The organism is Hyphomicrobium sp., assembly GCF_019753045.1.
Lineage (GTDB): Bacteria > Pseudomonadota > Alphaproteobacteria > Rhizobiales > Hyphomicrobiaceae > Hyphomicrobium_B.
In genome coordinates this window covers 1-86,555 of sequence record NZ_JAIELN010000019.1, presented here as the reverse complement: position 1 = coordinate 86,555, position 86,555 = coordinate 1, and the positions used below count along the sequence as shown (strand labels likewise).

Below are 86,555 nucleotides of genomic sequence, written 5' to 3'. Positions count from 1 at the left end.
CGAAGCCATCATCAAGCTCTACGAGGCGATGGACACGTTCATCCCGATCCCTGAGCGTCCGAAGGATCAGCCCTTCCTGATGCCGATCGAAGACGTGTTCTCGATCTCGGGCCGCGGCACCGTCGTCACCGGCCGTATCGAGCGCGGCGTGATCAAGGTCGGCGAAGAAGTCGAGATCGTTGGTCTTCGCGACACGCAGAAGTCGGTTGTTACCGGCGTCGAAATGTTCCGCAAGCTCCTCGACTCTGGCGAAGCTGGCGACAACGTCGGCTGCCTCCTTCGCGGCATCGACAAGGAATCGGTCGAGCGCGGTCAGGTTCTCTGCAAGCCGGGCTCCGTTAAGCCGCACAAGAAGTTCGCTGCCGAAGCCTACATCCTGAACAAGGAAGAGGGTGGCCGTCACACGCCGTTCTTCACGAACTATCGTCCGCAGTTCTACTTCCGCACGACCGACGTTACGGGCACCGTTAAGCTCGCCGAAGGTACGGAAATGGTTATGCCGGGCGACAACGTTTCGGTCACCGTCGAACTGGTTCAGCCGATCGCCATGGAAGAGAAGGTCCGCTTCGCCATTCGCGAAGGCGGCCGCACCGTCGGCGCCGGCGTTGTTACGAAGATCATCGAGTAGCAGGCATTTCAGGGGAAGCGTCCCTTCGGTTCGCTTCCCCCAATCTTTTTTCGCGAGAAGTGAAAGCAAAAAGCCATGCACGGCCAAAACATCCGCATCCGGCTCAAAGCCTTCGATCATCGAATACTCGATGCGTCGACCCGCGAGATCGTGAATACGGCGAAGCGCACTGGTGCTGAGGTTCGCGGACCCATTCCGCTGCCGACGCGCATTGAGCGCTTCACGGTGAACCGTTCGCCGCACATCGACAAGAAGAGCCGCGAGCAGTTCGAAATGCGGACCCACAAGCGTTTGCTCGACATCGTCGATCCCACGCCGCAGACGGTCGATGCCCTCATGAAGCTCGATCTCGCGGCCGGTGTCGACGTCGAGATCAAGCTCTAAAAACCAGAACCAGAACTTACGGGCCCTCTGGCGGAAACGCGAATGGCCCCAACGATAGGAAGGAATGCAAATGCGTTCCGGAGTGATAGCACAGAAGATCGGTATGACCCGGATCTTCAACGACGCGGGCGAACACGTACCCGTCACGGTGCTGCGTCTGGAGAACCTGCAGGTTCTCGCGCACCGCACCGAGGAGAAGAACGGCTATACCGCAATCCAGGTCGGCGGCGGCACGAGGAAACCCTCGCGTCTGACGAAGTCCGAACGCGGCACTTTCGCGAAGGCTGAAGTTGAGCCGAAGCGTAAGTTGGCAGAGTTTCGTGTCAGTCCTGAGAACCTCATCGATGTTGGCGCGGAAATTACCGCAGACCACTTCGTGCCTGGTCAGTTCGTCGACGTGACGGGCACCACCCAGGGTAAGGGTTTCCAGGGTGCGATGAAGCGCTGGAACTTCGGCGGTCTGCGGGCAACCCACGGCGTTTCGGTCACGCACCGCGCCCACGGTTCGACCGGTCAGCGTCAGGATCCCGGCAAGGTGTTCAAAGGCAAGAAGATGGCCGGACACCTGGGTGACGAGCGCGTCACGACGCAGAATCTCGTCGTTGCCAAGATCGATAAGGAACGTGGTCTCGTGATGGTTCGGGGCGCGGTTCCGGGTTCCAAGGGCGGCTGGGTCGTCGTTCGCGACGCCGTCAAGAAGGCCGCGCACGCGGATGCTCCGAAGCCCGGCGCATTCAAGGCGCGTGGCGAAGCTAAGAAGGAAGGCGCGTGATGAAAGCTGAAGTCACCAGCCTCGACTCCGGCAAAGCCGGCGACATTGAGCTTGCCGACGAAATCTTCGGGCTTGAGGTCCGCAGCGATCTCATTCACCGCATGGTGCGCTATCAGACCCTGAAGCGCATGGCCGGCACGCATCATGCTCAGGACCGCTCGGAAGTCGCGGTCACGGGCAAGAAGATGTACAAGCAGAAGGGCACCGGCGGCGCCCGTCACGGCGACAAGTCGGCTCCGCAGTTCCGCGGCGGCGGCAAGGCGTTTGGCCCGAAGCCGCGCTCGCATGCGATCGACATGCCGAAGAAGGTGCGCGCACTCGCTCTTCGTCATGCGCTGTCCTCGAAGGCCAAGGCCGGCGAGATCATCGTCATCGACAAGGCGACGTCGTCGGAAGGCAAGACGGCTGCGCTGAAGGCTCAGTTCGCGAAGCTCTCGCTCGTCAACGCGCTCATCATCGATGGTGCGGACCTCGAGCCGACCTTCGCACGCGCCGCTCGCAACATCCCGAACATCGACGTGCTCCCGATTCAGGGCATCAACGTCTACGACATCCTTCGTCGTAAGAAGCTGGTGCTGACCCGGGCCGCCGTCGCAGCGCTGGAGGCGCGCTTCAAATGACGAGCAAACGATCCGCTTACGACGTCATCGTCGCGCCGGTCATCACCGAGAAGGCGACACTCGCCTCCGAGGCGAACCAGGTGATCTTCAAGGTCAAGCGCGACGCGACGAAACCCGAGATCAAGTCTGCCATCGAAGGCTTGTTCAAGGTCAAGGTGAAGGGCGTCAATACGATCGTCCGCAAGGGCAAGCAGAGAACGTTCAAGGGCGTCAAGGCGCTGTTGAGTGATACGAAAAGGGCAATCGTGACGCTCGAGGAAGGCCATTCCATCGACGTGACGACTGGGCTCTGAGGATAACGCACCATGGCGCTTAAGACATACAACCCGACATCGCCCGGACGTCGCCACCTGATCCAGGTCGACCGTTCGATGCTCTGGAAGGGCGGTCCACTCAAGACGCTCGTCGAGGGCAAGACCAAGACCGGCGGTCGCAACAGCGATGGCCGCATCACGTCACGCCACATCGGCGGCGGCGCGAAGCAGTCCTATCGCCGGATCGATTTCCGTCGCCGGAAGTTCGATTCGCCCGCGAGTGTCGAGCGCCTTGAGTACGATCCGAACCGGACCGCGTTCATCGCTCTGATCAAGTACGAGGACGGCACGCAGTCCTACATCCTGGCGCCGCAGCGCCTGGCCGTCGGCGACAGCGTCGTCGCAGGACAGAAGGTCGACGTGAAGCCCGGCAACGCGATGCCGCTTTCGGCGATGCCGATCGGCACGATCGTGCACAACGTCGAAATGAAGCCCGGCAAGGGCGGTCAGGTCGCGCGTTCTGCTGGTTCGTTTGTTCAGCTCGTCGGCCGCGACTCTGGTCAAGCGGTGTTGCGCTTGAACTCGGGCGAGACGCGCAAGGTCAGCGCCGAGTGCATGGCGACTGTCGGTGCGGTTTCGAACCCCGACCACATGAACACCGTCACCGGCAAGGCTGGCCGCACGCGCTGGCAGGGCCGCCGTCCGACGGTTCGCTCGATCGCAATGAACCCGGTCGATCACCCGAACGGTGGTCGTACGAAGGGCGGCAAGCACTGGGCGACGCCTTGGGGCAAGCCGACGAAGGGCTTCAAGACTCGCAAGAACAAGACGACCACGAAATACATCGTACGCTCGCGCCAAAAGGCGAAGAAGTAGCGGCGAACTGAAGGAGATCGACTTTGACACGTTCAGTCTGGAAAGGTCCGTTTGTTGACGGCTACCTCCTTAAGAAGGCGGACAAGTCGCGCGCATCGGGGCGCAACGAAGTTATCAAGATCTGGAGCCGCCGCTCTACGATCCTGCCCCAGTTCGTCGGCCTGACCTTCGGCGTGCACAACGGCCAGAAGCACATCCCCGTCAACGTGACGGAAGACATGATCGGCCACAAGTTCGGTGAATTCGCACCAACCCGTATCTTCCACGGACATGGCGGCGACAAGAAAGCGGTGAAGAGATAATGGGCAAGCCAAGCCATGAGCGGCGCCTCCCCGACACCGAGGCCCAAGCAGTTCTCAAGTCGCTGCGCATTTCACCGCAGAAGCTCAACCTCGTCGCGGGTTTGATCCGTGGTAAGAAGGTTGATCAGGCGTTGGCCGTTCTCGAGTTCAGCGAGAAGCGCATCGCCGGCGACGTCCGCAAATGCGTGATGAGCGCCGTTGCAAACGCCGAGAACAATCATTCGCTCGACGTCAACGATCTGATCGTTGCTGAAGCGTTCGTGGGTAAGAACCTGGTCATGAAGCGCTTCCACGCTCGTGGCCGTGGCCGCGGCGCTTCGATCATGAAGCCTTTCTCTCAGCTGACCGTCATCGTCCGTCAGGTCGAAGAGGAAAAGGCCGAGAAGAAGAAGAAAGCCGGAAAGAAGTCCGCGTCGAAGCCCGCCGCGGCGGCCAAGGAGGCCAAGTAATATGGGTCAAAAAGTCAATCCCGTCGGCCTCCGTCTCGGTATCAACCGGACATGGGACAGCCGCTGGTTCGCTGCTCGCGGCGAATACGGCAAGCTGCTGCATGAGGACCGTGCGATCCGCGCTCACATCATGAAAGAGCAGCGTGAAGCCGGCATCTCGAAGGTCGTCATCGAGCGCCCGCACAAGAAGTGCCGCGTCACGGTCATGACCGCACGTCCCGGTATTCTGATCGGCAAGAAGGGCGAAAAGATCGAGCGTCTCCGCGCTGATCTCGCAAAGCTGACGAGCTCGGAAGTTCACCTGAACATCCTCGAGATCCGCAAGCCCGAGATCGATGCCACGCTGATCGCCGAAGGCATCGCCCAGCAGCTCGAGCGCCGCGTTGCGTTCCGCCGTGCAATGAAGCGTGCCGTTCAGTCGGCGCTGCGTCTCGGCGCAATCGGCATTCGTATCAACGTTGCCGGCCGTTTGGGTGGCGCTGAAATCGCCCGTACGGAATGGTATCGCGAAGGCCGCGTGCCGCTGCACACGCTCCGCGCCGATATCGACTTCGGCTACGGCGTTGCACGTACGGCCTACGGCATCATCGGCATCAAGGTTTGGGTCTTCAAGGGCGAGATCATCGAGCACGATCCGATGGCCTCCGACCGGAAGCTCACTGAAATGCAAGAAAGCGGCGCACCGCGCCCCCGTCGTGACGATGACCGCGGCGAACGCCGTGACCGTCGTCCGGGACGTGGCGGACGCGGTGGTGGACGTGGTGGTGCAGGCGGCGGCAACGCGCCCGCGGCCTCGGATGCCGGCTCATCGACGCCAGAAGCGTAAGGATCCCAGAGGCAACTCATCATGCTGCAACCGAAACGGACGAAGTTCCGCAAACAGTTTAAGGGCCGCATCCACGGCGCCGCCAAGTCGGGCACCACGCTCGCTTACGGCGAAGTGGGTCTGAAGGCCATGGAGCCGGAGCGCCTGTCGGCGCGCCAGATCGAAGCCGCTCGTCGCGCCATCGCACGTCACACGAAGCGTGCCGGCCGCATGTGGCTCCGCATCTTCCCGGACGTGCCGGTGTCGAAGAAGCCGGCCGAAGTCCGCATGGGCTCCGGTAAGGGTTCGCCCGAGCTTTGGGTGGCGCGCGTCAAGCCGGGCCGCATCATTTTCGAGCTCGGCGGTGTCAATCAGCAGGTGGCGAAAGAGGCTCTCATTCTCGGAGCCGCCAAGCTGCCCATCAAATGCCGCGTCGTTACGCGGATCGAATAGGCGAGGTGATAGTCATGGCCGACAATTTAAAGGGCATGTCGCTCGATCAGCTCGATGAACAGCTGGCGAAGCTCAAGAAGGAGCAGTTCAACCTGCGCTTTCAGCGGGCTTCTGGCCAACTTGAAAATACGGCGCGCATCCGGCTCGTCCGTCGAGATATCGCGCGCATCAAGACCGCAGCCGTTGCCCGGCGCGGTGGCAGCGTCAAAAAAGGCGCGTAAGGGAGAACGAGATTATGCCGAAGCGCGTGCTGCAGGGAGTCGTGGTATCCGACAAGAACGACAAGACCATCGTCGTTCAGGTCGAGCGTCGCTACACCCATCCGCTGCTGAAGAAGACCGTGCGCCGTACGAAGAAGTATCACGCGCACGACGAACAGAATTCGTTCAAGGTTGGCGACCAGGTCTCAATTGAAGAGACCCGGCCGATTTCCAAGAACAAACGTTGGATTGCGATAGCCAGTTGAGGTTATAAGCCTCGATTCGCCGAGCGATCGAACGCCGGGAGCCGCCTTTCCAGCCGTCGGAGAGTTGGGAGTTTTTCCCAAGACCCCGCGAGCCAGAACGGGCAAATGTAGAGATGGGCTTCGAGAGCAAGGCTCTTAAGGCCGTGAAAGAAGGAACGACGCGATGATCCAGATGGAGAGCAATCTCGACGTCGCCGACAACTCGGGCGCGCGCCGCGTTCAGTGCATCAAGGTGCTGGGCGGCTCGAAGCGCAAATATGCGACGGTGGGTGACACCATCGTTGTCTCCGTCAAGGAGGCGATCCCGAAGGGCCGCGTCAAGAAGGGTCAGGTGATGAAGGCCGTGATCGTTCGCGTCGCGAAGGGTATCCGCCGGGCCGATGGCTCGCTGATCCGCTTCGACCGCAACGCCGCCGTTCTGATCAACGCCAATGGCGAGCCTGTCGGAACGCGTATTTTCGGACCCGTAACGCGTGAGCTTCGCGCGAAGAACCATATGAAGATCGTATCGCTTGCGCCGGAGGTCCTCTGATGTCGGCATTTAAAATCAAGAAGGGCGACAAAGTCGTCGTTCTCGCCGGCCGCGACAAGGGCAAGCGGGGCGAAGTGATCGAGATCCGCCCCAAGGAACACCGCGCGCTCGTTCGCGGCGTCAACATGGTGCGCCGTCACCAGCGCCAGTCGGCGTCGCAGGAAGGCGGCATCATTTCCAAGGAAGGTCCGATCGACCTCTCGAACCTCGCGATCGAGGACCCCAAGGACGGCAAGCCGTCGCGCGTCGGATTCAAGGTTCTTGAAGACGGCAAGAAGGTCCGCATCGCAAAGCGCTCGGGTGAGCAGATCCCGGAGAAGAACTAGGCCATGGCAAAAGATACAGCAAAAGGCGCCAAGCCTCAGGGCGGCTCGCCGCAAGGCGCAGGCGAAAACAAGAAGGCGCGCGCCGACAAGAAGGCAGCAGCCCCGTCAGCTCCGCGCGAGCCGGCAGCTCCGCGTCCGGCTGATTACAAGCCGCGCCTCAAGTCTCATTACGAGAAGGTCGTCCGCGACGCTCTCAAAGAGAAGTTCGGCTACTCGAACGTGATGCAGATCCCGCGTCTCGAGAAGATCGTGATCAACATGGGCGTTGGCGAAGCCGTCAACGACCGCAAGAAAGTTGACGTCGCGGCATCCGATCTCGCTTTGATCGCCGGCCAGAAGCCGATTATCACGCGTGCCCGTAAGGCCATCGCGACGTACAAGCTTCGCGAAGGCATGGCGATCGGCGCCAAGGTGACGCTGCGCGGTGACCGCATGTACGAATTTCTTGATCGGTTCGTAACGATCGCTCTGCCGCGCGTGAAGGACTTCAGGGGCCTGAACCCGAAGAGCTTCGACGGCCGTGGCAACTATGCGACCGGCCTCAAGGAGCACCTCGTGTTCCCCGAGATCGACTACGACAAGGTCGACAACGTATTGGGCCTCGACGTGATCGTTTGCACGTCGGCCAAGACTGACGAAGAAGCCCGTGAATTGCTCAAGGGCTTCAACTTCCCGTTCCGTAGCTAGAGGACCTCGGCAGAAGCCGAAAGGCCTTTGGAGGAGATGAAATGGCTAAGACCAGTTCGATTGAAAAGAATAACCGCCGCCGCAAGATGACGGCCGAGCAGGCTCCCAAGCGCAAGCGCCTGAAGCTGCTCGCCAAGGACCGTACGAAGACGCCGGAAGAGCGTTTCGCCGCGCGCCTGAAGCTTGCCGAGATGCCGCGCAACGGCTCGAAGGTTCGCATCCGCAATCGTTGCGAGATTACCGGCCGCCCCCGCGGCAACTACCGCAAGCTCAGGATGTGCCGCAACCAGCTCCGCGAGCTGGCGAGCCAGGGCCGTATCCCGGGCATGGTCAAGGCGAGCTGGTAAGAGGAAGCATCAATGTCCGTGAATGATCCGTTGGGCGATATGCTGACCCGCATCCGGAACGCTCAGATGCGTCGCCGGCCGAAGGTCGCCACCCCCGCTTCTAGCCTCCGCGCCCGCGTCCTCGACGTGCTCGCCGAGGAAGGCTACATCCGTGGCTACAGCCGCGTCGAATTGAAGGGCGAACTGCCCCAGTTCGAAATTGAGCTCAAGTATTACAATGGCCAGCCGGCCATCCGTGAGATCGAGCGCATTTCGAAGCCGGGCCGTCGCGTCTACTCGGCAGTAAAGGGAATTCCGATCGTCGCCAACGGCCTCGGCGTTGCTATTCTGTCGACGCCGAAGGGTGTCATGTCGGACTCGAAGGCTCGCGAAGCCAACGTCGGCGGCGAAGTCATCTGCAACGTATTCTAAGGCTGAGGCTCAGGCCTCGGCGAAACAAGGTTCGAATAAGCCATGTCGCGCATCGGTAAGAAACCCGTTCCGGTCCCGTCGAACGTGACGGCGACGATCAGCGGTCAGACCGTCAAGATGAAGGGTCCGAAGGGCGAGCTCGCCTTCACGGTTCCCGACGCTTTGAAGGTCCAGCGCACGGACGAAGGCATTGACGTCAGCCTTCTCGAAGATACGAAGCTTGCACGCTCCGAGTGGGGCATGTCGCGGACTCAAATCGCGAACCTCATCAAGGGCGTGACCGACGGTTACAGCCAGGATCTCGAGATCCATGGCGTCGGCTTCAAGGCCACGATGAAGGGCAAGGACACGCTGACGCTTTCCGTCGGCTACAGCCACGACGTCGTGCTGAAGATCCCGGCGGGCGTTGACGTAAAGGTCGGCGGCGCCAAGCAGGAACTGGTGTCGGTTTCCGGCATCGATAAGCAGGCGGTGGGCCAGGTGGCATCCATCATCCGTGCCTCCCGCAAGCCGGAGCCCTATCAGGGCAAAGGCGTGCGCTATAAGGGCGAATACATCCTCCGCAAGGAAGGCAAGAAGAAGTAGGACCGGCACCGATGGCCAACAGCAACCAGAAATTTACGAACCGCAAGGCGCGTGTTCGCAGAAGCCTCCGGGCCGCCTCGAACGGTCGTCCGCGGCTTTCTATTCACCGCTCGTCGGAGAATATCTACGCGCAGGTGATCGACGACGTGAAGGGCGTAACGCTCGCATCGGCTTCGACACTTGAAAAAGACGTCAAGGGCTCGCTCAAGACGGGTGCCGACAAAGCAGCAGCTGCTGCTGTCGGCAAGCTCGTCGCCGAGCGCGCTGTCAAAGCCGGCGTCACTGAGGTCGTCTTCGACCGCGGCGGCTTCCTGTTTCATGGGCGCGTCAAGGCGCTCGCCGATGCCGCCCGCGACGGCGGCCTGAAGTTTTAAGAGATACCCGAGAGGAACCGAAACGTGGCACGTGGACCCCAGAGAGACCGTGGCAGAGATCGCGAGGAGCGCGACAGCGAGTTTTCCGATAAGCTCGTTCACATCAATCGTGTCGCCAAGGTCGTTAAGGGCGGTAAGCGCTTCGGCTTTGCTGCGCTCGTCGTCGTCGGCGACCTGAAAGGCCGCGTCGGCTTCGGCCACGGCAAGGCGCGTGAGGTTCCGGAGGCGATCCGCAAGGCGACCGAATCTGCAAAGCGCAACCTTCTTCGCGTGCCGCTCCGCGACGCGCGCACGCTGCACCATGACAGCGTCGGCCGCCACGGCGCCGGCAAGGTCATCCTGCGCTCGGCTCCGGCCGGTACGGGCATCATCGCAGGCGGCGCAATGCGCGCCGTGTTCGAGATGGTCGGCGTTCACGACATCGTTGCGAAGTCGATGGGTTCGACGAACCCCTACAACGTTGTCCGCGCGACGTTCGACGCCCTCAAAGGGCAGGAAAATCCGCGCGGCGTCGCAGCGCGTCGCAACAAGAAGGTTTCCGACATCGTGTCGCGTCGTCGCGACGGCTCGGCCGCGGCCGAGGCTGGTGCGGACGTCTGAAGAACATAAATGAAGCGCAGGCCTCGTCCTGCCGCTTCAAAAAGGGACCTGAGGTTACGATATGGCGACGAAGAAGACGATCACGCTGAAGCAGGTGCGGAGTGCCAACCGGCGCCCCGAGCGGCAGACCGAAACGCTGATCGGCCTTGGGCTGAACAAGCTCGGTCGCACCTCAACGGTTGAAGACACGCCGGCCGTACGCGGCATGCTGAATAAAGTTCAGCATCTCGTTCAGGTCGAAGAAGGGAAATAAGCACCATGCGGCTGAACGGCATTAAAGATAACCCAGGCGCCAAGAAGACCCGCGTCCGCATCGGTCGCGGCATCGGCTCGGGTATGGGCAAGATGGGTGGCCGCGGCGGCAAGGGCCAGACGGCTCGTACAGGCGTCGCGATCGGCGGCTTCGAAGGCGGTCAGATGCCCTTGCATCGTCGTCTGCCGAAGCGCGGCTTCAACAAGTGGCGCCCTGAGCATTTCAACGAGATCAACGTCGGCTCGCTGCAGCAGGCAATCGAGGACAAGCGCCTCGATGGCTCCAAGCCTGTCGACCTGGCGTCGCTGATCGAGGCTGGCATCGTGCGCCGTGCAAAAGACGGCCTTCGCCTCCTCGGCGACGGCGAGATCAAGTCCAAGATCTCGATCACCGTCAATCACGCGTCTGCAAAGGCTAAGGAAGCGATCGAGAAGGCCGGCGGCAGCGTCACGCTGATCGAGCGCAAGGTTCTCGCCGCGGACGAGGAAAAGCGTAAGAAATCGGCCGCCAAGAAGGCCGCACAGGGCAAGAAGCCCGGCGCTGCCAAGTCGGAAGAATAATACGAGCGCGCAATGAGGCGGGGAAACCCGCCTGATTTCGCGTTCGAGGCCGGAAGGCGCTGGAAACGGCGCAATCCGGGCCCAAGTTGCGATAGCGCCCCTTGGTGTCGTCGCAACGGTTAGGAGAAGAGACCAATGGTTTCCGCTGCCGAGCAGCTTGCTTCCAATCTGAACTTCAGCGCCTTCGCGAAGGCGGAGGATTTGAAGCGGCGCCTGTGGTTCACGCTTGGCGCATTGATCGTTTTCCGCCTCGGCACGTTCATTCCGCTGCCGGGCATCAATCCCGCTGCATTCGCCGAAACGTTCAAGTCGCAGGCTGGCGGCATCCTGGGCATGTTCAACATGTTCTCGGGCGGCGCACTCGAGCGTCTGGCGATTTTCGCGCTGAACATCATGCCGTACATCTCGGCGTCGATCATCATGCAGTTGATGAGCTCGATCTCGCCGAAGCTCGAAGCTTTGAAGAAGGAAGGCGAAGCGGGCCGTAAGCAGATCAACCAGTACACGCGGTATCTGACGGTCATTCTCGCGGCGCTCCAGGCTTATGGCATCGCCGTCGGCCTCGAAGGTTCGCGAAACGCGGCCGGCGCCGTGGTCCTGGAACCGGGCATGTTCTTCCGCCTGACGACGGTCATCACTCTTGTCGGCGGCACCGTTTTCCTGATGTGGCTCGGCGAGCAGATCACGCAGCGTGGCGTCGGTAACGGCACATCGCTGATCATCTTCGCAGGCATCGTCGCGGGACTTCCCGGAGCGTTGGTACATCTCTTTGAGCTGTCGCGCACCGGCTCGATCTCGCCCGGAATTCTCGTGTTCTTCCTGGCGTTGGCTCTGGCCGTCGTCGCCGCGATCGTGTTCTTCGAACGCGCTCAAAGACGTCTGTTGGTCCAGTATCCGAAGCGACAAGTCGGGAACAAGATGTTCCAGGGCGAAGCTTCGCATCTGCCGCTGAAGCTCAATTCCTCGGGCGTTATTCCGCCGATCTTCGCCTCTTCGCTTCTGCTTCTGCCGATCACGGTCGCGCAGTTCACGGCGGGTCAGGGTCCGGAATGGCTCAACGAAGCGGTTGCAGCTCTTGGCAGCGGCCAGCCGCTCCACATGCTCGTCTACGCGCTGTTGATCCTGTTCTTCGCGTTCTTCTACACGGCGGTTGTGATCAACCCCAAGGAGACGGCGGATAACCTTCGCAAGTACGGCGGCTTCCTTCCCGGTATCCGCCCCGGCGAAAAGACGGCCGAATACATCGACTATGTCTTGACCCGCATCACGGTCGTCGGCGCTCTCTACCTGGCCGCGGTCTGCGTACTGCCCGAGATCTTGACGTCGTATGCCGGTATTCCGCTCTACTTCGGCGGCACCTCGCTCCTCATCGCCGTCAGCGTTACGATGGACACGGTCGCCCAGGTCCAAAGCCACCTCATCGCTCAGCAGTATGAGGGCTTGATCAAGAAGGCTAAGCTTCGCGGAGCGCGTCGATGATCCTGATGCTGCTTGGACCGCCGGGGGCGGGCAAGGGTACACAGTCTCAGCTGATCTCCGAGCGCCTCGGACTGCCGCAGCTCTCAACCGGCGACATGTTGCGCGCCGCTGTTAAGGCGGGCTCGCCGGTCGGCCTCAAGGCGAAGAAGATCATGGCCGAAGGCGGCCTCGTCAGCGACGAGATCGTCATCGGCATCATCGCCGACCGGATTTCCGAGCCTGATTGCGCCAAGGGGTTCATTCTCGACGGATTTCCGCGCACGCTGGCCCAGGCCGACGCGCTCGACGACCTCTTGAAATCCAAGGGCCGCCACATCGATTGCGTCATCGAGCTCAAGGTTGACGATACCAAGCTCGTCGAGCGGATAGAATGTCGCGCCCGGGAGACGATCGCGGCCGGCGGCACCGTCCGTGCCGACGACAACGCTGAAGCCCTAAAAACGCGCCTGATTGCCTACTATCGCGAAACGGCGCCGCTGATCGGCTTCTATTATGCTCATCGGCTGCTGAAATCGGTGGACGGCATGGCGCCGATCGCCGACGTCAGCCGCCAGATCGGCGAAGTTTTGAACCAATTCCAGCATGCGTGACACAAAGAAGCACGGATTGACGGAAGGGATGACCCGAGGTAGAAGACACAACTTTCTTTTAGGGCTCAACTTGATCCGGACCAGGGCACGAAACCCCGGTACTGCGGTCGTTGCGCCTATTTGCACTTGAGAATTCGTCAAAAACAGCATCGTTAATCGGCTCGAGATTTAAAGGCAGGAGACTGAAGTGGCCCGCATCGCAGGCGTCAACATTCCAACGGGTAAGCGCGTCGAGATCGCGCTTCGTTACATCCACGGCATTGGCCCGAAATTCTCGAAAGAGATTTGCGAGAAGTGCAGCATTCCAGCCGATCGCCGCGTCAGCCAGCTGACCGACGCCGAGGTCCTGCAGATCCGTGAAACGATCGACCGCGATTACACGGTCGAAGGCGACCTTCGCCGCGAAGTCCAGACGAACATCAAGCGTCTGATGGACCTCGGTTGCTACCGCGGTCTTCGTCACCGCAAGGGCCTGCCCGTACGCGGTCAGCGCACCCACACGAACGCCCGCACCCGCAAGGGCAAGGCTGTTCCGATTGCAGGCAAGAAGAAGGCGACGAAGTAGTTCGTCACTTAAAGGATTTCATGCACGCCATCTGGCGCGCGCAACGATTTACGCCTCTGCTTGAACGAGGCATGGAGCAACGACGGTAATGGCCAAGGAAGCAGCGGCAGCACGCGGCAAAGTTAAGAAGCGCGAGAAGAAGAACATCACGTCGGGCGTCGCACACGTCAACGCGTCGTTCAACAACACGATGATCACCATCACGGACGCCCAGGGCAACACGATCGCGTGGTCGTCTTCCGGCACCAAGGGCTTCAAGGGCTCGCGCAAGTCGACACCGTATGCCGCGCAGATGGCCGCCGAAGATGCCGGCAAGAAGGCCCAGGAGCACGGCATGAAGGTGCTCGAGGTCGAGGTTTGCGGTCCGGGTTCGGGTCGTGAATCGGCTCTCCGCGCGCTCCAGGCTGTCGGCTTCCAGATCACTTCGATCCGCGACGTGACGCCGATCCCGCACAACGGCTGCCGCCCGCGCAAGCGCCGCCGCGTCTAAACGAGATTTTACGCGCGCCGGGACCGCTCGGCGCGCTGCCACTTGTGAATGTAAGTACCGCCAAGAGATTCCGCGGCCCGCTCCCCCGTCCGCGCAAAACTAACGAGGTTTCTCGTGAACGTTCTCCAGAAGAACTGGCAAGATCTGATCAAGCCGTCGAAGCTTGAAATTCAGTCCGGCCGCGACCGCTCGCGCATCGCGACCGTCGTAGCAGAACCCCTTGAGCGCGGCTTCGGCATGACGCTCGGAAACGCGCTGCGCCGCGTGCTGCTGTCGTCGCTTCAGGGCGCCGCTATCAAGACCGTGCAGATTGACGGCGTGCTGCATGAGTTCTCGTCCGTTCCGGGCGTCCGCGAGGACGTGACGAACATCATCCTCAACATCAAGGAAATTGCGCTCCGCATCCATTCGGAAGGCGTGAAGCGTATGGTGCTGAAGAAGGAAGGTGCAGGCCCCGTCACGGCAGGCGACATCGAAGCATCGTCCGAAGTTGAAGTGCTGAACCCCGAGCACGTGATCTGCCACCTCGACCAGGGCGCAGCGATCCGCATGGAGTTCACGTCCGACATCGGCAAGGGTTACGTTGCCTCTGACCGCAACCGTCCCGAGGACGCGCCGATCGGCCTGATCCCGGTCGACAGCCTTTATTCGCCGGTCAAGAAGGTTTCCTACAAGGTCGAGAACACTCGCGAAGGTCAGATCCTCGACTACGATAAGCTGACGATGGTCGTCGAAACGGATGGCTCGATCCGTCCTGAGGACGCAGTCGCTCTCGCAGCCCGCATCCTCCAGGATCAGCTCGCTGTCTTCATCAACTTCGAAGAACCGAAGAAGGCCCAGGAAGAGCAGCGTCATCCGGAGCTCGCATTCAACGCCGCGCTCCTCAAGAAGGTCGACGAGCTCGAGCTTTCGGTTCGTTCTGCGAACTGCCTGAAGAACGACAACATCGTCTACATCGGCGATCTCATTCAGAAGACCGAAGCCGAAATGCTTCGCACGCCGAACTTCGGCCGGAAGTCGCTGAACGAGATCAAGGAAGTCCTGGCGACGATGGGTCTTCACCTCGGCATGGAAGTGCCGAACTGGCCGCCGGACAACATCGACGAGCTGGCGAAGCGCTTCGAAGATCAGTACTAAGACTCACTACCGCCCGGCGGCTAACTCTCGGAACGAGAGACATCGGGCGCAAACTACGCACTGCCGCGCTCGGCGGCTAACTCTCGAAACGAGAGACATCGAGCGCAAATTACGCACTGCCGCGCTCGGCGGCCGGCTCTCGAAACGAGAGACATCGAGCGCAAATTACGCACTGCCGCGCTCGGCGGCCGGCTCTCGGAACGAGAGTCGCCGAGCGCAAACAAAAAAGACAGGCGAAGGTGAGGCCATAGAACCTCCCGCGCCGAACCGGTTGGCGAAAGCCGACGGTCAATACAAGCTCCGGCGTGTGCCGCGAGCCAACAATGTAAGGATGAAGACACTATGCGACACAAGAAGCTTGGCCGCCGCTTTGGCCGTCACGTCGGTCACCGTCAGGCAATGTTCTCGAACATGGCCGCAGCTCTGATCAAGCACGAGCAGATCGTCACCACGCTGCCGAAGGCGAAAGACCTGAAGCGCGTCGTCGACAAGTACATCACGCTCGCGAAGCGCGGCGACTTGAACTCGCGCCGCTTGGCAATTGCCCGCCTCCGCGATGAAGACATGGTCAAGAAGCTCTTCGACGTTCTCGGACCGCGCTACAAGACCCGCAACGGCGGTTATACGCGCGTGCTGAAGGCCGGTTTCCGTTACGGTGACAACTCACCTCGCGCCGTCATCGAACTCGTCGATCGCGACGAGAGCGTGAAGGGCGCCGAAGACAAGGCCCGTCACGAAGCGATGCTCGCCGAGCAGGCCGCTTCGAACTGAGCTTCGTAAGAGATTACACAGTTTTAAAAACCCCGGCGCCCTAAAGCGCCGGGGTTTCGCTTTGAGGGCTCTGGCGCGATCGGATCGCAGGCGCGGGATTTAGTCTGCAGGCGATGCGCGCAACGATGTGCCCTCTTCAGCTGGGGCGCACACTAAGACCCCTGTTGTTGCAGGCGTGTGACGCGCGCCCGCCGGGGTTGCGGCCCGGGCAGAACAGCGCCTGAAACCGAGATTCCACGGCCATTTTGTTGCGCTTGCCATCCGGCCGCATTCTGCAACATTATCCGATAGATCGGAGCGCGAGGGGCGCACCGGCGGCCGATAGGTGTCTTGCGGAATGGCAACAAATCCTCCGGTCGTCGTCACCGGCGCGAGCGGCCTCATCGCCAAATATACGATCGCCGAATTCCTGCGGCGCGGCTTCGCGGTCCGGGGAACGCTCCGAAGCATGGATAAGGCGGACGAAGTCCGCCGCGCGGTCGTCAAGCTCGGCTGCGACCCTGAGAAGGTATCATTTATCGTTGCCGATCTTTCGGGTGACGGCGGATGGGATGAAGCCGTCGCCGGCAGCCAAATCGTCGTTCATACGGCGTCGCCGTTTCCGATCGCCCAGCCGACCGATCCCGAAGAGGTGATCCGACCTGCAGTCGATGGAACCTTGCGCGTGTTGAAGGCCGCGACGCGAGGCGCCGTCGGGCGCGTGGTCCTCACCTCATCGACTGTCGCGATCTTCTATCCGAGTGACGTTCCCAAGGGCCACGTCTATTCGGAAGCCGACGTCACGGATGAAACGCGCCGCGATCTGACCCCCTACATAAAGTCGAAGACGATCGCCGAAAAAGCGGCTTGGGATTTCTCCGAGTCGGAGCCTGGCGCTCCCGGCCTCGTCGTCATCAATCCAAGCTTCGTGCAGGGGCCCGCGCTCGACGGCGACCTATCGACATCGCACGAGCTTTATCGCGTCATGGCGCGCGGCGTTTATCCGGCCGTCCCGAGGATCAGTTTCCCGGTCGCCGACGTGCGGGATGTGGCCGCAGCGCACGTCAAAGGCGCACTTGTGCCGGATGCGGAGGGCAACCGCTATCTGATCGGAGAAGGGCAGGTAAGCCTCTATGGGCTCGGCCGGATCGTGGCGCGCGAGTTGCCGGATCTCGCCTCCAAGGTCCCAAAGTTCGAGCTTCCCGATTTCGCCGTGCGGGCACTAGCCACCGTCGACAAAAGGATGCGAACAGTTCTGCCCGAGCTCGGCGAGCAAAAGGCTTATAGCAACGAAAATGCAAAGAAGGGCCTTGGCCTCGACCTGCGACCTGCGGACGACGCCGCAACGGCCGCGATCCGATCATTACGAGAGCTCAGGTTGATCTAACCGGGCTCCTGGACATATTTCTCCCGGCTGATTGGACTAGATCAGGGCCGCGCGATATTTGACCACCACGTTTCCCACCTGGAAGAACTCATCGATGACCATGAAAAACGTCGTTCTGGTTTGCGCCGCCGCCATCTTGGGCCTGAGCGTTGCGCCGAAGCTTTTCAGTCCGGCCGAGGTCTCGTTTGCCCAGGAGAAAGTGCCGCCGCCCTCGCGTGAAGCCGCGCAGTATTCATTTTCACCGATCGTGAAAAAAGCAGCGCCCGCGGTCGTCAACGTCTATGTCCGAACCCGCGTCCAGACGTTCGACTCCCCATTCGCCAACGATCCCTTTTTCCGTCAGTTCTTCGGCAGGGCGCTTGGCCGTCCGTCGGAACGGGTGATGAGTTCGCTCGGCTCCGGTGTCATCGTCAGCCCTGACGGCCTGATCGTCACCAATACCCACGTGATCAAGGGCGGCGGTGACACGGCCATCCGCGTCGCGCTGACAGACAAGCGCGAGTTCGATGCAAAGGTCATCGCTCAAGATGAGAAAGCTGACATTGCCGTCCTGAAGATCGACGGCGCTGAAGGAAGCTTCCCCTATCTTCGCTTCGACGATTCCGACAGCCTCGAGGTCGGCGATCTCGTCCTGGCGATCGGCAACCCGTTCGGCGTCGGCCAGACTGTGACGAGCGGCATCGTCTCGGCTTTGTCGCGCTCCGAGGTTGGACAATCCGATAGCCAAGTCTTCATTCAGACCGACGCCGCCATCAACCCCGGCAACTCGGGTGGAGCGCTCGTCGATATGTCGGGCCGCCTCGTCGGCATCAATACGATGATCTATTCGCAATCGGGGGGCTCCGTCGGCATCGGCTTCGCGATCCCGTCGAACTTGGTACGCCTCTACGCTGACAGCGCCGCCGGAGGCCGGAAAGTCGAAAGACCATGGATCGGTGCCAAGCTCGAGGCCATGTCCCACGACATTGCCCAGGGCCTTGGTCTCAACCGTGTTTCCGGCGCCGTCGTGACCCGCCTTTATGATAAGGGCCCTGCAGCGGACGCCGGCCTGGAAGCGGGCGACGTTATCATCGCCGTTGATGGCGTCGAAGTCATCGACGCGCGCGGTGTCTACTATCGCCTCACCACGAAAGGCATCGGTCAGAGCGCGCGCCTGACCGTCCTCCGCAGCAACAAGCCGGTCGATATCAATCTGCGGCTCGTCGGCGCGCCGAAGCCCGGCAAGGACGATGCGAAAAACCTGTCGGGCAACCATCCGCTCGATGGCGCGAGAATTTCGAACATCCTCCCGTCGGTCGCCGATGAACTTGGGCTGGACCAGTCGGAGGGGGTTGTTGTCACCTCCGTGCGCGATGGATCGACGGCCCAGACGTTCGGCTTCAAGCCGGGCGATATCATCGCCGCAATCGGTGCCGATCAGATCGCCAACGTCGAAGACGCGGAAAAGGCCCTCTCGACCCGCAAACGGCTATGGCAGATCTCGGTCAAACGCGGCGAGCGCGTGCTGCAGCTCCAAGTGCCTGGCTGAAACAGGTCCCGGGCTGAATCCTCGTCACGATAAGGTGCCGTTAACCGTGTCGGCGTCCGACAGCCCGGTCCGTCGACAAGCTGACAAATTCATAGCCGACGGTGCGTCGAGCGGCGGTGCCGCGATAGATGGTAGTTCGCGTAACGGGGGTTCGCCGATGGCCGATAGTCGTGGTGTGCTGATCATCGGCGAGGGCGCCGTCCTCAAGGGTGAGGTCAAGAGCGGCGGCCAGAAGGTCGAAATCTGGGGCTACGTCGAGGGCAAGGTTTCCGCCTCCGAAGTTATCGTCCAGGAAGGCGGCCAGCTCTTCGGTACCGTCAATTCCGACACCGCCGAAATCCGCGGGCACATCCAAGGCGATGTGCGGGTTCAGCAACTCATCCAGATCAAGAGCACCGGCCACGCCGCCGGAAAAATCAAATACGGCCGCCTGTCGATGGAAGAGGGCGGCGAGCTATCCGCACACGTGCGCAACATTCCCCCGACGATCGGCGGCGACCTGGATCTCACCGTTCCGAAGGGCGGCGCGGTCCGCATCACGACGGCCGACCTCAACGCCCTCGATCCGGACGACAAGCCCGAGGATCTGCATTTTCAAATCTCGAACGCCGCCGGCGGCTATCTGGCGCTTTCGAGCAACCCGAAGCTTCCGGTCAGCTCCTTCTCCCAAGCCGACCTCGAGAAGGGCATCGTCTATTTCGCGCACGACGGCTCGGACGCTCAGAAAGCCCGGTTCAACGTCCAGGTAACGGACCTCTCCGGCGCCAGCTCCGGCCCCGCAAAGACCGTCAACGTCGCGGTGCGCGCTTAGGACGTGGTTTGATCCTTGGTGGAAGCGACAGCTTTGCCATTTGGACGGCGCCCCGGCGGCCATATATAAACCCCGCATGGCCAATCTCTTTGAAGCTGCCGGACTTGAAAAAGGCGCACCGCGTCCGCTCGCCGACCGTCTGCGCCCGAAAACGCTCGCCGAGGTCGTCGGCCAGGACCACATCGTCGGGCCCGACGGCACGCTGACGCGCATGCTGAAAAGCGGCCGCGTCCCGAGCCTCATTTTCTGGGGACCGCCGGGATCCGGCAAAACGACGATCGCGCGCCTACTCGCCAACGAAACGAAGCTCGCATTCGAGCAGCTTTCCGCGATCTTTTCGGGCGTCGCCGATCTTCGCAAAGCCTTCGATCGCGCCAAGATGATGCGCGAGCAGGGCAAAGGCACGCTGCTCTTCATCGACGAGATCCATCGCTTCAACCGCTCGCAGCAGGACAGCTTCCTGCCGTACATGGAAGATGGGACGATCACGCTCGTCGGCGCAACGACGGAAAACCCGTCCTTCGAACTCAACGCCGCTATTCTCTCGCGCGCCAACGTCCTTGTGCTGAACCGCCTCGACGATGCAAACCTGGAGAAAATCCTGGCGCGCGCCGAGACCGAGGTTGGCCGCCCGCTGCCGCTGAACGACGATGCCCGCGCCGCGTTGAAGGGCATGGCCGATGGTGATGGCCGCGCCATTCTCAATCTCGTCGAGGACGTATTCGCCGCCGTACCGGCGAAGGCCAAGCCGCTCGATCGCGAAACCTTGGTGAAGCTCGTGCAACGCCGTGCGCCGCTTTACGACAAGTCGCGCGAAGGCCACTACAATCTGATCTCGGCCCTGCATAAGGCCGTGCGCGGATCAGATCCCGACGCGGCGCTCTACTATTTCTGCCGCATGCTCGATGGCGGCGAAGACCGTCTCTTTCTCGCTCGCCGGTTGGTGCGCATGGCGGTCGAAGACATCGGCCTCGCAGATCCGCAGGCACTCGTCGTCTGCAATGCGGCGAAGGACGCTTTCGATTTTCTCGGAAGCCCCGAAGGCGAGCTGGCATTGGCCGAAGCGGTCATCTACGTAGCGACGGCGCCGAAATCAAACGCCAACTACGTCGCCTTCAAAGCTGCGATGCGGGCCGCGAAGGAGCACGGCTCGCTGTCGCCTCCGAAGACGATCCTGAACGCGCCGACGAAGCTGATGGAGGAGGAGGGCTACGGCTCCGACTACCTTTACGATCACGATCAGCCGGACGCATTCTCGGGCCAGAACTATTTTCCGGACGAGTTCCGGAAGCGCCCGCGATACTACGATCCGCCCGAGCGCGGCTTCGAGCGCGAGATCAGGAAGCGCCTGGACTACTGGGCGAAGCTCCGCGCCGAACGGAATAAATAATTACAAAGTCCGATCAAGCGTCCCATCGTACCGGCGATTTTTAAGTTTTGGTAAGTCCGTTAGCGGCCGAATTCCGCTACAAGCAAACGGCTGGCGAAATACGCCTGCAAATTTTCTATACTATACCTTCCGTGCTTCCTTTGCGTCTCCGCGTTTTTCTGGATGGTCATGATGGCTCAAGCTGATTCCACGACCGCGTCTCAATCGCCGACGCCGTCGCTTCACCCCGTTGCAATCTCCGAGCTCCGCCCGACGCAAATGACCGTCGGCATGCGGGAGGTCGAGCAAAAACGACAGGACTGGCGCGGTCTCGCGCCAACCAAGTCGGGCCAATTCCTTGGCCGCCACATGATACCCGTCGTGCGCGGTCCGAAAGGCCGCTATTACGTCGTCGATCATCACCATCTTGCGCGTGCGCTGTATGAAGAAAAGGTCGAGCAGATTCTCGTCTCGCCGGTCGCCGATCTCCGCGCCCTCGAGAAGGATGAGTTTTGGACGTTCATGGACAATCGCGGCTGGATGCATCCCTTCGATGCCGACGGCCAGCGCCACCCCCGCACTGCCCTACCCAAAAGCGTCGCAGATCTCGTAGACGACCCCTATCGCAGTTTGGCGGGCGAGCTGCGGTTCGCGGGCGGATACGCCAAGGACACGACGCCCTTCAGCGAATTTCTCTGGGCCGACGCGCTGCGCCGCCGGGTCGACCCAAAGACAGCCAAAGATGATTTCGAAACGGCATTGCAGAAATCGCTTGAGTTCGCCAAGAGTCCCGACGCCGCCTATCTGCCGGGATGGTGCGGCCCGCACGCGAGAACGTAGACCAAGGCCATGAAGTCAGAAATCGAGGGGAAAAAAGCCGTGGTGGCAGCCGAACAGCACGTCGTCGAACGATTGAATTGGCTCCGCGCCGCCGTGCTCGGCGCAAACGACGGCATCCTCTCCACAGCGAGCTTGATCGCCGGGGTCGCGGCCGCCGATTCCTCACCCAAAGCAATTGTAATTGCGGGCATAGCGGGGCTCGTCGCGGGCGCCCTCTCGATGGCAGCGGGCGAGTACGTATCCGTCAGCTCGCAAGCCGATGCCGAATCCGCGGACCTCGCGCGCGAACGCAAAGAGCTTGTCGAACAGCCGGAATTCGAACTGCAAGAACTCGCGGATATCTACGCAAAACGCGGCGTCGAGCCGGCGCTGGCCCGTCTGGTTGCCAAACAGCTCATGGCGCACGATGCCCTCGGCACCCATGCGCGTGAAGAGCTTGGTATTTCAGAAGTGACGATCGCCCGCCCGATCACCGCTGCCCTTGCCTCGGCGGCGTCATTCGCTGTTGGCGCTTCAGTGCCGCTGCTGGCCGCGATTGCAGCCTCCGGTGGTCGCGTGACGTTGATTGTAACCGTCGCCTCGCTCATATGCCTTGCGGCGCTGGGCGTGGTGGGAGCCCGCATCGGCGGCGCCAACGTTTGGCGTGCAACCGTGCGGGTCACCTTCTGGGGAGCGCTCGCAATGGCTCTGACGGCAGCTATCGGCCATCTTTCAGGGTACGCGGTTTAAACTTCTTCGGCTTGCCCTCGAATTCCCCGCCACCTATCGAGGAGGGCTCTAGCGACGGGAACTGCCGTAATTGACTATGCGGCCGGTTCGCCGTCGCCATAGCGCAGCACCTTGACGTTCTCGAGCGTGACGAGACCGCTTCCCATCAGTTTCTCGAGCTCCGGCAGAAACGCGTGGATTTTCTCCTTGGAGTCCACGATCTCTATGATGATCGGCAAGTCTTCCGATAAACGCAGCACTTTCGTCGTGTGCAGACGGCTCGATTTGCCGAAGCCCATAGGCCCCCTCAAGACGGTCGCACCGGCAAGATGCATCTCGCGCGCCTTGAGGACGATTGCTTCGTAAAGGGGCTGACGGCCGGCCTTGTCGTCCTCGCCGAAAAAGATCCGGAGCAGCACGGCATCGCGAGGGATCTGCATGGTCACACCCATTTCAGCGAATTGACGTGGACGGCAGCGACGTGCCCTAGCCAAACCCCGACAAGGCAAAGGAAAACCGACGCGCCGATATTGAGAGCAGCATATAGCCACTGCCCGTCATTCATCAGATTGAGCGTTTGCAGGCTGAACGAGGAGAATGTCGTGTAGCCGCCGCACAGTCCAATCATCATGAATTGACGCGTCGTGCTCGATACGAACAGGCGTCCATCAGGCCCAGTCAGCGTCGCGATAAATCCGATGGCGATCGACCCGGTAATATTGACGATCAGCGTGCCCAAAGGAAATGTTTCGCCTGCAAGGACCGCGATCACGCCTGAGAGCCAGTAGCGTCCCACCCCGCCGATAGCACTGCCGATGGCGATCCATATATAGTTTTGCATGATCGAACCGATTTGGAGCTGATATTTCCCCTAGCGGCGGGATAAAGGTGCCGCGTCGTTAACGGAGTGGCGATCGGAAAGAAGACAGAAGTCAGAGTAGACGGCCGAAGTCAAATCGGCCGGGTGGTGCTGCCTAAGGCCACAGCCGGCGATCGGCAAGTCGGTCCTGACAACGTGACCCTTGACCTCCGGATAAAATCAGGGCTCACCCTTACTCATGAGTGTTGAAACAATCAAAGTCGCCGAGGGCGAGGACGATATGCGCCTCGACCGCTGGTTCCGTGTGCATTTCCCGGAAGTCGGCTACACGTATCTGCAAAAGCTTTTGCGCTCCGGCCAAATTCGCATCGATTCCAAACGCGCCCAGGCCAACGACCGCGTGCGCTCCGGATCGGAAATCCGCGTGCCCGCCATCATCCGCCAGCCCAAGAAGGCGGCACCCGGATTGCAAGCGCCGCCCGGCGTCTCCAAGGGCGACCGCGACCTGATCGAGAAAATGATCATCTTCGAGGACGAGCACGTTCTCGTTCTGAACAAGGTGTTCGGCTTGGCCGTGCAAGGCGGCACCGGCACGAAGAAGCACATCGACGGAATGCTCGAAGGTATGGCGGACCGTTTCGGCGGCGAGCGCCCGCGCCTCGTCCATCGCCTCGACCGCGATACGACCGGCGTGCTGCTCGTTGCGAAAACCCGCGAAGCCGCCGCGAAACTCGGCAAGACGTTTCAAACGCGTTCCGCAGCAAAAACCTATTGGGCGCTCGTCAAAGGCGTGCCGAAGCCGCCGCAAGGCAAGGTCGAAGCCGCGCTCGTCAAAGCCTCGGGTCCTGACGGCGACCGCGTGCGTAAGGCGAAGCCCGGCGAGCAGGACGTCGCCATGCACGCGACGACGCATTATTCCGTTATCGATCGCGTCGCGCACAAAGCTTCATGGGTATCCCTAAAACCCGTAACGGGCCGCCAGCACCAATTGCGTGCGCATATGCATCTTATCGGCCATCCGATCGTCGGCGACAACAAGTACGAAGGCGACGTCAACATGCCGGCCGAAAACATCGAGAAGAAGCTGCATCTTCACGCCCGCCGCCTCGTCATTCCGCACCCTAAGGGCGGCAAGACGATCGACGTCACTGCACCATTGCCCGCGCACATGCGAGCGACGTGGGAGCTTTTGGGCTTTGATGAAGAGAAGTTCGAATAGCGGAAGAAAGCAGCCATGATGGAAGACGTCATAAGGTTCATTCTTTCGAATTTTACCCTCACGTTTCTCATCATCGGCCTTCTGTTCTCGCTCGTCGCGATTGCGCGCGCACCAAAGCCCGTCACCGCAGCAGTCGTGGTCGAGAAGCTGATCTGCTGGCACGTCTTCTGGTCGATCGGCGTTTGCTTCTTCTACAACTTCGTGATGCATTCCATCTTCGGGAAGACGGCCGCCGCTTTCATCGGCTGGGCCGATAGTCCGTTTCAATTTGAAGTGGGCACAGCGAGCCTTGGCTTCGCCGTCGTCGGTTTTCTTGCCGCGTTCCGGAGCTTCGACCTTCGTCTGGCCGCTATCGTAGGACCGGCACTGTTTGCCCTCGGCGCGGGATTCGGACACATTTACCAGATGGTGACGGCGCATAATTTCGCGCCCGGCAATGCGGGCGTGATCTTCTATTTGGATTTCCTCATTCCGCTTTTCGGCTTTTTGCTGCTCTGGCTCCAGCATCGCCTCGGGCGCCCCGCTGCGTCTGAAAAAGTATTCCACGCACACGGACGAAACGCCTAGGGATGGAACTCGACAAGCTCGTCGCATAAAAGGTGGCCCAATGCTTGAGCTGAGACCAACCTGTGAGCACTGCAATCGAGCCTTACCCCCGGAATCGACCGAGGCGCGCATCTGCTCCTACGAATGCACGTTCTGCGCGGCGTGCGTGGAGGGTGTCCTGGAAAACGTATGCCCCAATTGCGGGGGCGGGTTTGCGCCGCGGCCGGTCCGTCCATCGGTAAACTGGCGGGGCGACAACTATCTTGGGAAGGACCCCGCCAGCACCGTGATCAGGCACAGGCCGGTGGATATTGCCGCGCACGCGAAATTCTTGTCCGAAATCAAAAAGATACCGCCCGAAGAGCGCTGACGTTGCACACCGTCGCGTGCGTCGCTAAATACCCCGCATGAAGCTCGTAGTTTTCGATTGCGACGGCACGATCGTCGATAGCCAGGCTGGCATCGTGCTGTCGATGGATCACGCATTCTCATCGCTGGGTTTGGTTGCCCCGACGCGGGCGGCTACGCTCTCGGTCGTCGGCTTGTCGCTGCCTGAAGCCTTTGCTGCTCTTGCGCCCGATCATGACCGCGCAACGCGAGCGGAACTCGCCGAACGCTACAAGTCGGCCTTCCGTGATTTGAAGCACGATCCGTCGGAAACCGAGATCCTGTTCCCTCTCGCCAAGGAAACGATCGCGCAACTTGCGTTGCGCGACGATCACCTTTTGGGGATAGCGACGGGTAAGTCGCGCCGTGGCGTCGACCGGCTGTTCAGTCGCGAAGGCTGGCACGAGAGCTTCTCGACAATTCAGACTGCGGACGATCATCCGTCGAAGCCGCATCCTTCGATGCTGCTCCGCGCCATGCTCGAAACCGGCACGACGCCCGATCTCACCGTTATGATCGGCGACACGACTTACGACATGGAGATGGCGCGCGCCGCGGGAGTGGCAGCGATCGGTGTCGCCTGGGGCTATCACGAAGTCCCCATGCTGACCGAAGCGGGCGCGCATGTGATCATCGAACGCTTCGAGGATCTGCCCGCCGCAATCGAACACGTATTGGCGACAGAAAGATGCGAAGCATGAGCACCGGGAACGGCAAGGGTGAAGCTGGCGGCACCGGCGCGGATCGCCCTTCGGGAGGCCCTCGCAGTGCGATCACCGATAGTCTCAAGAAACCGCTCCCGAAGCGCTTCTACAAAGATGTGAGCGTCGGAGACGTTGCGCCGTTTCAGGTTCTTCTGGATGGCCGCGCGATCAAAACGCCGAAGAAGCGGCCGCTTGCCCTTCCAACGCAAGCGCTGGCCGAAGCCATCGCAGTCGAATGGCGGGAACAGGCCGACGTTATCGATCCGGCAAAGATGCCGCTGACGCGCTTCGCCAATACGGCGATCGACGCCGTCGCCGATACGCTCGAAGCGGTCGCAGCCGACATCACCGCTTATGCGGGAAGCGATCTCGTCTGTTACCGGGCAACGATGCCTCCGAAACTTGTCGAAAGCCAATCCGAGCATTGGGACCCGATCGTCGCCTGGGCGAACACGACGCTTCCAGCGCATTTCGAGGTCGTGGCGGGCGTCGTGCATGTTGCCCAGCCAGAAGCCTCGCTCGCCGCATTCTCGAAGGCTTTACCGCACGACGCCTTCCGGTTGACGGCGCTTCATGTGCTGACGACGTTGACGGGATCGGCTCTGATAACGCTGGCCGTGTTCCGGCAGTGGCTGAGCCCCGACGCCGCGTGGAAAGCCGCGCACGTCGATGAAGATTATCAGATCTCGGTCTGGGGCGAGGATGCCGAAGCCGCTGCGAGACGCCGCGGCCGCAAAGCCGAATTCGATTCCGCAAACCGCTTCCTGGAACTGACTGCTTCGGCGTCCTAAGGCGCGCGACGGCGCGTCTGCGTTAAGCGGCTAGCAAGCACCTTGTCTATTCGCCGGCCGTCGAGATCGACGACCTCAAATCGCCATCCGTTGATATCCGCGTGCTCGCCGGTTTTCGGGATATGCTGCAGCTTCGCCAGCACAAACCCCGCGACAGTCTCGTACGAACGGTTTTCCGGAAGCTCGGTACCGATCTTGTCGGCCATTTCGTCGACCGGCATGGACCCCGACAAAAGCCAGGAACCGTCGTCGCGTTCCACGGCATGCGGCTCATAACCTTCGGCGTCGGATTTGAAGACGCCCGCGATCGCTTCCAGGATGTCGGCCGGCGTCACCAGGCCTTCGAATTCGCCATACTCGTCGTGTATCAGCGCCATCGGCACTTCCGCATTCCGCAATACCGATAAGACGTCGAGCGCCGACGTCGTTTCGGGAATCATCGGCGCTTTGCGGATATAGGCAGCGACCTCGAACGGTTTGCCCGCAAGAAGTCCGGCGAGCAGTTCGCGCGTCTGCACCACGCCGATCAATTTGTCGGTCGAGCCTTCGCCGACAGGCAACCGCGAGTGCGGTGTGGAAATCAGCCGCTCTTTCATGTCTGCTTCGGACGCATCGATATCGATCCAGTCGACGTCCGTTCGGGGCGTCATGAGGCCGATGACGGCCCTGTCAGCCAAGCGCATGACGCCGGAGATGAGCTCGCCTTCGCCGCTCTCGAGCACGCCAGCGGTCTCAGCCTCGGAGATCAACGTCTTGATCTCTTCGTCGGTGACCCGGCTTTCCCTTTCTCGTGAAAGTCCCAAAACGCGGAAGACCACTTGGGTCGAGCTGTCGAGCAGCCAAACCACCGGCGCCGCGGCACTTGCGAACGCCGTCATGATCGGCGCCACGACGCAGGCGATGGCCTCGGAATTGCGGAGCGCCAAAGTCTTCGGCACCAGTTCGCCCACGATGACTGAAAGATAGGTGATGGTCGCAATAACGATACCGAACCCCACCGGATCGGCCACCGCAGTGCTAAAGCCGAGCTCCTGCAGGTAAGCCGACGCATTTTCACCGAAGGTCTCGCCCGAATAAGCACCGTTGATGATGCCGATCAGGGTGATCCCGATTTGAACCGCAGATAGGAAGCGCCCGGGATCGGCAGAGAGCGCCAGGGCGCTCTGAGCGCCGCGCCGGCCTGAGTTGGCCATGGCCTGGAGGCGCGGACGCCGGGCGGAGACGACCGCCAGCTCGGAAAGCGCAAAAAGGCCATTGAGGAGAATGAGGCTCAGAACAATCAGTAGTTCGGTCACGCGATGCACGGCTGACGGATCGCGTCCAAGCCACTCCAAGCTATTGAAGAACCGAATTTATGGCGTCGCGGACGGCAAATCAAGGGCGGGGGCCGCCGTTGCCCGATCGGAATATTTGGTAATCGGCGAGTTGCACGCGAGACCGGCTTGCTCTTAACGCGCATTTCGCGCCAACATTTCCCACACTGATTCGGGGTGACGGAACCGACACTCATGCTCAATGCGCCACGCATTCCAGAGCTCGCGCAACGCGACCGGTTCATCCGCCGGGCGGTGGCCGAAGGTCGCGTGCTAACCCTCGCCGACGAAGAGATCGCTTCCGTTCCCTCGCAGAAAGTTTCGGGGCGCACGGTCCAGCTCTTCTGGTCGAGCCCCATCGAAGCCGAGCGCTGGGCCGAGGCGCTGGCCGGCAACGGCAAGCTTCAGGACATCACGCTCGAAGTCTTCGTGACCGACATCCTGCCGGGTATCGCGACGGCGAAAGGCTTCGTCGGCACCGATTGGGTTTCGGACCCGATTGAGGCCGAGATCGATCCGCGAGATCTCATCATCCGGCTGAAGTTGGAGGCCGTGCCTCTTTACGCCGCCGCCGCCCGCCAAAAAGGCGAGGTCTATTACGTTGGCGGGGAGGACAGCCCCATGTTGACGCCGGGCACGGAGAAGCCGCGGTCGGCCGAACGGCTGCACGTCTTCTCCGCCCGTTCCGACGCCGAAGCCCACATGAAAAAGCTGGCCGGGAAGCGCGTCGTCGCCGATCCGATCGCCGACTTCGTGGGCTCGACGTTGGCTTGGGCGGCCGGACGAGGGCATGCGATCGTGATTGAGCCGATCCGAGGCGCCGGCTTCGTTGAGGTAAAGATCGCAGATCTGGCCACCCGTCTTGCCACTGACCCGGCCTCGCACCCCTGAAAAACGGCTGATTTCAAGCCTGAGGCGACTGCCGGAACCCCATCCCGGGGCTCGCGACAACTCACCGTTTGCGCTGCATCGGAGCCATGCTAGAGAGCCGTTCCAGCATATTTCTCCCGAGCCAGCCCAGGGGTTCCATGAAAGACATTATCGATGAGCTTGAGAAGCGTCGCGACAACGCCCGTCTCGGCGGTGGCCGCGCCCGGATCGACGCCCAGCACGCCAAAGGCAAGCTGACGGCGCGGGAACGCATCGAGCTTCTGATGGACGAAGGCTCGTTCGAAGAGTTCGACATGTACGTCGAGCACCGCTGCACCGACTTCGGAATGGAAAAGACGAAAGTCCCGGGAGACGGCGTCGTTACCGGCTGGGGCACGATTAACGGCCGCGTCGTTTACGTTTTCGCCAAGGACTTCACGGTCATGGGCGGCTCGCTCTCAGAGACGCACGCCAAGAAGATCACCAAGATCCAGGATATGGCGCTCAAGAACCGCGCGCCGATCGTCGGTGTTTTCGATGCCGGCGGCGCCCGTATTCAGGAGGGTGTCGATGCCCTCGGCGGTTACGGCGAAGTATTCCAGCGCAACGTTCTGGCATCGGGCGTCATTCCCCAGATCTCGGTGATCATGGGCCCATGCGCAGGCGGCGACGTCTACTCGCCCGCGATGACCGACTTCATCTTCATGGTGAAAGACACGAGCTATATGTTCGTCACCGGTCCCGACGTCGTCAAAACCGTCACGAACGAGAACGTGACGGCGGAAGAACTCGGCGGCGCCAAGGTTCACACGACGAAGTCGTCGATCGCCGACAAGGCATACGAGAACGATCTCGAAGCGCTCCTGCAGATGCGCCGGTTGATGGATTTCCTGCCGTCGAGCAACAAGGCAGGCGTCCCTGAAATTCCGAGCCACGACAGTCCGGACCGGCTCGATCACTCGCTCGATACATTGATCCCGGACAACCCGAACAAGCCCTACGACATCAAGGAACTGATCCTGAAGGTCGTCGACGAAGCCGACTTCTTCGAAATCCAGGAAGCCTTCGCGAAGAACATCGTCACGGGCTTCGCGCGCATGCAAGGCTCAACCGTCGGCATCGTTGCGAACCAGCCGATGGTCCTCGCCGGCGTTCTCGACAGCGACGCCTCGCGAAAGGCCGCCCGCTTCGTTCGCTTCTGCGACTGCTTCGATATCCCCATCGTAACCTTCGTTGACGTGCCGGGCTTCCTGCCCGGAACCGCTCAGGAATATGGCGGCTTGATCAAGCATGGCGCAAAGCTGCTCTTTGCGTATGCGGAAGCGACCGTGCCGAAAGTGACCGTCATTACCCGCAAGGCCTACGGCGGCGCCTACGACGTGATGAGCTCGAAGCACATCCGCGGCGACGTGAATTACGCATGGCCGACCGCTGAAATTGCCGTCATGGGTGCCAAGGGCGCGGCGGAAATTCTCTATCGTTCCGAGCTTTCTGACCCCGTGAAAATCCAGACTCGCATCGACGAATATAAAAAGCGCTTCGCGAACCCCTTCGTTGCGGCCGAGCGCGGCTACATCGACGAAGTCATCACGCCGTCAGCAACGAGAAAGCGTCTCTGCCGCGCGCTGAATATGCTGCGGAACAAGACCCTCGAGAACCCGTGGAAGAAGCACGACAACATTCCGTTGTGACGCTTCCCTGACATCGCGAGCAGACGAAACGTTGATGTCATCCTCGGGCTCACCCCGAGGATGACATTTTATTTTGTGCGCTTGGCGATCTCGTAAATCTTACAAGTCGACCCACACGCCGCTGCGCCAATAGCCGTGGCCCTCGTGCTCACGCCATCTGTGGTGCGCAGCGTCGGATTCCCGCCACTTCCAGCCGTCCGGATGCACCTGAAGATGCAGATCCGGGGAGTATTTGTGGCGCTCTTTGACGTGCCAGCAGTCGCCGTCACCGTTGCAGACGATATCGGCCGATGCCGTCGTCGCCGTGAACGCGAGCATACTAGCGCCCAAGAGTGCAGCCGTTGTCGCAAGCTTCATTCATCATCTCCTTTGCGGTCTGCGCAACCTCAAAGCAAACCTGCTCGCGGCGTTATGGTTTCAACGCGTTAACCAGTTTCTCGGGCGACGATCGAATGCGCCCGAAAAGATTGGAAGATCGGGTTTTGCTCGAATGGATGATGCCCGCCGCAATCGACACCTCAATGAGTTCCGGCGCCGTGTGCGACCAAAGCGGCGAGCTTCTTGTCGAGATCGAGCGCCGCATCGAGCAGCGGCTTGTTCTCCTCGATGACCATAAGAGACGACGGCAACACGTACGTTATCGTCGAGCCTCCGCCTTCGGGATTGTCCGTCACGAGCAGCTCGACGGGCGCAAAAAGCCCTGCGGTGATGTCGTGACGGATCATCGTGATCGCCAACAGCGGATTGCCGAGGATCCATCGCACGGCCCGCTGTTTGATGCCGTAGATCGGCAGCCAGCCGCTGTGATCAATGACATGAAACAGCATGAAGCCGCTTTCACCAACGAAACGCTCTTCGACTTGTCGAGCGAATTCCGCTTCGCTGGGCTGTGACTTCGCCAACGCCAGGATGTCGGGAACGGTGGAAGATCCCATGACGCCGCGAAGCCGGTTCAGCACGTCGTCAATACCACGTGGGGTCCGAACGACGATGCGCTTGCCGGTGAACGGAAGTGTTTCCATCTTGGCCTCGGCCTTCATTTTCAAGCGCTCCTCAGTTCGCTAGAAACGCATTTACGTCGGCTGCGAACTCCCCGTGGTGCTGCCAGAGGAAGCCGTGTCCGGCGTCGGGGTAGATCTTCACCCGGGCGTTCGGAATGAGGCCGCCCATCAGATGGGTAAGGCGCGTCGGACACATGTAATCGGCGTCGCCGTTCGCGACGAACGTTGGCTGGGTAATGGCCGCGAGGCGCTCCAGCTTGTTGTGGTCCGGGATGCCCCATTCCACCACCGCATCGTACTGCGCGTCGCGCGTAGCAAGTGTTCCGGGAGCGTCGCGATCCTTCCGCTCCATGAAGCGGCCGAGATACTCGTTGCCCTTCGCTTGGCTGGTCGGCGTCTGCTTGAACATGATGTAGAGCAGGGTGCCCGCGCCAGGATTATCCGTATGCGTGGCATCATAGATGTCTTGCCGCCAACCGTGAAGGCCGGGGCCGCCCTGCGGCGCGGTTCCTGCCAGAACGAGACGGCGGACGAGGCGCGGACGCGCAAGCGCGATGTCCTGCGCGATGAAGCCGCCGAGCGAAAACCCGAGAACGTCGATTTTGCGAAGTTTCAGCGCGTCTATGAAGGTCAACGCATCGCGCGCCATCTGCTGGACCGTGCTCGGCGTAGTGCCGCTGGTTGAGCCGACACCGGTATTGTTGAAGATGATGACCTCGCGCTCGGCCGCGAGCGCGTCGAGCAACGCCGGATCCCAGAAATCAAGCGTTCCCGTAAAATGCTGAAATAGAACGAGCGGAACGTCGCCCCCATTGCCAAAACGGCGATAGGCGTAGCGAACGCCGTTGGCGCCCTCGATTGTCTGCGTTGCAACTGTCGTCGCGGTCACTTTGCCGAGCATGAAACATCTCCGATAATATTACTGGCATATGCCAGCAATGAAGGGCGGATACGGACGAAAATCAAGCGCATTTTCATCGCGGTCAGACATTCACCAAAGCCACACACGATTTAGGCGAAGAAAATCAGTGGCATATGCCTTGAGATTTTTTTGCCGTTACGCCAGATTGTTTGGCCGAGGTTCCAAATGACACGCGAGTGCAATAATTCGATGCTCCGCCGCGCCAGCCGCATGCTGGGGCAGGTCTATGACGACGCGCTCGCGCCAAGCGGTCTCCGCGCAACTCAGTTCGGACTGCTGGCCCAAATCGACATCATGCGAGAGCCGGCGCTCCGCGAACTCGCGGCGGAAATCGTCATGGACTTGTCGGCACTGAGCCACACGCTCAAGCCGCTGATCCGTGATGGCTACGTCGCCTTGGTGCCCGACAAGAACGATCGCCGCGTCAAGCGCGTGACGCTGACGAAGGCCGGCCGGAAAAAGCTCGAGCAGACGAGCAAGCTTTGGGCCGATGCGCAACGGCGTTTCGAAAAGACGTTTGGCGATAAGCGAGCAGCCGATCTTCGCGCTGTCCTCGAAGAACTATCGTCCGAGGATTTCCGAAGGGCGTTTACGGGTAGTCCTTAACGCTGCAGCGGCATCAGCTGGAACTTGGTCCGTACAGGGTTTGCAGTTCCCCATTGCGGTGCAGAAATTGACCCTCCACGCCCACGGAACCCGATGAGTCCGGCGTGCGTTGCCTCCTCGAATGAATTGATATGGAGGACCACATGGGTGGTAATCTGATTTATTACGCGATCGTTTTTCTAATTGTCGCGATCGTTGCCGCTGCCCTCGGCTTTGGCGGCGTGGCGGGCACCGCGATGTCTGGCGCGCACCTGCTGCTGGTGGTTGCCGTCGTGTTCATCGTTGTGGGCCTTCTCGCAAGCGTTCTGAGGAGAGGCGTTTAGATATCTTTGGTGACGAGCCAAAGGTGCGGTTGTTCGATGGAACCGCTCGAGGCCCCGGCGCAGCAGTGTGCCGGGGCCTTGTTTCCTATGTCCCAATTCAATCTCGAGCTAATTCGAAGTGGGTCTAAGCATCGCGTAGCCAGCCGCTTTGCGAAACCGCTCCCTGCGCGCCTTCGACATGAACAGCATTTGTATGATGACTATCGCTTTGCCGACCGGCGGTATCTCGATCGGCCTGCCGAGGCGGTCGCCTTCCTCGCCTAAATAGCGCAGTTCGTCTGTGCGCCAGCCGCGGGTTTCGAAGAACCCGAACCAGTCGGCTGGCTGAAATCGGAAGGGCGCATTCTTCAATCGTCCGGCCATCATCCGCTCGCGCGTTTTGATCAGTTCCGGCGAAAAGAAGTCGACGATCCAACCTGCGGCACGATCGAGAGTTCTGAGATCTTCGGCGAGGGCCCCTGCTTGCTCGGGGGTCAAATACGGAATGACCCCTTCGGTCAGAACGAGCAACTTCCCGGCTTGCGCATTCGTCGAGGCAAAGAGCCGTCGCCGTGCGTCGTCGTCCGCCAGGTCGCATTTGATGCGCTTGAGCTTGAAACGCGGCGTTTCTGCCGAGAGCCGCTCTTCCTTGTACGCAATCACGTCGGGATAGTCGGCTTCGATCCATTGAAACGAAGAGGGGAGATCCATGCGATACGGACGCGTGTCCAGCCCCGCGCCGAGATTGAGAATGGTGTCGACGCCTTGAGCGACGGCATCGTGAATGAAATCGTCGATGATGCGCGTCCGTATCGCGATGACCCATGACGTCATGAAGCCCCGGGGCATGGAGTCCGCGATCAACTTTCCCCGGTGTCCCGCGAGGATACCTGCGAGCGGATCGCGAAAAAGCGCATCGTTCCGGCTCGTCTCGATGCTCCGGTAATGCGCGACCCAGAAAGCGGTATCAGAGACGTTCTCGATAATGGTGTTCGTCACGAGGGTTTGCCCTGATCAATATGCGGCGCGATTCTTTATTCCCAAATTCCCGTGACGATTTTGCGTTCAAACCCCTCAAATCATGCGTAAATCATCTTCACAGTCATACCGCCGTCGATGGTGATGTTCTGCCCGGTCATGAAATCGGCGCTGTCCGCAAGAAACAGGCACGCCTTGGCGATGTCTTCCGGTACGCCAACGCGGCCGACTGGGTGCTGATCGTTGTCGGTCTTCGAATGGTGAGGTTTTTTCGCTCGCCCCGAGAATTGCCAGTCGCTCGTCTCGATCCAGCCCGGGCTTATCGAATTCACGCGAATGCCAGCGGGGCCGAGACTGATCGCCATGCCGTGCGTGAGCGCGGAGATTGCACCCTTTGACGCTGTATAGGCTTCTGTGCCTGGCTCCGACATGAAAGCGCGCGTCGACGAGATATTGATGATGGCGCCGCCGTGCTTGTGCTTCACCATTTCTCGCGCGACGGCTTGCGAGCAAAGCACCGTGCCGCGGACGTTGACTGCCTGCACGCGATCGAATTCCGCAATCGGAAGTTCGAGGAACGGCCGATTGGCGAGGATGCCCGCATTGTTGACGAGCACATGCGGACAACCAAGGTCTTTGACGGTCCGGGCGATCCAGCGCTGAACGTCGATCTCCTGCGATGTGTCCGCGCGTTCGTAGAGGCACCGTGCGCCGAGGTTTCGAATATGCGCCGCCGCTTCCTCGCCGGCATCCTCCGCGGGATCGGCGATCGAGACGGCATATCCCGCTGCGGCGAAGGCATAGCTGATGGCACGGCCGATGCCCTGAGCACCGCCTGTAATTGCAACGACCTTTGCGCTCATGTGTGAAATCCCGATTGGCTGCGGACGCGGCGATGTGCATTGACGCGCAGTGAATGACGCGAGTTGCGTGAATGCGTCAACGAAGTTCGAGCGTTGCCGGCATGCCGTACTTGGGCGGCAATGTGATTTGCGGCTTGATATCGATCACCGCGTCGGGGGCAATCGTAAACCCGTATTTTTGCCCGACGGCCGCAAGGACAATCGCCGCTTCCATCGTCGCGAAATGGCTTCCGATACAAAGGCGCTGGCCACCACCGAACGGGTAATAAGCGAATTTCGGGAGACGCGTCGCCAATCCATCGAGCCATCGCTCCGGCAAAAACCGCTCGGGTTCCGGAAAATATTTTGGATCGCGGTGACTGACCCATTGGCTCATCAGGATCGTATAGCCGCGCTTGACGCGGTATCCGCCGAGTTCGAGATCAGTCGTCGCTTCGCGGCCGATGGCGTAGACGGGAGGATAGAGCCGCATCGCTTCATTGATGACTGCCGCAGTGTAGGGGAGGGCTGCGAGGTCACTGGCTGTCGGAGTTCGTCCGCCGAGCACGCGAGCCCACTCGTCGGCGAGTTTCCGTTCGGCGCTCGGATGTTGCGAGAGGAGATACCAGCTCCAGGTCAGCGTCAGCGCCGTCGTTTCGTAACCGGCGAGATAGAGCGTCATCGCTTCGTCACGAAGCTGTTGGTCGGTCATCCGCGAGCCGTCCTCGCGCTGGGCCATGATCATCGTTGAAAGCAGGTCGTTGCCAAGCGGGCGAGATCTCCCCCGCGCGATGAAGTCATCGATGAGATCTATGACGCGCGCGACGGCGCGGCGTATCTTGATGTTGGCCGGAGTAGGAAAAAAGATCGGTAGAGTGAAAGTCGCGTCGAGCCGTATAGTCAGGAGATCGAAAGCCTCCATCAGACTTCGATAGACGCCTTCGTGATCGCCCCGGTCATCGAGGCCGAAAAGCGTTTTGAGGGCGATGGCGCTTGTCAGTATGCTGAATTCGTACTCGAGATCGACAGCCTGACCGGGAGACCATTTCGAAACCATCGCGTTCGCAAGCTCGGCCATGATCGGCGCGTAGGACAGCACTTGCGCCTTGAGGAATGCCGGCTGCATGAGGCGGCGTTGGCTGAGCCAGAAACCGCCTTCACTCGTCACGAGGCCGTTGCCGAGGATGGGCTTGAATGCGCGAGCACCGAAGTGCTTGATGTAGTGGCGCGCATCGGTGACCAGAACCTGCTGGATAAGCTCTGGATCGCTGACGAGAAAGAGGCGCCACCGGCCGGCACGAAAACTGGCGATGGAGCCATATGTCCGCGCAAGGTCGAGAAAGAAATCGACGCGGCGCGGCCCGATCTGGGAGATGTTGCCTCCGATCAGGGTGCCTTTGGGACCCGGCGGAAGCCCAGCTTTTGCAATCGTAATGGACCTGCTCATGACGGCACCGTCCCAGCAGAAAACTCCGGCGATCAGAAGAACACGACCCTCTTCTGAATATCGAAGGCCAATAGAATTTAAAAAAAAATCGAGATAGCCGCCGACTGCGTCCGCTATCTCTGTCGATGCAAAATATCCGGTTTTGAGCGCCGCGATGCAAAGGAAAATTACATGGCCCCTGCGTCCTTTGCTGCAAGCCCGCCGATGGCGGACCAATCGAGATTGTCGCCGCCGTTGGCGAGCAATGTCAGAAAGCGATCCCTGAGCAGGCTGGCGATCGGCAGAGGGACACGCAATTCCTGGCCCGCAGCCAGAGCAAGTTCGATGTCCTTCAATCCAAGCGGAGCCGCAAAGCCCGCGGGCTGGAACTTGGCGTCGGCGAGCAGTGTCCCGTAAGTCTTGTAGATTGGAGCGCCGAACAGCGTTGACGTCAGTACCTCGAGATACTGATGCTTATCGACGCCCGCTTTCCCGACGAGGGCCATCGCCTCGCCAAGCGATTCAATCACCGTTGCGATGAGGAAATTGCCGCTGAGTTTGACGATGTTCGCCGCTTCCGGCTGCTCGGAAATCGTGAACGTCCTTTGCCCGACGGCGTCGAGGAGAGGGGACACGCCTTTCAACGTATCGCTTTTTCCTGCGGCGACGACAAAGATCTTTGCGGCGGCGGCAGCATCCGGACGGCCGAACACGGGAGCCGCAACGTAGCGTTGGCCTCGTCTGCCGTGGTCATCCGCGAGTTTCTTCGATAGCGCCACGCTGATCGTGCTCGACGAAATATGGACGGCGCCCTGTTTCAACGACGCAAGCACGCCGTGGTCTTGGTAAACCACCTCCTCAACGGCCCTGTCATTTGCGAGCATCGTGAAAACGGCGTCGCCCTTGCACGCGTCTCCGGGCGTCAGGGCGACCTTCGCCCCTTTCGACGCCAGCGCGTCAGACTTTGCACGGGTCCGATTATAGACGGTGACATCGTGTCCGGCCTTGAGCAGATTCGCAGCCATGCCGGAGCCCATATGGCCCAGTCCGATAAAACCGACGTTCATGAAGCCTCGCAGCTGAGATGGTGCCTCTTGAGGGAGAGCATACGGCCCGTTTTTCGGCCGCTACAACGCGGAAAGGCGGCACCTAGCTTCGCCCAACCCGTCAAGCTCCCGAATAGACAATTAGGCCTTATGGTTTGTTCCAGAGCCGGCAAACGGAACCCTGCTTGAGGTAAAAAGTTGATCGGAAGCCAAAAAGTAGCGGTATCCAACCGGGCTCATGCGTGCTATCGACGACCCATCGAACTTTGGCCGGATATTGCGAGGCACTCCGCCTCTGGCGCAGCCAAGCGCACAGACGTCTTTCCAAAATCGAACTGAGGTCGGCGCACGCGATCATATTGACGCATGCGTCAGCCTCAAAAACTACGGCTTAAAAGGAACATTCTATGATCACGGGTACCGTGAAATTCTATAACGACCAGAAGGGCTTCGGCTTCATTGCTCCGGACCAGGGCGGAAACGACGTATTCGTGCACGCGACCGCTCTTGAGCGCGCCGGCATGCGCGGCCTTTCGCAGGGCCAGAAGGTCGCTTTCGAAACGGAAACCGATCGCCGTTCGGGCAAGATCGCCGTTAGCGTCATTCAGAACGCTTAAGTGACGTCCAGCTGCTGGTAGGGCCAAAAGTCTGGCCAGCAGTCACGTTTCGCTTTCGAGTTAGATGATATAAGGCCGCGGGTACGCATGCGTAATCGCGGCTTTTTGCATTCCCGGTCTCCGTCACGCCCGCCCGGGCTGTAAGCCGGGTGCAGTCTTGAGCTCCGCAATCGTCTTCCGGAGTTCCTCATTCTCGGCGCGCGCATAGGCATCCGCCGCATGCTGGCCAAGTTCCACGAGCATGTCCCGTTCGTTGGAATCGATATCGGTCCCCGACACGTGCGGGCCGTAAAGCATCACCGCATAGCAGTGGACGCGGTTCGCAGCCGGAACCGCCAGGATGGGCAAATCGAGCCCGCTCGGAAAACCCGCTGCCGTGGCTGCCGACTTATCGAGGCGGCTTGCCTCGCCTTGGCGCAGATTTTCCATTGTCGCGCCGCCGATGCGGAGATCGCGCACGGCTTTATCATCCCAGCCGGCACTGTTATCGAAGCGTCGAAAGGCCGTGTCCGTCTCCCGAAAGGTCGCCGCGGACGACAATTTCAACGCCCGCAGGACGCCGTCCGCCAGAAGCCGGTCGATCTCGGCCGGTGTCTTAGCACGCGACAATGCGTCTCCGATCGCTTTCGCCGACTTGTCGAGCGAGCGGTTAAAAAAGCGATCGGCCAGCTCGACCGACCATTCATGCAGCCGGCCGATGACGAAGAGAACGACGGCGCCGATGCCGAACCACGACCAGCCCGGCAGTTCGACGAGCTCATGCAGATGCTCCGCCTGCTGATGGAGAATGAGCGCCGGAACGCTCATCAACAGGGCGAGGAGGGTGACGCGCCGCAGCGGTATCGCGACACTCACGACGCGGTCGCGACGCACGGCTTCCACGACGAAGAGGCAGAGGACGCCGTTGAGCAGATAGAGAAGACCGGCAACGTCCTCCGACATTACGAGCCCGTTCCAGGCGGTCAGAAGCGTCGTGTACTCGTTGAGATCGGCAAGGACGAATGCCGGCAGCCCGATCAGACAGCCCCACATAACCCACCTGAGACGCTGATTGTCCTTGGGGGAAAGTGTTCGCCGTCTCGCCAGCAAGATGGCGACTGCCGTGATACTGACGATAATACCGAAGAGGATCGTCAGGCGGCTCACAAGCTCGGTTTGAAAGCCGAATGAGCTGCCGTAGGCCGTCATCAGCACGACCGCAACGACGGGAGTAAGCGCGAGAATGGCCCTCTCGAAACGCACCCACTGCGGCTGGATCGAGCCCGTCGGCGCCCGCATCACGAAGACGAGAAGACCCGCATAGCCCGCCGCTTGTGAAATGCTTCCGAGTGCGTTTTGCCCCAGAAGCAAAAGGGGCCAGCGCTGCAACTGCGCATAAAACTCGTAGGCCTGCCCGGGATTGTACCAGATCACATAGAGGAAAAAGCCCCACGTCATGCGGCTTGGCCGCGTCCAGACGAGCCAGCCGGTTCCAAGGATGACCGCAATGCCCGCGATCTGGTCGAGGAGCAAAACCAGACGAGCGTACCAATTCGTCGGGCGCGGCACGGCGATCAGCGTCACGTCGCGCGCGCCCTCGGTCGCTGTCGGGAGGAGGTCGATGGTCGTCTGCCGTCCTGGCAGCACATATTCGTTGCCACCGACGGATGTTATCGTGCTTGTGCAAACATACGGATCATAGGGGATGCAGCGCATCCGCGAGAAGTCGAGGCGATCTCCGGGGCGCACGCCCGCTTGCCAGGCAGGGGACTTGGCTTCGTTCTCGAAAGGCCCCCTGACGTCATAGATCAAGCCGTTGCTGTCGGCGTAAAATCCAAACGATCCAAGCGGACGCACCACGCGCGCAAAATCCGGCAGGATCATCGCGAGAGCCCAGACGAGCAGTCCGATAAGCAGCAGGCGGTGGCGTGTCATGGCAATCCACCGGATCTTGATATTGTTGGTGTGGGAAAAATAGCGGGCCCGAAGCTCATCTACGAGAGGTAAAATGACAGCGGCTCAAACGGCCAGAGGGCGCCAAATTTACGCTGATGAAGTTAATGATTTTGATTGTCGCGACGGCATCCGAAATGTGACGTACCGGTCTTAAGGCGGGAGGAAATTCATCGATGGAAATGCACTTACATCCTACCGCTCTCGATATCACGGTGCGTTTGATACTAACGCTGATTGCGAGCTTCTTGATCGGTCTGAACCGGGAGAGTGCCAGCCACAGTGCGGGGCTGCGCACCACGGTCCTGGTCGGCCTTGCCGCCTGCATCGCGACGAGCCAAGCCAACATCTTGCTCGGCCTTGCAGGCAAGACACCGGACACGTTCACGACCATGGACGTGATGCGCCTGCCGCTCGGCATCCTCACGGGCGTCGGCTTCATCGGCGGCGGCGTCATTCTGAAACGCGAAAATTTGGTCTCGGGCGTCACGACCGCTGCAACAATTTGGGCGGTGAGCGTCCTCGGCATCTGCTTTGGCGGCGGCCAGCTGATACTCGGCTGCGTTGGAACGGTTTTGATAATCCTGACGCTCGCGGCGCTCCCCTGGATCGACATCCGCATCCCCCGCGATCAGCGGGCGCAGCTCGTCGTTGCGTCGACCGCCGACCGTCCTCCGTTCCCCGACTTGGTCGAGCTTTTGCGCGGCTCGGGCTTCAGAGCGCGATTTCAGGGAGTAGATCACGTCAAGGAGCCGGGGCGCACCCTGCTCACGTTCGATCTCCGCTGGAGGCGGCCCGAAATCGACGAGCCGCCACTCGAGATCCTGAACAATCTCCATCCGGCCTATGAAGTGCGCTCGTTCGAGGTGATCAGAGAGGCACTGCACTGAATGCGTGCGTCCTTTGCCGGCACATCGCAACGATACATCGCAACTAGCCGATGTCGGTGTGGCGAAGCCGAAGCGCATTCGCAATCACGCTTACCGACGACAGCGCCATCGCCGCCGCCGCGATGACCGGGGAGAGCAGCAATCCGAAGACCGGGTACAGAATGCCCGCAGCAATCGGCACGCCCGCCGCGTTATAGACGAATGCGAAGAACAGGTTCTGCCGGATATTCGACATCGTTGCTTCCGAGAGCTCCCGCGCTCGTGCGATCCCTTCGAGGTCGCCTTTGACGAGGGTAATGCCGGCGCTTTCGATGGCAACGTCCGTGCCCGTTCCCATCGCGATGCCGACGTCGGCCGCGGCGAGCGCCGGCGCATCGTTGACGCCGTCACCGGCCATCGCCACCGCGCGGCCCTTGCTTCTCAGTTCAGCGACGAAGTTGGCCTTATCCTCAGGCAGAACGTCGGCCTTCACGTCGTCGATGCCGAGCTTGGCGGCGACGGCCTTGGCCGTTGTCGCGTTGTCGCCAGTGAGCATCACGACATGGACGCCGTCGGCCTTGAGCTTGCGAACAGCTGACAGCGTCGTCGCCTTGATCGGATCGGCGACCGCAATGATGCCCGCGGCTTTGCCGTCGATGGCGACGTAAACCGCCGTTGCGCCATCGCGCCGAAGTTTGTCCGCATCGCCGGCAAGAGCCGACGTATCGATACCAGCCTCTTCGAAGATCGTTCGATTGCCGATGACGACGTTGCGATTGTCGATGAGGCCGGACACGCCTTTGCCCGATGGCGAAGCGAAATCGCGAACATCCGATAGTGCAATATTTCGATCCCTGGCTTCGAGCACGATGGCTGCGCCGAGCGGATGCTCGCTCGCCTGCTCGAGGCTGGCCGCGAGCCGCAAGAGATCGGCCTCGCCGATCGACGATGTGGTGCGGATCGCGGTCACCTTCGGCTTGCCTTCCGTCAGTGTGCCGGTCTTGTCGACGACGAGCGTGTCGATTTTCTCCATGCGCTCGAGAGCCTCGGCATTCTTGATCAGCACGCCGGACTGCGCGCCGCGGCCGACGCCGACCATGATTGACATCGGCGTCGCGAGCCCGAGCGCGCAAGGGCAGGCGATGATCAGCACGGAAACGGCAGCAACGAGCGCGTACGAGAAGCGCGGTTCGGGGCCGAACGTCATCCAGGCCGCGAACGCAAGTACCGCAACGGCAACGACGAGCGGCACGAACCATCCGGCGACCTGATCGGCGAGGCGCTGAATGGGCGCACGGCTGCGCTGGGCTTCGGCGACCATTTGCACGATGCGCGCGAGCATCGTATCGCGGCCGACCTTTTCGGCGCGAATGATAAGCGCGCCCGATCCGTTGATCGTGCCGCCGATGACTTTCGCTCCGACACCTTTCGAAACGGGAAGCGGCTCGCCCGTCACCATCGATTCATCGACGTTGCTCTTGCCATCGACGACGCTGCCGTCGACGGCGATGCGCTCACCAGGACGAACGCGCAGACGGTCGCCGACCGAAATCGCCTCGATCTGTACCTCTTCGTCCGAGCCATCGGCCTTGAGCAGACGGGCCGTTTTCGGAGCGAGATTGAGAAGCGCGCGGATAGCCCCGCTCGTTTGCTCGCGGGCCCGAAGTTCCAGGACCTGCCCGACGAGAACGAGCACAGTGATGACGGCAGCCGCTTCGAAATAGACCGGCACGGCGCCATCCATCCCCCGAAGCGACGGCGGGAAGAGGCCCGGGAGCAGCGTGGCGACGACGCTATAGATCCACGCGACGCCCGTGCCGAGCGCGATCAGCGTGAACATGTTGAGATTGCGCGTCTCGAGCGATTTCCAGCCGCGCTCGAAGAACGGAAATCCCGCCCAGAGCACGACGGGTGTCGCGAGCGCGAACTGCACCCAGTTCGACACCGTCGGACTGATGATGTGATGCAAGTTGAAAAGGTGACTGCCCATCTCGAGGATGAAAACGGGAAGGGCGAGCGCCGCGCCAATCCACAGCCGCCGCGTCATGTCCTCAAGTTCGGCGTTGGGTTGAGCTTCGGCGGTAACGAGTTCGGGTTCAAGCGCCATGCCGCAGATAGGGCACGAGCCTGGGCCCACTTGCCGAATCTCCGGATGCATCGGGCACGTGTAGATCGTGCCGGCGGGAACGGGCTCCGCTTTTGCCGTTTCGGGCTTCAGATACTTGATTGGGTCAGCGACGAACTTGGTCCGGCATCCGGCGCTGCAGAAATAATAGGGCTTCCCGGCATGATCTGCGCGATGCTTCGCCGTGTGCGGGTCAACGGTCATGCCGCACACCGGGTCTTTCACATGGCCGGCGTGTGTGGGCGCTGCGTGATTGTGCGAACAGCAGCTCTTTGCAGGAACGCTCTGCTCGGGTCCTGTTCTCGGTTCGTCAGCAGTCATGATGCAATTCCTTGCTGAACTCGACGCGTGCGGGGGCGCCGAGACCATCGTTGTTCGGCATTGACAGATATACCCCCATAGGGTATACGTCAAGGCATGGAAAAAGAAACCAAAGCCGCCTGTCTAAAGCGCCTGAACCGCATCGAAGGTCAGGTTCGCGGCCTCGCCAAAATGGTGGAGGAGGGGCGGTACTGCATCGACGTCGTGACGCAGATTTCAGCCGTCCGGGCGGCTCTCCGCCGCGTCGAGGAAGAGGTTCTGCGCGATCACGTAGCCCACTGCGTGGAGCACGCCATCCAGAGCGGCGATACAGCCGATCAGCGCCGGAAGGTTGCCGAGCTGATGGAAGTGCTAGGGCGAACGTCGCGCTGACTGGAAACGAGCGTGCAAATAAGGCCGACAACAACGCTTGCTTGCGTCGGTAAATTCTTGTGCACCCGTTGACCTAACATCTTTCCCGAACTCCGGGTTTCGTAACGCGATTTGTAATCCAACCGCGCGCGCCGCCATCGGTTCGCCACGCGAATGACGACATCACCCACCATCGTCGCGACTTGCGGAACCGGACAGACGACGCCGGTGTTGGCTGAGTGACGTGTATTCCGGTCATGGGTTAAGCAAAGTTGCGGGGGTTCTATGAAAGCCTTGTTTTTTGCGTTCGCTGCGGCGACGGCGATTGCCGGCGGTGCAAGCCAAGTATCGGCGCAGCAATGGGACCCTTGGGACGGCCCACGCCGTCCGCCATTGCAAGTCGTGCCGGACGACGATGATCGCTACGCTGATCCCGCGGAGAGCGATCGCGATGCTGAGGATCGCTACTTCGATCGTCGCGATGGGCCGAGAAGCGACACCCGCGCCGACAATCGTGCCGGCAATCGCGTCGACGATCCGCGCCGCTACGATCCGCGTTACAACGGCGATCCCGATTACGGCGACGATCGAGATGGCGCCCGTTACGACGGTCGTCGTTACAGCGATCCGAGACCGACCGATCGCGATTACTTCAACGATTCGCGATATCCGGCGTCGCGCTACGACGAACGCGATGATTACGGTGCCTGGGACGCCGCGCCCTCCGTTGACGAAGAAGCCCGTCTCAGCAAGACACCTGGAAGCAATGGCGGCGACAAGCCCTACATCCGCGCCGTTGCTCCGGCACAGGTGGCATTCAGCGGACCCTATTCACCAGGATCGATCGTCATCGATACCGGGGCGCGCAAGCTCTATTACGTGCTGAGCGCGACGTCGGCCTATGCCTATTCCATCGGCGTCGGCCGCCAGGGCTTTACATGGACAGGCAAGGAAAAGGTCTCGCGCGTTGCCGATTGGCCGGATTGGTATCCGCCCGCCGACATGCGGCGGCGTAAGCCTGAGCTGCCGGAGCGCATGCTCGGCGGTATTCGCAATCCGCTCGGCGCAAAAGCCATCTATCTCGGCAATACGCTTTATCGGATTCACGGCACCAATGACCCGAAGTCGATCGGCAAAGCGGAATCCTCCGGCTGCTTCCGCATGCTGAACGAAAATGTTCTGCATCTCGCGTCGCTCGTGCGTGTTGGAACCGAAGTGACGGTCATCCGGTCGCTCAGTGGCAAGATCGCGTCAAACTCAAAAGCCTCTGCGCCTCGAGCGGCGACAGCAAAAGCGGCGTCGCCTCCGCGAACGTATAATCGTGGTGCGACGACGCCGGCTGACGATTACGATCCCTACAACGGCTGGCACTAAGCGCGTTGCGCGGCGTGGAGGGCTTTGAATTCCTCCATGCCGAGCGTCGCAATCGTATTGAGATTGTCGTCTAGAATTTCGTAGACGACGCCTTCGACATTGCGGTTGCTGAAGAACGCGATCACGTCCTCATTGCCCCCGCCTTCGCGATGCGGCTCACCGTTCGCGGCGCCTGCAACATAAGCCCCCGTCGGGCGGATCTCCTTTAATTGGCCGTTGGCGCTGTAAATGCGCAGCTCCCCGCGGAGCGTCAGCGTGATGTAGTCGGCCCTGTGCCGGTGCAGCACAATCTGGGCATTGGCGTCGAACTTGAACAGAATATCGACGATGCGTTTTTGCTCATCGACTGCGCAAATGTGATAGGCGAGGTGCGGAAAACCGTCGAGCGTGTGCCAAGTAATATGATCTTCGAACGGAACGGTCATCGCGGGCGTTGGGTGTAGGACAGTGTTCATGGGGCACCCCGGTTCCTTGTTAGACGTGAATGCACGCATCAATGATGCTCGCTCATAACGCCAACGTGACTTGAAGGCCTTTCGCCCGCTTGCCATTTTGCGCCAAATTCGTCCTAATTTACATTAGGCAGTGTGCATGGCGCCTCGTCTTTCAGGAGTAACACGAGCGAGCTCCCTCGGCCCGATCGCGACGTTCATGGAATGTCAGGGCGGTTCGATCGCACGCGTTCTTCGCAAGGTCGATTTGCCATTCGCAATTCTCGAGCAGCGGGAATTGATTGTGCCGCTTCGGGAACAGTTTCGCCTGCTCGAGAAGGCGGCTCGCGATACCGGCGACGCTTATTTCGGCGCGCGTCTCGGCCAAGCCGTGAGGAGCGAGGATCTGAGCGCATTCGGAGCTTGGGTATGTAAGGCCGAGACACTGGGCCAGGCGATGCTGCGCGCTCATGTCGGCCTGAACGTGATGCTGCAGACGTCGACGGTCCTCACCGTCTCCCGTCACGGAGCGCGCGTCCGTTGGTCGATCGAGTTCATCGAGCCGGAGACGGAAGGGCGCCACCACAACGAATTTCTCGCATTGGGATACGCCATCGATGTGGTGCGCGTGTATGCGGGACCGAGATGGCGCCCGAGCGGGGTGATGACGGCGCTACCCCTTGGCTCGCCCCGCGCTCCGCTTGAAGACATTTTCGGGACGAACATCTCGCACGGCCACGCCGTTCCGGCCATCGAGTTCGAAGCGTCCATCCTCGAAAACACGATCTATTCGGGAAGATCGGCGTCGGATCAATGCGATGCGGGCAGCGAGCCGCCCGTTCCCCGCCAAAGCGACGTCCTGGCGACGGCGGCGGCGGTGACCGAACTTGCGTTGCACGAGGGCTATCCCCGCATCGATTGGGTTGCCGCCAAGCTTGGAACGACGTCCCGGTCCCTTCAACGCCGGTTGAGCGCGCATGGCACCTCGTTCGTCGAACTGGTGGATGATCTGTTGAGCCGCAACGCGAAGCGGCTGCTGCTGGAGAGCGAAACAGCAGTCACCGATATCGCGCTGAGGCTCGGCTATTCCGACCCCGCGCATTTCACCCGTGCATTCCGCCGTTGGACGGGGCTATCGCCGAGTGCCTATCGCCAGGCGGCGCCCCGCATCTGAAGTCGGGATTCCGCGACTAGTCACCTTTCGCCCAGGTCGTGAATGGCGTGCGGGCAAGGCTCGAATTTTCATAGCGGGGATTGTTCGTCACCTCTTCCCCGATCCATGGAGGAAGGGCAACCGACTGATCGGCGCTCTTCAATTCGATCTCGGCTAGCACCAAGCCGTCGTTCGCGCCGCCGAATACGTCGACGGTCCAGATGTTGCCCTTGAAGGGAACGTCGTAGCGAACCTTCGTGATGGGCGGTTCGATGCTGAACTCTCGTATCATCTCGACGGCGTCGGCCTCGGGGATTTTATATTCGAATTCGTGGCGCGACAGTCCCCCCGCCGCACTCTTCAACGTGATGTAGGCGTTGTCGCCAAAGATGCGGATGCGGCACTTGACCTGCGGAGTGCGCGCAAAATAGGCCTGCTCGATTGGCGCAGAGCCGATCTCGGATTGCCGCCAGCCGTCGTCGCGTACAATAAATTTTCGCTCAATCTCGATTGCCATTCGCTCTCCGGCCAGCCGCGCGTGTTAAATGGCTGACGCCTCCAGACAGGTAGGGCGCCTATCGCCGAAGTCCACCGTAATGGATGTATGCAAAGATTGCGTATCCGCCGTGATGGTAAATCGGCATGATACCGAAACTTCGCCCGTGCTAGAGCTCACGAGGATACACGTCGCCATGAAAGCCTGACAGCCATTTGAAATTATTCAAATTCCGGCGTGAAGCAGCATCAATGACAATTGGATTGATCCCATGAAGGTAGATCTCACGAATAAGACGGCGGTCATTACGGGGTCCACGGGCGGCATCGGCCTCGCGATCGCGAAGGGCTTGGCGCAAGCGGGGGCGAAAGTCGTGGTCAACGGCCGGAAGCAGGAAACGGTTGATAAAGGCATCGCGGCAATCCACGCCAGCGTCAACGCAGCGGCCGTCACCGGAGTTGCCGCCGACGTATCGACAGCCGCAGGCTGTGACGCGCTCGCGAAGGCTGTTCCGTCCGTCGATATCCTGATCAACAATGCCGGCATCTTCGAACCGAAGCCGTTCTTCGAAATTACAGACGCCGACTGGTCGCGCTACTTCGAAACGAACGTGATGTCGGGCGTGCGTCTGTCGCGCGCCTACATGCCCGGCATGCTCGAACGAAACTGGGGCCGGATCATTTTCATATCGTCGGAGTCGGCCGTGAATATCCCGCCGGAGATGATCCAGTACGGATTGACGAAAACGGCTCAACTCTCGCTGACGCAAGGCCTCGCTCAGCTGACGGCCGGAACGAATGTCACCGTCAACGCCGTACTGCCGGGTCCGACGCGATCCGAGGGCGTCGAGCAATTTCTGAACGAGATGGCCGCCGCTACAGGCAAGACGCCCGACGAGATGGCTGCAACCTTCGTTCAAACTCATCGGCCTGCGTCGCTCCTCCAGCGCTTCGCAACCGTGGAGGAAGTCGCGAATATGGTCGTCTACGCCGCATCGAAGGAAGCGTCCGCCACGAACGGCGCGGCGCTCCGTGTCGAAGGCGGCATCCTGAGAACAATCGGCTAGGCCCCAAAAAAAGCCGCCCGTCGCTGTGGCGGGCGGCTCATAAGCGCGGCTCGACCGAATGCCTAGTGACCGAATGCCTAGTGGGAGGGTTCGGGGTCAGCGGAGCGCGCCCGGTTAGGAACTTCGATTTTTACGCCGGGCGCCTCTACGCGCGTTCCCAGGCTGTCTTTTTCAACGTGCGTGAAGGGCGCATCGACTTTCGTCTCGCCGGTCGCCTTGTTGGTTTCGACGCGAACGGCGGGAACATCGATTAGAACGTCGGATTGAGTGCGCTGGTACGCGGCAACTCCGCCGACGACTGCAATGACGGCCAGGGTGCTGAGACCCAGGTAAATCATGAGGTGGCGTGCTTCCATGATGTCTCTCATTCCTGCTTCAAAGGAATAAGTGGAAACGCGCGGGCTCGGAAAGTGTTCCTCGCCGGGAGAGATGACTGGCCCCTAAGGCGTTTGCCTGGGGGCGGAAATTTCGAGCGTCGTCCCGCCGGTGGCGCTCGATTTCAACGTGTAAACCTTCTTGTTCTCAGGGCGTGTACGGCCGATTTCTGCGGTCTCCGAAAACCATCCGCCTTGTTTCGATAGGACAAGTTCGCCCGGAGAGCAGGCGGTGATGGAAACCGACGTGTTGGGCTTCAAGTCGCGCGTCTTGCCGTCGAACGAATAACTGACGCCAGTGTTCGATAAATTGAACAGTTTGAAGCTGTAGATTTCTGTCTGAGGCCGTCCGAAGAGTTCGACGGCAATGAACTTAGGCTTCGGTCCAGGGGCACGCGCGACGCCAACGCCGATTTCGGTGACGGAAGCCCTCATGATGTTGGCGCGGTGCGGTGGTGAATTCATCCAGCCCGCAACCGCTTGGAGAGCAAGAGCGCCGGTATCGAAGCCCTGGCTGTCCTGATCCATCGCGAGATTTTCGGCAATATCGCAATGCTTATAGCCTGCACTTTCCGCGCGTTGAGCCGGCGTGCGGCCGTCGGCTGTATGGGAGAACGTGCCGCTGCGCGCCACCCGCTCGGCGTAGGCACGCGCCGCCTTCGCCAGCAACGCGTTGATTTTTAAAGCCGGCTGCTTCTGTTCTTGCCGCGCCTTATTCGTGAGATCGACGATGTGCTGTTCGACCTGCGGCAGGTCGGGCACCAGTGCAGCCATTACGAATTGCGATCCTGCTGAGCTTTTATCGTCGAAAATCTAGCCGCGGGGATACCTTGGCGCCATCGGTCACGTCCAGATGCAAATCCCCTCATTGTGGAAGAGTGGCCGCGAGGCACCGGCAGCGGCAAATGCCGGCTTGCGCCCAAATGGCGCGGCGGCTGAAGTCTTAGCTGTTGGTGGTAACGACCGAAGGTCGCCCAAGGTCGCCGAGGCTTGAGGGCGCCTCGGAGGCACTGTAGGGAATGCGCCATGACCACAAAACCGATTCTTCCGGGCGACGGCCCGATCGAGCCTGTCGAACTCCGGACCGCTCTCGAAGAGCGCTATCTGGCTTATGCTCTGTCGACCATTATGCACCGCGCGCTGCCGGATGTGCGCGACGGCATGAAGCCTGTCCACCGCCGCATCCTCTATGCGATGCGCGAACTGCGCCTCAATCCCGAGGGTGGCTACATCAAGTGCGCTAAGATCGTCGGCGACGTGATGGGTAACTACCATCCGCACGGCGATATGGCGATCTACGACGCGCTGGCGCGCCTCGCGCAGGATTTCGCAGTTCGTTATCCGCTCGTCGACGGGCAGGGAAACTTCGGCAACATCGACGGCGATAACCCGGCCGCCGGGCGATACACCGAAGCGCGCATGACCGAGACTGCCGCGCTGATCCTCGAGGGCATCGACGAGGACACGGTCGATTTTCGCCCGAACTACGACGGCCGCGTCGACGAGCCGGTCGTGCTGCCGGCGGCGTTCCCGAACCTGCTTGCAAACGGCGCCACCGGCATCGCCGTCGGCATGGCGACAAGCATTCCGCCGCACAACGTCGACGAGCTGTGCGCAGCGCTGCTGCATCTGATCAAGCACCCGAACGCGACGATCGAGAAGCTCGTCGAATTGATCCCGGGCCCCGACTTCCCGACGGGCGGCGTCATCGTCGAACCGCGCGAGCAGATACTCGAAGCCTACAAGACAGGCCGCGGCGGCTTCCGCGTCAGGGCGCGATGGGCGAAGGAAGAAACCACGCGTGGCGGCTATCAGGTCGTCGTCACTGAAATTCCCTACGGCGTGCAGAAGGCGAAGCTCGTAGAGAAAATCGCCGATCTGATGAGCGAGAAGAAGCTGCCGCTTCTTGGCGATGTGCGTGACGAAAGTGCGGAAGAGATCCGTCTCGTCCTCGAGCCGAAGACGCGTGCGGTCGATCCCGTTCTGCTGATGGAAAGCCTCTTCCGCGTGACGGAACTCGATGTCCGCGTCAGCCTCAACATGAACGTGCTGTCGAGCGGGCAGATCCCGAACGTGCTCGATCTGCGCGACGTGCTCTGGCAATGGCTCGAGCATCGCATCGAGGTTCTTGTTCGCCGCTCGACACATCGTTTGCAAAAGATCGAGCACCGTCTTGAAGTTCTCGCCGGCTATCTGATCGCCTACCTCAACATTGACGAGGTGATCCGCATCGTCCGCCACGAGGACGATCCGAAGGCGAAGCTGATCTCGAAGTTCAGCCTCAGCGAAGTCCAGGCGGAAGCCATCCTGAACTTGCGACTGCGTTCGCTGTCGAAGCTCGAGGAATTCGAGATCCGTGCCGAGCACGACAAGCTTTCGAAAGAGCGCCGCGAGCTGAAACAGCTTTTGAAATCCGAAGAACTGCAGTGGGAGCACGTCTCTGCAGAGGTCAAGGAAACGCGCGAGAAATATTCGAAGAAGACGGCTCTCGGTAAGCGCCGTTCCACGTTCGATGACGCACCCGAGGTTGAAGTCGATCTCGCTGCAGCGCTTGTCGAGAAGGAACCGGTAACGGTCATCCTGTCCGAAAAGGGTTGGGTGCGGGCGCTGAAGGGCCATCAGGACGACCTGTCGAAGCTCGAATTCAAGCAGGGCGATGAGCTGAAGCGCGCCTTGAAAGCTTTCACGACAGATAAGCTCGTCCTGTTTGCGACCAACGGCCGGTTCTTCACTCTCGAAGCCAACGCCCTTCCGGGCGGCCGCGGACACGGCGAGCCTTTGCGCCTCATGATCGACCTCGAAGAAAATCACGATGTCGCGGAGATCTTCGTCCACGATTCATCGCGGAAGCTGCTCGTGGCGTCGACCGGCGGCTATGGATTTATCGTCCCCGAAGAGGAAGTCATCGCTTCGACGCGCAAGGGCAAGCAGATCCTCAACGTCACGGAGCCTGAGGAGGCGCGGGTCTGCGTTCCGGTCGAGGGCGATCACGTCGCGACCATCGGCGAAAACCGCAAGCTCCTGATCTTCAAGCTCGACGAGGTCAACGAAATGACGCGCGGTAAAGGCGTCATCCTTCAGCGCTTCAAGGACGGTGCGCTGTCCGATGCCCGCGTCTTCAAGAAATCCGCGGGGCTAACCTGGCTCGACAGCGCAGGCCGCGAATTTACTCTGTCGTGGAGCGAATTGAAGGAGTGGTCAGGCGAGCGCGCGCAGGCGGGCAAGGTGGCGCCGAAGGGTTTCCCACGCTCCAATTCATTCGGCCCGCGCTTTTGATTCAGGGTGTTGATTGACGGCGCTTGTAGCTTTGCCTGCGCGAAGCTACGACTGCCGGCATGGGTGGGTTCAGAGGACGGGCGGCCATCGCCGCTGGAATAGGTCTGGGGATTGTTTCGTGCTGCTCCGGTCTTCGGGCAGACGAAACGTCGGCGACGTGTGCCAAGGAAGATTTCGAGTCCGTCGTCGAAACGGCGTCCGGCAGTCTGCGCGACTTGAACAACCAGAACCGGCCCATTTTTCAGGAAAAGCTGCGCGAGCTCAAGGAAAAGCGCAACTGGACGCACGACGACTTCATCGTCCAGGCAAGGCCGTTCGTGAGAGACGAAAAGACGGCTGTTTACGATAAGACGACGGACGAATTGCTATCCGCGATCGCGTCGATGGGCCAGGAAGGCGCCGCTGCGGCCGCACCCGACTGTGCATTGCTGCTCGAGCTTCGCGCACGCATGAAGATGCTGGTCGATACGCAGTCGGCCAAGTGGAATTACATGTTCGAAAAACTCGATGCCGAACTCGCGAAATAGGAACTTCGGCTTCAGTCTTCCTCGCCGTCGCCGACACGTTCCCACCGGTCGGGCCCAAGGCGCTCTTGCGGTTTGAAGCGGGTCTTGTAGGCCATTTTACGCGAACCATCGATCCAGTAGCCGAGATACACGTGCGGTAGCCCGATGCGGCGGGCGAACGCGATGTGCTCGAGGATCATGTAGGTGCCGAGACCGGCGTCGACGTCCGCGGGATCGTAAAAGCTGTAGACCATCGAGATGCCGTCCGTGAGCCGGTCGCAGAGCGCGACGGCCTTCAGTGGCCACGAGTCGAAATCGAGATCCGTCGCGTCCGCCGGCTTCTGACGGTACTCGGTGAGGAAAGTCTCGATCACCGTATCTTCGACCATCATCCGATAGTCGAGGATCGTCATGTCCGCCATTCCGCCGTCGCTGTGCCGCGCATCGATGTATGCGCGGAAGAGCTTGAACTGCTCCATCGTCGGAGTCGGCGCCGTGCGCTGTGCGATCAGCGAAGAGTTTCTGTTCCAGCTCCTGCGCATCGAGCGGTCCGGCTGGAATTCATCGACGAGCACACGCACCGAGATGCAGGCTTGGCAGCCTTCGCAATAGGGCACGTACGCAATGTTTTGGCTGCGCCGAAAACCCGTCGTCAGAAGGCGGTCGACCAGCTCAGGCGGCTTGTCGTGAGTCAAATGGGTGAAGAGCTTCCGCTCGAGCCTGCCCGGCAAATAAGGACAAGGCTGCGGAGCGGTTACATAGAACTCTGGAAACTTCTTTTGCTGCTCCGTCATTCCGACGCGTCCCTCGGGCTCGAACCGATCGCAGATGATTGGAGTAAGGAGAGCCCAAATTCAAGGTATCGGTGACAGCCCCGCAGCAACAATAATAAATCCGCAGGCAAATTTATCCGGCTGCGCGAGAAAAGATTAGTTATTTCAAAAATTGGTCTAATGCGGTGAGAACAACCCACTACTAATTGCAAGCAAAAGCCCCCGTACCATCCAGGAAGATACAAAACTGGATTGTAGCATAACAAGCCCGTGCTGAACGCGGCATGAAAAACGGCGCGCAGCCAAAAATGGCATAAGGAATCGCAAGTGGAGCGCATGACGTGGCGCATCCCGGCAATCGGCGAGTGGACCGGCAAGTCGTGAGTGGCTGATAAAACCTGAGGCTCGGCTAAACCTTCAGCGTCGGCCCCGCGGTGTATCCTGGCGCATCGCGGATGTCATCGGCTCCGACTTGGCTTGCGAGCGCGTAAAGCGTGCACGCAAGCACGATGGCGACGATGATGATGCCCATCCAGAGCGCTGAACGCCGGACGAACCACCCGACGGTTGGTGTTTGAGATGCGCGTACGCCATCGAACGCTGCACTTTGGGCTGCCTCAGCCCCTTGATTAATCATATGCCGATCTGCCGCCTTACAAGTCCGCCCCGCGACTTTACCCCGGTCACATCGCCCCGACCCCCGACTTCGCACAAGATCAGTCGTGGTCGTTCCGGCAAAATTCGAATCAATTGTTGCCTTCGCGCTGCTTATCGAATGCGATGCCCATTCTGACAAGGCAAAAGTGTGGCGCATGCGATACGATTTGCCGCCCGATGCGGGGTGTTTCGGCAACATCGCCGCGACAAATTTCACGTGACGCCGAAATAGGCAAGGACTGCGACAGCCGCGTTCTTGTGCAATGCATTATTTCCTTCATACTTTGCCTATTCTTCCCGCGAACGAACAAAAAGCAGACTCGAGGAAACTCCCAGGGCTTGACGGACCGCTTTAACGAGCGGTCGTGAGATCTACACCTGGAGGTCCTATGATTGAGCTTGTCGTCGCCGTCTGCATGGTTGATCAGCCGTCCCGTTGCAGAGATGTCACCCTGAATTTCGAGGGCGAAAACGTCAGCGCGCAGCAGTGCATGTCGACCGGACAGATCGAGATGGCGAAGTGGATCGGTGAACACCCGAACTGGACCATTCAGAAGTGGCACTGCGGGATTGCCGGGCAATTCGCAAAACTTTGAATCGGTGTGGACGAGCTTAACCAGTTGACAGGCTTGCCCTGACTCGGCTCCTCCTTCGCGGCAACTTCGCGACCAGGAGCTCAAAGGTTATGTCGTCCACGCCAACCCAGAAATTCGCGACTGCTGCAGTTCATGCAGGGGCGACACCTGATCCGACGACCGGCGCACGCACAACGCCGATCTACCAGACCACATCTTTCGTATTTAACGATGTCGACCACGCCGCCGCGCTGTTCGGGCTGCAGGCGTTTGGAAACATCTACACCCGCATAACGAACCCCACACAATCCGTGCTGGAGGCACGCCTCGCAGCGCTCGAAGGCGGTTCCGCGGCACTCGCGGTCGCGTCCGGGCATGCCGCACAGCTCTTGACGTTCCACACGCTTCTCGAGCCGGGTGACGAGTTCGTGGCTGGACGGCAGCTCTACGGCGGCTCGGTCAATCAGTTCAATCACGCGTTCAAGAAGTTCGGCTGGCAGGTCAAATGGGCCGATGCCACGGATCCAGCATCCATCGCCGCCGCGATCACGCCCCGGACGCGGGCCATCTACTGCGAGAGCATCGCCAATCCCGGCGGCGTTATCGTTGATCTTCCAGCCATCGCGGCGATCGCCAAAAAGGCCGGGGTTCCCTTCATCGTCGACAACACGCTTGCTACGCCCTACCTCTGCAAGCCTAAGGACTTTGGCGCCGATATCGTCCTCCACAGCCTCACGAAGTTCATCGGCGGCCATGGCAACTCGATCGGCGGGGCCATCATCGATTGCGGAACGTACGACTGGCTGGGAAGCCGCCATCGTTATAAATCTCTGGTCGACCCAAACCCCTCCTACAATGGCGTGAAGCTGGCGGAAGCTTTCGGCCCGATGGCCTTTGCGATCGCCGCGCGCGTCCTCGGACTGCGCGACCTCGGCCCCGCAATCTCGCCATTCAACGCCTTCCTCCTGCTGACCGGCGTCGAGACATTGCCGCTCAGAATGCAACGCCAGTCGGATAGCGCTCTGGCCGTAGCGAAATGGCTCCGTGCCCATCCCAAAATTGCCTGGGTCAGCTACGCTGGGCTTGAGGGAAGCCCGAGCCACGAAATCCAGAAAAAGATTTGTCCAAAAGGTGCGGGAGCCGTCTTCACGTTCGGCGTCAAAGGCGGATATGAAGCGGGCGTGAAGCTGGTTTCGGGGTTGAAGCTCTTCAGTCTTCTCGCCAACATCGGGGATACGCGAAGCCTTGTCATTCATCCGGCATCGACGACGCATCGACAGTTACAGGATGACGAGCAGATAGCCGCCGGAGCGGGGCCGGACGTTGTGAGGCTATCGATCGGTATCGAGGATATAGACGACATTATCGGCGATCTCGAACAGGCGCTTAACGCCGTTTAGACGCCGGGTAGGAAAGGAACCATGAACCATCAGCTTGTCCTCCAATTTCAGGGCGACGACGACGACACTCTCGAGAGGGTCATCGCGCTCGAGGATCGCCTGATCGAAGCCCTGGGCAACTCGACCTCGGCGGAAGTCGACGGCCACGAGCCGGGAGACGGCGTTATCAATCTCATCCTGCTCGCGAAGAACGCAGCGAAGGTCTGGGAAAAGATCGAGCCGATCGTCGAGGACGCGGCCGACGAACTCGACGTCAACGCCGTCGCCTTCCGGGCGATCGACAGCGAAGAGTTCACCGTGCTCTGGCCCGTCGACTACGAAGGTGAATTCGAACTGGCCTGATCGGCACCGCGAGTTTGGGCGAGCCTACGGCCAAAACGGCCGCAGGCCGCGAACCAAGCCTAGCGAGCCTTGACGTAAGAACCGGGTGCATCCTCGATGATGCCGAGCTTCGCTCCCGGTACACGGGCCGGAACCCAGCCGCCGGACTGCTGCGACAGCCAATCGATCCAGTACGGCCACCACGATCCGGGATGCTCCGTGGCTGACGCTTCCCAACTGCCGACGTTCGTCATCGCCTTGCCGCCGGTCCAGTACTGGTACTTCACTTTTTCGGGCGGGTTGACGACCCCCGCGATATGCCCAGAACCGGCGAGCACGAATTCGACGGGTCCGCCGAACATCTGAATGCCGCGGAAGACGGAAGCGGCCGGCGCGATATGATCCTCGCGCGTTGCGACCGAGAAGATCGGCAGCTTGATCTTTTTGAGGTCGAGCTTGATGCCGCCGAGCGTCATCTCGCCCTTCGCGAGCCGGTTCTCGTTATAGAATTCCCGCAAGTAGTATTTGTGGTTGGCAGCCGCCATCCGCGTCGAGTCCTGGTTCCAGAAAAGCAGGTCGAACGGGAACGGCTTCTTTCCGAGGAGATAGTTGTTGACCACGTAAGGCCAGATGAGGTCGCGCGGCCGCATCATATTGAAGACGTTGGCCATGCGCGAACCGTCGAGAAAACCGCGCTCGTTCATCAGCGCGTCGAGGCCCTCGAGCTGCGAATTGTCGGTGAAGAGAAGCAGATCGCCGGCGAGCGAAAAATCGACCTGGGTCGTCAGCAGCGAGCAGCATTTGAAAGGCTCTTCGCCGCGCTGGGAGAGATAAGCGAGGCCCGTCGAAAGCGCCGTGCCGCCGACACAATAGCCAAGCGCGTTGATCTGCTCGACGCCCGTCTCCTCTTGAACGGCGCGCACAGCTTCCAGAATGCCTTCGAGCACGTAGTCTTCGAATGTCTTATCGGCGAGGTGCTCGTCCGGATTGACCCACGACACGACGAAAACCGTGAAGCCCTGATCGACCACATACTTGATGAGGCTCTTCGAGGATGTCAGATCGAGGATGTAATATTTGTTGATCCACGGCGGCACCATGATCAGCGGCCGGAAACGAACCTGCTCCGTGGTCGGGGCGTATTGAATGAGCTGCAAAAGCTCATTCTGAAAAACGATCTTCCCCGGTGTCGTCGCAAGGTTGCGGCCGAGTTCGAATGCGGTCGGATCGGTCTGGCTGATTTTCATCAGGTCGCCCGAACGCTTCAAATCCTCGGCCAGCAGGTTCGCCCCGTTGAGCAGGTTCTGAGCGTTGGTCGCGATCGTCTCGCGTAAAACTTCGGGATTGGTCGCGGGAAAATTCGACGGAGAGTAGGCGCTCGTCAGCTGCCGCAAATAGAACTCGGCGCGGTGGCGCTCATAGGGCTCGAGGTCCGGCGTCGCCGCCAACTGATCCTCTGCCCACTTGCAGGCAAGGAGATACGCCTGCTTGCAGAAGTCGAAGTACGGATTATTGTCCCATTCCGGATCTTTGAAACGATTATCGCCGGTAGCAGGCTGAATGAGCGGCGGCACGCCGAACCCCATCATGCGTTGAAGCACGTTGTTCCAAAGCGCTGCGAACTGCCTGACGAATTCCCCCTGCGCCTCGGAAAGCTTGACCGGATCGGCAAGCCATTTCCTCACCAGCGCCGAAACCGTTTCGGTGGCCGCGGAAAACTCGCTCGCCGGCGTGTAGGGGCCGATTTTCGCGTCCGGGCGCTCGGCGAGCTGAGCAAAGGCCGCGCTTCCCCGCTCGAATGCCTGGAGGAGGTTCGACGCAAACGTTTTGGGGTCCGAGATATGATACGGAGAGAAGTGGGGCGGCTGCTCGTGGCTGTCTTGCGGCATGGCGACTTCAGAGGCTTTCTATTCTTGTCCCGTCGACGCAGGCTAGGGGCCCGTTTCTGCTGAAACCCCAACCGACAGTGCAGTCAAGGCAGACGTGGAATCAAGGGCGAATCGGACATGCCGGCGTTTCCCGATTAGGTAGGCGGAGATGGCATTACCGTGGCCGCGGCACGTTTGCTCCCGCGATGCGAAAAAAAGTTAGGGAAGCGGGATTTGAGGCCGTTGCATATTGCGGCGCGCTGCGGACTGGACGGGACGTAGGGCGCAAGCGTAAAGAGGCATTCGCCGGGCCCTGTCGCGAAGGAGCGCCCGGTCTGAATTGGTTCCAGCCGGCACTTGCGAACTTCGCGCGAGAGCCGACACTAACTGCCGCCTGTGCTGCGGCGCCGAGGGGTAAAGATCTTTGAGCGAAGAGTTCCACCGCATAAAGCGCCTGCCCCCTTACGTCTTTGCGGAAGTGAACCGTTTGAAGGCGGCCGCACGCGCGCGCGGCGCTGATATCGTCGATCTCGGCATGGGCAACCCGGATATGCCGACGCCGCAACATATCGTCGACAAGCTCATCGAAACGATCAATAAGCCGCGTACGCATCGCTATTCGGCGTCGAAAGGCATACCCGGATTGCGTAAGGCGCAGGCCGCCTACTATGAACGGCGTTTCGGCGTGAAGCTCGACCCCGAAACCGAGATCGTGGCGACGCTCGGATCGAAGGAAGGCTTCGCCAATATCGCGCAGGCCATCGCCGCGCCCGGCGACGTCGTTCTGGTGCCGAACCCGACCTATCCGATCCACACCTTCGGTTTCATCATTGCCGGCGCCTCCGTGCGCCATCTCCCGGCGAGCAATGGCGACGATTTTCTTCGCGCCATCGAGCACGCGATAAAGCATTCGATCCCGAAGCCGCTCGCGGTCGTGATTTCATTCCCGTCCAATCCGACGGCGATGGTTGTGGGCCTCGACTTCTACAAAGAAGCCGTCGCGCTCGCAAAGAAGCTCGGCATCATCATTCTGTCGGACATCGCCTACGCCGAGCTCTATTACGACGGCGTGCCGCCGCCCTCCATTTTGCAGGTGCCGGGCGCCAAAGACATCGCCGTCGAATTCACGTCGCTGTCGAAGACCTACAACATGCCGGGCTGGCGGATGGGTTTCGCCGTCGGCAACGAGCGGCTCATCGGAGCGCTGGCGCGGGTGAAATCGTATCTGGACTACGGCGCGTTCACGCCCATCCAGGTTGCGGCGACGGCCGCTCTCAACGGTCCGCAGGAGTGCGTCGACGAAATTCGCGCGATGTACAAGAGCCGCCGCGATGTGCTCGTCGAGAGCTTCGGCAAGGCAGGCTTCCCCGTTCCGCCGCCTCCCGCAACGATGTTCGCCTGGGCGCCGGTGCCTGAGCGTTATCGCGATCTGGGCTCGGTCGAGTTCTCGAAACTGCTCATCGAAAAAGCCGATGTCGCCGTATCGCCCGGTATCGGCTTCGGCGAATATGGAGAGGGGTTCATTCGCATCGCTCTCGTCGAAAACGAGCAGCGCATTCGTCAGGCTGCGCGGTCGATCAAAAAGCTCTTCTCGGAATCAGCCGAACCTACGCAGCCCGTGTCTCATCCCAGAAAATCCGCAAGCCGATAATCATAAGCCATGAAACCTCTCAAACTTGGTATAGCCGGACTAGGCACGGTCGGCGGTGGCCTGCTGGGGCTTCTTCAGGCCAACGGCACTCACGTCGCGAACATTGTCGGCCGCGAGATCCGCGTCACCGGCATCTCCGCGCGCAACAAAGGCAAGGAGCGCGGCATTGCGGTCGATGGCGTCGAATGGTTCGATGATCCCGTCGCGCTCGCGCGCGATCCTTCGAACGACGTTTTCGTCGAGCTGATCGGTGGCGAAGACGGCGTCGCGAAGGCAGCTGTTGAAGCGGCGTTGGGCGCCAAGAAGCATGTCGTCACCGCCAACAAGGCGCTGCTCGCGAAGCATGGCGTCGAGCTTGCGCGTCTCGCTGAGACGAACGGCGTCGCGTTGAATTTCGAAGCGGCGGTCGCAGGCGGCATTCCGGTCATCAAGACGCTGCGCGAAGCTCTCGGCGCCAATCGCGTCAAGCGCGTCTACGGCATCCTCAATGGCACCTGCAACTTTATCCTGACGCAGATGCAGAGTGAAAATCGTGCCTTCGACGATGTCCTGAAGGAAGCGCAGGCGCTGGGATATGCCGAGGCAGATCCGACGTTCGACATCGGCGGCTTCGACGCCGCTCACAAGCTCGCACTGTTGACGAGCCTCGCCTTCGGAACAAGGGTCGCCTTCGAGCAGATCCATGTCGAGGGCATCCAGTCGATCACCCAGGCGGACATAGAGGCGGCCGACAGCCTCGGCTATCGCATCAAGCTGCTCGGCGTATCGATGGAAACCGAAACCGGCATCGAAGCCCGCGTTTCGCCTGTCCTGATCAACAAGGATTCCGCCATCGCCGAAGTTTCCGGTGTAACGAACGCCGTTGCGATCGACGGTAATTTCTCCGGCAATATTCTGCTTGTCGGTCCGGGTGCCGGCGCGAAGCCGACCGCCTCGGCAGTCGCAGGAGACATTCTCGATATCGCGCGCGGTCTCGTCGTGCCGCCGTTCGTCACGCCCGTCGCCCAGCTGAAAGCGCACCGCCGCGCCAAGCTCGACCAGCATTACGGGTCCTATTACGTCCGGCTGGCGCTTTACGATAAGCCCGGCGCCATGGCTAACGTCGCAAAAAGCATGGGCGACCGGGGTATTTCGCTCGAAAGTATCGTACAACACCGCCCGCAGACGCTGCATGCGCCGCGCGGTAGCTCGCGGTTCCAGAACCGCGCGGATCAGCCGGTCATCATCATTACGCATGAGACGACCGAGGAAGCGATGCGCCTGGCTCTCGAAACGATCGAGAAGGACGGCAACGTCACCGAGCGTCCGCAGATGATACGAATTGAAGAGCTTTAGGATTCACATTTAGCCCCCGCGAGAAGGACAAGGATATGAGCAGAGCTGAGCAATCGAACGGCACTCACGGGCCGGGTCTCGATCGGATTTTGGTGCTCGAGCTCGCCCGCGTCACCGAAGCCGCGGCAATCGCGGCGGCGCATCTGCGCGGCCGCGGCAACGAGAAGGCAGCCGACAAGGCGGCGGTCGATGCCATGCGCCGCGAACTCGGCCGCGTCGAGATCAGGGGCACCGTCGTCATCGGCGAAGGTGAAATGGACGAGGCGCCGATGCTGTACATCGGCGAGAAAGTCGGAACGGGCGAGGGGCCGGAAGTCGATATCGCGGTCGATCCGCTCGAAGGCACGACCATCTGCGCGAAATCGATGCCAAACGCGCTCGCTGTCCTCGCGATCTCCGAGAAGGGCGGCCTGCTGCACGCGCCCGACATGTACATGAACAAGATTGCCATTGGCCCTGGCTACGCCGAAGGCGTCGTCGATCTCGATGCATCTCCCGCCGAAAATCTGAATGCACTTGCCAAGGCGAAGGGTGTGCCGATCCAAGAGATCATGGCCTGCATTCTCGACCGGCCCCGCCACGCCGAACTGATCCGCGCCGTCCGTGAAGCCGGCGCCGGCGTGCAACTCATTCCGGACGGCGACATCGCAGGCGTCATCTGGACGACAGATCCACGGGAAACCGGCATCGATATCTACATGGGTTCGGGCGGCGCTCCGGAAGGCGTGCTCGCAGCCGCCGCGTTGCGCTGCATCGGCGGCCAGATCCAGGGCCGTCTCGTTCCCATGAAGGACGAGGAACGCGTCCGCGCCGAGAAAATGGGCATTACCGACATCAATCGGAAGTTCAAGCTCGAGGACATGGCATCGGCCGACGTCGTCTTCTCGGCAACCGGCGTGACTGATGGCTCGCTTCTGAAGGGCGTCAGGATCAGCGGCGACTTCGCCGAGACCGAAACGGTCGTGATGCGCTCGAAGACGGGCACCGTCCGCCGCATTAAGTCAACCGTCCGCAACGTCGGATCGCGGTTCATGTAAAGCTTCGCCGGCATCGTCGGCTCGCATATTTTGTGGATACAACGCGAGCCGCCTGCCGCTGCCCCGACCGAATCGACCTACAACCTGAACCTCATCAAATGCGCACGGCGGCCGGCTCCGCGCAGCGGAGTCGACGTGCGCAAACAAAAGGGCACTCGATTGCGCACGAATCTCGCGGCGATTGATTTGGACGGCGGCGCCGAAGAGCGTGCGTTTCTCGGCGTCGACAAAAGCGCGCGCGGCTTCGCCTGGCGCGAGCGTTTGCCGCAAAACTTGAGGCCGCTCGGAACGGCCATCAGTCAGCGGCACGGATTGCCGGATTTGATGGGCCGCGTACTCGCGGCGCGCGGCGTGGCGCTCGACGACGTCGCAACCTTTCTCGATCCATCGCTCAAAGCGCTGATGCCCGATCCAAGTTCGCTCCGCGACATGGAGAAAGCCGCAGCGCGCCTCGCAGACGCTATCCAAGCGAAACAGAACGTCGCGATCTTCGGCGACTACGATGTCGACGGCGCGTGTTCGTCCGCCCTGATGAAGCGCTTTCTCGAGCATCACGATACTCCCGCGCGCATTTACATCCCGGACCGCATTTTCGAAGGCTACGGACCGAACGCAGCCGCCATCGAGACGCTCGTCAAGGAAGGCGCAAAGCTCATCGTGACGGTCGACTGCGGAACGACAAGTCACGAGCCGCTGGCGGTCGCGCGCAAACTCGGCGCGGACGTCGTCGTCATCGACCATCACCAGGCGGATGAGCGGTTGCCGGAGGTGCAGGCGGTCGTCAATCCGAACCGTCAGGATGATATTTCAGGGCAGGGGATGCTCTGCGCCGCCGGTGTCGTGTTCCTCGTGCTCGTCGCGACGGCGCGGGAATTGCGCAAGCGCGGTTACTACGGCGCGTCACGCGAACCCGACCTCTTAGCGTCGCTCGATCTCGTGGCGCTCGCAACGGTCGCGGACGTCGTTCCCTTGATCGGGCTCAATCGCGCCTACGTCAAAAAGGGCCTCGCGGTGATGCGCGCGAGGGAGAATGTCGGCCTCACGGCATTGGCAGACGCAGCAGGACTGACGGTCGCCCCGACGCCCTACCATCTGGGTTTCATTCTCGGGCCGCGCATCAACGCCGGCGGCCGCATAGGCAACGCCGCGCTGGGGGCTACACTGCTCTCGACATCGGACCCCGTCGAAGCGCAACGCATCGCCGAGCTGCTCCATCGGCTCAACAAGGAACGCAAGGACATCGAGACGCTCGTGCTTGAAGAGGCGCTTGCGATCGCCGACCGTCAGGTCGCCGATGATCCCTCCCGTGCAATCCTCATCGTTGCTTCGGAGACGTGGCACAAAGGCGTCGTCGGTCTCGTCGCCAGCCGCCTTGTCGAACGGTTTCGCAGACCCGCGTGCGTCATCGCCTGGGAGGCCTCGGCAATGGGTACGGGCTCGCTCAGATCCGTCCCCGGCATCGATCTCGGAGCCGCAATTCGCGCGGCCGTGACTGCAGGCCTGTTGGCCAAGGGCGGCGGCCACGCAATGGCAGCCGGCCTGACGGTCGGCAGAGAAGGGCTCCCGGCGCTCGAGCAGTTTCTGCTCGGCCAGCTCGGCACGGCTGCAAAGGGCGTGGGCGACACCGCGCATCTCGACATCGACGCCTCGATCGTCGCGTCCGGAGCGACGCGCGAACTGATGGATCTGATCGAGCGCGTCAGCCCGTTCGGCCAGGGCAACTCGGAAGCGCGTTTCGCGTTGCCGGCACATCGCGTCAAATTCGGCAAGCTCATCGCCGAAGCCCACATCCGCGTCATTCTCGAAGGCGGCGATGGCGCGAGACTCGATGGCGTCGCATTCCGGGCCGCCGGGCAGCCATTGGGCGATCTTTTGATGTCGGCGAGCGGGATGCCGCTTCACGTCGCAGGCCACCTGCGCCGCGATACCTGGGGCGGCCGCGAGCGTATTGAGCTGCAAATTGAGGACGCCGCCGACCCGCGCAGCCAGTAAAATATGACCCGCGGCGATTATGCCCATCCTGTCGCAAAAAATGCGCGCGCGGTCGGCTTGCCAAAGACGGTCAAAGCCGACTATAGGGTGCCTCCTCAAGCCGAGGGCCGCTCCCTTCGTCTATCGGTTAGGACGTCAGATTTTCATTCTGAAAAGAGGGGTTCGATTCCCCTAGGGAGCGCCAAATATTTTCAATGACTTAGTCATTGTTTTTCCGCCCATCCTGAGTTCTCGTCCGGCGTCCCATTCTGACGTTTGCTCCAGATTTGTTCGGCCGTTGCGGCACACTTCGCACGTTCATTGGCCTGCCGTCTCCGTCAGTTCGCAACGCGGAGTTCGACACGCCTGTCAAGTTGGTACAACTCTTCGAGCGGATATTTGCTCCTGTCGACTCCCGTGAAGGGTTCGGTCGCGCCCTTCGGCACCAACTGAAGCTTGCCTTGATAGCCACCATTGCGAAGCACGTGCTCAATGGCGACGAGCCGCTCGTGGGAGAGTTCCATATTGTAATCGGGTAGGCCACGCTCGTCGGCGTGGCCGGACAGAATGACAGACGCGAATTTCTTCAACTTCAAAAATTCGAGCAGCAGGGTGGCGGCGCTACGTCCTTCCGGCGTCAGAGTTGCTTCATTGTAGACGAAGGTAATCGGGACAGGGATCGTCGTAGCAGTCATTTGCGAGAGTGGAGGTTGTGATGCCGATTGCGCCGGAGGCGAAGCGGGCGAAAGCAACGGCTGCGTGACCGGCGACTGACTTGCCTGCGCTTCCGTCGGGTGAGAGGACTGAACGTCAGCCGCTCGGCCCTGTTCGCTCGTCGCGCTTGGAGTCACTGCTGTGGTTTGATGCGTCGACTCCTCTCGAGCGGCGGCTACGACGCCTTCGAACTTCTTCAGTAGCTGAGTTGCTGGTGTTTCATGACCTGACGCAGTCAGTGGCGGAGGGGGGGCAGTCTTGGGCGGCTCGGACGCCGTCGCTGCGGCAGTCTCAGGATTTGCTTCAACGCGCAAACTGATATTGGGTGAGGAATTCGCGAACTGGTATTCCGTCACGATCGACCAGTCGCCCCTGTCGTTGGCCGTGGCAGTACCTATCCGCGTCGAGCCATCCAGAACGGTCACGTTTGAAAATGGGGCTGCAGTACCTCCGAACACGGATGGGCCGTTCGAGGCAATGCGTGCGATCGTCAAAGCCGGAGCGTCTGAATTTTTTTGTGTGGGAGTCTGCCTAGACGGCGCATCGGATGCGCCGGTTTCTTTTGCGGCTGTGGTTGCAGGTGTTTCTGATTTGGACTGCTGCGGAGGCGCATTCTCCTTAGCAACGCGCTTGGCCGTTGCGCTGGGCGTCGTGGCATCGCGCCCCGCCTCTTGTCTCCATTTCTTTTGTATCCCCAGGTCCAGGGTGACTGTGAGCTCCACGGGCCACGTGAGTAGGCCGACCTGCGCCAGCACAACGAAGCTGCTGAGCAGAAGGAGGATCAGGGTGAACAAAAGTCTGGCGCGCATACGAGATGCCCTACAGAACGGATACAACACCATTCTTACATCAATTTCGTTCAAGATTAGGTCGCTTCGGCCAATTGGCACCGGTCGCTCGGCATGCCGGCGCGGTACTCGCAGCGCGCCGAGCAGATCAAGTCGTCACCGCATAAACTGCCGGCGTTGGATTTAAGCCGCAACCCTCAGAGATCTCGCATAGACTCGCCTTGGAGATCATCAAGGCACGCGATCTTCATGCAGAGCTTCCAAGTAAGTTGGTTTGTCGATTGATCGCGCGTTCTGAATTGCCGCTAAGGCGATGTTGCCGGCCCAGAGCAAATTGCCCAGAAAAGGAGCACCCAATGATCTTCGAGCCCTGGATCGGAGCTGGAGTACTGATAGCGACGGCCGCAACCGACGCGGCTTATGTGAAGTTCACAGCCTCTGTGGTCTCCAAGCGTCCTCTCGCGGCGGCCAATTGGAGCGGCATCTGGTACATGCTCTCTTCGTTCGCGGTCATCAGCTATACCAACAACTGGGTCTACGTGGGATTTGCGATCGTCGGCTCTTGGATCGGTGCTTATATAACGCTCAAATATTTTCATCATGAGCCAAGTCATCCGCCGGCTCCTTGCAAGCCGAGCGCGTGATCGCCTCGACGCGTCAGTGGTTCAATTCCGAACAAGCCCGCGCTTCGAGCAACGAATGCGCCTGATGCGATCCAATCATTCCGCCATCAAATATGCGCGGAAGGTCTTCCCCGTAGCGGCGAAAATTACATTTCGCTTCCTTTGCCGCCCTTCGATGAAGGACGCGGGAATAAATTTGTGGTCGCGAGAGTCTAACCATGCGTGCTGCCGACGCTCCGCCTCCTACCCCCCAAAAGCGAGCATTCAGGCGGTGGCACAAGTGCGTGGCCGGCAATCCTCGATCCCCCGGCCACGCACTACGACGCGCAATCTCGGTGATGGCTGCGCGTTCTGCGGTTGATGTTGTTAGTTCGTGGCTGGCAAGTTCTAGGCGGCGCCACAACTACTCCGGTCTTATCGGCGCACCGCCGACGCCGGGCGTGCCGAACACCTGGATGGCGTCGATTGCCTTCTGTTGTAAGCGTGCCCACTCGGCGAGCTCATCGCACAGCGTCGGACGAGGCAGAGCCGCATTCTTCGCGCAGCGGCGCGAGGCGAAGTTCTGCAGCCCCATAGCAAGTTGCAACGAATAATCGCTCGAATAGAGTTGCGTATCGCTGAAGACCGAGCCACCCGGCACATTGCCGAAGTAGGTCATTCGAAGACCCTGAGCCGTTTCAGGCTGCTTTTCCGCGTCGAGCTTAAGCACACTGCCGTTAGGAGCGAATTCCGCGAGAATCGGAACCATCGGAAAACCAGCGGTCTGGTGGCAGCCCATGCACGAGCTTTTGGGATTGTCGACAGGACCGGCGAGACGTCCACCGTAGCCAAGGTGATTGAAGCTCAGCGGCGGAGTTGCCAAGTCTTTCACGGCCTGACGATTGATCCACTGTTCGGTGAGCTTATCGTAATCACACGGACCGTTTGGACCCTTGCAGGTTTCGGCAAATGTGACTGTCGGATTGTTACCCCACTGCAAACCAAGCGGCGTCATGCGCTCCCAGGGTGTTTTGCCCTTCGCGTTCCCATCGTAGCCGTATGTTCCGAGCAACCATCCAGTCGTGCTGCGTTCGTCGCGAACCTGAAGATCGATCTGGATAAGGCGCACCTTATCAATGCGGCGTTCGTAGCGTGACAACGGGCCTTCGTTGCGGAAGCGAGGGCTCTTGTTGACGAAGATGTGGGCATCCCATTCCAAGGCGCCTTTGACCGTGGGCAATTCCGCCTCGGTCACGGTCGAAAAAAGAAGTTTGATGACGAAGGCGCCGTCCGGCATGGTATTCAAACCAGTTGGATCAGGATTAAGCGCACCCGGCTTCGGATCGTCGGGATCGCAATAAACCTGTCCTAGCGCAAACGCATATCGATCATTGACGTAGGCCTGCGCCCAAGTATCGACGAACTCCGATTGCTTTTCGCCGAAGGTATTGCCGGCGGAGTCGAACTCATGAGTCAAGCCGTGAACAAATTCGCGGCCGTCGGTTCCAGGCCAGTCGGACGCGACTTCAGTGTTCCAGTCCATCCACGGCGAGCCGAACCATTTACGCGTCTTGTTGTCCTCGACGTAGAAATCGACGGCGACGTTGCCTTCAAGGCCATAATCCAAGAGCGCGCGAAGATAAGCGGCTGGGTCTACCGGGCCGCCGTCTTTGAAAGGGATCTTTAGCCATGGATACGCTTCCTTCGCGGGAAGCTCGGAGGGATAATCCTGGCTGAGTTTATAGACGCGACCTTTGTAATCGGCAGGTGGATCGCCGCCTTCGCCCTGAAGGTAATAGTCCTTGAAAGTACCGCGCTTGCAGTCCTTCCGAGCCAGAGAGTTGCGCGCGGCATCGCTGGTTGCAGCTGCCGGCGTGGGTAGCAGGGCTTCGCTCGCGTAGCTGATGATGCCGAATACGGCGACTGCTGAAAGACGCGAGAACAATTTCATTGCGGATCAACCCCTCATTCACAGGCTCAGCGCCAATACCGCGAGCCGTTTATCCGAATCGTACTGGCCTCCTGTTAAAATGATTGCGGCCGATCCTCCCGGTTCCAAACGCGGTTAGGAAACCGTAAAAGGGCGCAAATCAGTCGTGGGGCGGGAAGTCGGGTGAGGAAGAGGAGGGACGTTGAACCACGTCACTCACGCGCGGCAAAACTCAGGCCGCGTTGGTGTATTGAGTCGAACCGCAAGAACTCTTCCGCTCAATCCCATTTGACGAAGTCCGGCCACAGCTCGTCCTTCTGTCGAACGCGATCGACGGGAATGTGCACCCGCTTCATCACGTCTTGGGAGGGAAATCCCTCGGCTTGAGTGCGATGTCCGCCAGGGTATAGCGATCCAGCGTCGCGAGAAATCCGGCTCGGGCCTCGCTGAGTACTCCGCGCAATTTACAGCGGGGCGTAATTGCACAATGGTTCTCGGAGCCGAAACATTCGACCAGCGCAAAGTCGGGCTCGGTTGCGCGAATGACATCTCCAAGGCGGATTTTTTCTGGCGGCTTGGCAAGCACGACGCCGCCCGAACGGCCACGGACCGACGTCAGAAAGCCGGTATTCGTGAGTTGGTTCACGACCTTCATCAAGTGGGCACGAGAAATGCCGTAGATGCCGGCGGTCTCTTCAATGGTGATCCGGCGGTCTCCTTGGCTCGCTGCATAAAGAAGCACGCGCAGACTGTAGTCGGTAAAATCCGTCAACTGCATCGTTACACCCGAGCCTCGCGCGAATATTAGAACATTCTGAAGGTATATTTTGTCGATCCCCTGCGCAACTTGCGCGAGCGCGTCGCACGGGGCCGGTCACGGTCGCCACCGCGATGGCGCTGCCTCCCGACGATTTCAAATAGCGTACCGCATGCGTGGCAATTTGGCCGTTCAACCACGCTTGACCTTAAAGATATAGAGAAAATATATCTTTTATCGTTGAGCTAGGCACCAGGCAAAATCTTTGCCGAAAAGCATCGAAGGAAGGCACCGTGCTAAGTCAGAAAACCATTGAAATCGTGAAGGCAACTGCTCCTGTTCTCCAAGAGCACGGCAATACGTTGACCCGACACTTCTACGACCGGATGTTCTCCCACAATCCGGAGGTGCTTCCCTATTTCAACCGTGCGAACCAGACGGCAGGTAAGCAGCAAGCCGCTTTGGCGTCCGCAATTTGCGCCTATGCCGCGAACATCGATAATCTCGGCGCGCTAAAAGAAGCGGTGGAGCTTGTCGCGCAAAAGCATGCGTCGCTACAGATCAAGGCTGAACACTACCCGATTGTCGGCGAGAACCTTTTGGCTTCCATTCGCGAGGTCCTAGGAAGCGCCGCGACCGACGAAATCGTCGCTGCGTGGGGCGAAGCTTATGGATTTTTGGCCGATATTCTCATCAAGCGCGAGGATCAGATATATCGCGAGGCCGCGTCGGTCCCGGGTGGCTGGCAAGGATTCCGGCGCTTTGTCGTATCGAAGAAAGAGCAGGAAAGCAGCGTCGTTACGTCGTTCTATCTTACGCCGGAAGACAAAGGATCGCTGCCGTCGTTCAAGCCGGGTCAGTATATCACCGTTCGCGTGCATACTGACGACGGACAGACGACCATGCGCCAGTATAGCCTCTCCGCCAAACCCAATTCGGACTGGCTGCGCATCAGCGTGAAGCGGGAAGATGGCGTCGGCGGAACAGTTCCCCCGGGCTATGTCTCAAATCTGTTGCACGACTCGTTGGCCGTCGGCGCGACATTGGAGGTCGCGCCTCCATGCGGCGAATTCTTTCTGCAGGACGAGGAGAACGAACGGCCGCTGGTTCTCATCGCAGGCGGTATCGGAATTACGCCGCTGATGAGCATGCTGCAAACGTCTCTGCAAACTTATCCGAACCGCGAAGTCGCCTTTATTCACGGCTGTCAGAATGAAGATGTGCAAGCCTTCAAGACGACCGTCGAAGAGCTCAAGGCGCAGCACGACAACTTGAATGCGCACTTTCGCTATATCGATCCGCAGAAGCCTCTCGACAGCAATGGGATTGAGGCCAGCAAAGGCTTCATTGACGAGAAACTCATCGAGACGATGATCAGCAAGCGCGACGCAGAGTATTATTATTGCGGCCCGACGGCTTTCCTCGCCAAAATTCATCGTCTTCTGAATGCGTGGAATGTGCCGCATGCGCAGCAACATTTCGAATTCTTCGGGCCGAAGGAGGAACTCGCAGCGCTTGCGTGAGGAAAAGGGAACAATAATGCGGGTGCGCCTGGTTTCGCCAGGGCGCACCCACGGAACAGCAAGTTGCCTCGACGAGAGCATCAAGCAACTTTGCTTGACTGTCGGTTAGTCTAATGTCCAGTCGCGTCCGTATACGACTGCGCCAACTCAAGGCGCGAAGTTAATCGTTCGTCTTTTCGTCGTGGCGGGTTTCGGCAAGGTTCCGAATGGGTCTTTCAATTTTGGCGGCCACGCGCCGTAGGCTTGGCGCGTGGCTCGACAACTCGGTTTAGAAGAAACCGAGCGCTTTCGGACTGTAGCTCACCAGCAAATTCTTCGTTTGCTGGTAATGATCGAGCATCATCTTGTGGGTCTCTCGCCCAATTCCGGATTGCTTGTAGCCGCCGAAAGCAGCGTGGGCCGGATATAGGTGGTAGCAGTTGGTCCAAACGCGTCCCGCCTGGATAGCGCGTCCGAAACGATAGGCTCGAGTTCCGTTCCGCGTCCATACGCCCGAGCCAAGTCCGTAGAGCGTGTCATTTGCAATGGCGAGCGCTTCTTCGTCGTCCTTGAATGTCGTGACCGAGACGACCGGTCCGAAGATTTCCTCCTGAAAGACCCGCATCTTGTTGTGACCTTCGAGGATGGTCGGTTCGACATAGTAGCCGCTGGCAAGCTCTCCATCGAGGCTCGCACGGCGGCCGCCAGCCAGCACTTTCGCGCCCTCATCTTTTCCGATGTTGATATACGAAAGGATCTTCTCCAATTGATCGTTGGACGCCTGTGCTCCGATCATCGTGGACGGATCGAGGGGATGGCCCTGCTTCACCCTCTTGGTGCGCGCGATCGCCCGTTCGATAAAGCGATCGTAAATCTTCTCATGAACGAGCGCCCGCGAAGGGCACGTGCACACCTCGCCCTGGTTCAGTGCGAACATCGTGAAGCCTTCTAGGCACTTGTCGAAGTATTCGTCGTCCGCATCCATGACGTCTTCGAAGAAGATGTTCGGGGATTTGCCACCCAGCTCAAGGGTGCAGGGGATTATGTTCTCGGAGGCATATTGCATGATGAGACGGCCCGTCGTCGTCTCGCCCGTGAATGCAATCTTGGCGATGCGCTTGTTCTGCGCAAGAGGCTTGCCCGCCTCGACGCCGAAACCATTGACGACGTTGAGGACGCCTGGCGGAAGGATGTCGCCAATAAGGTCCATCAAAACCATGATCGACATTGGCGTTTGCTCGGCAGGCTTCAAGATGACGCAATTTCCCGCTGCGAGCGCGGGAGCGAGTTTCCAGCATGCCATGAGCAACGGGAAGTTCCATGGGATGATCTGGCCGACAACACCGAGCGGCTCATGAAAGTGATAGGCAACCGTGTCGTGATCGATCTCGGCGATGGAGCCTTCCTGCGCACGCAGGCAGCCGGCGAAGTAGCGGAAGTGGTCGATCGCGAGCGGAACGTCGGCTGCCGTCGTCTCACGGATCGGCTTGCCGTTGTCCAGCGTCTCCACCATAGCGAGAAGATTGAGATTGCTCTCCATCCGATCGGCAATTTTATTCAGGAGCGACGCGCGCTCAGCCGGCGAAGCGTTGCCCCATTTCTCACGCGCGACGTGCGCGGTGTCGAGCGCAAGCTCGATGTCCTCAGCGGTGGAGCGGGCGATTTCGCACAATGGCTTGCCCGAAATCGGCGTCAAATTGGTGAAGTACTGGCCTTTCACCGGGGGGACCCAGTTCCCGCCGATGAAATTCTCATACCGCGGACGAATGCGAATTTTCTGAGAAAGCTCTTCGAGTGTTTGCTGAATCATAGGCTCGCTCCCTGGGGAAAAAGCGCGGATTTGCAGATATGCAAAGTCCGCCGCTATTTTTTGCTTTTTGGAATGCAGTTGATTTCGATGCTACGGTGGCCGCCAATCTGCGGGGACAATCGCCAAGCGTCACTATGGCCCAGCACGCAGCAGGGGGAACCTGTCTCAGTTCTGAGACACCCCTAACCGGGAGCGTAACGCGGTCTAACCGCGGGTAGGCGCGATATCAAATTCGCTCGACAATCCGGCTCGTCTCATCCGGCGATAGAGGGTCGCCCTGCCGATGCCCAATTCGCGCGCGGCTGCCGAAACGTTGCCCGATGTTCGGGCGAGGGCGCGCTGCAATTCGGCGCGCTCTGCGGCCCGAAGATCGGAGGCCTGCCGGCCGTGCGCGAGAACGTCGGAGACCGGTAGCGGCAGAAAGCCATCAGGCAGATCTAAGCTTTGTCGTGCGAGCCGCGTTGCGCCCAGGACCAGGTCGTAACTATCGACTGCGAGCAATGCTGCGCCGCGATACCCGTGGGCGGGCGCCATGAGAATCCGGCAATCAGGAAATGCGGCGCGGAAAGCCTGGGATTCGATTTCGCGTGCAGCGTCCGAAATAACCGTGGCGATCAGCGGAGCAAAATCCGACATCGTCTCGTCGCGACAAGAAGAGACATCCAGCACGCCGGCGAGTTCTGCATGCTCATCGAAGATAGGAGAACCGACGCAGCTCATTGACGTGTTGCGCGTGCGGAAGTGCTGATCGCGTAGAATGGCCACTGGGCGCTGTTCTGCAAGACAGGTCCCGATACCGTTGGTCCCCTCCTTGGCCTCGCTCCACACTGCGCCGGTCCACAGCCCTCTTTCCGCAAATATCTGATCGTCGCAAGCCATGCCGCGCCGATCGACAATCAATCCATTGGCGTCCGTAAGGAGCACGCAGCAGCCCGCGCGACCCACAGCATTGAGAACACGCTCGATGACGGGAGCGGCTGTCGCTGCAAGTGTACCCAGACGCTCCCGCGCCCTTCGAACAGTAATGTCAGTCTCACGGTCTGGCAGACCCTGCGCTTCGGGATCGAGCCGATGGTAAAGGAGCGAACGCCGCCAGGACGCCGCTAACGCGGATTGGGCGGCGGACGAGGTCGACTCCGCGACTTCGCGGACAAGTTCGGCGTGACCGCCATTCCTCCCGGACATATTCATTGTTGTCGACTCTGCCGGCTGGAAAATCTCAATACTAACAGGGAGCTGTGTTGGCCGCGCCGCCAGGCAAAACGCGATCAAAGCCCGATTGCCGGCTTATGATTTAGCGCATTCAAATTTGGGCAGCGAGATAAAAAAGCAAAGTCACTGCAGGCACAGAGAACATTGCGGATGCTTCCGCTAGCACTGGCAGCGCTCCCGGCGTGTGAAGGCCGCTTGCCCGGATTGTGAACGAGACCGTTCTCCTAACGTCTATCCGGTCCAACGCGGATCGGCGAAGAGCGCGCTGGCGAGGACCGTGCGTATGAGAATGCCATCTTTGTCAAAGACGGCGATGCGTTGTGCTTAAAGCACCAAGTCCGCACCGCCGCTCTTCGTCACCCTGCCGACGAAGCTGATGATATGACGCCGCCATCATTCCAAGACGGCTCCTGCATCCTTCACATCACCCGAGTTATCTGACGGCCTCACCGCCTTCTGCCTCCCCCACGCCTCGCGCCACCACGATTGGCGTGAAACGCCTGACGGCTTACACGCTGGCCTCCGCGGAAGGACTGAGGCTGCCTTTGTTTGACAAAGTTGCGGCCGCCCGAACCGCCGCGGGACTTAATCGATTTGCCGCCGCCATCCCTCACTTTTGAAACGCGCTGCCCGTCGTTTCTCAACTGCGCGCCGCGATTGGGCGTTTTATTGTTGAGCGCCGGACGGTCCGTCTTCTGCAAACGTCGCTCGATATCGGAGCGATTGAAATTCTTGTCCCCACGCGGGATGCGCCCGCTGTGATTGGGATTGTGCTTCCAGACGTTGTTCGTGAACCGGTGGTGGCCGCCGTTGATCGCGTTCCAGCGATTCCCATCGACGTTTATATGACGGTGGCGCCAGTCCCAGTGGTTCCAGCCCCAGATGCCGCCTGCGATCGCGATAGCGCCAGCGCCCCAGAAATATCCGTCGGTGAACACCGCGCCGGGATAACCCCAGTAGTAGGGCGGATAATCGGGATACCACCACGGACCATACACGACAGACGGCTCGTAGACCGGAACGTATACGGTATCGGGATTGGCGGGCTGGATGACATACGCACCGTCGTCGCGCGTGACGGTTTGCTGCGAATTGCTTTTGAGATGTCCGCTCCCCTCTGCTTTCGACCGCAGCAATTGGATCTCATTCATGATGTCGTCTTGCTGGGCAAGGAATGCGTCGCCGAGCTTTTGCGTCCAATCGAGCTGATCGCTCATCATCTTCAGGACATCGGGGAACTGCACTAGCGCCTTGATGCTCGGATCCCAATCTTTTGATTTGAGCGCGTCGACCAGCGCGTTCCCTTGAAGATTGACGTTTTCCTGAGCACTCCGCCATCTTTCCGCCTCGACGACGTCGAGGGGATACGTCGACGCCATCAAGACGTTCGAGAGCAGATCGTCCGGATAAAGCGCGATTGGCGCCAACATCTGGTCGAGCTGCTGCTTGGAAAATTTTTGGTCCTCTGCTCGTAAAGGTGCTTGGCCGCTGATCGCGAGGGCGATCAACACCAACCAAGACATCAAAACTGTTTTCATAAACTCCCTCCTACGGTCGTTAGCCTTCGGATCCGCTCGCTTGATTCATCGAGCCCAGGCGTTGCGGATTTGACGTGTTGATAGGTGCGTCGCGGCGCGCGGCGGATCGGCCACCAGGCACCGCGATGAGGCCGCGCACAAGCGCAGCGTGGTTACTGTATGTGAAGGCGCCACCAGTCTATCGATGGCGCTCATCGTCCTCACCAAAGCGCTTGCGTTCGAGCAACGATCGAGGCGCGCGAGAATGCGACCGGCCCAATGTCTGGCTGCGAGGATGTTTACATTCGGCGTCGAAAATAGATGATAAATACGCATAACCGTCGCTGGTAACGCGTAGTGACCTGCCCGTCGTTCGTGACGAATGTCACGCCGAGCACCTCAAATAGTCAAACGAATACGTCGCGGCGGCGCGGCAAACCGGCCTTCGTGATGAACGCCGGTCGAAAATTAAGAATTGATTTTTAGGCGAATAAGCCCGCGAATGTTCGATGGAAAGACACACACGCTTACGTCAATCAAGCGTAATCCCACCGCGCTGCATAAAGGGCCGGATAGCATCCAAATATAAACTCCCATGCCTCCGGTAACTGCCCACGCGATAACCACCGGGAAATGCTAAGTCTATCCGGCTGCCGCTCCAATTCAGCCTCTTGTCATGACGTGCCATTTACGGGTATGTACCCGCACCATGGCAACGAAATGCTATTGCATCGCGCTTCGTAAGGCCGAGCGAAGGGTGACGTCGGTCTACGATGAAGCCCTGAAGCCGGCTGGTGTTAATATTGCGCAATTCAGCCTCTTGCGGACGATCGAACGGGAAGCGCCCGTCTCACTGAGTAAAATTGGCCGATTGGCAGAACTTGATCGCTCGACGGTTGGCCGCAATGTCAAGGTTCTTGAGCGCATGGCTCTTGTGAAGACACTTCATGGCGAGGACCAGCGTGAGGCCGCAGTAGTGCTCACAGCTCGTGGCAGAAGCGTGCTTGTCGACGGGGCGAAGCTGTGGGACGAAGCGCAGACGAAGATCGAGAGAACGTTAGGCACTGTTGCTGCCAGGCACTTGAGAACGCTTCTTCAGACACTCTAATCATTTGACGATATGCGGGCATATACCCTCATGTCTTTCACCGTATGTCAGGAATTGCGATGATCTCTGCTCGGCTTGCATCATGGCTCGACACGAAGAACATCCACTATGGATGGGTCGTCGCCGGAACGACGTTCCTGACGATGCTTGCAACTGCCGGAGCGCTCGGGTCTCCCGGCGTCATGCTGGAGCCGCTCCAACGCGATTTCGGCTGGCAGAATGCCGATATCTCATTCGCACTCGCTGTTCGCTTGGTGCTGTTCGGTTTGATGGGCCCGTTTGCAGCCGCGCTGATGAACCGCTTCGGCGTTCGCAATGTCGTCATCGCCGCGCTGTCGCTGATTTCCACTGGACTGCTCGGATCTTTGGCGATGATCTCTGTGTGGCAGCTCGTCGTCTTCTGGGGCATCCTCGTAGGAATAGGCACGGGCATGACGGCGCTCGTCCTCGGTGCGACAGTCGCGACCCGCTGGTTCTCACGACGCCGCGGCCTCGTCGTCGGCATGATGACGGCGAGCACCGCCACCGGCCAGCTGGTCTTCCTGCCTCTCCTGGCCGAGCTGACGCAGCGCATCGGATGGCGCGCCGCTCTTCTCGTCGTTGTGGCGGTCCTGCTTCTGGCCCTTGTTGCCGTCCTGCTCTTTATGCGCGACTACCCCTCCAGTGTCGGCTTGGCGCCATTTGGCGAAAAGGAAATCGTCGAGCCGCCGAAACGTGATCACCGTCTCCTATCGCTCTTGTCGTCTCCTCTCATGGCTCTTCGCGAAGCGTCGAGTACGCCGACCTTCTGGGTTCTGTTCCTGACCTTCTTCGTCTGCGGCCTCAGCACCAACGGGCTCATCCAAACGCATTGGATATCGCTGTGCGGAGATTTCGGGATCGCGCCGGTCGGCGCAGCGAGCATGCTCGCCATGATCGGCGTCTTGGATTTCATGGGTACGATCTTTGCGGGCTGGCTATCGGATCGTTACGACAATCGCTGGCTGCTTTGCTGGTTTTACGGGTTGCGCGGGCTGTCGCTCCTTTACTTGCCCTTCAGCGAGTTCACAGTGCTTGGCCTGTCGATCTTCGGCCTCTTCTACGGCCTCGATTGGGTGGCGACGGTGCCGCCAACCGTGAAGCTGACGGCTGAACGCTTTGGACCAGAGCGAGCCACTTTGACGTTCGGCTGGATCTTCGCCGGGCACCAGCTCGGGGCAGCAACCGCAGCGTTCGGCGCGGGGGCGACGCGCACCATCTTCGGCACGTATCTTCCGGCGCTCTACGTGGCTGGCTTTATGTGCATCGTCGCCGCATTGCTCGTCATTTCTCTCAAGCCAAGGGCTAAGCTCGAACCTCAGCCCGAGTTGGCGTAAGAGAGCGATCGACAGCTGTCAGCGGCGCAATTGACGTACATCAATTCATCAATCGGGCACCGCTCTAAACTCGCCTCAATCTTCTGAGGGAGGCGATAATGACGGCATTTGAAAAATACTATCTTGGGATGTGCCTTGTGGCGTTTGTCGGATTCGGGATCGCCCTGGCTTACAACTCCTGGAGCTGGAACAGCCACGCGCGAAGATAGATAGCCCGGCCGAGCATTCGGGTGTCCTGAAGCTCAGGTCAAATTGGCCGCCTGAAAAAAAGAGGCTTGGAATCGGTCGGCACCGAACTCGGAGGCTTTTTTAGCCTCCGGCCGGTGCGGCGTCCTACCCCGCGAGAAATTCCGGCAGGAAACCTAACCCCAATCTGAAAGACGGGTCTGAGAACTGGCGAACGCCAGGAACGCAGAGCGCAACGCGTTTCCCCAACCCCACCATTTGAGAACGAATGTCGCGGCCGCCCGGAAGGCTCTTCCGTGGGCTGGACGCATGGCCTAATGGTGCCGACAACCGTTTGTCCTGTGCGCACGGTGACTCGGCAGCATGTGCTGTCGCAGCCAGCGCCAAACAAAGCGCGCATATGATTCGTCTCGACTCCATCAGCAAGCAGAACGGTCATCAGATCGTCTTCATCGAAGCGTCCGCCGCCCTCAACAGGGGCGAGAAGGTCGGCCTCGTGGGTCCGAATGGCGCCGGCAAGACGACGCTCTTCCGGATGATCATCGGCCAGGAGCACCCGGACGAGGGCCAAGTCTCGACAGATCGCGGCATCACCATCGGCTACTTCAGCCAGGATGTGGGAGAGATGGCAGGCAAAAGCGCCGTGTCCGAGGTGATGGACGGCGCTGGCCCGGTGAGCGCAGTCGCGGCCGAACTGGCGGAACTCGAGGCCGCCATGGCCGATCCCGACCGGGCCGACGAGATGGAAGAGATCGTCGAGCGCTACGGCGAGGTGCAGGGCCGTTTCGAAGAGCTGGGCGGCTATGCCCTCGAAGGCCGCGCGCGCGAAGTGCTCGCGGGTCTCTCCTTCAGCCAGGAGATGATGGACGGCGATGTGGGCGCCTTGTCGGGCGGCTGGAAGATGCGCGTGGCGCTGGCTCGCGTGCTCCTCATGCGTCCCGACGCCATGCTGCTCGACGAGCCGAGCAACCACCTCGACTTGGAAAGCCTTATCTGGCTGGAAGAGTTCCTCAAAGGCTACGAGGGCGTCCTGTTGATGACCTCGCACGATCGCGAGTTCATGAACCGCATCGTCACCAAGATCGTCGAAATCGACGGCGGCTCGCTGACGACGTATTCGGGCAACCACGAGTTCTACGAAAAGCAGCGCGCGCTCGCGGAGAAGCAACAGCAGGCACAGTTCGACCGCCAGCAGGCGATGCTCGCCAAGGAGATTCGATTCATCGAACGCTTCAAGGCGCGCGCCTCGCACGCCGCTCAGGTGCAAAGCCGCGTCAAACAGCTGGCGAAGATCGACCGCGTCGAGCCGCCGAAGCGCCGCCAGACGGTGATGTTCGAGTTCCAGCCGGCGCCGCGCTCGGGCGAGGACGTGGTCAGCATCAAGGGCGTGCACAAGAGCTACGGCAGCCGCAGCATCTATGAAGGGCTGGATTTCCACGTGCGCCGGAAGGAACGCTGGTGCGTCATGGGCATCAACGGCGCCGGCAAGTCCACGCTTCTAAAGCTCGTGGCCGGCTCGACGGAGCCCGATGCGGGCACAGTCAATATCGGCGGGAGCGTGAAGATGGGCTACTTCGCCCAGCACGCCATGGACCTCCTTCATGGCGACCGCACCGTATTCCAGTCGCTGGAGGATTCGTTCCCGCAGGCGGGCCAAGGCTCGCTGCGTTCGCTGGCCGGCTGTTTCGGCTTCTCCGGTGACGACGTGGAGAAGAGATGCCGTGTGCTTTCCGGCGGCGAGAAGGCACGCCTCGTCATGGCGAAGATGCTCTACGACCCGCCGAATTTCCTGGTGCTGGACGAGCCCACAAACCATCTCGACATGGCGACCAAGGAAATGCTCATCGTCGCGCTGTCGCAATACGAGGGCGCGATGCTGTTCGTCTCGCACGACCGGCACTTCCTCGCCGCGCTGTCCAATCGGGTGCTGGAACTGACCCCCGAGGGCATCCACAAATACGGCGGCGGCTACACCGAATACGTCGAGCGGACCGGCCAGGAAGCTCCGGGCCTGCGCAGCTGAGCCCTTCCCCGCGAGCACAAGCAATCGAAGCGTCGAACAATCGGCGTTCTCAGCGTACATGTGTGGTGAGATTGAAGTCGGGTCCTGATTCTCGGCGGCGAACCAAAGGAACCGGACCATGAACGGTGCGCAGGCACTCATCACCACCGCTTTGAACGAAGGCATCGAGGTCTGTTTCGCAAATCCGGGCACGACGGAGTTGCCGTTGGTTCTCGCGATGGATCAGGTTGCCGGGATGCGTGGCATCCTTTGTCTCCACGAGAACGTCGCGACCGGAGCGGCCGACGGCTACGGCCGGATGCTGTCCAAGCCGGCGATGTGCTTGCTCCATTTGGGACCCGGCCTTGCTAATGGTCTGACGAATTTGCACAACGCGCGGCGCGCAGGAACGCCGATCCTGAATGTCATCGGCGAACATGCGACGTGGCATCGCGCGGCCGATCCGTTGTTGGCATCCGACATCGAAGGGCTGGCCCACACAGTCAGCGCGTATACGAAGCGAAACGTGGGTGCGGCGGCGATAGCGTCAGATCTGGCCGAAGCGGTAGAGCGCGCGCGAGCGGGCGGTATCGCGACCCTGATCGTTCCCCACGATTGCCAGCTGGGCGACGCCGGTGACGATCGTCCACATCGGCGCGCCATATCGAAAGGTAGCTACTCGCCGGCGAATATGACCGCGGCGACACGGGCGCTCAAGCGCGGAAAGTCAGCCATCTTGTTGGGCGGCGAGGGCTTATCGGAATCCGGCATGCGGCTCGCCGGCAGAATTGCTGCCGCGACCGGCGCCGATCTTCTCTGCGATACGTTCTTCGCTCGCATGGAGCGCGGGGGCGATTTACCCGCAGCGACGAGGCTCCCATATTTTCCCGATCAGGCGCTGGCGCTGACACGCCGCTACGAAAACGTGGTGCTCGCTGGCACGCGCCGCCCCGTTACCTTCTTCGGATATCATGATCAACCTAGTTATTTGACCAGCGAAGAACAGACCGTCACGCTGGCGGCTCGCGGCGAGGATGTTCTCGGAGCGCTGGAGGCAGTCGCAGCCGAGCTTCAGGCTTCACAAGATGTCAGCCGTCAGCCTGGCGCGCCCCTCTCGATGCCGCGCGGGGGGCTCGACGCACAGTCCGTTACCGCAATCATCGGGCTGCTGCAGCCGGAAAACTGCATCGTCATGGACGAGGCGTTGACCGCCGGCACGCCGTATTTCGAAGCATCCAGGAACGCACCACGCTTCAGTCATTTGATGTTGACGGGCGGCGCCATCGGCGAAGGTCCAGGCGCGGCAACAGGTGCTGCCATCGCATGTCCGGACCGCAAGGTCATCAATTTCGAATCCGATGGATGCGGCGCTTATTCCGTGCAGGCGTTCTGGACGCAGGCGCGCGAGAACTTGGATGTCGTCACGATCATCGGCTCCAACCGCAGCTACAACATTTTGAACGTGGAGTTTCAGCGGGCAGGAGTAACGGCGCCCGGGCCCGTCGCCCGCTCGATGACGGGGCTGGATCGTCCCTATCTCGATTGGGTCAGGATCGGAGAAGGTTTCGGCGTGCCGTCCGTCGCAGTCGATAGTTCAGAAGCGCTGGCGCGCGAACTGGAAAAAGCCCTCGCTCAAAAGGGACCGCGCCTGATCGAAGCGATCATGTCGTAGCAAGATCGGTCGCCGATCGGCGCGATCAATGTTTCTCAGGCTCGGCCGTAAGCAGTTTGTAGAAGATATCCTTGCCCTGAAGAGTGCGCAGCTTCTGCGTGACCTCACGGCTGCGCATCCGCCGCGACACCGCGGCGAGCATGTTGAGGTGTTCGCCTTCGGCAGCAGACGGCACGAGCAGAAGAAAAACGAGATCGACCGGCATGTTGTCGATCGCTTCAAAATCCACCGGAGGCTTAAGGCGTGCAACGAGCCCGAACGGCTTTTTGAGCCCAATATAGCGAGCATGCGGAATTGCAACGCCGCCGCCCATGCCCGTCGATCCGAGCTGTTCTCGTTTCATGAGCTCAGTGACGATGACGTCGCTGCTCAAGCCGATGGACGGCGCCGCGCGCCGCGCGAGATCTCTGAGCAGAGAGATTTTATCCGGCTCGCTGACATCGAGGAAGACGTCACTGGGCGAGAGAAAGCTGCTGATGCTGGTTGGCATTTAGGGTCGCTCTATAATTCGTCGGGAATTCGCAGGCGATAGCCGACGCCTGTTTCGGTCAGAATGTATTCAGGGCTTTCCGGATGCGTTTCGATTTTTTGCCGGAGTTGACGGACATAGACACGCACGTACTGTGAATCCGCCGACGGGCCCCAGAGTTCCCGAAGTAAAAAGTTATGTGTGAGAACCTTTCCAGCGTGCTGAACGAACAGCCGCAGCAGATCGTATTCCTTGGGAGAAAGCTTAATTTCCCGGTCGCCGACTTTAACGATGCGCCGGACGAGATCGACGGTCAGATCTCCGACACGAAAAATGGGACGCTCGCCATGGCTTTGCAACTGGTGGCGTAGCGCCGCGCGGATGCGGGCCAGAAGCTCATTTATGCCGAAAGGCTTCGTAACGTAATCGTCAGCGCCGAGATCGAGAGCATGAACTTTGGCGCCTTCGTCAGCCCGGCTCGAGAGCACCACGATGGGAACGGATTCATTCTTCGCGCGAATGGCGCTGAGGAGATCGAGACCCTGCATATCGGGAAGGCCAAGATCCAGGATGATGAGATCCGGCTTCGTATCGATAAGTTCCAACGCGGCTCGGGCGTTGGGCGCATCCGTCACTTGATAGCCCTGTGTCGCAAGACCCATGCGCAACAGCTTACGAATGGGCGGCTCGTCGTCTATGACCAGAACGTTGAGAGGCGCGCTCATGCAGCGTGATCCAACGTTTCGCTCTCGAAGCCCGCCGGCAGGGAAATCGTGAACACGGCGCCGCTGCGATCGAGCAGGTTTGCGGCCCTTATCGTGCCGCCCATGATCTCGACGAACCCGCGCGAAATGGGAAGCCCGAGCCCCGTTCCGGCGCGCACGCGATCACCTTTGTAGGACCGATAGAACTTATCGAAGATGCGCTCAAGGTCTTCCGGTGGAATTCCCGGGCCCTCATCCGATACCTGCAAAGTAATCCGGTCGTAGTCTTGCCAGGCGTCGATTTGTATAGCGGTGCCCTCCGGCGCGTATTTGGCGGCGTTGTCCAATAAGTTGAAAAGCACCTGCTCCAGAAGGACCGAGTCGGCTCTCACTTGCGGATTGTCCGTGGCAGGCGTGTAACGCACATTATGATGGGCTAGAATCTTTTTCGCTCTCTTGAGTGCCGCATCGACGATCTCGCTGACGTCGTGCACCTCAGCCTTCGGCGCGACGGCGCCCGCCTCGAGCTTGGTCATGTCCAGGAGATTGGCGATAAAGCGATTGAGACGCTCGGATTCATCTATGACTGTCGAGAGAAGCTCATCCCGCGAGGCCTCATCAAGCTTGTCCGATACGTCGCGTAATGTACTTGCCGCGCCGAGGATTGCGGCGAGGGGTGTCTTGAGATCGTGCGATAGCGAAGTCAGCAGCGCCGCCCGAAGCCGCTCGGTTTCCGCGGTGCGCTTCGCTTGCTCGATGTCCTCGACCAGCCGTACGCGCTCAATCGCAAGCGCTCCCTGGTTGATCAGGGCATCGAACAGACGCCGCTGATCGGGCGTCAGCAACGGGCCCGGATTGTCGCTATCGATGCCGACGACGCCGACGACGCCACGCGCCGTGTGCAACGGCAGAAAGAGGCGCTGGGAGCCGGGCAGCGTATCCGCTCCGCGCCCAGCGGGACGATCATTCATCCATGCCCACGTGGCTGCCGCCAAATCAGACGCGTCGAGGGTATCCTCCGGCGGATAACCTGCTTTGACCGCGATGGAACCATTGTCCGGCAGCAACAGCACCACGCGAACTTTCAGCATCGACGCGATCTGGAAGGCGGTCGCCCAAAGCACATCGTCAAGCGTGGCCGTTGCGGCGAGCTTCCGGCTGAAGCCGTAAAGCGATTCCGTGGTGCTGGCGCGATTGACGGCAATGACTGCCTGACTGCGCGTCTGGGCCGCGATGTTCGATACGACGATTGCGACGACCGCGAACGATACGAACGCTGCAACGTTCTTCGGGTCCGAAATGGTGAACGTGTAGAGCGGCGGAAGGAAGAAGAAATTGTACGTGAGCGATCCCAAGACACTGGCGACGAGCGAGGGCAACAGGCCGTGACGAACAGCGACGGCGATAATGCCTGTCAGAAAAATGAGGTCGACGCTTTCGACGCCGATCCACGGCCGGATCAGCCACGACAATCCGAGTGACGTCGCCATGGCCGCTACGGCAAACGTGTAGGCAAGGAGATTGTTGGAGGGTTTCTCGGGAGCGGCGCGGACGACCGGTCTGGGCTGCGCGCCGTTGGGAAGTTGCTCGCCCGAAATGACGTGCACGCTGGTATCGGCCGATTGCCTGACGAGATCGTGCACGACGGAGCCGTGCAGAATTTCGAACCAGCGCGGCCTCTCGGATTTGCCGATTATGATTTGAGTGACATTATGTGCTCGCGCGTAGGCCATAATATCGTCGGCGATCTTCCGCGAGCTTCCAGGAATAGTGAGAGTTTCAGCGCCGAGCTGCTCGGCGAGCCGGAGCGCTTCGGCGACACGGTTTCGCTCCTCATCGGAAAGGCGGATGCTCCGGCGCGTTTCGACCGTCAACGCGGTCCACGGTGCGTGCAGGCGATCGGCAGCCCGTTTCGCGTACCGCACGAGCCCCGCCGAGCGCGGATCGTCGCTGATACAAACGAGCACGCGTTCGCACGCGGCCCACGGCCCGAGCATCGCTTTAGCGCGCAGCTGCGTGACAAGCTGCTCATCGACGCGTTCAGCGGTTTGCCGCAAGGCGAGCTCGCGAAGCGCCGTGAGGTTGACGGGCGAGAAGAAATTCTCGAGCGCGAGCTGCGCTTGCTCGGGAATATAAACTTTCCCTTCCTTCAGTCGCTGGATCAGATCCTCAGGCGTGATGTCGACGAGCTCGACGTCGTCGGCACGGGCGAGAATGGAATCGGGAACGGTCTCGCGCACGCGGACGCCCGTTATCTGCGCGACGACTTCGTTGAGACTGTCAATATGTTGAATATTGATTGTCGTGTAGACGTCGATGCCCTGATCCAGCAATTCCTCGACATCGAGATACCGCTTCGGGTGGCGGCTCGACGGCGCATTGGTATGAGCGAGCTCATCGACCAGCGCGATTTGCGGGCGGCGCGCAATGAGGGCATCGAGATCGAGCTCGTCGAGTTCCTTGCCTTTGTATTCTACCTTTCTGGGAGGGATGACAGTCATGCCGCGCAGGAGCGCCTTCGTCTCCTTGCGGCCGTGCGTCTCGACGACGCCGACGACGACATCAGCGCCCTCCTTGAGCTTCGCGCGAGCCGTGCGCAGCATCTCATAGGTCTTTCCGACGCCTGGCGCGGCGCCAAGAAAGATTTTGAGCCGGCCCCGGCCGCGCGCTTCTCGTCGCGAAATCTCGAGAAGCGCGTCTGGTGATGGCCGTTTGTGCTGCGCGTAGGTATCTTCTGCCATCGAGGCTATCCCGAGAGCGACTGCCGCCGCTCCACCTTCATCGCGCCGCCACGCGATCCAGATCGAGGTTTAGCGCTAGAACATTGATATGGGGTTCACCGATTAAACCAAAAAGACGGCTTTCGATATGGCTCTCGACCAGTTGCTTAACATCGGCCTCCGGCAGATTGCGGGCTTTGGCGACACGCGGCACCTGGAAGTATGCGGCGGCGGGCGATATGTCCGGATCGAGCCCGCTGGCGGTGGTCGTCACGAGGTCCAGCGGAACGGGCGTGGAAGGGTTCTCCGCCCTGAGCTTTTCAACGTCGCCCTTGACGCGATCGATCAACGCCTTGTTCGTCGGGCCTAGGTTCGAGCCCATCGAGTTCGCGGCATTGTACGGCTGCGGCACGGTCTTGCTGGGGTCAGACGGATCGGTGCCGGTGGTCGCCGACAGCCGGCCGCGGAAATAGCGGTCGCTCGTAAAGGATTGCCCGATCAGTTCCGAGCCGATGATTTTTCCGTCGCGCACGATCAGGCTGCCCTGCGCCTGTTTTGGAAAGAGTGCGCCCGCAAGCCCAGTCATCGCGAGTGGATAGATGAGGCCCGTGATGACCGTCAGAGAGACCAGCAATACGAACGCGGGGCGTAAGAGTTTGAACATTGGAGTTCCCTATCAAACGAGGTGCAGAGCGTTGACCGCGATGTCGATCGCCTTGATGCCGACAAAGGGGATCAAGACGCCGCCAAGGCCATAGATCAGCAAGTTCCGGCGAAGCAGCGGGCCCGCGCCGATCGGGCGATAGGCGACGCCTTTGAGCGCGAGCGGGATCAAGGCGATGATGATCAGCGCGTTGAAGATGATCGCCGACAGGATCGCACTTTGCGGGCTGCCGAGGTTCATGACGTTGAGAGCCTGCAGCTGCGGATAGAAGGCGAGGAACATCGCGGGAATGATCGCGAAGTATTTGGCGACGTCGTTTGCAATGGAGAACGTCGTCAAGGCGCCGCGAGTCATCAAGAGCTGCTTGCCGATCTCCACGATCTCGATGAGCTTCGTCGGGTTGCTGTCGAGGTCGATCATATTGCCGGCCTCACGCGCGGCGACGGTGCCGGTGTTCATCGCGACCCCGACGTCGGCCTGCGCCAACGCAGGGGCGTCATTGGTGCCGTCGCCGCACATCGCAACGAGCTTGCCCCTGGCCTGTTCGTCGCGAATAAGGCGC

The 86,555-nt window shown here is 60.4% G+C and carries 94 protein-coding genes, 1 tRNA gene and 1 pseudogene; 66 read left to right on the top strand and 30 right to left on the bottom strand.

Annotation, left to right across the window (positions count from 1 at the left end; translation table 11 throughout):
• From K2Q04_RS19090 to K2Q04_RS18925, 34 genes and pseudogenes are all read left to right on the top strand, one after another.
• A partial coding sequence (locus K2Q04_RS19090) for an EF-Tu/IF-2/RF-3 family GTPase (RefSeq protein ID WP_291166487.1) occupies positions 1–628 on the top strand: 628 nt, incomplete at its 5' end.
• 75 nt (positions 629–703) lie between these two features.
• The gene (gene rpsJ / locus K2Q04_RS19085; protein ID WP_013215045.1) at positions 704–1,012 is read left to right on the top strand and encodes a 30S ribosomal protein S10; all 309 of its coding nucleotides are present in this window, start codon (positions 704–706) and stop codon (positions 1,010–1,012) included.
• Positions 1,013–1,082: 70 nt separating this feature from the next.
• A complete protein-coding gene (gene rplC, locus K2Q04_RS19080) occupies positions 1,083–1,784 on the top strand; it encodes a 50S ribosomal protein L3 (RefSeq protein ID WP_291166485.1) in 702 nt (233 codons plus the stop codon).
• Complete coding sequence (rplD, locus tag K2Q04_RS19075) at positions 1,784–2,404, top strand: 50S ribosomal protein L4 (protein WP_092866893.1); 621 nt, start codon at positions 1,784–1,786, stop codon at positions 2,402–2,404. Before rplC ends, rplD begins: the two co-directional genes overlap by 1 nt.
• Positions 2,401–2,697: a 50S ribosomal protein L23 gene (locus K2Q04_RS19070; protein ID WP_291166482.1), complete on the top strand. Its 297-nt coding sequence runs from the start codon at positions 2,401–2,403 to the stop codon at positions 2,695–2,697. The genes rplD and K2Q04_RS19070 overlap by 4 nt, the downstream gene beginning before the upstream one ends.
• A 12-nt stretch (positions 2,698–2,709) precedes the next feature.
• On the top strand, positions 2,710–3,534 hold the full coding sequence (rplB, locus tag K2Q04_RS19065; RefSeq protein ID WP_291166480.1) for a 50S ribosomal protein L2: 825 nt from the start codon (positions 2,710–2,712) through the stop codon (positions 3,532–3,534).
• Between the two features lie 23 nt (positions 3,535–3,557).
• Complete coding sequence (gene rpsS / locus K2Q04_RS19060; RefSeq protein WP_045835880.1) at positions 3,558–3,836, top strand: 30S ribosomal protein S19; 279 nt, start codon at positions 3,558–3,560, stop codon at positions 3,834–3,836.
• Positions 3,836–4,216 (top strand): annotated as a pseudogene (rplV, locus tag K2Q04_RS19055) (50S ribosomal protein L22); the annotation flags it as partial. The gene rpsS and the pseudogene rplV, both read left to right, overlap by 1 nt.
• Positions 4,217–4,286: 70 nt before the next feature.
• Positions 4,287–5,111, top strand: coding sequence for a 30S ribosomal protein S3 (rpsC, locus tag K2Q04_RS19050; RefSeq protein ID WP_291166478.1), 825 nt, complete (start codon positions 4,287–4,289; stop codon positions 5,109–5,111).
• A gap of 21 nt (positions 5,112–5,132) precedes the next feature.
• Complete coding sequence (gene rplP / locus K2Q04_RS19045) at positions 5,133–5,543, top strand: 50S ribosomal protein L16 (RefSeq protein WP_045835883.1); 411 nt, start codon at positions 5,133–5,135, stop codon at positions 5,541–5,543.
• Positions 5,544–5,557: 14 nt separating this feature from the next.
• The gene (gene rpmC, locus K2Q04_RS19040; RefSeq protein ID WP_092866883.1) at positions 5,558–5,764 is read left to right on the top strand and encodes a 50S ribosomal protein L29; all 207 of its coding nucleotides are present in this window, start codon (positions 5,558–5,560) and stop codon (positions 5,762–5,764) included.
• A 14-nt stretch (positions 5,765–5,778) separates the two neighbouring features.
• Complete coding sequence (gene rpsQ, locus K2Q04_RS19035) at positions 5,779–6,009, top strand: 30S ribosomal protein S17 (RefSeq protein WP_092866881.1); 231 nt, start codon at positions 5,779–5,781, stop codon at positions 6,007–6,009.
• Between the two features lie 163 nt (positions 6,010–6,172).
• On the top strand, positions 6,173–6,541 hold the full coding sequence (gene rplN, locus K2Q04_RS19030; RefSeq protein ID WP_013215056.1) for a 50S ribosomal protein L14: 369 nt from the start codon (positions 6,173–6,175) through the stop codon (positions 6,539–6,541).
• Complete coding sequence (gene rplX, locus K2Q04_RS19025; protein WP_045835886.1) at positions 6,541–6,867, top strand: 50S ribosomal protein L24; 327 nt, start codon at positions 6,541–6,543, stop codon at positions 6,865–6,867. The genes rplN and rplX overlap by 1 nt, the downstream gene beginning before the upstream one ends.
• A 3-nt stretch (positions 6,868–6,870) precedes the next feature.
• Positions 6,871–7,554 carry a 50S ribosomal protein L5 gene (gene rplE / locus K2Q04_RS19020; RefSeq protein ID WP_291166473.1) on the top strand — a complete coding sequence of 228 codons (684 nt, stop codon included), beginning with the start codon at positions 6,871–6,873 and terminating at the stop codon, positions 7,552–7,554.
• 41 nt (positions 7,555–7,595) lie between these two features.
• A complete protein-coding gene (gene rpsN, locus K2Q04_RS19015) occupies positions 7,596–7,901 on the top strand; it encodes a 30S ribosomal protein S14 (RefSeq protein ID WP_045835888.1) in 306 nt (101 codons plus the stop codon).
• A 12-nt stretch (positions 7,902–7,913) separates the two neighbouring features.
• Positions 7,914–8,312 (top strand): 30S ribosomal protein S8, encoded by a 399-nt coding sequence (rpsH, locus tag K2Q04_RS19010; RefSeq protein WP_045835889.1) that lies wholly within the window; start codon positions 7,914–7,916, stop codon positions 8,310–8,312.
• 42 nt (positions 8,313–8,354) lie between these two features.
• Positions 8,355–8,897, top strand: a complete 543-nt coding sequence (gene rplF / locus K2Q04_RS19005; RefSeq protein WP_291166468.1) for a 50S ribosomal protein L6 — start codon at positions 8,355–8,357, stop codon at positions 8,895–8,897.
• Between the two features lie 11 nt (positions 8,898–8,908).
• Complete coding sequence (gene rplR / locus K2Q04_RS19000; protein WP_291166466.1) at positions 8,909–9,271, top strand: 50S ribosomal protein L18; 363 nt, start codon at positions 8,909–8,911, stop codon at positions 9,269–9,271.
• Positions 9,272–9,295: 24 nt separating this feature from the next.
• Entirely contained in the window at positions 9,296–9,871 is a 576-nt protein-coding gene (gene rpsE / locus K2Q04_RS18995; protein WP_291166464.1) for a 30S ribosomal protein S5, read from the top strand.
• 61 nt (positions 9,872–9,932) lie between these two features.
• Entirely contained in the window at positions 9,933–10,124 is a 192-nt protein-coding gene (gene rpmD / locus K2Q04_RS18990; RefSeq protein ID WP_291166461.1) for a 50S ribosomal protein L30, read from the top strand.
• A gap of 5 nt (positions 10,125–10,129) precedes the next feature.
• On the top strand, positions 10,130–10,684 hold the full coding sequence (rplO, locus tag K2Q04_RS18985; protein WP_291166459.1) for a 50S ribosomal protein L15: 555 nt from the start codon (positions 10,130–10,132) through the stop codon (positions 10,682–10,684).
• Positions 10,685–10,819: 135 nt separating this feature from the next.
• Positions 10,820–12,163: a preprotein translocase subunit SecY gene (gene secY, locus K2Q04_RS18980; protein ID WP_291166457.1), complete on the top strand. Its 1,344-nt coding sequence runs from the start codon at positions 10,820–10,822 to the stop codon at positions 12,161–12,163.
• Entirely contained in the window at positions 12,160–12,753 is a 594-nt protein-coding gene (locus K2Q04_RS18975) for an adenylate kinase (RefSeq protein WP_291166454.1), read from the top strand. The genes secY and K2Q04_RS18975 overlap by 4 nt, the downstream gene beginning before the upstream one ends.
• Positions 12,754–12,940: 187 nt before the next feature.
• Positions 12,941–13,318: a 30S ribosomal protein S13 gene (rpsM, locus tag K2Q04_RS18970; RefSeq protein WP_092866863.1), complete on the top strand. Its 378-nt coding sequence runs from the start codon at positions 12,941–12,943 to the stop codon at positions 13,316–13,318.
• Positions 13,319–13,406: 88 nt separating this feature from the next.
• Positions 13,407–13,808 carry a 30S ribosomal protein S11 gene (gene rpsK, locus K2Q04_RS18965; protein WP_045835898.1) on the top strand — a complete coding sequence of 134 codons (402 nt, stop codon included), beginning with the start codon at positions 13,407–13,409 and terminating at the stop codon, positions 13,806–13,808.
• 114 nt (positions 13,809–13,922) lie between these two features.
• The gene (locus K2Q04_RS18960; RefSeq protein ID WP_291166452.1) at positions 13,923–14,945 is read left to right on the top strand and encodes a DNA-directed RNA polymerase subunit alpha; all 1,023 of its coding nucleotides are present in this window, start codon (positions 13,923–13,925) and stop codon (positions 14,943–14,945) included.
• A gap of 342 nt (positions 14,946–15,287) precedes the next feature.
• Complete coding sequence (gene rplQ, locus K2Q04_RS18955; protein ID WP_291166450.1) at positions 15,288–15,716, top strand: 50S ribosomal protein L17; 429 nt, start codon at positions 15,288–15,290, stop codon at positions 15,714–15,716.
• A 337-nt stretch (positions 15,717–16,053) separates the two neighbouring features.
• Positions 16,054–17,082, top strand: a complete 1,029-nt coding sequence (locus tag K2Q04_RS18950; protein WP_291166448.1) for an NAD-dependent epimerase/dehydratase family protein — start codon at positions 16,054–16,056, stop codon at positions 17,080–17,082.
• 94 nt (positions 17,083–17,176) lie between these two features.
• Entirely contained in the window at positions 17,177–18,610 is a 1,434-nt protein-coding gene (locus tag K2Q04_RS18945; protein ID WP_291166446.1) for a Do family serine endopeptidase, read from the top strand.
• A 157-nt stretch (positions 18,611–18,767) separates the two neighbouring features.
• Positions 18,768–19,421, top strand: a complete 654-nt coding sequence (locus K2Q04_RS18940; RefSeq protein WP_291166444.1) for a cadherin-like domain-containing protein — start codon at positions 18,768–18,770, stop codon at positions 19,419–19,421.
• A gap of 76 nt (positions 19,422–19,497) precedes the next feature.
• Positions 19,498–20,811, top strand: a complete 1,314-nt coding sequence (locus tag K2Q04_RS18935) for a replication-associated recombination protein A (RefSeq protein WP_291166442.1) — start codon at positions 19,498–19,500, stop codon at positions 20,809–20,811.
• Positions 20,812–20,982: 171 nt separating this feature from the next.
• The gene (locus K2Q04_RS18930; RefSeq protein WP_291166441.1) at positions 20,983–21,630 is read left to right on the top strand and encodes a ParB-like protein; all 648 of its coding nucleotides are present in this window, start codon (positions 20,983–20,985) and stop codon (positions 21,628–21,630) included.
• A gap of 9 nt (positions 21,631–21,639) precedes the next feature.
• A complete protein-coding gene (locus K2Q04_RS18925; RefSeq protein ID WP_291166439.1) occupies positions 21,640–22,359 on the top strand; it encodes a VIT family protein in 720 nt (239 codons plus the stop codon).
• 74 nt (positions 22,360–22,433) lie between these two features.
• On the opposite strand, the gene K2Q04_RS18920 is transcribed toward K2Q04_RS18925, so the two are convergent.
• Both K2Q04_RS18920 and crcB read right to left on the bottom strand, forming a co-directional pair.
• On the bottom strand, positions 22,434–22,778 hold the full coding sequence (locus K2Q04_RS18920; protein ID WP_291166492.1) for a DUF190 domain-containing protein: 345 nt from the start codon (positions 22,776–22,778) through the stop codon (positions 22,434–22,436).
• 2 nt (positions 22,779–22,780) lie between these two features.
• Entirely contained in the window at positions 22,781–23,179 is a 399-nt protein-coding gene (gene crcB, locus K2Q04_RS18915; protein ID WP_291166437.1) for a fluoride efflux transporter CrcB, read from the bottom strand.
• Between the two features lie 217 nt (positions 23,180–23,396).
• On the opposite strand from crcB, the gene K2Q04_RS18910 reads away from it, so the two are divergent.
• From K2Q04_RS18910 to K2Q04_RS18890, 5 genes are read left to right on the top strand one after another with little or no spacing between them, the layout of a single operon-like run.
• Positions 23,397–24,377: an RluA family pseudouridine synthase gene (locus K2Q04_RS18910; RefSeq protein ID WP_291166435.1), complete on the top strand. Its 981-nt coding sequence runs from the start codon at positions 23,397–23,399 to the stop codon at positions 24,375–24,377.
• A 15-nt stretch (positions 24,378–24,392) separates the two neighbouring features.
• Positions 24,393–24,944 carry a DUF6790 family protein gene (locus tag K2Q04_RS18905; protein ID WP_291166433.1) on the top strand — a complete coding sequence of 184 codons (552 nt, stop codon included), beginning with the start codon at positions 24,393–24,395 and terminating at the stop codon, positions 24,942–24,944.
• 40 nt (positions 24,945–24,984) lie between these two features.
• Positions 24,985–25,293, top strand: coding sequence for a DUF1272 domain-containing protein (locus K2Q04_RS18900; RefSeq protein WP_291166431.1), 309 nt, complete (start codon positions 24,985–24,987; stop codon positions 25,291–25,293).
• A gap of 37 nt (positions 25,294–25,330) precedes the next feature.
• Complete coding sequence (locus K2Q04_RS18895; RefSeq protein ID WP_291166429.1) at positions 25,331–26,011, top strand: HAD-IA family hydrolase; 681 nt, start codon at positions 25,331–25,333, stop codon at positions 26,009–26,011.
• A complete protein-coding gene (locus K2Q04_RS18890) occupies positions 26,008–26,805 on the top strand; it encodes an ATP12 family chaperone protein (RefSeq protein ID WP_291166427.1) in 798 nt (265 codons plus the stop codon). Before K2Q04_RS18895 ends, K2Q04_RS18890 begins: the two co-directional genes overlap by 4 nt.
• On the opposite strand, the gene K2Q04_RS18885 is transcribed toward K2Q04_RS18890, so the two are convergent.
• Positions 26,802–28,100 (bottom strand): hemolysin family protein, encoded by a 1,299-nt coding sequence (locus K2Q04_RS18885; protein ID WP_291166425.1) that lies wholly within the window; start codon positions 28,098–28,100, stop codon positions 26,802–26,804. The genes K2Q04_RS18890 and K2Q04_RS18885 overlap by 4 nt on opposite strands.
• A gap of 213 nt (positions 28,101–28,313) precedes the next feature.
• Between K2Q04_RS18885 and K2Q04_RS18880 the strand changes: the two genes are divergently transcribed.
• Together K2Q04_RS18880 and K2Q04_RS18875 are read left to right on the top strand one after the other, a co-directional pair.
• Complete coding sequence (locus tag K2Q04_RS18880) at positions 28,314–29,009, top strand: DUF2750 domain-containing protein (protein WP_291166423.1); 696 nt, start codon at positions 28,314–28,316, stop codon at positions 29,007–29,009.
• Positions 29,010–29,146: 137 nt separating this feature from the next.
• Complete coding sequence (locus K2Q04_RS18875; protein ID WP_291166422.1) at positions 29,147–30,679, top strand: acyl-CoA carboxylase subunit beta; 1,533 nt, start codon at positions 29,147–29,149, stop codon at positions 30,677–30,679.
• Between the two features lie 99 nt (positions 30,680–30,778).
• Here the strand turns inward: K2Q04_RS18875 and K2Q04_RS18870 are convergent, their stop codons facing one another.
• The 3 genes from K2Q04_RS18870 to K2Q04_RS18860 all read right to left on the bottom strand — a co-directional run bounded on the left by K2Q04_RS18870 (position 30,779) and on the right by K2Q04_RS18860 (position 32,581).
• Positions 30,779–31,036, bottom strand: coding sequence for a hypothetical protein (locus K2Q04_RS18870; protein WP_291166420.1), 258 nt, complete (start codon positions 31,034–31,036; stop codon positions 30,779–30,781).
• Positions 31,037–31,197: 161 nt separating this feature from the next.
• Complete coding sequence (locus K2Q04_RS18865) at positions 31,198–31,719, bottom strand: DUF302 domain-containing protein (protein ID WP_291166418.1); 522 nt, start codon at positions 31,717–31,719, stop codon at positions 31,198–31,200.
• A 13-nt stretch (positions 31,720–31,732) separates the two neighbouring features.
• Positions 31,733–32,581, bottom strand: a complete 849-nt coding sequence (locus K2Q04_RS18860; protein ID WP_291166415.1) for an alpha/beta hydrolase — start codon at positions 32,579–32,581, stop codon at positions 31,733–31,735.
• A gap of 186 nt (positions 32,582–32,767) precedes the next feature.
• Between K2Q04_RS18860 and K2Q04_RS18855 the strand changes: the two genes are divergently transcribed.
• Together K2Q04_RS18855 and K2Q04_RS18850 are read left to right on the top strand one after the other, a co-directional pair.
• Positions 32,768–33,208: a MarR family winged helix-turn-helix transcriptional regulator gene (locus tag K2Q04_RS18855; RefSeq protein WP_291166413.1), complete on the top strand. Its 441-nt coding sequence runs from the start codon at positions 32,768–32,770 to the stop codon at positions 33,206–33,208.
• A gap of 143 nt (positions 33,209–33,351) precedes the next feature.
• Entirely contained in the window at positions 33,352–33,531 is a 180-nt protein-coding gene (locus K2Q04_RS18850) for a DUF1328 family protein (protein WP_092868114.1), read from the top strand.
• Positions 33,532–33,639: 108 nt separating this feature from the next.
• On the opposite strand, the gene K2Q04_RS18845 is transcribed toward K2Q04_RS18850, so the two are convergent.
• The 4 genes from K2Q04_RS18845 to K2Q04_RS18830 form a co-directional block, all read right to left on the bottom strand.
• Positions 33,640–34,509: an SAM-dependent methyltransferase gene (locus K2Q04_RS18845; protein WP_291166410.1), complete on the bottom strand. Its 870-nt coding sequence runs from the start codon at positions 34,507–34,509 to the stop codon at positions 33,640–33,642.
• Between the two features lie 80 nt (positions 34,510–34,589).
• Positions 34,590–35,351 (bottom strand): glucose 1-dehydrogenase, encoded by a 762-nt coding sequence (locus tag K2Q04_RS18840; RefSeq protein ID WP_291166408.1) that lies wholly within the window; start codon positions 35,349–35,351, stop codon positions 34,590–34,592.
• A gap of 76 nt (positions 35,352–35,427) precedes the next feature.
• Positions 35,428–36,777 carry a cytochrome P450 gene (locus K2Q04_RS18835; RefSeq protein ID WP_291166406.1) on the bottom strand — a complete coding sequence of 450 codons (1,350 nt, stop codon included), beginning with the start codon at positions 36,775–36,777 and terminating at the stop codon, positions 35,428–35,430.
• A 167-nt stretch (positions 36,778–36,944) separates the two neighbouring features.
• Entirely contained in the window at positions 36,945–37,823 is an 879-nt protein-coding gene (locus K2Q04_RS18830) for an NAD(P)-dependent oxidoreductase (RefSeq protein ID WP_291166404.1), read from the bottom strand.
• Between the two features lie 386 nt (positions 37,824–38,209).
• On the opposite strand from K2Q04_RS18830, the gene K2Q04_RS18825 reads away from it, so the two are divergent.
• Positions 38,210–38,419: a cold-shock protein gene (locus K2Q04_RS18825; protein ID WP_045835921.1), complete on the top strand. Its 210-nt coding sequence runs from the start codon at positions 38,210–38,212 to the stop codon at positions 38,417–38,419.
• Between the two features lie 123 nt (positions 38,420–38,542).
• Here the strand turns inward: K2Q04_RS18825 and K2Q04_RS18820 are convergent, their stop codons facing one another.
• The gene (locus K2Q04_RS18820; protein ID WP_291166401.1) at positions 38,543–40,333 is read right to left on the bottom strand and encodes a hypothetical protein; all 1,791 of its coding nucleotides are present in this window, start codon (positions 40,331–40,333) and stop codon (positions 38,543–38,545) included.
• Positions 40,334–40,527: 194 nt separating this feature from the next.
• On the opposite strand from K2Q04_RS18820, the gene K2Q04_RS18815 reads away from it, so the two are divergent.
• Positions 40,528–41,241 carry an MgtC/SapB family protein gene (locus tag K2Q04_RS18815; RefSeq protein ID WP_291166399.1) on the top strand — a complete coding sequence of 238 codons (714 nt, stop codon included), beginning with the start codon at positions 40,528–40,530 and terminating at the stop codon, positions 41,239–41,241.
• Between the two features lie 43 nt (positions 41,242–41,284).
• Here K2Q04_RS18815 and K2Q04_RS18810 read toward each other — a convergent pair whose 3' ends face one another.
• The gene (locus tag K2Q04_RS18810) at positions 41,285–43,666 is read right to left on the bottom strand and encodes a heavy metal translocating P-type ATPase (protein WP_291166397.1); all 2,382 of its coding nucleotides are present in this window, start codon (positions 43,664–43,666) and stop codon (positions 41,285–41,287) included.
• A gap of 96 nt (positions 43,667–43,762) precedes the next feature.
• Between K2Q04_RS18810 and K2Q04_RS18805 the strand changes: the two genes are divergently transcribed.
• Complete coding sequence (locus tag K2Q04_RS18805; protein WP_291166395.1) at positions 43,763–44,038, top strand: metal-sensitive transcriptional regulator; 276 nt, start codon at positions 43,763–43,765, stop codon at positions 44,036–44,038.
• A gap of 264 nt (positions 44,039–44,302) precedes the next feature.
• Complete coding sequence (locus K2Q04_RS18800) at positions 44,303–45,391, top strand: L,D-transpeptidase (RefSeq protein WP_291166393.1); 1,089 nt, start codon at positions 44,303–44,305, stop codon at positions 45,389–45,391.
• On the opposite strand, the gene K2Q04_RS18795 is transcribed toward K2Q04_RS18800, so the two are convergent.
• On the bottom strand, positions 45,388–45,846 hold the full coding sequence (locus tag K2Q04_RS18795; protein ID WP_291166391.1) for a regulator: 459 nt from the start codon (positions 45,844–45,846) through the stop codon (positions 45,388–45,390). The genes K2Q04_RS18800 and K2Q04_RS18795 overlap by 4 nt on opposite strands.
• Positions 45,847–45,982: 136 nt before the next feature.
• Here K2Q04_RS18795 and K2Q04_RS18790 point away from each other — a divergent pair, with 136 nt between their 5' ends.
• Positions 45,983–46,996: an AraC family transcriptional regulator gene (locus K2Q04_RS18790; protein WP_291166389.1), complete on the top strand. Its 1,014-nt coding sequence runs from the start codon at positions 45,983–45,985 to the stop codon at positions 46,994–46,996.
• Between the two features lie 16 nt (positions 46,997–47,012).
• Here the strand turns inward: K2Q04_RS18790 and K2Q04_RS18785 are convergent, their stop codons facing one another.
• Positions 47,013–47,492: a CYTH domain-containing protein gene (locus K2Q04_RS18785; protein ID WP_291166387.1), complete on the bottom strand. Its 480-nt coding sequence runs from the start codon at positions 47,490–47,492 to the stop codon at positions 47,013–47,015.
• Positions 47,493–47,742: 250 nt separating this feature from the next.
• On the opposite strand from K2Q04_RS18785, the gene K2Q04_RS18780 reads away from it, so the two are divergent.
• A complete protein-coding gene (locus tag K2Q04_RS18780; protein ID WP_291166385.1) occupies positions 47,743–48,537 on the top strand; it encodes an SDR family oxidoreductase in 795 nt (264 codons plus the stop codon).
• Between the two features lie 77 nt (positions 48,538–48,614).
• Here the strand turns inward: K2Q04_RS18780 and K2Q04_RS18775 are convergent, their stop codons facing one another.
• Both K2Q04_RS18775 and K2Q04_RS18770 read right to left on the bottom strand, forming a co-directional pair.
• Positions 48,615–48,905 carry a hypothetical protein gene (locus K2Q04_RS18775; RefSeq protein ID WP_291166383.1) on the bottom strand — a complete coding sequence of 97 codons (291 nt, stop codon included), beginning with the start codon at positions 48,903–48,905 and terminating at the stop codon, positions 48,615–48,617.
• Between the two features lie 72 nt (positions 48,906–48,977).
• Positions 48,978–49,685, bottom strand: a complete 708-nt coding sequence (locus tag K2Q04_RS18770; RefSeq protein ID WP_291166382.1) for a CAP domain-containing protein — start codon at positions 49,683–49,685, stop codon at positions 48,978–48,980.
• A 252-nt stretch (positions 49,686–49,937) separates the two neighbouring features.
• Here K2Q04_RS18770 and parC point away from each other — a divergent pair, with 252 nt between their 5' ends.
• Entirely contained in the window at positions 49,938–52,187 is a 2,250-nt protein-coding gene (parC, locus tag K2Q04_RS18765; RefSeq protein WP_291166380.1) for a DNA topoisomerase IV subunit A, read from the top strand.
• Between the two features lie 59 nt (positions 52,188–52,246).
• Positions 52,247–52,714, top strand: a complete 468-nt coding sequence (locus tag K2Q04_RS18760) for a hypothetical protein (RefSeq protein WP_291166378.1) — start codon at positions 52,247–52,249, stop codon at positions 52,712–52,714.
• Between the two features lie 11 nt (positions 52,715–52,725).
• On the opposite strand, the gene K2Q04_RS18755 is transcribed toward K2Q04_RS18760, so the two are convergent.
• Both K2Q04_RS18755 and K2Q04_RS18750 read right to left on the bottom strand, forming a co-directional pair.
• The gene (locus K2Q04_RS18755; protein WP_291166377.1) at positions 52,726–53,487 is read right to left on the bottom strand and encodes an arginyltransferase; all 762 of its coding nucleotides are present in this window, start codon (positions 53,485–53,487) and stop codon (positions 52,726–52,728) included.
• Positions 53,488–53,875: 388 nt separating this feature from the next.
• Positions 53,876–54,103 (bottom strand): hypothetical protein, encoded by a 228-nt coding sequence (locus K2Q04_RS18750; protein WP_291166376.1) that lies wholly within the window; start codon positions 54,101–54,103, stop codon positions 53,876–53,878.
• Positions 54,104–54,188: 85 nt separating this feature from the next.
• Between K2Q04_RS18750 and K2Q04_RS18745 the strand changes: the two genes are divergently transcribed.
• The 4 genes from K2Q04_RS18745 to K2Q04_RS18730 all read left to right on the top strand — a co-directional run bounded on the left by K2Q04_RS18745 (position 54,189) and on the right by K2Q04_RS18730 (position 56,440).
• On the top strand, positions 54,189–54,344 hold the full coding sequence (locus tag K2Q04_RS18745; protein WP_291166374.1) for a hypothetical protein: 156 nt from the start codon (positions 54,189–54,191) through the stop codon (positions 54,342–54,344).
• A 168-nt stretch (positions 54,345–54,512) separates the two neighbouring features.
• Complete coding sequence (locus K2Q04_RS18740) at positions 54,513–54,719, top strand: hypothetical protein (protein WP_092866788.1); 207 nt, start codon at positions 54,513–54,515, stop codon at positions 54,717–54,719.
• Positions 54,720–54,808: 89 nt separating this feature from the next.
• Complete coding sequence (locus tag K2Q04_RS18735; protein ID WP_291166372.1) at positions 54,809–56,098, top strand: O-acetylhomoserine aminocarboxypropyltransferase; 1,290 nt, start codon at positions 54,809–54,811, stop codon at positions 56,096–56,098.
• 21 nt (positions 56,099–56,119) lie between these two features.
• Positions 56,120–56,440: a hypothetical protein gene (locus tag K2Q04_RS18730; protein ID WP_092866784.1), complete on the top strand. Its 321-nt coding sequence runs from the start codon at positions 56,120–56,122 to the stop codon at positions 56,438–56,440.
• Between the two features lie 59 nt (positions 56,441–56,499).
• Here the strand turns inward: K2Q04_RS18730 and phaC are convergent, their stop codons facing one another.
• Positions 56,500–58,308: a class I poly(R)-hydroxyalkanoic acid synthase gene (gene phaC, locus K2Q04_RS18725; protein WP_291166368.1), complete on the bottom strand. Its 1,809-nt coding sequence runs from the start codon at positions 58,306–58,308 to the stop codon at positions 56,500–56,502.
• Between the two features lie 403 nt (positions 58,309–58,711).
• Here phaC and K2Q04_RS18720 point away from each other — a divergent pair, with 403 nt between their 5' ends.
• From K2Q04_RS18720 to K2Q04_RS18700, 5 genes are all read left to right on the top strand, one after another.
• The gene (locus tag K2Q04_RS18720) at positions 58,712–59,938 is read left to right on the top strand and encodes an LL-diaminopimelate aminotransferase (RefSeq protein WP_291166366.1); all 1,227 of its coding nucleotides are present in this window, start codon (positions 58,712–58,714) and stop codon (positions 59,936–59,938) included.
• A gap of 9 nt (positions 59,939–59,947) precedes the next feature.
• Positions 59,948–61,273 (top strand): homoserine dehydrogenase, encoded by a 1,326-nt coding sequence (locus K2Q04_RS18715; RefSeq protein WP_291166364.1) that lies wholly within the window; start codon positions 59,948–59,950, stop codon positions 61,271–61,273.
• 35 nt (positions 61,274–61,308) lie between these two features.
• Positions 61,309–62,310 carry a class II fructose-bisphosphatase gene (gene glpX, locus K2Q04_RS18710; protein ID WP_291166362.1) on the top strand — a complete coding sequence of 334 codons (1,002 nt, stop codon included), beginning with the start codon at positions 61,309–61,311 and terminating at the stop codon, positions 62,308–62,310.
• Positions 62,311–62,469: 159 nt separating this feature from the next.
• The gene (gene recJ / locus K2Q04_RS18705; RefSeq protein WP_291166360.1) at positions 62,470–64,302 is read left to right on the top strand and encodes a single-stranded-DNA-specific exonuclease RecJ; all 1,833 of its coding nucleotides are present in this window, start codon (positions 62,470–62,472) and stop codon (positions 64,300–64,302) included.
• A gap of 109 nt (positions 64,303–64,411) precedes the next feature.
• Positions 64,412–64,486: transfer RNA gene (locus tag K2Q04_RS18700), tRNA-Glu, on the top strand.
• Positions 64,487–64,619: 133 nt separating this feature from the next.
• On the opposite strand, the gene K2Q04_RS18695 is transcribed toward K2Q04_RS18700, so the two are convergent.
• On the bottom strand, positions 64,620–65,804 hold the full coding sequence (locus K2Q04_RS18695; RefSeq protein ID WP_291166358.1) for an OmpA family protein: 1,185 nt from the start codon (positions 65,802–65,804) through the stop codon (positions 64,620–64,622).
• A 335-nt stretch (positions 65,805–66,139) separates the two neighbouring features.
• Here K2Q04_RS18695 and K2Q04_RS18690 point away from each other — a divergent pair, with 335 nt between their 5' ends.
• Positions 66,140–66,427, top strand: a complete 288-nt coding sequence (locus tag K2Q04_RS18690) for a hypothetical protein (RefSeq protein WP_291166356.1) — start codon at positions 66,140–66,142, stop codon at positions 66,425–66,427.
• 382 nt (positions 66,428–66,809) lie between these two features.
• Here the strand turns inward: K2Q04_RS18690 and K2Q04_RS18685 are convergent, their stop codons facing one another.
• Entirely contained in the window at positions 66,810–68,336 is a 1,527-nt protein-coding gene (locus tag K2Q04_RS18685; RefSeq protein ID WP_291166354.1) for a hypothetical protein, read from the bottom strand.
• 334 nt (positions 68,337–68,670) lie between these two features.
• Positions 68,671–69,093, bottom strand: a complete 423-nt coding sequence (locus tag K2Q04_RS18680; protein WP_291166352.1) for an Rrf2 family transcriptional regulator — start codon at positions 69,091–69,093, stop codon at positions 68,671–68,673.
• Positions 69,094–69,365: 272 nt separating this feature from the next.
• Here K2Q04_RS18680 and hmpA point away from each other — a divergent pair, with 272 nt between their 5' ends.
• The gene (gene hmpA, locus K2Q04_RS18675) at positions 69,366–70,595 is read left to right on the top strand and encodes an NO-inducible flavohemoprotein (RefSeq protein WP_291166350.1); all 1,230 of its coding nucleotides are present in this window, start codon (positions 69,366–69,368) and stop codon (positions 70,593–70,595) included.
• 268 nt (positions 70,596–70,863) lie between these two features.
• On the opposite strand, the gene adh is transcribed toward hmpA, so the two are convergent.
• From adh to K2Q04_RS18660, 3 genes are all read right to left on the bottom strand, one after another.
• Entirely contained in the window at positions 70,864–72,384 is a 1,521-nt protein-coding gene (gene adh / locus K2Q04_RS18670) for an aldehyde dehydrogenase (protein WP_291166349.1), read from the bottom strand.
• Between the two features lie 204 nt (positions 72,385–72,588).
• The gene (locus tag K2Q04_RS18665; RefSeq protein ID WP_366935769.1) at positions 72,589–73,575 is read right to left on the bottom strand and encodes a helix-turn-helix domain-containing protein; all 987 of its coding nucleotides are present in this window, start codon (positions 73,573–73,575) and stop codon (positions 72,589–72,591) included.
• Positions 73,576–74,042: 467 nt separating this feature from the next.
• A complete protein-coding gene (locus K2Q04_RS18660; RefSeq protein WP_291166347.1) occupies positions 74,043–75,134 on the bottom strand; it encodes a DUF3300 domain-containing protein in 1,092 nt (363 codons plus the stop codon).
• Between the two features lie 688 nt (positions 75,135–75,822).
• Between K2Q04_RS18660 and K2Q04_RS18655 the strand changes: the two genes are divergently transcribed.
• The 4 genes from K2Q04_RS18655 (at position 75,823) to K2Q04_RS18640 (ending at position 81,436) form a co-directional block, all read left to right on the top strand.
• Positions 75,823–76,221, top strand: coding sequence for a MarR family transcriptional regulator (locus K2Q04_RS18655; RefSeq protein ID WP_291166345.1), 399 nt, complete (start codon positions 75,823–75,825; stop codon positions 76,219–76,221).
• A gap of 59 nt (positions 76,222–76,280) precedes the next feature.
• The gene (locus tag K2Q04_RS18650) at positions 76,281–77,576 is read left to right on the top strand and encodes an MFS transporter (RefSeq protein WP_291166343.1); all 1,296 of its coding nucleotides are present in this window, start codon (positions 76,281–76,283) and stop codon (positions 77,574–77,576) included.
• A gap of 586 nt (positions 77,577–78,162) precedes the next feature.
• On the top strand, positions 78,163–79,785 hold the full coding sequence (locus K2Q04_RS18645; RefSeq protein ID WP_291166341.1) for an ABC-F family ATP-binding cassette domain-containing protein: 1,623 nt from the start codon (positions 78,163–78,165) through the stop codon (positions 79,783–79,785).
• A 118-nt stretch (positions 79,786–79,903) separates the two neighbouring features.
• Positions 79,904–81,436, top strand: coding sequence for an acetolactate synthase large subunit (locus tag K2Q04_RS18640; protein ID WP_291166339.1), 1,533 nt, complete (start codon positions 79,904–79,906; stop codon positions 81,434–81,436).
• Between the two features lie 25 nt (positions 81,437–81,461).
• On the opposite strand, the gene K2Q04_RS18635 is transcribed toward K2Q04_RS18640, so the two are convergent.
• The 5 genes from K2Q04_RS18635 to K2Q04_RS18615 all read right to left on the bottom strand — a co-directional run.
• Positions 81,462–81,926: a PTS sugar transporter subunit IIA gene (locus tag K2Q04_RS18635; protein ID WP_291166337.1), complete on the bottom strand. Its 465-nt coding sequence runs from the start codon at positions 81,924–81,926 to the stop codon at positions 81,462–81,464.
• Positions 81,927–81,937: 11 nt separating this feature from the next.
• A complete protein-coding gene (locus K2Q04_RS18630) occupies positions 81,938–82,630 on the bottom strand; it encodes a response regulator transcription factor (RefSeq protein ID WP_291166335.1) in 693 nt (230 codons plus the stop codon).
• On the bottom strand, positions 82,627–85,350 hold the full coding sequence (locus K2Q04_RS18625) for a sensor histidine kinase KdpD (RefSeq protein ID WP_291166333.1): 2,724 nt from the start codon (positions 85,348–85,350) through the stop codon (positions 82,627–82,629). Before K2Q04_RS18625 ends, K2Q04_RS18630 begins: the two co-directional genes overlap by 4 nt.
• A gap of 37 nt (positions 85,351–85,387) precedes the next feature.
• Complete coding sequence (locus K2Q04_RS18620; protein WP_291166331.1) at positions 85,388–85,993, bottom strand: K(+)-transporting ATPase subunit C; 606 nt, start codon at positions 85,991–85,993, stop codon at positions 85,388–85,390.
• A gap of 12 nt (positions 85,994–86,005) precedes the next feature.
• The coding region (locus K2Q04_RS18615; RefSeq protein ID WP_291166329.1) for an HAD-IC family P-type ATPase at positions 86,006–86,555 on the bottom strand (550 nt) is incomplete at its 5' end.

Bases quoted from the DNA above. Each gene is read 5' to 3' on its own strand.
- rpsJ (WP_013215045.1), top strand. From the start codon at position 704: ATGCACGGCCAAAACATCCGCATCCGGCTCAAAGCCTTCGATCATCGA.
- rplC (WP_291166485.1), top strand. From the start codon at position 1,083: ATGCGTTCCGGAGTGATAGCACAGAAGATCGGTATGACCCGGATCTTC.
- rplD (WP_092866893.1), top strand. From the start codon at position 1,784: ATGAAAGCTGAAGTCACCAGCCTCGACTCCGGCAAAGCCGGCGACATT.
- K2Q04_RS19070 (WP_291166482.1), top strand. From the start codon at position 2,401: ATGACGAGCAAACGATCCGCTTACGACGTCATCGTCGCGCCGGTCATC.
- rplB (WP_291166480.1), top strand. From the start codon at position 2,710: ATGGCGCTTAAGACATACAACCCGACATCGCCCGGACGTCGCCACCTG.
- rpsC (WP_291166478.1), top strand. From the start codon at position 4,287: ATGGGTCAAAAAGTCAATCCCGTCGGCCTCCGTCTCGGTATCAACCGG.
- rplP (WP_045835883.1), top strand. From the start codon at position 5,133: ATGCTGCAACCGAAACGGACGAAGTTCCGCAAACAGTTTAAGGGCCGC.
- rpmC (WP_092866883.1), top strand. From the start codon at position 5,558: ATGGCCGACAATTTAAAGGGCATGTCGCTCGATCAGCTCGATGAACAG.
- rpsQ (WP_092866881.1), top strand. From the start codon at position 5,779: ATGCCGAAGCGCGTGCTGCAGGGAGTCGTGGTATCCGACAAGAACGAC.
- rplN (WP_013215056.1), top strand. From the start codon at position 6,173: ATGATCCAGATGGAGAGCAATCTCGACGTCGCCGACAACTCGGGCGCG.
- rplX (WP_045835886.1), top strand. From the start codon at position 6,541: ATGTCGGCATTTAAAATCAAGAAGGGCGACAAAGTCGTCGTTCTCGCC.
- rplE (WP_291166473.1), top strand. From the start codon at position 6,871: ATGGCAAAAGATACAGCAAAAGGCGCCAAGCCTCAGGGCGGCTCGCCG.
- rpsN (WP_045835888.1), top strand. From the start codon at position 7,596: ATGGCTAAGACCAGTTCGATTGAAAAGAATAACCGCCGCCGCAAGATG.
- rpsH (WP_045835889.1), top strand. From the start codon at position 7,914: ATGTCCGTGAATGATCCGTTGGGCGATATGCTGACCCGCATCCGGAAC.
- rplF (WP_291166468.1), top strand. From the start codon at position 8,355: ATGTCGCGCATCGGTAAGAAACCCGTTCCGGTCCCGTCGAACGTGACG.
- rplR (WP_291166466.1), top strand. From the start codon at position 8,909: ATGGCCAACAGCAACCAGAAATTTACGAACCGCAAGGCGCGTGTTCGC.
- rpmD (WP_291166461.1), top strand. From the start codon at position 9,933: ATGGCGACGAAGAAGACGATCACGCTGAAGCAGGTGCGGAGTGCCAAC.
- rplO (WP_291166459.1), top strand. From the start codon at position 10,130: ATGCGGCTGAACGGCATTAAAGATAACCCAGGCGCCAAGAAGACCCGC.
- secY (WP_291166457.1), top strand. From the start codon at position 10,820: ATGGTTTCCGCTGCCGAGCAGCTTGCTTCCAATCTGAACTTCAGCGCC.
- K2Q04_RS18975 (WP_291166454.1), top strand. From the start codon at position 12,160: ATGATCCTGATGCTGCTTGGACCGCCGGGGGCGGGCAAGGGTACACAG.
- rpsK (WP_045835898.1), top strand. From the start codon at position 13,407: ATGGCCAAGGAAGCAGCGGCAGCACGCGGCAAAGTTAAGAAGCGCGAG.
- rplQ (WP_291166450.1), top strand. From the start codon at position 15,288: ATGCGACACAAGAAGCTTGGCCGCCGCTTTGGCCGTCACGTCGGTCAC.
- K2Q04_RS18950 (WP_291166448.1), top strand. From the start codon at position 16,054: ATGGCAACAAATCCTCCGGTCGTCGTCACCGGCGCGAGCGGCCTCATC.
- K2Q04_RS18945 (WP_291166446.1), top strand. From the start codon at position 17,177: ATGACCATGAAAAACGTCGTTCTGGTTTGCGCCGCCGCCATCTTGGGC.
- K2Q04_RS18940 (WP_291166444.1), top strand. From the start codon at position 18,768: ATGGCCGATAGTCGTGGTGTGCTGATCATCGGCGAGGGCGCCGTCCTC.
- K2Q04_RS18935 (WP_291166442.1), top strand. From the start codon at position 19,498: ATGGCCAATCTCTTTGAAGCTGCCGGACTTGAAAAAGGCGCACCGCGT.
- K2Q04_RS18930 (WP_291166441.1), top strand. From the start codon at position 20,983: ATGGCTCAAGCTGATTCCACGACCGCGTCTCAATCGCCGACGCCGTCG.
- K2Q04_RS18925 (WP_291166439.1), top strand. From the start codon at position 21,640: ATGAAGTCAGAAATCGAGGGGAAAAAAGCCGTGGTGGCAGCCGAACAG.
- K2Q04_RS18920 (WP_291166492.1), bottom strand. From the start codon at position 22,778: ATGCAGATCCCTCGCGATGCCGTGCTGCTCCGGATCTTTTTCGGCGAG.
- crcB (WP_291166437.1), bottom strand. From the start codon at position 23,179: ATGCAAAACTATATATGGATCGCCATCGGCAGTGCTATCGGCGGGGTG.
- K2Q04_RS18910 (WP_291166435.1), top strand. From the start codon at position 23,397: ATGAGTGTTGAAACAATCAAAGTCGCCGAGGGCGAGGACGATATGCGC.
- K2Q04_RS18905 (WP_291166433.1), top strand. From the start codon at position 24,393: ATGATGGAAGACGTCATAAGGTTCATTCTTTCGAATTTTACCCTCACG.
- K2Q04_RS18900 (WP_291166431.1), top strand. From the start codon at position 24,985: ATGCTTGAGCTGAGACCAACCTGTGAGCACTGCAATCGAGCCTTACCC.
- K2Q04_RS18895 (WP_291166429.1), top strand. From the start codon at position 25,331: ATGAAGCTCGTAGTTTTCGATTGCGACGGCACGATCGTCGATAGCCAG.
- K2Q04_RS18890 (WP_291166427.1), top strand. From the start codon at position 26,008: ATGAGCACCGGGAACGGCAAGGGTGAAGCTGGCGGCACCGGCGCGGAT.
- K2Q04_RS18880 (WP_291166423.1), top strand. From the start codon at position 28,314: ATGCTCAATGCGCCACGCATTCCAGAGCTCGCGCAACGCGACCGGTTC.
- K2Q04_RS18875 (WP_291166422.1), top strand. From the start codon at position 29,147: ATGAAAGACATTATCGATGAGCTTGAGAAGCGTCGCGACAACGCCCGT.
- K2Q04_RS18870 (WP_291166420.1), bottom strand. From the start codon at position 31,036: ATGAAGCTTGCGACAACGGCTGCACTCTTGGGCGCTAGTATGCTCGCG.
- K2Q04_RS18865 (WP_291166418.1), bottom strand. From the start codon at position 31,719: ATGAAGGCCGAGGCCAAGATGGAAACACTTCCGTTCACCGGCAAGCGC.
- K2Q04_RS18860 (WP_291166415.1), bottom strand. From the start codon at position 32,581: ATGCTCGGCAAAGTGACCGCGACGACAGTTGCAACGCAGACAATCGAG.
- K2Q04_RS18855 (WP_291166413.1), top strand. From the start codon at position 32,768: ATGACACGCGAGTGCAATAATTCGATGCTCCGCCGCGCCAGCCGCATG.
- K2Q04_RS18850 (WP_092868114.1), top strand. From the start codon at position 33,352: ATGGGTGGTAATCTGATTTATTACGCGATCGTTTTTCTAATTGTCGCG.
- K2Q04_RS18840 (WP_291166408.1), bottom strand. From the start codon at position 35,351: ATGAGCGCAAAGGTCGTTGCAATTACAGGCGGTGCTCAGGGCATCGGC.
- K2Q04_RS18835 (WP_291166406.1), bottom strand. From the start codon at position 36,777: ATGAGCAGGTCCATTACGATTGCAAAAGCTGGGCTTCCGCCGGGTCCC.
- K2Q04_RS18830 (WP_291166404.1), bottom strand. From the start codon at position 37,823: ATGAACGTCGGTTTTATCGGACTGGGCCATATGGGCTCCGGCATGGCT.
- K2Q04_RS18825 (WP_045835921.1), top strand. From the start codon at position 38,210: ATGATCACGGGTACCGTGAAATTCTATAACGACCAGAAGGGCTTCGGC.
- K2Q04_RS18820 (WP_291166401.1), bottom strand. From the start codon at position 40,333: ATGACACGCCACCGCCTGCTGCTTATCGGACTGCTCGTCTGGGCTCTC.
- K2Q04_RS18815 (WP_291166399.1), top strand. From the start codon at position 40,528: ATGGAAATGCACTTACATCCTACCGCTCTCGATATCACGGTGCGTTTG.
- K2Q04_RS18810 (WP_291166397.1), bottom strand. From the start codon at position 43,666: ATGACTGCTGACGAACCGAGAACAGGACCCGAGCAGAGCGTTCCTGCA.
- K2Q04_RS18805 (WP_291166395.1), top strand. From the start codon at position 43,763: ATGGAAAAAGAAACCAAAGCCGCCTGTCTAAAGCGCCTGAACCGCATC.
- K2Q04_RS18800 (WP_291166393.1), top strand. From the start codon at position 44,303: ATGAAAGCCTTGTTTTTTGCGTTCGCTGCGGCGACGGCGATTGCCGGC.
- K2Q04_RS18795 (WP_291166391.1), bottom strand. From the start codon at position 45,846: ATGAACACTGTCCTACACCCAACGCCCGCGATGACCGTTCCGTTCGAA.
- K2Q04_RS18790 (WP_291166389.1), top strand. From the start codon at position 45,983: ATGGCGCCTCGTCTTTCAGGAGTAACACGAGCGAGCTCCCTCGGCCCG.
- K2Q04_RS18785 (WP_291166387.1), bottom strand. From the start codon at position 47,492: ATGGCAATCGAGATTGAGCGAAAATTTATTGTACGCGACGACGGCTGG.
- K2Q04_RS18780 (WP_291166385.1), top strand. From the start codon at position 47,743: ATGAAGGTAGATCTCACGAATAAGACGGCGGTCATTACGGGGTCCACG.
- K2Q04_RS18775 (WP_291166383.1), bottom strand. From the start codon at position 48,905: ATGAGAGACATCATGGAAGCACGCCACCTCATGATTTACCTGGGTCTC.
- K2Q04_RS18770 (WP_291166382.1), bottom strand. From the start codon at position 49,685: ATGGCTGCACTGGTGCCCGACCTGCCGCAGGTCGAACAGCACATCGTC.
- parC (WP_291166380.1), top strand. From the start codon at position 49,938: ATGACCACAAAACCGATTCTTCCGGGCGACGGCCCGATCGAGCCTGTC.
- K2Q04_RS18760 (WP_291166378.1), top strand. From the start codon at position 52,247: ATGGGTGGGTTCAGAGGACGGGCGGCCATCGCCGCTGGAATAGGTCTG.
- K2Q04_RS18755 (WP_291166377.1), bottom strand. From the start codon at position 53,487: ATGACGGAGCAGCAAAAGAAGTTTCCAGAGTTCTATGTAACCGCTCCG.
- K2Q04_RS18750 (WP_291166376.1), bottom strand. From the start codon at position 54,103: ATGATTAATCAAGGGGCTGAGGCAGCCCAAAGTGCAGCGTTCGATGGC.
- K2Q04_RS18740 (WP_092866788.1), top strand. From the start codon at position 54,513: ATGATTGAGCTTGTCGTCGCCGTCTGCATGGTTGATCAGCCGTCCCGT.
- K2Q04_RS18735 (WP_291166372.1), top strand. From the start codon at position 54,809: ATGTCGTCCACGCCAACCCAGAAATTCGCGACTGCTGCAGTTCATGCA.
- K2Q04_RS18730 (WP_092866784.1), top strand. From the start codon at position 56,120: ATGAACCATCAGCTTGTCCTCCAATTTCAGGGCGACGACGACGACACT.
- phaC (WP_291166368.1), bottom strand. From the start codon at position 58,308: ATGCCGCAAGACAGCCACGAGCAGCCGCCCCACTTCTCTCCGTATCAT.
- K2Q04_RS18715 (WP_291166364.1), top strand. From the start codon at position 59,948: ATGAAACCTCTCAAACTTGGTATAGCCGGACTAGGCACGGTCGGCGGT.
- glpX (WP_291166362.1), top strand. From the start codon at position 61,309: ATGAGCAGAGCTGAGCAATCGAACGGCACTCACGGGCCGGGTCTCGAT.
- K2Q04_RS18695 (WP_291166358.1), bottom strand. From the start codon at position 65,804: ATGCGCGCCAGACTTTTGTTCACCCTGATCCTCCTTCTGCTCAGCAGC.
- K2Q04_RS18690 (WP_291166356.1), top strand. From the start codon at position 66,140: ATGATCTTCGAGCCCTGGATCGGAGCTGGAGTACTGATAGCGACGGCC.
- K2Q04_RS18685 (WP_291166354.1), bottom strand. From the start codon at position 68,336: ATGAAATTGTTCTCGCGTCTTTCAGCAGTCGCCGTATTCGGCATCATC.
- K2Q04_RS18680 (WP_291166352.1), bottom strand. From the start codon at position 69,093: ATGCAGTTGACGGATTTTACCGACTACAGTCTGCGCGTGCTTCTTTAT.
- adh (WP_291166349.1), bottom strand. From the start codon at position 72,384: ATGATTCAGCAAACACTCGAAGAGCTTTCTCAGAAAATTCGCATTCGT.
- K2Q04_RS18665 (WP_366935769.1), bottom strand. From the start codon at position 73,575: ATGAATATGTCCGGGAGGAATGGCGGTCACGCCGAACTTGTCCGCGAA.
- K2Q04_RS18660 (WP_291166347.1), bottom strand. From the start codon at position 75,134: ATGAAAACAGTTTTGATGTCTTGGTTGGTGTTGATCGCCCTCGCGATC.
- K2Q04_RS18655 (WP_291166345.1), top strand. From the start codon at position 75,823: ATGGCAACGAAATGCTATTGCATCGCGCTTCGTAAGGCCGAGCGAAGG.
- K2Q04_RS18650 (WP_291166343.1), top strand. From the start codon at position 76,281: ATGATCTCTGCTCGGCTTGCATCATGGCTCGACACGAAGAACATCCAC.
- K2Q04_RS18645 (WP_291166341.1), top strand. From the start codon at position 78,163: ATGATTCGTCTCGACTCCATCAGCAAGCAGAACGGTCATCAGATCGTC.
- K2Q04_RS18640 (WP_291166339.1), top strand. From the start codon at position 79,904: ATGAACGGTGCGCAGGCACTCATCACCACCGCTTTGAACGAAGGCATC.
- K2Q04_RS18635 (WP_291166337.1), bottom strand. From the start codon at position 81,926: ATGCCAACCAGCATCAGCAGCTTTCTCTCGCCCAGTGACGTCTTCCTC.
- K2Q04_RS18630 (WP_291166335.1), bottom strand. From the start codon at position 82,630: ATGAGCGCGCCTCTCAACGTTCTGGTCATAGACGACGAGCCGCCCATT.
- K2Q04_RS18625 (WP_291166333.1), bottom strand. From the start codon at position 85,350: ATGGCAGAAGATACCTACGCGCAGCACAAACGGCCATCACCAGACGCG.
- K2Q04_RS18620 (WP_291166331.1), bottom strand. From the start codon at position 85,993: ATGTTCAAACTCTTACGCCCCGCGTTCGTATTGCTGGTCTCTCTGACG.